Raw genomic sequence first — 112,625 nt, 5'->3', positions numbered from 1 at the left:
CGGCGAAGCCGTGCGCTCGTGCCAGACCATGGTCGGCGATGTCGCCGGCAAGAAGATCACCACCATCGAAGGCCTCTCCGCCAAGGGCGATCATCCGCTGCAGAAGGCGTGGATCGCCGAGCAGGTGCCGCAATGCGGCTACTGCCAGTCGGGTCAGATCATGCAGGCGGCCTCGCTGCTGGCCAAGAATGCCAATCCGACCAAGGAGGAGGTCGTGGCGCATATGGACGGCAATCTCTGCCGTTGCATGACCTATTCGCGGATCCAGAAGGCGATCATGCGCGCCGCCACCGAGATGCGCACCGCATCCGTCTCCGGCAACGAACGGAGGCCCACATGAATAAGCACGTGACAACCATCACACCCGAGACATCAGATCTCAGCCGCCGCTCCTTCCTGGTCGGCACGGCAGCGACCGGCCTCGTGCTCGGCTATGCCGGCGTGCCCGGCATCGGTGAGGCGCTCGCTGCGCCTTCAAACTTCGAGCCGAGCGTCTGGTATGCGATCGCGCCCGATGGCCTGGTCACCGTGACCTGCGGCAAGGCCGACATGGGCCAGCACATCGCCTCCACCATGGCGCAGATCGTCTGCGAGGAGCTCGGCGCGAAGTGGAGCGACATGCGCGTCGCGCTCGCCTCCAACGATCCGAAGTTCAACGACCCCGTGCTGGGTGCGCAGATCACCGGCGGCAGCTGGTCGACCATGATGAACTTCGACGCGATGAGCCGGGCCGGCGCAGCCGGACGGACGGCATTGACGGAAGGCGCGGCCGCCGCGATGGGCGTGCCGGCGTCAGAGCTCGTGGTGCGCGATTCCGTGATCTCGCATCCGAAGTCGAAGAAGCAGATGTCGTTCGCCGACGTCGTGAAGAGCGGCAAGGCGACCAAGACCTTCACGCCGGACGAGCTGAAGGCGATCAAGCTGAAGACGCCGGACCAGTACACCATGATCGGCGTGTCGGTGCCGCAGCTCGACATCCCCTCCAAGACCAACGGCACGGCCAAGTACGGCATCGACGTGATGCTGCCGGGCATGGCCTATGGCGCGGTGGTGACGCCGCCGGTGCGCTTCGGCGCCACGGTGAAGTCGGTCGACGACTCGGCTGCGAAGAAGGTGCCGGGCTTCATCAAGGCCATCACCCTCGACGACAAGACCGGCACGACATCGGGCTGGGTCGTCGCGGTCGCCAGCACCTACGCCAATGCCAAGAAGGCGGCGCAGGCGCTGAAGATCGCCTATGACGGCGGTCCGAACGCGAAGGTCTCGAGCGAGTCGCTGCTCGACGAAGCCAAGCGGCTTCAGAAGCTTGACGATTCCGGCCAGTTCTTCGTCAAGGATGGCGATCCCAACGCGGCGTTCGGCTCGGCCGCAAAAGTGCTGGAGGCGGAGTACACCACCAGCATCAACATCCACGCGCCGATGGAGCCGATGAACGCCACGGCGGAGTTCAAGGGCGACATCCTGCACATCTATTCCGGCAACCAGTTCGCGACGCGCTCCGGCGCGATTGCGGCAGGTGCCGCCGGGATCGATCCGAAGTTCGTGGTGATGCACCAGATGTGGCTCGGCGGCGGTTTTGGCCGCAGGCTCGATGCCGACATGATGGTGCCGGCGGTGCAGGCGGCGAAGGCCATCGGCAAGCCGGTGAAGGTGATCTACACGCGCGAGAACGACATGACGATGGATTTCTCGCGTCCGCTCACCTACCAGAAGGTCAAGGCCGGCGTGGACGGCGACGGCAAGCTCGTCGCGCTCAGCCACGACGTCGTCTCGGCCTGGCCGACCGCGCGCTGGGGCATCCCCGACTTCCTGACGCCCTCGGTCGACAAGAAGGGCCCGCTCGATTCCTTCACGGTGAACGGGGCCGACTTCTTCTACACCGTGCCCAACCATTATGTGCGCGCGATCAAGAACGAGCTCGCGCACAATGCGACGCCGTCCGGGCAGCTTCGCTCGGTGGCGCCCGGCTGGACGTTCTGGGCGGTCGAAAGCATGATCGACGAGATCGCGGCTGCGACCGGCAAGGACCCGGCGCAGTTCCGCATCGCGCTGCTCGACGGCAAGGGCAAGAACGACGGCGGCGCGCAGCGGCTGCGCAACACGTTGCTCGCCGCGATGGGGCTGTCCGGCTACGGCACCAAGCAATTGCCGAAAGGCGAGGGCATGGGCGTGGCCTGCGTCTCCTCGCAGGAACGCGCGACCGCGAGCTGGACGGCGTGCGTCGCCCATGTCGCGGTGGCGCCGTCGGGCGAGGTGACCGTGAAGAAGCTCACGGTCGCAACCGACGTCGGCACGCAGGTGCATCCCGACAACATCCGTGCCCAGGTCGAGGGTGCGGCGCTGTGGGGCCTGTCGCTGGCGATGTACGAGAAGGCGACGCTCAAGGACGGTGGCATCGAGCAGACAAACTTCGACAGCTACACGCCCTTGCGCATGAGCCAGATGCCCGAGGTCGCCGTCGCCGTGATCGCCAACGGCGAAAAAGCCACCGGCGTCGGCGAGCCCGCGGTGACGGTCATCGCCCCGGCAATCGGCAACGCCATCTTCAACGCCTCAGGCGCCCGCATCCGAGCCCTGCCGATCACGGCCGAAGCTGTGAAGGGGGCGATGAAGGCGTAAGGCGAGGCGTAATTGCCAAGTAAGCTGATCCGCCGCAGGGCAACTTCCGGCGGATTTGTTTTGGTAGGCGTCTCCACAATCTCGCTGTCATGCCCCGCGAAAGCGGGGCATCCAGTACGCCGCGGCCTCTCAGCTCCGGCCGCGCCGCCTCGGCGTACTGGGTCGCCCGGTCAAGCCGGGCGACGACAGCGGAGAGTGGGCGAGAGCGCCCCAAATTTCCCTTTCCATCAAGGCCCGTTCTACTGTGCATGGGGTTGTTTTCACCGTTTTCGACTAGAACCGCGCCGCGACCCCAATTCCCTAAAATTGCGCGCAATTCCGCAGGGTTCCATTGAGCACGCCTCTTAAGGGCCGGAGAACCTGATCCGGCTTAGGCTGACGCCAAATACACTCCCGTGCTCTGGGGAAGCCATGAACGCGCCAGCCAAATCCGCCGCCAAACGCCGGCTCTTGCTCGCTTCCGACCGGAGCGACGAGAGCACCGAGCTTGCCAGCATCCTGAAGGCCGTGGGCGACGTTTCGACGGTGACGACGCAGGACATTCCCGAGCAGCCGTCGCGCGATCTGTCCGGTCTCGTGGTCGACATCAATCTGCGCTCGCCCGAGAGCGTGCAGCGGGTGCGCAACAAGCTGCGCGGCGATGCCTATCGCACGATGCCGCGCCTGTTCGTGCTCGCCGATGCCCTGCATCACGGCACCATGCAGGCCTGGGCGCTGGGCGCCACCGACACGATCTCGCGGCCGCTGCAGCCCGATGCGATTCTTCAGCGCATCCGCGCCGCGTTCCCCGACACCGCCACCTATGACGCAACCGATCGCGGCAAGACGCTCAACCGTGGCGTCGAGGCGGCGCATGCGGTGCTGGCGAAGATGTTCGAGAAGCTGCCGCTCGGCGTGCCCCTGACCTTCGACGACGTCATCGCCGCCGAGAGCAAGATCCTGAAGGCGATCAAGCATTCATCGCTGCGCGAATGGCTCACCACCGTCGGCTGCCATCATGTCGGCAGCTACCGCCACTGCCTGTTCGTCACCGGCTTCGCCGTCGCCTTCGCGCAGCATCTCGGCATGCGCGAGGACGACCAGCGTCGCCTGACCCGCGCCGCGCTGTTGCACGACGTCGGCAAGGCCTTCGTTCCCTCCGTGCTGCTCGACAAGCCCGGCAAGCTCACCGACGAGGAGATGGCCGAGGTGCGCCAGCATCCGCGTCGCGGCTATGACGCGCTCGCGGAGCAGGGCGGCTTCCCGCCGGAGATGCTCGACGTCGTGCTGCATCACCACGAATTCCTCGACGGCTCTGGCTATCCGAACGGCCTGTCGTCGAACCAGATCAGCGACATCGTGCGGGTCACGACGATCGTCGACATCTACGCGGCGCTGGTGGAGAAGCGCGCCTACCGCATGCCCTTCACCCACTCGCGCGCCTTCACGATGATGGAAGGCATGGGCGGCAAGCTGGATCAGCAACTGCTGCAGGCGTTCCGGCCGGTGGCGCTGGGATCGTTTTGAGCAAGATGCCGTAGGGTGGGCAAAGGCGCAAAGCGCTGTGCCCACCATGCTTCCTCAATTGCGACCCAAATGGTGGGCACGCTTCGCTTTGCCCACCCTACGGCAGCGTGCCGCGTGGCGACGCTCACCCCACCATCTTCCTTAGCTCCGCCTTCGCCACCTTCTCCAGCGTCGAGCGCGGCATATCGTCGACAAGCCTGATCTCGCGCGGCACCTTGAAATCCGCGAGTCCCGCGCCGCAGGCCGCCATCACGCGATCATGCAGATCGGGCGCCGCGCCCGCGACGCCGCCGTGCGGGATGATGAAGACAACAGGCACCTCGTCCAGCATCGGGTGCTTCTTCGCCACCACCGCGGCCTCGCGCACGCCTGCTACCACCGCGATCACCTGCTCGATCTCGGAGGCCGCGACGTTCTCGCCGCCGACCTTCAGCATGTCCTTGGCGCGGTCGCCGAACCTGATGAAGCCGTTCTCCAGCCGCTCGACGCGGTCGCCGGTGAGAAAGAAGCCGTGCTCGTCGAAGCTTTCGCGCGTCGCCTTTTCATTGTGCAGATATTCGGCGAACAGCGACAGCCCGGCGATGCCCTTGATCGCGAGATTGCCGGTGTCGCCGACTTCAGTCGGCCGTCCGTCATCGTCGGTGATGCGGATCTGATATTCGGGAGCCGCGCGCCCGATCGACATCGGGATGTTGGGCTGGTCGACCTCGCCGATGATGCCGTGGGTGATGGTCTCGGTCATGCCCCACCAGCCGATCATCTTGACGCCGAACGCAGCAAACGCCGGCGGCTCGTTGATGGCGGTGCCCCACAGGCGAAATTTGTGGTCTTTCGGGATCTCCTGCTCGAGCAGCGCCTTCATGCAGAACGGAATCGTCGAGGTCCAGGTCGAGCCATGCTCGCGCGCGACGCCCCAGAACCGGCTCGCGGAGAACCGCGGCTGGATCACGCAGGTGGCGCCGACCCACAGCGTTGCCAGCATCGAATAGGCCAGCGCATTGGTGTGGAACAGCGGCAGATAGGTCTGGTGCACGTCGTTCGCATGAAGGTCCTCATGCGCGGCGTTGATCTTGGCGCCCCACAGCGCGTTGGCGTGGGTCCACAGCACCGCCTTCGGGCGCGAGGTCGTGCCTGACGTGTACTGCACGCTGCACGGCGCGAACGGGTCGGTCGCGCGCCTGGGACGGTCGGCGCTGTCGGCGAATAGCGATTCAAAACTGTCGCCGCGCGAGACCGCTTGCGCGGGCGCCGCGCCTGCATCGTGCGAGGTCACCGCCAGCCAGCGGATGTTGCGGCAGCTTTGCGCGACGAGCTCGGCATAGGCCGGCTGCGTGATCGCGGCGACCGCGCCGCAATGATCGGCGAAATATTCCATCTCCGCCGGCGCCGAGCGGGTGTTGGTGGTCACCGCGATGGCGCCGAGTTCGACGCAGGCGAACCAGGCCAGCAGCGCCTCGATGCAATTGTCGAGATGAATGAGCACATATTCGCCCGGCTTGACGCCGCGCTTGGCCAGCCCCGCCGCGAGCGCGCCGACGCGCTCGTGAAACTCGCCGTAGCTCCAGCGCCGCGCCGGCGCACCGAACGGCGCCCAGATCAGGAATGCATGATCGCGGCGCACCGCGGCGCGCATCTTCAGCAGCCAGGGTACGTCGAGCCCGTCGAACGGTCCTACGAGTCCGGATTCGGTGTATTGAGGTGGCATGGCTCCTCCCGTGCAGCCTGCATCTTGATGGCGGCTGCCTTTTGATTATTGCGTCTTCCTGCCATTGGATGACGCAGGGAGCAAATCGGGGGAGGCGTAGCGCCCGCTCTCTCCATTGTCATTGCGAGCGCAGCGAAGCAATCCAGACTGTCTCCGCCGGGGGCAGTCTGGATTGCTACGTCGCAATGGCTCCTCGCAATGACGATGGGGTGGGCAGCGCGGCCCTATCGACCACCGTCCTCGTACGACGAAATCTCGATCAGGCTGCCATCCGGATCCCTGCAATAGACCGAGCGCAGCGCGCCGCGGGCACCCTGCTTGGGAACCGGGCCTTCCTCGATCGCGACGCCATGTGCCGTCAAATGCGCCACCACCTCGTCGGGCGATGCAGACGTGAGGAAACACAGATCCTCGCTGCCGGCGGTCTGATGGTCCGCAGTGAACCACTCGACCTTGTCGGCATCGCGCGGCCGGACGTTGATCTTCTGGTTACCGAATTGCAACGAAGTCCGCGGCGCTTTGCCGCCGTCGGGGTCGAACACCTTGACTTCCATGCCGAGAATCCTGCGGTACCACTCGGCGGTCACCGCGACGTCCGCGACGTTGATGACGAGATGATCGAGGGCTTCGACCTTGACCGGCATGCCTTATCCTTTCGTCGTGATGCGCCGGGCGCACTTTCCGCCTGCGGCAAGCTTTGTTACAACCGCGTCGACGCCATTTTGAAGCCATCTGGCTTTCAAGAACAACACGTTGGGAGAACCCTTGAGATGATCACTCGCCGTACCGCGCTGGGCCTGCTCGCAGCCAGTCCGCTTGCAGCCACCCCGCTGTCGAAGGCCCTTGCCGCCGACTATCCGGCCCGGCCCGTGAAATGGGTGGTCGGCTATCCGCCGGGCGGAGCCACCGACATCCTGGCGCGGCTGATCGGTCAGCGGCTGTCGGAACGGCTCGGCCAGCAATTCGTGATCGAGAACAAGCCCGGCGCCGGCAACAATATCGGCACCGAATCGGTCGTCAATGCCGAGCCCGACGGCTACACGCTGCAGCTGGTCAATCCGGCCAACTTCATCAACGCTTCGCTCTACACCAACCTCAAATTCAACTTCGTGCGCGACATCGCGCCGGTGGCCTCGTTCCAGCGGGTGCCGAACGTGATGACCGTCAACAAGGACGTTCCGGCCAAGAACGTCGCCGAGTTCATCGAATATGTGAAGGCCAATCCCGGCAAGGTGAACATGGCTTCGTCCGGCAACGGCACCTCGGTGCATCTGTCCGGCGAGATGTTCATGGCGCTGACCGGCTGCAAGATGCAGCACGTGCCCTATCGCGGCGCGGCGCCGGCGATCACCGACATGCTCGGCGGCCAGGTGCAGGTGATCTTCGACAACATGCCCTCGATCATCCAGCACATCCGCTCCGGCTCGCTTCGCGCGATCGGCGTCACCACCACTGAGCGCTCGCCGCAGCTGCCCGACGTCCAGGCGATCGCCGAGACCGTGAAGGACTACGAGGCCAGCGCGCTGTTCGGCATGGGCGCGCCGAAGAACACGCCCAAGGAGATCATCGCCAAGCTCAACAATGAGATCAATACGCTCATGAAGGAGCCCGACATGACCAAGCGACTGGTCGAACTCGGCGGCGAGCCGCGGGTGCAGACGCCGGAGGCGTTCGGCGAGGAGATCAAGGCCGAGACCGAGAAGTGGAAGAAGGTCGTCGAGTTCGCCGGCCTGAAGGTCGAGTAGCGATCTTGTGATCCCTGAGATTGGAGCCCTGCCGCCTGGCAGGGCTTTTTTCTTGCGTACTTCGTTCCGTTGATCTGGAATAAAACGGCGCGGCGAAACCTGATGATACATGGCGCGTATCTCGCCCTGTGAAGAGAGGAGTCTGGATCATGCGCAAGACGCAATTGGCGCTGCTGACGCTGGGCGCGACGGTCCTTGCCGGCTTCGTCACCGTCACGCCCGCGGCGGCCCGCGACTACCCCTGGTGCGCCCAGGGCGGCGAGTATGACTATCCCGGCGAATGTGCCTACAGCACCTATGAGCAATGCCAGGCCAGCGTCTCCGGCCGCTTGCTGTACTGCGGGCCCAATCCAATGGTGGCCTATGGCCAGGCGCCGCAGCCGCAACCTCGGCCGCACCGTCGCGCGCGGCCCGTTGCACCGTACTAGCCGCGCGCGCATTGCGCAGCCGCGTATTTTTGCGCGATCGCTCCGGAATAAACCGGCTCCGCGAGCCTTTCACTCTGTGAGGTCGGATGTCGCGCGGCGAACACGGGAGGTCGGTCATGGGCAAGGCGCAATTTGTGCTGGGCACCATAGTCCTTGTGTGGCTCGCTGGCGGGAGCCCGGCGCGCGCGGACTATGATTACGCGTGGTGCATTCAGAACTCGGAATACGGCTATCCCGGCGACTGCTCCTATCAGACCCGCGAGCAGTGTCAGATGAGCGCGTCGGGCCGCAAGGGCTATTGCGCGCAAAATCCTGCCCAGGTGGCCGTACGGCCTCCGCTTCAGCCGTCACTACGCGGTCGGTACGTTCGTCCGTACTAGTCGCGGCTCACACTGAGCACCGCCTGATCACGCAGTCGTGCAGATCCGGACGCGCGGGTTCCTGCTTGACGCCCTCTCGTTCACGTCTATACTAAACCAAATGGTTAAGTATAGAGACGAGACGCTCGACCGGACCTTTGCGGCGCTGTCCGATCCGACGCGGCGTGCCCTTCTCGCGCGGCTCGGCGAGCGGGACGGCCTGTCGGTGAGCGAGCTGGCCGCGCCGTTTCCGGTCTCGCTGCCGGCGATCATGAAGCATCTCGACGTGCTCACGGATGCGGGCCTGATCGTGCGGGAGAAGACCGGACGCACGGTGTCCTGCCGGCTCACCGCGCAGCCGATGGAGCAGGCGATGAACTGGCTCAATCGCTACGCGCAGTTCTGGTCCGAGAAGTTCGACCGCCTCGCCGCCTTCGTGGAGGACAAGACATGGCCAACGCAGCCGTCAGCACCGATCCCCGCACAGCCGAGCGTCCAAGCGAGCGTCCAAACGAACGTCCAAGCCTCACGCTCACGCGCCGGCTCCGCGCACGGCCGGAGAAAGTCTACGCCGCCTGGACGCAAGCCGCGCAGATAGTCCAGTGGTTCGGGCCGCCGAACATGAAGCCGGCGACGCTGGATGCCGAGCTCGATGTCCGTACCGGTGGCCGCTACCGCATCAGCTTCACCGGCGACGACGGCGAATATTTCGAGGCTGGCGGCATCTATCGCGAGGTCGTGCCGAACGAGCGGCTGGTGTTCACCTGGGCCTGGCATTCGACGCCGGAGCGCGAATCGCTGGTGACGATCACGCTGAAGCCGGATAGCGCCGGCACGCTGATGATCTTCCATCACGCCCAGTTCTTCGACGAAACCGCACGCGACAATCACCAGCGCGGCTGGAGCTCGTGCCTCGACAAGCTCGACGCTTTCGTCGCCTGACACCATGGAGGATACCGTGCAGCAACATCAGATCGTCTCGCGCGAGCAATGGATCGCGGCCCGCAAGGCCCACCTGGCGCACGAGAAGGAGCTCAGCCAGGCCCGCGAGCGCCTCGCCGAGCAGCGCCGCGCGCTGCCCTGGGTGAAGGTCGACAAGAACTATGTGTTCGACGGACCGAACGGCAAGGTGACGCTCGGCGATCTCTTCGGGGGCCGCCCGCAGCTCGTGGTGCAGCATGTGATGTTTGCACCCGACTGGGAGGCCGCGTGCAAGAGCTGCTCGTTCTGGGCCGACGGTCTCGATCGCATCGTGCCGCACCTCGCCGCGCGCGACACCTCCACGGTTGCGATCTCGCTGGCGCCGGTCGCCAAGCTCGAGGCCTTCAAGAAGCGGATGGGCTGGACCTTCGACTGGGTCTCGTCAGGGGGCAATGACTTCAACTACGATTACGAGGTCTCGTTCACGCGCGAGCAGATCGACAAGGGCGTGCCGAAGTACAATTTCGGCACCACGCCGTTCTACGGTCCGGAGCTGCCCGGTATCAGCGTGTTCTACCGCAACGAGGCCGGCGAGATCTTCCATACCTATTCTTGCTTCGCGCGCGGTCTCGACATGATGAACGCGGCCTATCAGTATCTCGACCTCACCCCGCTCGGTCGTCACGAGGACGGCCTGCCCTATCCGATGGACTGGGTCCGCCTGCGCGACCAGTACGAGCCGCAGGCGAAGGGGGCGTGCTGCCACGGGTGAGACGGCGGGTGCGCTGTGCCCACACCAACGGTGTCATCGCCCGACTTGATCGGGCGATCCGGTATTCCGAGACGGTCGTGTCGAATCTAGAAGCCGCGGCGTACTGGATGCCCCGCCTTCGCGGGGCATGACAGCGGAGGCTGAAGCGCAGTCTACCGCTTCGCGTCGGCCTGCTCCGTGCCATTGCACGAGATCAGCATCGTGTACGGCCGCGCGTTGCCGGCGATGTCGGTGGTCTTGAGCTCGCCCTTCGGTTCGGAGGTCTGGTAGGGCACCACGGAATTGTCGAGGAAGTCGCGCAGCATGCCGGTCTTGATGGCGAAGTTGATGTTCTCCGGAATGTTGCCGGTCGCAGCGACGATGCGAAGTGCGGGGATCTTTGCGGTGACCACGCCCACGATCTGACCGGTGGTGTCGAACAGCGGGCCGCCGCTATTGCCGGGCTGCACCGGCGCGCTGATTTGCAGGAAACGCGTGTCGTTGCGCATGCCGCTGAGCGAGCTCGCGATACCGGTCGTCACGGTGAAGTCCGACGTGAGCAAGCCATGGAAGGGAAAGCCGATTACGATGACGGAATCGCCGGAGCGGATCGAGCGATCGCGGATCCGCGCAAAGTCCTTGAATGTCGTCGTCGACGGCGCCTGCAACAAAGCGAGATCGTTGTTGACGTCGCTCGATACGACGCGCAGCACCATCGCGGCCTCACCGGTGAGGTTGCCCTTGATGTCGCCGACGCAGCCGTCGATCACATGGTTGTTGGTGACGACATGGCCGTTCGCACTGACCACGAAGCCGGTGCCGGTCTTGGCCCTGGCAACTTTGCTGCCGGCCGGCGGCGCCTGCTTGTCCGGCGCAGGCTGCGGCTTGGCGGCCATCTTGGTGAAGTCGCCGGCCTTGTCGAGCCCGTCGGCTTTCACCTTGGTCACGCAATTGGCCAATGCGGCGATCACCGGCCCGGTCGAGGTAAGATCGAAATTCAGAACGGCGCGGCCGGCTGTCGCCACCATCAGGCTCGCCTTCTGAAACGTGCGCACAACATTGACCGGCATGATGGCCGTGAGCATGTTGGGCTGGTACGCCGTGGCGAACAGCCTGGCTTGCTCCTGCCCGTCAAAGGTCACGTCGATCGCGGCGTTCTCGCCCTTGTTGAAGCGGTAGCTGGGACTCGCAAAGGCGAGTGACCATGTGCCGGCTGCATTTTGGCTCACGACGAGGATGACGCCGTTCGCATAAGGCGTCGTCGCGGCGCAATGGGAGAAAGCGCCCGTCTCGTCATTGCTGAAGGCGCCGCCGATCCAGTTGCCGACATTGACGCTGCCGAATGGTCCTTTCGCATGGGCAGCTCCGACGACACTCGCCTGCAAAAGCGATGCAACGACAAACGACTTAAGCCACATACCATCCCCCCATAATGCTTTTCGATCCATCTTATCCGCGGGAGGATACGCAGTGCAATCGGCAGTTGTTTGTCCGGACAGGACCTCCTCGCCGGGCTTGCCTTTACTTTGCGGTGCTATATACTTTGCGATACAAAGTGACGGGACGGCGGTCCCGGTTAATTGGGCGGAGCGGGGTTTTGGCGTTGCCAATGCGCGATCTCGACAAGGCACTGGCCGACATCGTGGCGATCCGCAACCAGATTGCGGCGGGCACGGCGTTCCGCGGCTACGGCCCGGCGACGATCGCTGCGACGGGCGCCGTCGCGCTTCTCACCGCAATCCTCCAATTCTGGCTGCTCGGCGATCCCACCAGCGAGCCGGTCGGCTTCTTCTTCGGCTGGTTCATGGCCGCGGTGCTCTCCGTTCTGATGATCGGCATCGAGATGCGCGCGCGCTCGCGCCGTCATCATTCCGGCCTGGCCGATGCCATGATCCATCAGGCGGTCGAGCAGTTCTTGCCCGCGGGCGTCGCCGGCGTGCTGCTCGCGGTGGTGATGTGGAAGTTCGCGAGCGAGACGCTGTGGCTGTTGCCCGGCCTGTGGCAGATCCTGGTGTCGCTCGGCATTTTCGCTTCCGTCCGCTCGCTGCCGCGCACCGTCGCGCTCGCCGGCGCCTGGTATTTTGTTTCCGGCTTCGCGGTCGTGGTGCTCGCGAGCCGGACTCACACGCTATCGCCGTGGACCATGGGGCTGCCCTTCGTGATCGGGCAGTCGGTGATGGCGGGCATTCTGTATTTCGCGTCCGGAGACCATGATGTCGAAGACTGACAGCGCACCCTTCTCCTATGAAGGGCTCGACCGCGTCATCCACGAGAAGGCGAGGCTCGGGCTTCTGACCTCGCTGATGGCGCATCCGAAGGGTCTGGCGTTCGCCGACCTCAAGCAGCTCTGCGGCCTCACCGACGGCAATCTCAGCCGGCATCTCGCCGTGCTCCAGGAGGCCGGCCTCGTCGAGGTGACCAAGGGCTATGAGGGCAACCGCCCGCACACGACCTGCCGCCTGACCAAGGCCGGCCGCCGCCGCTTCCTCGACTATCTCGCCGTGCTCGAGCGGCTGGTGCGCGACGCCGCCAAGGCCGCCGGCCGCGACGCGCCGCCGCTCGGCCGTCTCGGTATCATCTCGACCTGATCCCCCCTTTTTTGACCGGAGACTTTGCAATGCAAAGCGACATGACCTCTCGCAACGAGAAGCTTCACGTCGGCATCATCATGGACGGCAACGGCAGGTGGGCGACGCGCCGCGGCCTGTCGCGCCTGCGCGGCCACGAGGCCGGCGTGGAGGCGATCCGCCGCATCGTCGAGGCCGCACCCAAGCAGGGCATCGGGACGCTGACGCTCTACGCCTTCTCAACCGACAATTGGCGCAGGCCGAAGACCGAAGTCGCCGCGCTGATGACGCTGCTGCGCTTCTATCTCGCCAACGAGGTGCAGAGCCTCGCCAGGAACGGCGTGCGCCTCACCGTGATCGGTCGACGCGACCGTCTGCCCGACGGCATCGCAAATGCGATCGCGCGCGCGGAGGACGCCACGGCGCACGGCAGCGCGCTTCACCTGCGCATCGCGGTCGACTATTCCGCGCGCGACGCCATCCTCAACGCCGCAGCGAAGGCGGCGGCACTGACGAGCCTCACCCGCGAAGCCTTCTCGCAGCTCGTCACAGGTGAAGCAGGCCTTCGCGACGTCGATCTCATCATCCGCACCTCCGGCGAGAAGCGGCTGTCGGACTTCCTGCTCTGGGAAGGCGCCTATGCCGAGCTGCACTTCACCGAGCGGATGTGGCCCGAATTCGACGCTGGCGATCTCTCCGCGGCGCTGGTGTCCTTCCACGGCCGTGAGCGCCGCTTCGGCGGCCTCCAGGCGATCATGCCCGACGAGGTGCCGTCACTCTCCCGTGTGTGATGCGCGGCACGGGACAACGAGCTGTTCGTTTTCAGCCGCATGATTGGCAGTGGTGTCCAAGCCGCGGAAGCGCGGTCTCGGTTAGGTGTGCGGTCCACGCAACCTGCCGAGAGCATTACGCATGTCACAGCTGTTTCCGGGAGCCGTCGTTGAGGCGCTCGAACTGGCCGAAGCGAAGGGCATGGTCTGCATCAGGACCGCCAGCGTATCCGACGTCGAGAACCTGTCGGTCTATTTCACCGGCCTGTCCACGACGTCGCGCAACAAGCGCTTCATGGGCGCGCGCGCCGACGTCGCCCTGGTCGCGGCCGAATGCGTGGCGAAGACGGGCCGTCCCGGTCATTTCACCCTGCTCGCCGAAGTCAGGCAGGAAGGGCAGCACACCATCATCGGCGAAGCGAACTACGCCTATGATGCGACTGCACGGCATGGCGAGTTTGCCATTTCGGTCGCCGATGCGTTCCAGCGCCTGGGCCTCGGCTTGCAGATGATGACGGCGATGGAGACGCGGGCGACCGATCTTGGCCACGAGATGATCGCCGCCGAGACTGCGCGGACAAATGCCGAGATGCGCGGTCTGGCGAAGAAGGCAGGCTTCCGGGATACCGGTCTCGGAGACTGGCAGTCGGTTCATCTCGCAAAGCGCTTGTCGCGGTAGCCGTCCGCGCGTTGCCGCCTGGCACGGATCGTGCTCTAGTATCGCCTGGATTTCCCCAGCGATGGGAGCTTCGGCGATGCGCGCAGTTCTGGATCATTGCACCGGCGGAACGGAGCGGCAGGTCAAGGCCGGCACGTCGGTCGTCACCGAGGGTGGCACCAGCAGCGGCCACCTCTACGTGCTCGTCGAGGGCAGGCTCGACGTGCTCAAGAGCGACACGGTGGTCGCGACCATCACCGAGCCCGGCGCCGTGTTCGGCGAGATGTCCGTGCTGCTTGGGTTGCCGCATACGGCAACGGTGCGGGCCAGCTCGGATTCCGTCATCTATGAGTTCGAGGACGCGGCGTCATTCCTCATCCAGCGGCCCGAGGTCGCGCTGCTGCTCGCGCGCACGCTGGCGCAGCGGCTCAACGTTGCCAACACCTATCTCGCCGATCTCAAGCGGCAATATGCCGGCCACGGCACGCATCTCGCCATGGTCGGCGAGGTGCTCCAGAGCATGATCAACCTGCCGCCGCTCGAGGTGTCGCCAGGCTCGGATCGGCAATCCGATCCAAGGATGTGAGCCAGTCCGGCGGCTCCTCGATGGTGTTTGCGGGCCGCTTCAGCGGTGCGGCGAGGTCGATCCACTGCGCTTCGCCCGCAGCCAGCCAGAACGCCTTGTCCGCAGCGAGATCCAGCACGATATGCGTCGGCGGCCGTCCCGGTTGCAGGCCGGCGTTGAACACCCATGTCTGCCCGAGCCGGTCGAACCACGAGCCGTCGGCGATGAAGGGCGACTGGTGCACATGGCCCGAGATCACCATCGACGGCTGATACTGCATGATCCACTGCACCAGATCGACATCACCGAAGAAGCGCTTGCCGCCCCAGCTGGTCGGTGAATTCGCCGGCGGCGCGTGATGGGCCCAGATCCAGCGCTGCGGGCGGCTTTCGGCGGCGTCGCGCAGCTGCGCGACGATGCGCTGCTTGACCAGCGGGCCATCCCACCACGGGCACACCGTGAACAGCGTGTCGCCGATGGTGAGGCTGTCGCCGTCGCAAATGATCCCGAGCTCCCGCACCTCCGAGATCCAGCGCGAGATCTTCTCGCCCTCCGCGTTGCGCTCGTCGAGGTCGTGATTGCCGGAGCAGAGGATCACGCGGGTCTGCGCCGCGAGCAGCGCGAGGTATTTCTTCAGCACCACGATCTGCGCGCGAAAATCCACCATCGAGCCGATGTCGAGCGCATCGCCGGCGAAGATCACGAGGTCGAACTGCGGCGCCGCGCTGGCCAGCCAGTCGAGCTGCGGCAGCGAGTAGTGCAAATCGGCCACGACCAGGCAGCGCATTGAAAATCCATGGGCGGGTTTGAAAAGGTCTGGGAATTCCAAAACGTCATTTACAAAGCAAGAAGCAGACCAGAATGGCTGCCTCTCTTCGTCAAGCCAATGGCCGGCAGCATGCTGCGGTGCATTGGTGTGCGCAAGTAGCCGGGCACCGCAGGGCTGGACCGTGTCATCGAATTCTGATGTCGTGGCGCATCCTCAAACGCCCGTATCCGCATGACCTCCTTCAAGACCATTCGTGCCCGCGCCGAGAAACGCAAGGGCGGCCCCAAGGCGCTCGACAGGCTGATGCCCGAAAAGCCCGACCTGAAGGGGCTGGCCAAGCTCGGCGACGATCGCATCCTCGCCGAGATGACCAGGCGGGTGTTTTGTGCCGGCTTTGCCTGGAGCGTGATCGATTCGAAATGGGACGGCTTTGAAGCGGCGTTCCTGCATTTCCAGCCGGCCAAGCTCACCTTCCAGCCCGAGGATTATTGGGAGGGCCTCGTGCGCGACGCGCGCATCGTGCGCAACGGCGCCAAGATCATGTCGGTGCGCGACAACGCGGCCTTCGTCCAGGAGATCGCGAAAGAGCACGGCAGCTTCGGCAAGTTTCTGGCGAAATGGCCGCCATCCAACGAGGTCGGCCTGCTCGATCTCCTGACCAAGCGCGGCAGCCGGCTCGGCGGCAACACCGGGCAGATGCTGCTGCGCTTCGTCGGCTGGGATGGTTTTGTCACCTCCAGGGATGTCGTCGCCTGCCTGCGCGATGCCGGCCTCGACATCGCCGAAGAGGTCAAATCAAAGGGCGATCTCGCAAAAGTGCAGGCACAGTTCAACGCGTGGGCCGAGGAGACCGGTCTGCCATACACATATCTGTCACGCATCTGCGCGCTCTCGGTTGGCGAGAACCGAGGCGAGCACTAGTTCACGAGAACAAGGAGAAACAAAATGGCAAAAGCTTATTGGGTTGCGACCTACCGCGCGATCAAGAGCCCCGACGCCATGGCGGCCTACGCCAAGCTGTCGCGTCCGGCCATTGAGGCCGCCGGTGGACGCGTGCTCGCGCGCGGGATGCCGGTTGCGGCCTACGAGCACGGCCTGATGGAACGCGTCGTTCTCATCGAGTTCGACAGCGTCGAGCGCGCCAGGGCGGCGTATGAAAGTCCCGCCTACAAGGCCGCTCACGACCTGCTCGGCGACGGTGCCGACCGCGACATCCGGATCGTCGAAGCCGTCGAATAGCGGCATCGACAGGCGGATCATGTGCATCGTGTGGCGATCCCGTGCCGTGAGCGCGGCAGATGAAACTGGCGATCACGAAATGCATTTTTCCGGAACATTCGTGCGCAACACCCGTTCGGGAATTTGAGCCAGGCGACACAGGCGCAGGGAACGCCCGTTTTGGCTCAACTCACTGAAACCCGGCACGACAGAAACGGAGCAGCTCATGAAGCTCACATCCGAACAGGTGAAGCAGACCGTCAACCAACTCGGCGCCCAGGTGCTCCCCGACGAACATCCCGCCATGCCGCAGCTCAACAGCATGTTCGGCGAGCACACCTTCTTCGTCGACGAGACGGGCCTGAAGGTGCTCGAGCCGACGCCGTCGCTCAGCGCCGAGCGCCAGACCGGCGAAGTCGTCAGCCTCGCCAACTGGAGCGATGCCGACCTTACGCGCCTGATGGCCCACGAGCCGGAACCGACGGGCGTGATCGTCGTGTTCGAGCATGTGAGGCATTGATTGGCCCGAGAGGATCGGCCTTCATCGTTGGCGGGTCTGAAAATCCCGCCACCTTCCATGACTGGTCTGGGGCCACGCCGCGGACAAGGATCTCGCCTTCGCGGCGGGGCTTTCCAGGCTGGTTCAAATACCGAAAGTCAGCTGCGGCTCCGCATCGTCCCCGTCCTGGAGGGCAGACAGCGATACCCCCACGAGCCTGACGCGCTTGGGCAGCGGCATTTCGACTTCGAGCAGGCCGCAGGCCAGCCGCTCCAGATCGTCCCGGCCTGCAACCGGCGCTGTGACGGACCTGCTGCGCGTGATGATCTCGAAGTCGGCGAACTTGATCTTCAGGGTGACGGTGCGGCCGCGATTGCCGGTCGTCTCGCAATGGCGCCAGACCTTGTCGACGAGCGGCTTGAGCTCGGCGGCCAGCGCGCCGTATTCGTCGAGGTCGGTCGAGAATGTCGTCTCCGCGCCGATCGACTTGCGGATCCGGTTGGCCCGGACCGGCCGCTCGTCGACGCCACGTGAGATCCAGTAGTAATAGGCGCCCGACTTGCCGAAATTCGCATTCATGAACTCCAGCGTCTGGTTGCGGATGTCGAGGCCGGTGAACAGGCCGAGCGCATTCATCTTCGCACTGGTCGCCGGGCCGATCCCGTGGAACTTGCCGACGGGCAGCGTCTCGACGAAGGCGGCTCCCATTTCCGGCGAGATCACGAACTGACCGTTGGGCTTGCGATGATCGGAGGCGAGCTTTGCAAGAAACTTGTTGTAGGAAATGCCCGCCGAAGCGTTGAGGCCGGTCTCGGCCTTGATCTTCTCACGGATCAGCAAGGCGACGTCCCGCGCCAGCGGGATGCCTTGCAAATTCTCCGTCACGTCGAGATAGGCCTCGTCGAGCGACAATGGCTCGATAACAGGCGTGTGCTCGGCAAAGATGTCGCGGATCTGCCTGGAGATCGCCTTGTAGACCTCGAAGCGCGGCCTGACGAAGATCAGATCGGGACATTGCCGCTTCGCGGTCACCGACGGCATCGCGGAGCGAACGCCGAACTTGCGGGCCTCGTAGCTGGCGGCCGCGACGACGCCGCGTTCCGCGGAGCCGCCGACCGCGACCGGCTTGCCGCGCAGCTCCGGATTGTCGCGCTGCTCCACGGACGCATAGAAGGCATCCATGTCGATATGGATGATCTTGCGGACGGGCGTGGCCTCGCCAGTCACCGTGCCGGATTCGCTCATGGAACGATGATACAATTGCCCGAAGAGAAGCGCGAGGTGATGGATGCTTCAGTTGTTGGTCTTCGTCGTCGGTGTGGTCGGCATCGGCTGGCTGATCGGCGCGACCAATCTTCCGGGAGAGTGGTATGCGGCCCTTGCCAAGCCGGGTTTCGTGCCGCCGAACTGGGCGTTCCCGGTGGCCTGGACCATCCTTTACATCCTGATCGCCATCGCGGGCTGGCGGACTTTTCGCCGTGAGCCGTCGGGTCGAGCGATGCAGGTCTGGGCCGCGCAGCTGGCGCTGAATTTCGTCTGGTCCCCGGTGATGTTCACGATGCACCAGATCGGCGCCGCGCTCGTCATCCTCATCTGTCTGTTCGTCGCGATCGTGACCTACATCAGTCTCGAGACATCACGGGACAGGCTGGCCGCTGCGTTGTTCGTGCCTTACGCAGCCTGGGTTGCCTTTGCCGGCCTGCTCAATGCGGCCATCTGGCGCTTGAATTGAGGCGATTTGTCCAAGGTTCATCAAAGAGCAATCTCAGGCTTGTGAGTGGCGAGCCTAGGCCCGCGTTCCTAAATGGGAGCGCGGAGGACAGCCAATGCAATACAGCTCCGAGCTCATTCAGACGATGCGCCAGGCCCTCGAGACCGTGATGGCGAGCGTGCCGGCCCATCAGTCGGTGTTCGGTCTGAAAGCCGCTGTCGCCGAATGCATTTTGAAGACTGCCGCGCACGGTCATACGTCGTATGACGCCCTGGTGACGTCCGCCTCCGATCAGATCCAGTCGATCATCTCGATGCTGACGTGAGTGCTTGCCGTGGGAGGCAGGCGGCAGATCCGGAGTTCATGCCGACGGAGGCGCCCATAGGAACTCAGGACGAATGCCCTGCTGGATGAGGTCCGTGCCAAGCGACTGAAGTGTGAACATGGCGCCGATGCTGGGTCTTGTACCGCTTGTCCAGCACGTTTGAAGGCCGATCAAGAGCTGCGACAGGGCCTGGTTGAATGCAAGCGACGGACTCGGTGTGACGGTTGATTGCTGAAAATCGAACCAGGTCGGAAACGGGATTGGTGCTCCCGTAAAGCTCCAGTGGCCCGCCGCATCCTGCACCAGCGTTTTCTCGGTGTAGATTTCCTTGAAGACATAATAGTGGGCGAATGTTGCATTGCCGGTTGGGGGTTGGTTAGGAGAGCCTTCCGTACCTTCACCTTCGCCCTTGATCAGCAGGATCGCCGCCTGCGCATCGGCGATGCTCTTGATCGGCGTTGCTTCCCCCGAATTGACCGCGAAAGCGCTGGCATTGATCGCGGGATTGACTGTGGTGAAGCCCTCGGCGATCGCATCGTAGAAATCACCGATCGTCGCGGGTCCCGTTCTTGCGGTGAGCGCGACCGGTGGAAATTCCGGATACTCGATCTGCATGAAGACCTGAACTTGATCTGGCGTAAGCGGCTTCAGATCAACGGGCAATTTTTGCAGAATTTCTCCGGGCAGGACATTGGTCGGGTAGCTCGGAATGAAGGCCGCATTGGCAATGGATGGCACGCCGCCGATCGCGGTCAGCATGTTGCCTGCCAGGGCAAAGTGATACATCTCTTGCACCACAATGTCCTCAATCATACCGCCGACGCCGCCCGGGTCGCTGTTGATCGACCATTGCGCGCAAAGATAAGGCGGGATGGTGGAGAACTCCAATTGCATCGCGGTCTGGAGTGCGTCTTTCAGGTCTGAAAGCGTCGTAATGCGATCCTCGACGAACTGGGCGATGGTTTTCATCTGAAGCACCCCTCCCGACTCGGTTGATTGCGAAGCCCTGTTCCTGGCGCCGCCACTGGATCGACGTCGTCAAGCAGGTGCCGTGTTGGCTCATTGCTTGCGGGACGAGCGCTCCTGGGGTGATTCAGTCCGACAATAACCGGATATCGGTCTGCGACATCACGCCTACAATCGGACCTACCCCGATGATCGCGACCAGAAACATGCTGCGATCAGGCTCATTTTCCGCAACCCATGAACAATAGTACAATTTAAGGGTGCAATCAATTGCGCCGCTGGTCAGAGATTTGTGACCGCTTTTCCATTCGACGTGCTTAGCCGGACGCGCGCGCGACGTTGCGAAGGCCAGATTGCGAGCCGCAACATTTGATGGATGGTGCCGTCACAGCGTCAAAAGCCGGCACACAGTCTCGGTCCGGCACACAGTCTCGGTAAAGAGTAAGGAGACTGGCGCACCCGACACGATTCGAACGTGTGACCTTTGCCTTCGGAGGGCAACGCTCTATCCAGCTGAGCTACGGGTGCTAGTCGAGGTTCATTTAGCCGATTGGCGGGGGGTGGGCAACCTCCGCTTTGCCCGGGCCCGGACGCCCGGCATCGCCCGATTCCTGGTCTTATGCTTCGCTCTTCAATCCCGGAGGGCGGCCGGTCCCGAGATCTCCCCGGAATCGGTCACGAACATCAACGGGCCCGTCTCCGAGGTGGCGAACACGGCCGCGGTGAGCGGGCCGCCAAAGCAGGCGCCGGTATCCAGATTCAACCGGTTGGCTCGCAGATCAGGTGTCCCGGACCGGACCGGCGTATGACCATGGACAACGAAAAGCCCGTGGTCGTGATCCGACGACAGGAAGGGTTCCCGGATCCACAGCAAGTCTCGCTCGGACTGCGACGCCAGCGACACGTCCGGCCGTAGCCCAGCGTGGACGAAAACTCGTCCATGCTCGATTTTCATCAGCGGAAGCGCGCGTATCCAGTCGAGATGCTCGCTCGGCAGGTCGGCGGGATCGTCGATCCCGTAACTGTCGAGCGTCTGCTCGCCGCCGTTGCCCCACCAATTCATCAGGTCGCGGTCGGTGCGCTCCATGTCGGCTGCGCGAAGCAGCATCTCCTCATGGTTGCCCCGCAGACAGACGAAGGGGCGGTCCTGCTTCCCTTCGCTGCCGACGAGAAAATCCATCACCCCGCGGCTTTGGGGCCCCCTGTCGATGTAGTCTCCGACAAGGACGAACTGGGCGCTCCGCAGGCCGCGAATCTGGTCGCACGCGGCGAGAAGCGACGTCAGCTTCTCAAAGCAGCCGTGGATGTCGCCGATCGCGAAGGTGAGCTCTTCGTGCTCGGGAAGATGCAAAGCCAGGTTTCTCCCGCGTGCCAACTTAGATGGTGAGACCCTTTGTCGTGCCTTTGAACCTGATCCGCTCCGGACCCACGCCCACCTTCGCGAGCGATTCAATCACTCTGTCGCTCAGCGTCTTGCCGTCCTTGTCCTTGCGATCGCGTTGAGCCGCGGTGAAATCATACACGAGCAGCCCGACATTGGCGCTGCTCACGTTGATCTTTGCCCCCTTCGCGACGGCGCTGATCGCCGCAGCCACATTGCGGTGTCCGTTGCTCCATTCCGCCATCTCGGCCAGATTCTTCGCAACCCATCGATAGCTGTCATCGAACTCCGTCTTGTGAAGGTCGATCACCTTCTGATAGTCCCCGAGCTGACCGACAATGTCGCCGTTCTCCAGCTCGGGGTTGCTCAACGTCTTGGCCTCCCAGAACACCAGATCCACGCCGGTCGCCGTCGTTTCGAAGTTCGCCAGGTCCATGCGGGGGAGGTTCCGCTTGATGCCGGGGACGCCGGATGCGTTGATCGCAATCTCGACGTCGACGACGGAGAGATTGGACGTCGCGATCTCGTGGACGCCTTCCTTCTCCTGTCCGGAATAGGGCGATGCGGCCCTTTTGAGCTTCGCCAGCGTCTCTGCGCCTTCGTAGTCGCGCGTCAGCATCCTTTGCTCGGCGTTGCCGAAGGCGAACTTCCCCTCGACCAGCGAAACCTGATCCTTGAGGTCCGGATTCAGCAGATATTTTTCATGCGTCGAGGCGGTCACTTTCCCGCCCTTGAATGACACTTTGAAGATGGATTGTCCCTGCCAATAGACGTTCAGGTACTCGTCCCGAATGCCGATGATGAGCGTGGGATCGGCGAGAACGTCTTTCCACCACCCATCCTGCTGGGCGAGTGTCTCGAGTGCCTTGCGAAAGTCGTCGCCCCGGATTCCGCGTCTGAAGCTCATCTCATACCTCCCACCATTCGCCATCGCTGCGTCGCGTGACGTTGTCAAAATATCTGGAGAAACTGTCGCCTTCGAATGTGTGAACGGGCACCAGCCTGTCCGGCTGTATTGCGTTCGCGAGTCGCTTGAGATCCAGGATGCTGGCGTGGCCCGAGGTGTGGATGATCTCGATGGGAACGCTGCGTGTCGCGAGATCCGCCTTCAGTCTGGCGCCAGGACCGTCCTTCAGATATCCGTCCCATTGCGACCAGATCGCTCTGGTGCCGGGCCAGAGATTTGCGGCCTCCACGTCGTGGGCCATTGCCGGACGAAACAGCATCACGGTGCGATCGGCGATCTCGGTGATGCGCTCGCGGTAGATCCGTGCGGATTTGTAGGGATCCAGCAGGTCGAAGCGCTTGTTCCTTGCGATCTGTCGCCGCTGATATTCCGGCACATAGACCGACAAATTGGGCCAGCCGGCGTTCGGCAAGCGCTCGTTGCCGGTGGCCCGCAATATCTCCATCGCATAGAGGTCCAGCAGCAGCGTCCGGCCGCTGCGCTTGCAGGCGCGATAGATACTGACGACGCGATCGATGTTCTGCGCGGACGCCGAGAGGATGACGAAGCCTGGCTGTTTAAAACTCTGGGTCAGCCTCGCCTCGATGTCGTCCTCCGTCGGGAATTGCGTGTGCTCGTCGAGACGGCCGAGGCTCGACCCCTCCATCAGCATCATGTCGATATCGCGGGGCGGATGGCTGACCAATCGCTCGAACAGACCGCCCTTGCGACCGTGGGCACGGATGTCGCCGCTGTAGAACAGACGCCGGCCGGCAGCCTGGATCAGCAGCGCATAGGCATCATAGGCCGAGTGATCGACGAGATAGGGCGTGATGCTGAACGGACCGATCTGGAAAGTCCTGCGATCGTTCAGCTCGAATGAAACATTTGGCACGAAGGCGTTGGGCACGAAAGGAGCCGCCGCACACATGATGCGCGCCGTCGCGGCGCCCATGGCGAGGGGGACGTCGGGTTTGCACAGGGGAAGCAGACCCCAATGATCGCCGTGTCCGTGCGACAGGACGATCGCACGCAGGGTTGGATCTTCGACGCGAAGCCCGGCCACCGGCGGGAGAAGATCGTCGGACGCGCCGTCGGCATCCAGCGGAAGGCCAAGGTCGAGCAGGATTCGCTCGCCCGCGGCCTCGAGCTCGATGCAGGTGCCACCAATTTGCTGCGTTCCGCGGTGGACACGTCCGCGAAACGAACCGGCTGCTTCGGTCATCAGCGGTTGGTCTTGGCGGCCGAGCCGGGTTCGGCCGTCACTCGCGACCAGGCGATGGCGTTTTTGGCGGAGGGGAGGGCACTGCGAGATGGGCGGGGAAATTTCAAAGCGAATACGGCTCCAGGCAACGACTTATCTATATTCAAACGAGCGCCCGAGAAATTGCGGCTTTTCGAGAAGAAAATGTGAGTGTTGTTCCGGCGCAACATCACCCGTTGGTGAGGCCGAACGCAATAGAACCTTCGGTGGGATGAACGTCAGCCGCGGCTGGACCGGCGATTGGCGACGATGGGAATGGCGGGCGCGTCGCGATCGGCGCGCGCAAACTCCGCCAGCAGGCGTTCGGAGCAGATGACGCGGTTGCGGCCGAGCCGTTTTGCCGCATAGAGCGCCTCGTCGGCCGCACCCAGCAGCCGGTCGGGGTTGCCGTCGGCCTCAGTGGGAATATGGCTGGCGACGCCGACGCTGAGGGTGACGTGGTCGCCGGCGCCAGCAGCGCCATGAGCGATCCGCAAGGCCATGACGGCACGGCGGATCTCCTCGGCGATGGCGCAGGCGGCATCGCACTCCGTGTCGGGCAGGATCAGCGCGAACTCTTCCCCGCCATAGCGGCTGGCGAGGTCGAGCGGGCGTACGGCATGGCGGCTGACGACATCAGCGACCGCGCGCAGGCATTCGTCGCCGCTCTGGTGGCCGTGCCGGTCGTTGAAAAGCTTGAAATGATCGACGTCGACGAACAGCAGCGCCATCGGCTTCTGCGTCCGCTGGGCGCGGGCCCATTCGCTCATCAGCATCTGGTCGAAGGCGCGCCGGTTCGACAGGCCGGTCAGCCCGTCCTTGGTGGCGAGCTCCTTCAGCGCCATCTCGGCGCGCTTCTGATCGGTGAGGTCGCGCAGCGTCTCCACCACGGCGATCAGATGGCCGGCCTCGTCGTGGATGGGGCCGGCGTCGATCGCGAGATAGAGCTGGCTGCCGAGCTTGGGCATCACGCACCAGTTCTCCGCGGAAAAGCCGAGCCCGTTGTGGCCGCGTGCGGCATATTCCGAATAAAACTCCGGCAGCTGCTCGGGACGGTCGAGCGCGACCAGGTCGGCGAGGCAGGGGCGCCTGGTCTCGTAGAAGGCCTGCCAGTGTTTCGTCGTGCCGATCACCTCCGCGGCGGGAACGCCGGTCAGCCGCTCGCAGGCTCTGTTCCAGATCACGACGCGGCGCTTGGGGTCGATCACGAAGGTCGGCACCACCAGATGCTGCATCAGCCGCACGGCATAGGAATCCGCGACGTCGACGGCTTTCGCTGACGTTTTCCGCGGCTTCGCCATCTCAGGCCACCGCCGCCACCGGCGCGGCATCGTTCGGACCGAACAGCTTTCGTACCTCGGCGGCCGGCTTCGGTTTGCTGAACAGATAGCCCTGCATCTCCGTGCAGCCGAGCGCGCGCAGCATCTCACGTTGCGCCTCGGTCTCGACGCCCTCGGCGACGGTGGTCATGTGGCTGGCTGCGGCGATGTTCACCACCGCCTGCACGATCACGGGCGCGCCGCTGGTCTCCGCGATGTCGGCGACGAAGCAGCGGTCGATCTTGATCTTGTCGAACGGGAAGCGCTTCAGATAACTCAGCGAGGAATAGCCGGTGCCGAAATCGTCGAGCGCGATGCGCACGCCGATGGACCGGAGCTGGTGCAGGATCGAGAGCGCGGCCTCGTCGTCGCGGATCAGCACGGCCTCGGTGATTTCGAGCTCGAGCCGGGAGGGAGAGAGCCCGGAGGCGGCGAGTGCGCTGGCAATCCGCAGCGCCAGCGTGTCGCATTTGAGCTGCACCGGCGAGACGTTGACCGCAATCCGCACATGCGCCGGCCAGGTCGCGGCCTCGTTGCAGGCCATGCGCAGCACCCAGTCGCCGAGCTCGTTGATCAGGCCGGTATCCTCGGCGATCGGAATGAACTCCGCCGGCGACACCCAGCCGCGTTCTGGATGCCGCCAGCGCAGCAGCGCCTCACAGCCCGACACGTCGTTGGTGCGCAGGTCGACCAGCGGCTGGTAGTGGATCTCGAAGCCGCCGTTCACCAGCGCCTGACGCAGATCCTGCTCCATGGTCAGGCGCGCCTTGGCGCTGGCATCCATCTCCGGTTCGAAGAAGCGATGGGTACGGCGTCCTTCGGCCTTGGCGCCGTACATCGCAAGATCGGCGTGCTTGATGAGCTGGTCGAGATCGGTCCCGTCCTGCGGCGCCAGCGCGATGCCGATGCTGGCGTCGGTGGAGAGCTGATGGCCGAGGCAGTGATAGGGCTGGCGGATCGCCTCGTAGATCCGCGTCACGAACGACAGCACGTCCGCAGAGGACTGGATTCCGCTCTGGATCACGGCGAATTCGTCGCCGCCGAGCCGCGCGATCAGGTCGCTCTTCTTGAGGCAGCCGCGGAGACGGGTCGCGATTGCCTTCAGCAGCTCGTCGCCGACGTGATGGCCGAGCGAATCGTTGATGCCCTTGAATTCGTCGACGTCGATATAGAGCAGCGCGAACTGCCCGCCGCCGGCGACCTTCGCCAGCTCGCGCTCGATCTGTTCGCGGAACAGCGTGCGGTTCGGCAGGTCGGTCAGCGCATCGTAATGCGCCATATGCGCGATCTTCTCGTGGGCGCGCCGCCGCTCGGTGACATCCTCGACGACGCTGATGAGGTAGCGCGGCTCGCCGGACTTGTCGCGAATGCCGATCCGGGTCGAGGTGATGTAGCGCGGTCCCTTGGTCTGGCTCTGCCAGGCGTGCTCGTCCTTGAACAATCCCCCGGGCGCCTGCAGCGCCTTGCTGTCGTCGTCGTTGACGATCCTGGCGGCGGCCTCCGGATACATGTCGAAAGGAGTCTTGCCGACGATGACGTCACCCGACTGGCCGAACTGCTCCTCGGCGGTCCGGTTGACCAGCAGATATTGCCGCGTCAGGGCATCCTTCACCGTGATCTGCGAGGGGATGTGATCGATGATCTCGCGCAGGAACATGTAGTTGCGGTCGCGCTCCTGCTCCAGATTGCGCCGCTCGGTGATTTCCTCGATCGTGGCGACCCATCCGCCCTGCGCCAGCGGGGTGTTGATGACCTGGAAGGCGCGGCCGTTGGGCAGTTCGTGGATCCTGCTGGAGACCTTGCCCTCGGCGACGACCCGCATCACATCGGTGCAAAACGTCTCGACGTCGCCGCCGAACGTGCCACGCTCCTTGCGATGCTGCATCGCCTCGCGGATGTGACAGCCGGGCTTGATGATGTCGTCGGACAGGCCGAACATCTCGGAGTAGCGGCGGTTGCAGGTGACGATAAATCCGGCGGCGTCGTACAGGATCAGCCCTTGCGACATGTTGTTCAGGGCGGTGTCGAGCCGCAGCCGTTCCGCTTCGATCCGCTCCTGGGCTTCCCGGTTCTGCCGGCTGATCTGGCGGATGATCAGGAAGAGGATCAATGCGATCACGATCGCCGAAAGCGTTGCCGTGGTGACCATGAAGCCGGTCTGCTGACGCCAGTCGGCCAGCGCGGCGCTCGTGGTGTTGGTCGCGACAATGACCAGCGGGAAATGCGACAGCGAGGCCCCCGAGCCGAGGCGGTCCTCGCCGTCGATCGGTCCCTTGACGCGCAGCGTGTGCCGGCCGCCCTCGGCCAGCATCTTGCGCATCAGCGGCGCGTCCTTGAAATTCCTGCCGATCAGCTCTTCGACATGTGGATAGCGCGCCAGCATCTTGCCTTCGCGATCGAACAGCGAGATCGCCGTACCCTCGGCAAGCGCGACAGAAGCGAAATACTGCCGGTAGCTGTCCGGATCGATCCGCCGGACCATGGCGCCGAGGAAGGTGCCGTCCGCGCCGCTCAGCCGCCGCGCGACGATCGTGGTCCATTTGCCGATGATGAAGCTGCGGACCGATTCCAGGATGACCGATTCGGCCATCGGATCGGATTTGAACGTCTGGAAGTAGGCGCGCGAGGAGACGTTGATCTTGGGCAGCGGCTCGGCCCGCGACCAGTTGATCAGCTCGCCGTCGGCATCGTAGATCGCGATGTCGCCGAGATAGGAGACGGAGCTGATCTTGCTCCGCAGCATCTGGTTCGTCGCGAGCCCGGACATGCGCTCGCGGAACATCGCCGGCGAGGTGATCTCCGGCAGGTTCATCTGCCCGATCAGGTCGGCGGCGACGACGTCGGAATCCTGGAATTGCTGATCGAAGTGCCGCGCGATCAGCTGCACCGTGTTTTCCAGCTCGCGCTCGCGATTGGCCAGGGTGCGCTCGCGGAATTCGCCGATGGCCATGGCGGTCACGGCGAAGATCCCGGCGACCAGCAACACGCCGCACAGGGTCAGCCAGAGGACAGGACCACGCCGCGCCAAGGCCGCCCAGCCGTTGGTCGCGGCTGATGACATTCCGGCTGTCACCGTGGAAAAGACCTGGCGCATTTCCCCCTCCCTGGAAGGACAGGAATACACCGCACAAATGGCGCAAACCTTAGGAAAGCCAGTTACCTAAGCATTAATCCGGTTGTGCAGTCGCGCCCGTATGCAGTGGGGCGGGAATCACGTCGCGGTTGTGCCGTGCCCATCACAATCGCTGCGCTGCATCATTAATGCCGGCTTAATGCGAAGCGCCCGCGCTCTTGTCGCGGCCGGCATTGCGCAGACGTCCGACGACGCCGGTCGGGAAGAAGTAGACGCTGGCGATGAACAGCAGCCCGAGCCACAGCAGCCAGCGGTCGGGATGCAACAGCCCCGGCAGCAACGGCAGGCCGGCTTCGCTCGCCGCCTTGGAGGCCACGCCCATCAGCGACTGAAGGTAGTTCTGGGCGAGGATGAAGATGGTGGCGCCGATGATCGCGCCGTAGATCGTGCCCATGCCGCCGATCACCACCATCAACAGAATGTCCAGCATGATCGAGAAGCTGAGCGAGGTGTCGGGACCGGCATAGCGCAGCCACAGCGCGTTCAAAATGCCGGCGCTGGCGGCGACCAGCGCGGCGAGGCAGTTGGCGTAGGTCAGGTGGAAGACGGTGCGAAAGCCGAGCGCCTCGGCGCGAAAGCGGTTCTCGCGGATCGCCTGGAGCACGCGTCCGAACGGCGAGTTCACGACACGCAACAAAGCGAGGATCATCAGGGCCGAGACGGCGAACACCAGGTAGAAGGTGAGGATGCGGCCGTTGATCTCGAATCCGAACAGGTTCTTGGAGATCAGCACCGTTCCGGGCCGCAGCAATTCCGGCAGCTGGAAGCTGCGTCCGTCCTCACCGCCGGTCAGCCAGGAGAGCTGCGAGGCCAGCACCTGGAAGGCGGAGGCGACCGCGAGCGTGATCATGGCAAAGAAGATCGCGGCGACCCGCAGCGAGAACAGGCCGATCGCGAGCGCGAGCAGCGCCGCGAGCGGCAGGCCGACCACGATGCCGGTTGCGACCGCGGCCCAGTTCGGGCCCATCCCGTACAGCGCGATCGCGATGGCGTAGCTGCCGATGCCGTAGAACATGGTGTGGGCGAACGATACCGAGCCGGTATAGCCGAGCAGGAGGTCGTAGGAGGCCACGAGCGCGGCGAAGACGCAGATCTTGGCCGCGACGTTCAGCGCCTTGGCCCCCGGGAACAGGAACGGCGTCGCCGCCAGCGCCAGGATGATGACGATGAGGAGAAGCGTGAGCACGCGGCTCTTCGGCGGATCGCCTGACAGGAGCATCATCGGCTGGTCACCGCATAGAGGCCGCGCGGCCGCCACATCAGAATGGCGACCATCAGCAGGATGTTGGAGACGAGGGCGAGTTTCGGCACCAGGAAGCCGCCGTAATTGGCCACCATCGCGACCAGGATGGCGCCGATGAAGCAGCCGCCGATCGAGCCGAGGCCGCCGATGATGACGACGATGAAAATCAGGACGGTGAGGTCGTCGCTCATGGAGGCATGGACCTGCTCGCGATAGAGCGCCCACATCACGCCGCCGAGGCCGGCGAGCGCCGATCCCGTCATGAACACGCCGAGGAACAGGCGGCGGATGCGATAGCCGAGCGCCTCGACCATCTCGCGGTTCTCGACGCCGGCGCGGATCAGCAGGCCGAGCTTGGTGCGGTTGAGCACGAGCTGGATCGCGATGAAGACGGCGAGGCCGATCAGCATCGCCAGCACACGGTATTTGGCGATCGCGACGTCGCCGAGGATGAAGGAGCCTCGCAGCGAGGTCGGCAGGGGCGTCGGGATGATCTGCGGTCCCCACAGCGCATAGAGCGTCTGCTCAGCGACGATCAGGCCGCCCGTCGTCATCAGGATCTGCTTCAGATGCTGGCCATAGACGGGCAGTATCAGCACGCGCTCGACGACCAGGCCGAGCGCGCCGGATACCGCCATCGACAGCAGCGCCGCCGGCGCCAGCACGGCGAGGTTCATCCACAGTGAATCCGCCTGCATCGAGGCCGCGAACGGCGCGAGCACGAGGGTTGCCACATAGGCGCCGACGGCGATGAAGGCGCCGTGGCCGAAATTGAGCACGTCCATCAGGCCGAACACCAGCGTCAGCCCCGAGGCCATGATGAAGATCATCATGCCCATGGCGAGACTCGCGGCGGTCAGCGTCAGCCAGGTGCTGGGTGACCCCACCAGAGGAATCATCGCAAGCGCCAGCGCGATCGGCAGCAGGATCGGCGCGAGATCGCGCTTCGGCTTCGGCAGCGGATCATTTGCGGCGAGTTCAGTCACTGATGCGCCTCCAGGCTCAGGCCGAGCAGCCGCTCCTGCAGCGGCACGTCGGCGGCGAGCGCCGCCATCTCGCCGCGATGGACGATGGTGCCGTTGTCCATGACCAGCACGTTGTCGCCGAGCTCGCGGGCGGCAAAGAAATTCTGTTCGACCAGCAGGATCGTCGCGCCCTTGCGCTTGATCTCCTTCAGGCACTCGATCAGTGCCATGACGATCGCGGGCGCCAATCCCTTGGTCGGCTCGTCGATCAGCAGCAGCTTGCGCGGCTCGACGATGGCGCGCGCGATCGACAGCATCTGCTTCTGTCCGCCTGAGAGGCTTCCCGCGCGCGACAGCCAGAACCGGCGCAGCGCGGGGAAGAAGCCGAAGATCCAGTCGAGCTGGGTATCGTCGAGCGGCCCGTCGCGCGCCGCCAGCACCAGGTTTTCCTTCACCGTGAGGTCGGAAAACACCGCCATGCTCTCCGGCACGTAGCCGACGCCGAGCCGCGCGATGTCGGGCGTGGCGCGGCTCTCGATGCGCTCGCCTCCGAGCGTGATTTCGCCGCTGGAGGCCTGCCACAGGCCCATGACGGTGCGCAGCGTCGTGGTCTTGCCGGCGCCGTTGCGGCCGAGCAGCATGGTGGTCTGGCCCTGCGGTACCGCGAGGTCGATGCCCTGGAGGATGTGGTAGCGGCCGATATGCGTGTGCACGCCGGAGAGTTTGAGCAGATCGGTCATGCGGCACTCTTTGGAGCAATGCCGAGATAGGCTTCCTGCACGATCGGCGAGGCGATCACCTCGGCCGGCGGCCCGTCGGCGACAAGTTGTCCGTTGTGCAGCACGATGATGCGGTCGGCGAGCGAGCGCACCACGTCCATCTTGTGCTCGACCAGGAGGATGATCTTGCTCTTGTCCTGCTTGAGCTGCGCGATCAGGTTCAGCACGACCGGCACCTCGTCGATGCTCATGCCCGCGGTCGGCTCGTCGAACATGAACACTCTGGGTTCGAGCGCGATCATCAGCGCCACTTCGAGCTTGCGCTGGTCGCCATGCGACAGCGCAGTGGCGGCGACGCCGCGGCGATTGCCGAGTGCGACCTGGTCGAGGATGGCATCGGCGCGGGTGATCAGGTCGCGGCGGACCATCCAGGGCCGCAGCATGTCGTAATGGGTGCCGCTGGCCGCCTGCACCGCGAGGCGGACGTTCTCTTCCACGGTGAGGTTCGGAAACAGGTTGGTGAGCTGGAAGGCGCGCCCGAGGCCGGCGCGGGTGCGCAGCGGCGCGGAATGCTGCGTGATGTCGGTGCCGTCGAACAGGATGCTGCCGTGTGAAGCGCGCAGCTGGCCCGAGATCAGGTTGAAATAGGTGGTCTTGCCGGCGCCGTTCGGCCCGACGATGGCGGTGAGCTCGCCCGGGCGGAACGTGCAGGTGACGTTGTTGACCGCGACATGGCCGCCGAAGCGGATGGTGAGGTCGCGCGTCTCTAGCGTCAGGGCCATCGGGAGAACTCTGGGAATGTGGAAGAAGCCTCTCCCCGCCGATGCGGGGAGAGGGGACTTGATATCAACGCTTGTTGCGGACCGGAACGTCCATGTCCTCGATCTTCAGCTCGCGCACCGGCTCGAGCACGGCCCAGGCGACGTTCGGATCGACCTTGACCTTGAAGTGATACATGCTTTGCAGCGCCTGATGGTCCTCCTTGCGGAACACCATCTTGCCCTTCGGCGTGTCGAACTCCAGGCCTTCCATCGCCGTGATCAGCTTCTCGGTGTCGGTCGACTTCGCCTTGGTGACGGCGGCGACGACGGACATCGCGGCGGCAAAACCGCCGGCGGTGAAGAAGTCCGGCGGCGCGTTGAAGCGCTTCTGGTGCTCGGCGACGAACCAGTCGTTCACCGGGTTCTTCGGGATGTCGTAGTAGTAATAGGTCGCGCCTTCCATGCCGGGCAGGCCCTTGTAGGCGGCCAGTGCCGGCAGGATGTTGCCGCCGGTGGAGAGCTCGATGCCGTAGCGCTTCGGATCCATGTCCTGGAGCTTGGCCAGCGGATTGCCGGCGCCGGCCCAGATCACCCAGATCACCTTGCGGCCGGGTTTGTCCTTCAGAGCGTCGAACAGGCGCTGACCGACCGCGGTGAAGTCGGTGGTCGAGGTCGGGGCGTATTCTTCCGCGGCGAGCGTCGCGCCGGTCTTGGCGAGCGCCTCCTTGAAGGCGGCGACGCCGTCGCGGCCGAAGGCATAGTCCTGCGCCAGCGTGGCCACGGTGACGCCCTGCTTGCCGATCGCGACCGCGTTCGAGATTGCGTCCTGCGACGAGTTGCGCGCGGTGCGGAAGATGTAGCGATTCCACTTCTCGCCGGTAATCTGGTCCGCGACGGCGGGCTCGACGATCAGGATCTTCTTGTTCTCCTCGGCGACGGGGAGGATGGCGAGCGCCGCGGCCGACGAGGTCGTGCCGATCGCGATGTCGGCCTTGTCGTCCTGATAAGCTTCCGCGAGCGCGGCTTTCGACAGGTCGGGCTTGCCCTGGTCGTCCTTGGTGATGACGACGATCTTGCGGCCGTCGAGCGTCATGGTGCCCTTGGTGGCGTATTCAAAACCCATTTGCAGGCCGGTTTCGGTCTGCTTGGCATAGGCTTCGAGCGGGCCGGTCTTGCCGTAGATCAGCGCGACCTTGAGGTCGTCGGCCTGCGCGGAGGTGTTCGCGGCCAGGCCGAGGATGGCTGCCGTGAGAATGAGCGATCGACGCACGATGATTTCCTCCTTGAATGAACTGCCTTGATCACAGCGATTTGCACAAGTGTGCATACATTGCAATTCCACCTTCCGGCGGAGCTTGCACGAGGCACATGTGACAGTCTCTTGACGTGCGCGTGCCGGATCGTCGCAGGCCGCGACGCGTTCGCGTTAGCGATCCCCTGGCTTCACATCAGCCCTTGCGTTTCCTCAGGCTGCCTCAGAGCAAGCCCTGCGCCAGATCCGGAGCTTTGCGCGGGAATGCCTGAAATTGCGGCGGATCGCGCGCGAACGCCACAGGCGAGTGCCGATATGACGGTGTCAGGAGTCCGAGACTCCGGACACGTGCCGTCTCGAAAGTCAGACAGGCGGCGACCCCGACGCCAGTCCGAACTTGGCGAGCTTCTTGTAGAACGTCGCGCGCGAGATGCGCAGCATCCGCGCGGCTTCCGAGATCTGGCCGTTGCTGGCGGCAAGCGCATGCTCGAGCGTCTGCTTCTCGAACTCCGCTTCGGCTTCGGCATAGGGGACGACCGAGCCGGTCATCTGCGTCGCCGGTCCGGGGCCGGCCTCCGCGCTGACCGGCAGGATGTGAACGAAATCGTCGCCGGTCAGGCGCCCGGAATCGCTCAGGATCAGTGCGCGTTCCAGAATGTTGCGGAGCTCGCGGACGTTGCCGGGCCAGTCGTAGCGCGCGAGCGCCGACAATCCGCTCGGCGTGATCCTGGCATTGAGGAAATCGCCGGAGGCGCTGATGTCCTCGATCAGCCGCGCGCAGATGTCGGGCAGGTCGTCGAGGCATTTTCTGAGAGGCGGCAGGTCGATCGAGAGCACGTTGAGGCGGTAGTAGAGATCGGCGCGGAAGGCGCCGTCGCTGACGCGCTTGCGCAAATCCACGTTGGTCGCGGCGATGACGCGCACATCGACCTTGCTGATCTTGTCCGAGCCGAGCGGCTCGATCTCGCGCTCCTGCAGCACGCGCAACAGCTTGGCCTGTAATTGCAGCGGCATCTCGCCGATCTCGTCGAGGAACAGCGTGCCGCCATCGGCGATCCGGAACTTGCCCTCGCGTCCCCTGCGGTCGGCGCCGGTATAGGCGCCAGGCGCAGTGCCGAAGAATTCGGACTCGATCAGCGTCTCCGGGATCGCCGCGACGTTGACACTGACGAACGGCTTTTCCGCGCGCGAGGACGCATTGTGGATCGCCTGCGCCAGCAGCTCCTTGCCGGTGCCGGTCTCGCCGGTGAGCAGCACGGTCACGCTCTGCCGCGCCGCGCGCTTGGCGAACTCCTTGGCCTGCGCGATCGCCGCTGTCGTGCCGACGAAATCGGCAAGGGTGAAGCGCGCCGCGCGGGCGTTGGACAATTGCCGCCGCGCCAGCCGCAGATCGCTCTCGAGCTGGGTGACGCGGGCGAGCAGCGGCTTGAGGCTCTCGAGGTGGTCGTAGAGCACGAACCCGATCGCGCCGATGACGTTGCGGTCCTCGTCCTCGATCGGCATGCGCGTCACCACGAGCTGCTCGCCGTCGAGCTCCATGATGTCGAGCAGGATCGGCTCGCCGCTCTCGGCGACGGTCCGCATCAGGCTGTTCGGGATGATCTCCTCGATCGGCCGGCCGATCGCTTCGGTGGTGTGCTTGAGGCCGAGCGAGGCCAGATATTTCTCGTTGACGTAGATCACCCGTCCGCCGCGGTCGATCGCGATCGCGCCCTCGCACAGATGCTCCAGCCGCTCGAACAGCGTCACCATCGCCCGCGCGCGGACATAGGCGGGATCGCTGACATCGGGGGAGGAGGGCATGGCGTACCTCAGGGAAGTCCGCCTGTGTATTAGCAAAAGGGCAGCAATTTCAAAGGGGGGAAATGGCACGTAAGCAGCTTAGCAATTGCCGTCGTCCCGGGGCGCGAAGCGAACCCGGGACCCATACCCACAGGGAGAAGTTTGGCGAAGACTAGGAGTGGGAGCCTCGCTCCACAACTGCTCCCTGGGGTTATGGGTCCCGGGCTCGCGCTTTGCGCGCCCCGGGACGACGGCGGTACTCGTTGCGCCGTTGTCGCCTTACCGCCGATACCCGCTCGCCCGCGAATAGCCCTGGCGGTTCTGCTGCGTCGGGCGGTTGGACACGCCGGGACGGGATTCGCTGGAGGCGGGGGTCGCGAGCTTGAGCTCCTCCAGGAAGATCGGCCGGGCGAAATAATAGCCTTGCGCGTAGCGGATCTTGGTCGCGGCCTGGAGATAGGCCAGCTCCTCGTAGGATTCGAGGCCTTCGGCGATCACGGTCATGCCGAGCGCTTCGCTCAGGGATTCGATCGCGCGCAAGATGCCCTGGCTGCGCGGGCGCTTATGGATGTCGGTGATGAACGAGCGGTCGATCTTGATCTCGTCGGCGGTGATGTCGGCGAGCGCCGAGAGCGAGGAATAGCCGGTGCCGAAATCGTCGATGGAGATGCCGACGCCGAGCTTGCGGAACATCGGCAGGATCTCGGTCTGGAAATGATTCTTGGCGACGAAGGCATCTTCCGTCACCTCGATCATGAAGCGCTGTGGAAAGCCGGTCTCGTCCAGCGCCCGCGCGAAACTGCGCATGAATTCGGGGTTGCCGGCCTGCTTGGCGGCGACGTTGATGCTGATGGTCGCTTCCGCGCCGAAGCTGTCGTTGATCAGGTCGATCGACTTGACGATCTCGGCGAGCACGAGATGGGTGAGCTCGTCGATCAGTCCCAATTCGCCGGCAAGGTTGATGAACGAGCCCGGCGCCTGGATCACGCCCTCGTCGTCGCGCAGGCGCACCAATGCCTCGATGCCCGTCACGGCCTGGGTGCGGATGTCGACCTTGGACTGGAACGCGCAGCAGAAGCGCTTTTCGAGGATGGCGAGCCGCAGCGACTGCTCGATCTTCATCCGCGCCAGCGCCTCGCGCTCCATGCTGGCGTCGAAGAAGGCCGCCGATCCCTTGCCGCTGTTCTTGATGCGGTACATCGCGATGTCGGCGTTCTGGCGCAGCGTCTCGAAGCTGCGGCCGTGGTCGGGATAGAGGCTGACGCCGACGGAGGTGGAGGCGAAGACTTCCGAATTGTCGATGAAGAACGGTGCGGTCAGCCGCTCCAGCGTCGCTTGCATGAATTCGGCGACTTCCTCCTGGCTCTGGATCGGGGAGAGCAGCAGCAGGAATTCGTCGCCGGAGATGCGCGACAGCATGTCGGAATCGCGCAGGTCGCGCCCGAGCCGCTTCGACAGCTCGACCAGCAGCGCATCGCCGACGGCGTGGCCGTAATAGTCGTTGATGTGCTTGAAATTGTCGACGTCGAGAAAAGCAAGCGCGAAACGCTCGCCTTTGCCGTCGCGCGCGAGCAGGCTGCCGGCGCGATGCTCGATCACGCGCCGCGAGGGCAGGCCGGTCAGCTCGTCGAAATAGGCCGAGCGGAACAGCTGGTCCTCGAAATTCTTCTGTTCGGTGATGTCGGAGGACGCCGAGATCAGCAGCTCGCGTCCGGCAACGCGGACGGGGCGATGGGTGGTCAGCAGCACCTGGCGTGCAGCTCCGTCCTGGAGCGCTTCCTCGGAGATGACCGCCTCGCCGGACCTCAGTGCCCGCTGGCAGGCTTCCCGGCGCGGCGTCGGATCGGGCGACGGACGGCTGCCGTCCATGCCGAGCAGGGCGGCCGCGACATCGTTAACCAGCAGAAGCTCACCCTGCGCATCCTGCACGGTCAGACCGGCAGGCAGCATTCTAACGATTTCCTTGAGAAATCCGAGTTCGGCTTCACTCGCGCCGGAATATCTGTTGTCGTTCATAGAAGTCATGAATCTTGTTGTTTCAACGCGCCTTTGCAATGGACGCGATCTTGCGCAGTTCCCTCTTAGGTTTGGTTAAGGGGTACGGAGAAATACGGGGGTGTTTTGCGGCGATGCGACGCGCCCGACCCATCGTCATTAACGGAGCGTCAACGCGCGCAACGAAACTGCGAGCGGGGCGCGCGTCTCTTGCGCTCGTGCCGCGTCTAACCGTTCTGCGGGATGCGGCATTGCATGATGCAATGCAGGCCGGTCTTGAGATACGAGACCTCGGACTTGCCGTCGAAAGCCGACAGCGCCGACTTCAGCAGCTTGGTGCCGAAGCCGGGCTCGGAGACCTTGTCGATGCTCGGGCCCTCGGTTTCGTCCCAGGTGACGGTCAGACGGTCGCCGCTGACGGTCCACGACACCTGCAATAATCCGCGCGGCGCGGAGAACGCACCATATTTGCCCGCGTTGGTGGCGAGCTCGTGAAACATCAGCGACAGCGTGACGGCGAGCTTCGGCGGCAGGAACAGCCGGTCGCCGTTGAGCGTGAAGCGGACATGGCCGTAAGGTCCGAGCTCTGCGATCAGGAGATCGCGGATATCGCAGCCGCCCTTGTCGATCCGCGAGATCAGATCGTCGGTTGCAGCCAGCGACCGTAGCCGCGGGTCGATCCGGGCCCAGACCTGCGGCTGGTCGTGCAGCACCTGGTGCAGCACGGCGTGCGCGGTCGACAGCTTGTTCTTCAGCCGATGCTGGAGCTCGTCGACCAGCAGCTTGCGGTATTCTTCTTCCTCGATCAGGCGTTTGGAAATCCGGCGCTGTTCCGCCAGCATCCCGCGATAATGCTCGACGCCCCAGATCGTGAGGGCGGAGACGCCCCAATAAAGGGTCAGCAAGGTGAACCTGGAGCGATCGGCAAGAGCGTCGCTGAAATTGACGACGACGCCGAGCACGCCGCCGACCAGCGCGGTGATGATGCCGATCCGCAAGCCGCCGAATGCGGCGGCAAAGAACACGGCCGGAAAGTACGGGGTGAAGTAGACGTCGGGCCGCACATGCGCGAGACCCCAGCGCGCCACCGTCGCAACCAGCAGGCAGGCGACCGCGAAGCCGAGGCTCAGAGCGAGCGATGGCGCTGCCACGCCCTGCCAGCCCTTGCGGAATTCGTCGATCAGCTTCTCCATGCCCGGCCCGGTTGCGCTATGCGCGCGTAAATCGAGAAAGGAGCGGGAATGTTACGCATGTCGCATGCACAAGCAAAGCTTGCCTTGTCGCAGACCGGCAGGAATAGTGACTGTCGCGGCGCCGAGATCGATCGGCGTCCGCCATTTGACATCAAATCATTCGAAAACAGGAACATTCCATGGGTAGGTTGGATGGCAAGGTTGCGGTGATTACGGGCGCGACGAGCGGGATCGGCCTGCGTACGGCGGAAGTCTTCGTTGCCGAAGGTGCCAAAATTGTGATCGCGGGGCGGCGCATACCGGAAGGCGAGGCGCTGGCGAAGCAGCTCGGGGCCGATTGCATCTTTCGCCAGACCGACGTGACGGTCGAAGCGCAGATGCAGGCGCTGATCGCGCTCGCGGTGGAGAGGTTCGGCCGGATCGACTGCCTGTTCAACAATGCCGGCGGCCCGGCGCAGACCGGGGGCATCGAAGGTCTCGATGTCGAGCGGTTCGACGCGGCGATGGCGACCCTGGTGCGCAGCGTCATGCTCGGCATGAAGCATGCCGCGCCCGTCATGAAGAAGCAGGGGTCTGGCAGCATCATCAACAATGGCAGCATCGCAGGCCGTCTCGCCGGCTTTTCCTCCTCGGTCGTCTATGGCGCGGCCAAGGCGGCGGTGATCCATCTCACCAAATGCGTGGCGATGGAGCTCGGCGAGTCCAATGTGCGCGTCAACTCGATCTCGCCCGGCGCGATCGCAACCGGCATTTTCGGCAAGGCGCTGGGGCTGTCGACAGAGGCCGCCGAGAAGACGCCGGCGGTGATGCGTGATGTCTACAAGACCGCGCAGCCGATCCCGCGCGCCGGCATTCCTGATGACATCGCCCTTGCTGCGGTGTTCCTGGCGAGCGACGAGTCGAGCTTCATCAACGGCCACGACCTCGTCATCGACGGCGCCATCACCGGCGGTCGCAACTGGAGCCAGCAGCAGCAGGGATTGTCAGCGTTGCGCAAGGCGTTTGATGAGGCGTAGCGGATAGGTCTCGAGCCCCGGATGCGGTGCGGCGTGAAGTGCCGCTCCGCAGAGCCGGGGCCCGTCTATCCGCAGCTTACCCTCTGGCTTGCTGGGTCCCGGCTCTGCGCAGCAGCGCAAGCGCTGCAGCGCGTCCGGGGCACGAGAGTTGAGCCCGCGATATCTCTGCAACTTTCGTCATTGCGAGGAGCGAAGCGACGAAGCAATGACGGCGAGGGCGCCTACACCGCCTTCACCCGCACCCGCAACCCATCCCGCGGCTTCGGGATCGGCCACATCTGCCAGTCCGGCTTGTAGCCCGGCTCCAGCGATACTTCGAGGTTCTGCAAAAAGTGCCGGGCAAAGCACTTCGCCTGCATGTAGGCGAAGTGCAGGCCGAGGCACATATGCGCGCCGCCGCCGAACGGCACCCAGGCGAAGCGATGCCGGTTGCGCTGGGCTTCCTCGGTGAAGCGCAAGGGATCGAAGCGATCCGGCTCCGGCCAGATGTCCTTCATGTGGTGGGTGTAGAGCGGATTGACGCCGACGGCGGTACCGGCCGGAATCGTAAAACCCTTGAAGGTGAAATCGCGCATCGCACGGCGCGGCATCGACGGCACCGGCGGCTTGATCCGCAGGGCCTCCTTGAACGCCATCTCCGACAGCGGCATTTTTTCGAGGTCGTCGAAGCTGCTCGGCGAACCCGGTGCGAGCCCCAGCGCAAGAACCTCTGCGCGCAGCCTATCCTGCCAGTCCGGATTGGCGGCGAGCTCGCCGATGAAGGAGGTCAGCGACGAGGTCAGCGTGTCGTGCGCCGCCATCATCAAGAAGCTCATATGGTCGATGATGTCCTGCTCGGAGAGCAGGGCGCCATCCTCGTGGGTGGCGCGGCAGAGCTGCGAGAACAGATCGTCGCCGCCGTGATTGCCGCGTCGCAGCGGGATCTGCTCGCGGAAATAGGCGACGATGCGCTTGCGTCCCTTCACGCCGGCGGCCATCTGCGTGCCCGGCAGCGGCCGGCGGATCGGGGCGACGGCAGCCGCGACCATGTCGACGAACGCGCGGTTGATCTCGTCGACCTCCGGCCCGATATCGGCGCCGAGGAACGACGCCGCCGCGAGGTCGAGCGTGAGCTGCTTCATCGCCGGATAAAGCTTCATCTCGCCAGGCTTCGCCTTCCACTGCGCGACGCGCGCGGCGATGCCGTGGTCGAGATCGCTCAGGTACGACTTCATCGGCCCCGACTTGAACGCGACCGACAGCGCCTTGCGATGCAGCCGGTGCTCGTCGAAATCGAGCAGCATCAGGCCGCGCGGAAACAACAGGCCGAGCACCTTGTTCCAGCCGTGCGTCGAGGAGAACAGCTTTTGCTGGTCGAACAGAACGAGCTCGTTGGCCTCGGGCCCGAGCAGCACGACATTGGTCTCGCCGAAAATATGGGTGCGGTAGACCGGGCCGTATTTGGCGCCGTTCGCTTCGATATGTCCCTTGGGATCGGCGAGCACCTGAAAGGTCTTGCCGATGATCGGCCAGCCCTCGTCGCCGGGGATGTGCGTCAGCTCGTTGCGCCTGGGTGCGGTGAACGGAAGCGCAGGGGCGACATTCTGCATCGACATGACGATTGCTCCGGTTGACCGACCGAACAGGCGCGCGAACACAGATGACTACGACCCGCGCCAGCTGACCGGGGTCAGCATAGCACAGGCCGGTATGTCTTTCTTGTGAACGTCGTTACAAGCGTAGTTCCGACGGGCCTACCGCTTCGCCGCTTCCTTCTGCAAATCCGGGGCGTTGACGGCGGGAATGGCGACGCGGCCGGCGCCGGTCACCTTCAAGGCCTCTGCAGCCTTCTCGTTCTCCATGATCTTCGCCATCACGGCCTGCCCGGCGCGTTCGAAGATCGCGCGGTTCTCGATCACGAACTTTTGCGACTTGCGCAGTCCGTCGATATAGCCGTTGATCTCCGGCACGACGTAGCGCGCCACCAGGTCCCAGCTTCGGCGGGTATTTTCGGGATTGGCCCAATCGTGCACGAAGCCGATCACGGCGCCGACGCCGCCCGACACCTGCATCACGTTCTTGATCATCTTGACGAGGTCGTCGGGCGTACCGATCACGGAGGCCGCACCGTCGACGAAAGCGGTCTTGTCCACGGCCTCGTCGGGCGAGGCGAACGCGGTCAGGCCCGGCCGCTGCAGCGTGCCGACATTATATTCGTTGTGCCAGCGCATCAGGCCGGCGCCGGCTTCGCGGCGGGCCTGCTCGCGGGTCTCGGCGAGGTGCCAGGTCAGCAGCACGCGCCAGTTCGCCCGATCCACCTTGGTGCCGTGCTTCTTGGCGGCGTCCTCGGCGAACTGCCATTGCTGTTGCAGGGACATCAACCCCTGCGTCGTCATCGAGCCCAGCGAGATGATGCCGATGCCGTACTTGCCGGCGAGCGTCATGCCCGAGGGCGAGATCTGCGAGGCCACTACGAACGGCATCTCCTCCTGCAAGGGCAGGATCTGGAGCGCGGCGTCGTTCATGGTGAACCAGTCGCTCTTCGCGGTGACGCGCTCGCCGTTGAACAGGCGGCGGATCACGCCGATGGCCTCGTCCTGGCGGTCGCGCTGCGTCATCGGGTCGATGCCGAGCGTGTGCGCGTCCGACGCCAGCGCGCCGGGGCCGGAGCCGAAAATGGCGCGGCCGCCGGTCATGTGGTCGAGCTGCACCATGCGCTGGGCGACGTTGAAGGGATGATGATAGGGCAGCGACACCACGCCGGTGCCGAGCTTGATCCGCTTGGTGCGCTCGCCGGCTGCGGCCAGAAACATCTCGGGCGAGGCGATCATCTCCCAGCCGGAGGAATGATGCTCGCCGCACCAGAACTCGTCATAACCGAGCGCGTCGAGCTGCTCGACCAGGTCGAGATCGCGCCGGAACTGGAGCATCGGATGCTCCCCGATCGGGTGATGCGGGGCAAGGAAGGCTCCGAACTTCAGGCGCGCCATGGCGTTCTCTCCGGCTGAATTTTCTGTTTGTTGAGGCGATGAGGCTACGTGCTGGCGATAGCGAAGGCAATCGCGCGGTGTCCCGCGCGGCGGAATGCAGGCATGCGTTGAGACGCTGCAACGACCTGCCTGGCCTGCATGGTTCGAGACGCCCGCTTCGCGGGCTCCTCACCATGAGGGTCTGAGGCTGCGCCGCGAAACGAGACCTCATCCTGAGGAGACCGCCGAAGGCGGGCGTCTCGAAGGATGGCTGCGAAGAGACTGTTCGATGAGCTTGCGGCTACCGCGTCATCCTGTTCCACGCATCCAGCCCGGCGATCTTGTACGCCTCCGCCAGCGTCGGATAGTTGAACGTGTTCTGGATGAAATAGTCGATGGTGCCTTTGAGGTTGAGCACGGCCTGGCCGATATGGATCAGCTCGGTGGCGCCTTCGCCGAGGATGTGCACGCCGAGCAGCCGGCGCGTCTTGGTCGAGAAGATCATCTTCATCATGCCGCTGTTCAGCCCCATGATGTGGCCGCGGGAGGTCTCGCGGAAGCGTGCGATGCCGACCTCGTAGGGAATGCCGCGCGTGCGCACCTCTTCTTCGGTGAGTCCCGTCGTCGATATCTCCGGCACCGAATAGATGCCGTAGGGGAAGAACTCCGGCGGCGCGAGCGGCTCCATGCCGAGCGCGTGGCAGGCGGCGACGCGTCCCTGCTCCATCGAGGTGGAAGCAAGGCTCGGAAAGCCGATCACGTCACCGGCGGCGTAGATATGCGGCACGCTGGTTTGCAAGGTCACGGGATCGACCGAGATGCGGCCGCGATGGTCGACGACGATGCCGGCCGCCTCTAAGTTGAGCCGATCGGTGGCGCCGACGCGCCCGGCCGCGAACAGCAGCATTTCCGTGGTGACGTGCCGCCCGTCCGACAAATGCGTGACGATGCCACCCTGCGCAGTCTTCTCGATCGAGTTGACCTTGGCGCCGAGCCGCAGCGCGACGTTGCGGTCGCGCAGCTCGTGCACGAACTCGTCGATCAATTCCTTGTCGATGAAATCGAGGAAGGTGGGCCGCGGTTCGATCAGGGTCACGGGCACGTCGAGCGCGCTGAAGATGGTGGCGTATTCGACGCCGATCACGCCGGCGCCGATCACAGCCAGGCTGCGCGGCAGCTTTGGCAGCTCGATGATCTCGTCGCTGTCGAGCACGGTGGTGCCGTCGAACGGCACGTAGTCGGGGCGGAACGGGCGCGTGCCGCAGGCGATCAGGATGAAGGCGGCCGACACCACTTTTACCTCGCCAATTGAGCTCGTGATCTCGACCTCGTGCGGTGAGACCAGCCGTGCCTCGCCATTGGCGGTGCGCACCAGGTTGCGGCTGAACTGATGTTCGAGTACCTCGACCTCATGGTCGAGCGTCTTCTGAAGACGGATCATCAGGTCGCTCGCCGCGATGTCCTGCTTCACCTTGTAGGAGCGGCCGTAAAAGCCGCGCTCGCGCCAGCCGGACAGATTGAGCACGGTCTCGCGCAGGGTCTTTGAAGGAATCGTGCCGGTATGGACCGAGACGCCGCCGACCCGCCGGCCCTTCTCCACCACCAGCACGGCCTTGCCGAGCTTGGCACATTGCACCGCGGCCCGGCGCCCCGACGGGCCCGAGCCGATCACCACCATGTCGTAGTCGTACATCCGGAAAACTTCCGAGCCCGCAAAACCAGCGGGAATTGCCATGCAGCAATCGGGCCAAAGCGGCAAGTCCTACCTCGGAGGTAATCGCGCCAATGACGCCGATCTGCGAGTTTTGCGCGCAAATAAATCGCCGAAGGCTCGCGCGAAAATGCATCAAACCGTCACAAAACAAGTCGATTCGTCGCGCCGCTGGGGCGTGCTGGCGATCGTCGTCGCTGCTCAATTCATGTTCGGCGTCGACGCGTTCATCGTGAACGTCGCCATTCCCACTATCGCGGTGGACCTGCATGCGACGCCGGCGCAGATCGAATCCGTCATCGCGATCTATCTGATCGCCTACGCCACGCTGGTCGTCACCGGCGGCCGCCTCGGCGACATCCACGGCACGAAGAATGTCTTCCTGGCCGGCGTGCTCGGTTTCACGGTGACCTCGCTGTGGTGCGGGTTGGCGCAATCGGGCGCGGAGCTGATCATCGCACGGCTGGCGCAGGGCGCGACTGCAGCGCTGATGGTGCCGCAGGTGCTGGCGACACTGCATCTGCTCTTCACCGACGAACAGCGCAGCCGCGCATTCGCCATCTACGGCATCGTGCTCGGGCTTGCGGGCGCCGCGGGCTTCCTGCTCGGTGGTCTCCTGGTCACGGTCGACCTTGCCGGTACCGGCTGGCGCTCGGTGTTCTTCGTCAACGTGCCCTGCGGCCTCGTCATTGCGGCCGCCGCCTGGCGCATCATGCCGTCAGTGCCGCGCCGGGCCGGCACGCGGCTCGACATCAACGGAAGCATGGTGCTGTTCGCGGGGCTGTTGTGCCTGATCGGACCGCTGCTGTTCGGTCACGATGTCGGCTGGGCGCCGTGGCTATGGGCCGTGATGGCAAGCGGCGGCGCGATCCTTGTCGCGTTCCTGAAGCTCGAGCATGCGGTGGCGCGCGCCGGCGGCATGCCGCTGATCGATCTGACGCTGCTGTCCGATGCAGCCTTCCTGCGCGGGCTCGGCGCGGCGTTCTTTTTCTTCGTCGCCAACCTCTCGTTCTATCTGGTGATGACGCTGTTCATGCAGCGCGGCCTGAAGATCCCGCCGCTCGCAGCCGGCATGGCCTTCATTCCGCTCGCACTGGCTTTCGTGGTCGCGTCGCGTCACAGCGGCGCGCGAGCGCGCCATCGCGGGACCAAGGTGTTGATCGAGGGCTGCATGCTGCAGATCGCGGGCCTCGCCGCACTCGCGCTGGTCACGGGCTATATCGATGCGCCGGCGCCGATCCTGCTCGCACTCGTCATGATCATCTTCGGCTACGGGCAGGGGCTGGTGATGGCGCCGCTATCCGGTGCGGTGCTCTCGACGGTGAAGCCTGTCGCGGCAGGCTCGGCGTCCGGCATGTACGGCACGACGGCGCAGATCGGAAATGCGGCCGGAGTGGCCGCAATCGGCGCGGCGTTCTTCGCGGTTGAAGCGTTGCAATCGGCGCGCGCAGGCTTCTTCGTTTCGCTCGCCGCGTTTGCGGCGTTAATCACGATCTGCGCCGCATTTCTGGCGTGGATGCGCCGCGTCTCTGCACGAAGTTGAGGCATTGCGGTTAATTCATGCGTATTCCTGCGGATTTTTGCGTGATTTCGGGTGATAGACAGCACACGGGCTTTTTATTTTGCACCGCAGCAACTATTTGGTTTGGGTGAACGTTGAACGTCGCCTGCCAGGAGTTGCCGTGTCGCTTGCCAAAAATCTCGCTCTCTTGAGACATCTGCCAAAGGTGGATGGTCTGCGCCTTGCCGAATTCGGCCGGAGCGCGGACGTGTCCAGCCCGTTGGAAGAGGTCACGGGCTTCGGCGACAATCCCGGAAACCTGCGCATGTTCGCGTTCGTGCCGGCGCAACTCCAGAAGCCGCGCGCGCTCGTCGTCGTGCTGCATGGCTGCGGCCAGACCGCCGCTACTTACGATCTCGGCGCGGGATGGTCGACGCTCGCGAAGCATTACGGCTTCGCGCTGGTGATGCCCGAGCAGCAACGCGTCAACAATGGCAACACCTGCTTCAACTGGTTCAATCCGGAAGACACTGCGCGGGACGGCGGCGAGGCGCGGTCGATCCGCGAGATGATCGCGCATATGGCCGAAGCGCACCGCATCGATCCCAGGCGCGTCTTCATCACCGGTCTCTCCGCCGGCGGCGGCATGACGTCGGTGATGCTCGCGACCTATCCGGAAGTTTTTGCGGCCGGTGCGATCATCGCTGGACTTCCCTACGGCATCGCGTCGAATTTGCGCGAGGCGCTCGACGGCATGTTTCATTCGCCGCAGCGGCCGGAGCGCGAGCTCGGCGATTTCGTGCGGCGCGCCTCGAACCATCACGGGCCGTGGCCGAAAATCTCGGTGTGGCACGGCAGCGCTGACCGCACCGTCAATCCCGGCAACGCCAGCGAGATCGTCAAGCAGTGGCTCGATTTGCACGACCTGCCGGCTGTGCCGATGGCGGAGACGATTGTCGATGGCTATCCGCGCCAGGCCTGGTGGAACAAGGACGGCGAGACGCTGGTCGAGTCCTACGCCATCACCGACATGGCCCACGGCACGCCGCTCGGCCTCGCCGACAATGATCAGCGTTACGGCATCGAAGGCGCATTCCTGATCGAGGCCGGTATCTCCTCGTCGTACCACATCGCAAAGTTCTTCGGCCTCACCGGCTGGATTCCGGACGCGGCCGGGAAGAAGGCGGGGCCCGGGACGTCGAAGCCGGCGCTTTCACCCGCGCCGCATCTCGCCCGCTCGATCCGCGCCGCAGTCGCCGAAGAGCCGGCCGAGCCGAAGCGCGCGGCGGCGCGCGGCTTCGATCTCGGCCAGATCATCACGCGCGCACTCACCGCCGCGGGCTTGATGAAGTAGTTCGTCGCTCGATAAGCGACGGCTACGCCGTCTGATCGATCCATTCGATCGGCGCCACCGTCACCTCGCCGCCGGCGACCTTCCGCGTCATCTCCTGATAGGCCTTGAAGAAGTCGCGCGATTGCAGCGCTTTTTGCGCGGCCTCGTCGGTGACGCTGGCGAGGTGGAAATAGCTGGCGTCGTCGCGGTTCTTCAGGACCCGATAGCCGATCCGCCCCTTCAACTCCGGATCGCCCTCGATCGCCTTGATGAAGCGGCCGATCTCCTGGTGCCAGGCTTCCGTCGTGCCGTTCCTGAATTCGTACCTGATCATGAAGTGCTTCATGTGACGCTCCCTGTTCGTCCAGTGCGTCATCATCTGCGCCTTGCAGGCGATCCTGCAAGTATGGACAAAATTGATAGTATGGACTTTTTCGACGTTGCTCCTATCCTCCTGCAAGCTGGCTGCGTATGGAGGAGGCGACATGGCAAGGGCAAACCCGGCGCGCACCTGTCCGGTTACGGCCTTTCAGAAGATGATCAGCGGCAAGTACAAGCTCCGCATCGTCTGGGACCTCAGGGACGGCCCGCGCCGCTATGGCGAGATCAGGAGCGGCCTGCTGCGCGGCGCGGCCGGCAGCGCCGAGATCACCCCGCGCGTGCTCAGCCGCGAATTGAAGGCGCTGACCCAAAGTGGCCTGATCGACCGCAAGGATTTTGGCGAGGTGCCGCCGAAGGTCGAGTATCGCCTGACGCGCAAAGGCAAGAGCTTCGTGCCGGTCGTCGCCGCGATCCGCGACTGGGGCGAACGCAACCTCAGTGACACCGCGGCGTTGGCGGAGGCCGCCGAGTAGCGCTCACATCTCGCCGGTGATGAACGGATTGGTCATCCGTTCCTGGCCGATGCTCGAGCCGGCGCCGTGGCCGCAGATGAAGCCGACGTCGTCGCCGAGCGGCAAAAGCTTGGTCTTGATCGAATTGATCAGCGTGGCGTGACTGCCGCCGGGCAGGTCGGTGCGCCCGACCGAGCCTGCGAAGAGCACGTCGCCGACATGGGCAAAGCGCAAGTCCTTGTTGAAGAACACCACGCTGCCGGGCGAGTGGCCCGGGCAGTGCAGAATGTCGAACTGCAGGCCGCCGATCGACACGCTGTCGCCCTCGTCGAGCCAGCGGTCCGGCTCGAAATTGCGCACCTCCGTCATGCCGAAGCGCGCGCCGCTCTCGACCACGTTGTCGAGCAGGAATTTATCCGCGACATGCGGCCCCTCGATCGGCACCTTCAGCGCATCGCGCAGTTCGGCCGCGCCGCCGACATGGTCGATATGGCCGTGGGTCAGCCAGATCTTCTCCACGGTGACGCCGGTCTGCTTGATCGCGTCCAGAATCTTCGGCACGTCCCCGCCGGGGTCGATCACAACGGCCTTCTTGCCGGGCTCGTCCCAGATGATGGTGCAGTTCTGCTCGAACAGCGTCACGGGGACGATGATCGCGCCGGCCTTGGCTTGTTGGGATTCTTGGTTGTCGTTTTGCTCGGTCATGGGCCTCACAATGCCGATTTTTGCCATGCCGCCAAGCAAAAGATTCGTGCCTCGCCCGGGAACAGCCGCACCCGCCGTCACACGGCCGTCCCAATTCGCCTGCTGGTTTGAACCGCGGCGTTCGTTCCGCGTTCACTCGCGCGAGACGCAGATTTTTGGGTGGGTTTTCCGGCATGGCTCAGGGCGGCGACAATTGGTGGCGCGACGGCATCTTCTATCAGATCTACCCGCGCTCCTTTCAGGACACAGACGGTGACGGCGTCGGCGATCTCGCCGGCATTCTGCGCCGGCTGCCTTACGTGAAATCGCTCGGCGTCGACGCGATCTGGCTGTCGCCAATCTTTCCGTCGCCGATGGCCGATTTCGGCTACGACATCTCCGACTATACCGGCATCGATCCGCTGTTCGGCACGATGGAAGATTTCGATGCGCTGCTCGCGGCGGCGCATGACAACGGGCTGAAGCTGATCCTCGACCTCGTGCCGAACCACACATCAAGCCAGCATCCCTGGTTCGTCGAGAGCCGGTCCTCGCGCGACAATTCCAAACGCGACTGGTACGTCTGGCGCGATCCGGCCGCCGATGGCGGTGTCCCGAACAACTGGCTGTCCGAATTCGGCGGCAGCGCGTGGGCTTTCGACGAGACGACAGGTCAATATTACTACCACGCCTTCCTTGCCGAGCAGCCGGATCTCAACTGGCGCAATCCGGATGTCCGCGCGGCGATCTACGACGCGATGCGGTTCTGGCTGGAGAAGGGCGTCGACGGCTTCCGCGTCGATGTGATCTGGCACCTGATCAAGGATGCCGAATTCCGCGACAACCCGCCGAACCCGCATTACGTCGAGGGCCGGCCGCCGAACGAGAGGATCCTGACGCAATACTCCACCGACCAGCCGGAGGTGCATGACGTCATCGCCGAGATGCGGCGCGTCACGGACGCGTATCGCGACCGCGTGCTGATCGGCGAAATCTATCTGCCGCTGCACCGGCTGATGGCCTATTACGGCAACGACCTCACCGGCGCGCAAATGCCGTTCAATTTCGCGCTGCTCTCGACCTTCTGGAGCGCGCGATCGATCGAGACAATCGTCGACGATTACGAGAAGGCGCTGCCGAAGGGCGCCTGGCCAAATTGGGTGCTCGGCAATCACGATCGTCCGCGCGTCGCAAGCCGCGTCGGGCCGGAGCAGGCGCGCGTTGCCGCGATGCTGCTGCTGACGCTGCGCGGTACGCCGACGCTCTATTACGGCGACGAGATCGGCATGCATCAGCTGGCGATCTCCCCCGAGGACGTGCGCGATCCCTTCGAGAAGAATGTGCCCGGCATCGGAGTGGGGCGCGACGGCTGCCGTACGCCGATGCAGTGGGATGCGTCGCCGGCCAGCGGCTTCTCCGGCGTAAGGCCCTGGCTGCCGCTGCCGGAGGACCATATCCGCGAGAACGTCGCCGATCTCGAAGCCGATTCGCGTTCGATCCTCAGTCTGTACAAGCGGCTGATTGCCTTGCGGAAGGCATCTCCGGCGCTGGTCGAGGGCGACTACCATCCGATCGCCGCGCAAGGCGATCTGCTGGTCTATCGCCGCGAGGCCGAGGGCACGGCGGTGATCGTCGTGCTCAATCTCGGGCCCGACCCGATCGCCGTGACCTCCAGCGCGATCCGTTTCAACAGCGAGATCTTGCTGTCGACGTTTCTGGATCGCGAGGGCGAGAGGCTGGAAGGCGTGCTGGATCTGCGCGGCAATGAGGGCGTGGTGGTGATGCTGCCATACATCTAGCCGCTCGCGGGGACGACGGCCGTGTGCGGAGATGCACCTACCCCGGATGCTTGTTACCCGCGGCATTCCCGTCGATGTCGCTCCGCTTCAGCAAATAATCCAGCCCTCCGATGCGGTACCAGCGATAGCCATAGGGCGCCAGCACGACGCGATGCTGGCCGCGCTTGTCGGCGTGGCTGTGATCTTCCGCGAGCAGGTTGATCAGGTGCGCGCCGGCCTCGCCGGACAGCCCCGCCGAGAATGCGATTTCGCGCGGCTTCTCATCCAGATTGTGAACGAACAGCACGGAATTGTTGCGCCAGTCGTAACGCATGATGAACACGGAGGGATCGCGCGTCGGAATGATCACGAAGTCGCCCCAGCCGATCTCGGGCACCTCCTTGCGCATGCGGACGATGCGCTCGGTCCAGTTCAGCATGGAATTGGGATCGCGCCGCTGTTTTGCGACATTGACGTGCTCGTAGCCGTAGGGGCCCGTGTCGATGACCGGGCATGCCGGCTTATCGTTCTTGGTGAAGCCGCCATGCGGCTCGGTCGACCATTGCATCGGCGTGCGCGCGCAATTGCGCTCGGGGAGCGAGAGATCGTCGCCCATCGCGATCTCGTCGCCGTAGCGGATGACGGGCGTTCCCGGCAACGTGCACATCAGGCTGTAGGCGAGCTCGAGCCGCCTTCGGTCGCCGCCGACCATCGGCGCGAAGCGGCGGCGAATGCCGCGGTCGTAGAGCTGCATGTCCTTGTCGGGGCCGAAGCGCTTGAACACGATGTCACGCTGCGCCTTGGTCAGGCGTCCCAAATCGAGCTCGTCGTGATTGCGCAGGAACAGGCCCCATTGCGCGCTGGCCGGCCGCGGCCTGGTCGCCTTCAGCGCCTTCGCCAGCGGACGCGAATCGCCGGATGCCAGCGCATAGAACAGATGCTGGTTGACGTGGAAGTTGAACATCATGTGCATGCGGTCGCCGTCGCGGCCGAAATATTCCATGTCCGTCTCAGGCAGCACGTTGGCTTCGGCGAGGATGATGGCGTCGCCCTGCCGCCATTGCAGGAATTCGCGGAACGCGCGCAGCATGTCGTACTGCTCGACCGGCTTCTTCACCTTCGCGCCCTTGGTGGCGATCACGAACGGCACGGCGTCCATGCGGAAGCCGGAGACGCCGAGCTGGATCCAGAAGCCCATGATCTTCAGGATTTCGGCCTGCACATGCGGATTTGAGGTGTTGAGATCGGGCTGGAAATCGTAGAAGCGGTGGAAGAACCAGGCGCCGGCTTCCTTGTCGCGCGTCCACGTCGACTTCTGCACGCCGGGAAACACCATGCCCTTGTTGGCGCCGGCCGGCTTCTTGTCCGACCACACATACCAGTCGCGATAGAGCGAATTCCTGTCGCGCCGCGCCTCCTTGAACCAGTGATGCTGGTCGGAGGTGTGGTTGACGACGAGGTCGATGATGATGCGGATGCCGCGCTGCTTGCAGCCGTGGGTGAACTCGACGAAATCGCCGAGCGTGCCGTAGCGGGAATCGACGCTGTAATAGTCGGCGATGTCGTAGCCGTCGTCGCGGCCCGGCGAGGTCTGGAACGGCATCAACCAGATCGTGGTGATGCCGAGGCCGTGCAAATAGTCGAGCCGCCGCAGCAGGCCCTTGAAGTCGCCGACGCCGTCGCCGTTGGCATCCATATAGGTGCCGACGGAGAGGCAGTAGATCACGCCGTTCTTGTACCAGAGATCGTCGATCATGCGCGAGCAGCCTCGATGCTCCGCCGAGGTGTGGCGGCTGCGTGATAAGTGCGTGGGGGAGGCGAGGTTCCCGCACTCCGCTGTCGTCCCGGGGCGCGACGTAGTCGCGAGCCCGGGACCCATAACCACAGGGAGTAGTTTGGCCAAAGCTCGGAGTTACCTGCTCACCCGACAACTTCTCCCTGTGGCTATGGATTCCGGGCTCGCGACTGCGTCGCGCCCCGGAATGACGGGCCCACCGGAATCGGCTAAGCTCCCCCCATGGACAGCCCCGCCCGCAACATCGCTCTCGTTCCGCCGCCCGATCGCCGCCAGTCCGAGACGGCGCTTGCGATCGCGCGCGGCACGGCGCGGCTGCTGCGCTCGCTCGGCTTTACCTGCATCAGCGAACTGCCGCTGCCGTCGGGCCGGCGCGCCGATCTGGTGGCGCTCAACGAGCGCGGCGAGATCTGGATCGTGGAGATCAAATCGTCGGTCGAGGATTTGCGTGCCGACCAGAAATGGCACGAATACCGCGCCCATTGCGACCGGCTATTCTTCGCCTTCACGCAGGATTTGCCGTGCGAGATCTTTCCGCAAGACACCGGCCTGATCATTGCGGACGCCTATGGCGCGCATCTGCACTGCGAGGCGCCCGAGCACAAGCTTCAGGCCGCCACGCGCAAGCAGATGACGGTGCGTTTCGCGATGGCGGCAGCGCTCCGGATCAACCGTCTGGTCGACCCGCAGGGCCACGCGGATTTTTGGGAGTAGCGGCGCGGCGAACGCGGACGCCGTAGGGTGGGCAAAGCGAAAGCGGGCCCACCATCCAAGCCGATCAGGATTGAAGTAGAAGCGGTGGGCACGGCGCTACGCGCCTTTGCCCACCCTACGAGACCGCTACCGCGGCGCGCGCTTGGCCAGAATCCGCTGCAACGTACGACGGTGCATATTCAGCCGCCGCGCCGTCTCCGAGACGTTGCGGTTACACATCTCGTAGATGCGCTGGATGTGCTCCCAGCGGACGCGGTCGGCGGACATCGGGTTCGTCGGCAACTCGGATTTCTCCGAGCTGGTCGAGAGCAGGGCGGCGACGACGTCGTCGGCATCCGCGGGCTTCGACAGATAATCGATCGCACCCATCTTCACGGCGGTCACGGCGGTGGCGATGTTGCCATAGCCGGTCAGCACGATGGCGCGGGCTTCGGGGCGCTTCTTCTTCAGCGCGGAGACGACGTCGAGACCATTGCCGTCGCCGAGCCGCAGATCCACCACGGCGAATGCGGGCGCGGCCTTGCCGATCTGCGCGAGGCCATCCGAGACGGTGTCACACGACGTCACCGCAAAGCCACGGGTCTCCATCGCGCGCGACAACCGCTCCAGGAACGGCTTGTCGTCCTCCACGATGAGAAGCGAGCGGTCGGTCTGTTCGTTCAGTTCGGCGATGGCGTTCAAGGTGTTGTCCTCTCTCTGCACATCTACATATGGCGTCGCAATCAGGCGGTGCCAAGGCCGCAAATAGTCGATCGGCCCTGCTGTGCGACGCAAGGTCGCGGCCTATCCTATTGTTTCTTCGAGCGTCTCGATAGTCTCAAAACGCTCTCTCGGCCAATTGATGTGAACCACAGCACCGTGTTCCGGAAAGGTCCGGTTGGTAAACGAGACCTTGGCCCCGGTGCGTTCCAGCAAGGTGCGCGCGATGAACACGCCAAGCCCGAGCCCACGCTGCTCGCCGCCGCCGTCATCCAGATTGCGCCGCCGCGACAAATAGGGCTCGCCGATCCGGTTAAGGATATCGGGCGGAATGCCCGGGCCGTCGTCGGAGATCACGAGCTCGATCGTGTCCTTGTTCCACCATGCATTCACCTCGACGGTGGTGCGGGCGAAATCGACCGCGTTCTCGACGATGTTGCCGACGCCGTAGAGGATCGCGGGGTTGCGCGAGCCGATCGGCTCGGCGAAGGCCGCCACCGCGATCCGCACCTTGATGTCGACGCCGAAATCGCGGTGCGGCGCCACCACCTCCTCGATCAGCTCAGACATTTTCATGCGGTCGAACGGCGCGCCTTCGGAGGAAAGCTGGGTGATCTTGCTCAAGATGTCGCGGCAGCGCTGGGTCTGCTCGCGCAGGGTTTTCAGGTCGGCGGCGAAACTTGGATCCTTCACCGTCTTTTCCAGCTCGCGCGAGATCAGGAAGATGGTCGCGAGCGGCGTACCGAGCTCGTGCGCGGCTGCGGCAGCCAGGCCGTCGAGCTGGGTCAGATGCTGCTCGCGTGTCAGCACCAGCTCGGTCGCAGCCAGCGCGTCGGCGAGCTTGCGCGCCTCCTCCGTCACCTGGAACGAGTAGAGGCTGGTGACGCCGATCGCGAGCACGATCGAGAGCCAGATGCCGATGAGATAAATCGGCGGCAGCACCAGGGGATCGTCGGAATCCCAGGGCAGCGGCAGATGGAAGAAGAACAGGACCGAGGCACAGGCCACCGCGAGCAGGCCGAGGCCGAAGGTGAGGCGGGCCGGCAGCGCCGTGGCCGAGATCAGCACGGGCGCGAGGAACAGGAACGAGAACGGGTTCTGCAGTCCGCCGGTGAAGAACAAGAGCCCCGCCAGCTCCACGATGTTCAGCGCCAGCAGTCCGGCCGCCTGCATCGGCTCCAGCCGTTGCAGCGGATTGGACACGGTCTGGAGTGCCAGGTTGAGCGCCGCCGACAGCGCGATGATGCTGACGCAGGGGACGATCTCGACGTTGAACTCAAGCCCCTGCGCCACGATGAAGATCGCCGCGAGCTGGCCGAGCACCGCCAGCCAGCGCAGCCGCAGGATCGTGTCCAAGCGGATATGCCGCTGTGCGTGGCGGAAGTCGGTATCGGCAGTCTCAGTCATCTCGGCCAATGTGGCGGTGCCTTCTCGGTCACAAACGCGGGGCTCGCGGAACCACCCGGATTACAAGCCTTGCGCTATCCGCTGCAATAGCAGAAGAACGGCTAGCATGACCGGGAACGACAAAGCTTCAAGTCCGCCGACTGTCGCGGAGCGCGGCTCCTCTGCGGCCATTGCGGTCGATCACCTCGTCAAGGTCTACAAGCAGACCCGCGCCGTCGACGATATCTCCTTTTCGCTGCCGCGTGGCAGCATCACCGGGCTTCTGGGCGGCAACGGCGCCGGCAAGACCACGACCATCGCGATGATCATGGGCCTGGTGCTGCCGACCTCCGGCCGCGTGCAGGTGCTCGGGCATCGGATGCCGGAGCAGAGCGCGGCGGTGCTGGGGCGGATGAATTTCGAGAGCCCCTATGTCGACATGCCGATGCGCCTCACGGTGCGGCAGAACCTCACCGTGTTCGGCAAGCTCTATGCGGTGAAGAACGTCTCCGATCGCATCGCCAGGCTGGCCGACGAGCTTGATCTCACCGAATTCATCGACCGCGCCAACGGCAAGCTCTCCGCCGGGCAGAAGACCCGCGTCGCGCTGGCGAAGGCGCTGATCAACCAGCCCGAGCTGCTGCTGCTGGACGAGCCTACCGCCTCGCTCGACCCGGATACGGCCGACTGGGTGCGGGCGCATATGGAGCGCTATCGCAAGGAGAACAACGCGACCATCCTTCTGGCTTCGCACAACATGCTCGAGGTCGAGCGTCTGTGCGACCGCGTCATCATCATGAAGCGCGGCCGCATCGAGGACGACGACACGCCGGAGGCCATCATGGCGCGCTACAACCGCACCACGCTGGAGGAGGTGTTCCTGGACGTCGCGCGCGGGCGGGTGAACGGTGCGAAGGAGGCGGCGCGATGACCGAGCTCTCCCTTCACCGCGGCATTTCCATCCATCGCATCGGCGCAATGATCCTGCGCTACTGGTACCTGTTGATGTCGTCCTGGCCGCGGCTGCTCGAGCTGCTTTATTGGCCCGCGCTCCAGGTCATCACCTGGGGCTTTCTCCAGCTCTACATCGCCGAGAACGCCAATTTCTTCGCGCGCGCCGGCGGCACGCTGATCGGCGCCGTCATCCTCTGGGACATCCTGTTCCGCGGCCAGCTCGGCTTCTCGATCTCGTTCCTGGAGGAGATGTGGGCGCGCAACATCGGCAACCTCATGATGAGCCCCTTGAAGCCGATCGAGTTTCTGCTGTCGCTGATGATCATGAGCATGATCCGGCTCGCGATCGGCGTCATCCCGATGACGCTGCTCGCGCTGTTCCTGTTTCACTTCAACGTCTACGCCCTCGGTCTGCCGCTGATTGCATTCTTCTGCAATCTGATCTTCACGAGCTGGGCGGTCGGCATCTTCGTCTCGGGGCTGGTCTTACGAAACGGCCTTGGCGCCGAGAGCATCGTCTGGACCCTGATGTTCGCGATCATGCCGCTCGCCTGCGTCTACTATCCCGTCAGCGTGCTGCCGGCATGGCTGCAATACGTGGCCTGGTCGCTGCCGCCGACCTATGTGTTCGAGGGAATGCGGGCGCTCCTGATCGAACAGACCCTCCGGATCGATCTGATGTTGCGTGCGTTGGCCATCAATGCGGTGCTGCTGGTTGCATCTTTTGGGGCATTCCTTGCCCTTTTGCGGAGCGCCAAGAAGCACGGCTCGCTGCTCTCGAGCGGTGAATAATCTCACTTTCCCGTGGATTCAGGCTGATTTAGCCGTTCCGGCTCCGTAGATGTACGGAACCATGCATTGACGCAATATTACGCATTCGGCAGTATGTTGCGATGCGAAGAGGATTTTAACGATGCCTATTGGTGAGTTCGGCGGCGCGCCGCCCCTGGCGGCCGAAGGCAGTCCGGTCCTGACGACGCCGATGTACTGGATGTACGAGATGGGGCAGGCCTCTCTCAATCCGGCGCGTGCGGTCACCGATGCGACCAAGCTCCTGTTTCAGAATCCCCTCAATCCGTGGGCGCGCACCGAGGTCGGCAAGTCCGTCGCCGCGGCCTGTGAATTGTTCGAACGCACCACGCGCCGTTACGGCAAGCCGGAATGGGGCCTCAACGACACCGAGGTCAACGGCATCCGCGTTCCCGTCGAGGTCCGCTCGGTCTGGGAAAAGCCGTTCTGCAAGCTGCTCTACTTCGATCGCAAGTTCGCCCGTCCCTTGCGCAGCCCGCAGCCGCGCGTGCTGATCGTGGCGCCGATGTCCGGCCACTACGCGACGCTGCTGCGCGGCACGGTCGAGGCGTTCCTGCCGGCGCATGAGGTCTACATCACCGATTGGGCCGACGCCCGCATGGTGCCCCTGAGCGATGGCCGCTTCGATCTCGACGACTACATCGACTACGTCATCGAGATGCTGCACGTCCTTGGCGGCAACACCCATGTCATGGCGGTGTGCCAGCCCTCCGTTCCCGTCGTTGCCGCCGTCTCGATCATGGAAGCGCGGCGCGACCCCTTCGTGCCGACGTCGATGACGCTGATGGGCGGCCCGATCGACACCCGCCGCAATCCGACCGGGGTGAACAAGCTCGCCCAGGAGCGCGGCATCGACTGGTTCCGCAACACCGTCATCACCAAGGTGCCGTTCCCGCATCCGGGCATGATGCGCGATGTCTATCCGGGCTTCCTGCAGCTCAACGGGTTCATCAGCATGAACCTCGACCGGCATATGGACGCCCACAAGCGCCTGTTCGCCAATCTGGTGAAGGGCGACGGCGACCTCGTCGACAAGCATCGCGACTTCTACGACGAATATCTCGCGGTGATGGATCTCTCCGCCGAGTATTATCTGCAGACGGTCGACACCGTGTTCGTGAAGCACTCGCTGCCGAAGGGCGAGATGACCCATCGCGGAACACGCGTCGACCCCTCGAAGGTCACGCGCGTGGCGCTGATGACGGTCGAAGGCGAGAACGACGACATCTCCGGGCTCGGTCAGACCGAAGCAACACACACATTGTGCAGCTCGATCCCCGATCACCGCCGCGTTCATTACGTCCAGAAGGGCGTCGGGCATTACGGCGTGTTCAACGGCTCGCGCTTCAAGTCGGAAATCGTGCCGCGCATCCATGACTTCATGGTCTCGGCTGCGAATCCGAGCTCGTTGCAGGCCCTCGCGGCCGAATAAGCGCGTTTTTCGGCTTTCCCGCTGAAAATCGGCGCCCTGTCGGAGGTTCCGGCAGGGGCTGGTTCCCTCCAGATTCGCGGTATTTAGGTAGCCTTATAGGAGTGAGTCCCACCTCATCCTTTGGGGGTGCCGCATGCGTCCAGCGGGGGCGAAAAAACCGGGTTCCAACCCCAGTCTGTAGGGTCTCCCGGACGCTAGACCGCTGTATATTGGGCAAATGATTTGTTTTTGCGCCGAGCGCTTTCCCTGGCGGCGGTTATGGCAGAATCCGGGCGCCCTCCTGCCCCCCGGACTGACAGACATGGCCACTCGCGCACTCCTCTATCGACGGCCCCACGAGCCGAAGACCCTGGTCATCACCCATGGATCGCAGTTTTTTGCGATTCGATTGCGTCGGCACCGCCGCGCGCGCCGCTACACGCTCAGAATCCATCCGAGCGATCGCGAAGCCATCCTCACCATCCCGCCGCGCGGCACGCTGGCCGAAGCCAAGGACTTCGCACAACGTCACGGCGCGTGGATCGCTGCACGTCTCGGCCGTTTGCCGAAGGCTGCGCCGTTCCAACCCGGCACAGTGATACCGCTACGCGGCACGGCCCATCGTATCGTTCATCGTGCCGGCACGCGCGGCACGGTATGGACGGAAGTGCGCGACAGCGGTGAACGCATTCTCTGCGTCGCCGGCGGGGTCGAGCATGTCGACCGCCGCGTCAGCGACTTCCTCAAGCGCGAGGCGCGCCACGATCTCCAGCGCTCGGCGGAGGCCTATGCCGTCGAGCTCGGCGTCAGGGTCAAGCGCCTCTCGATCCGCGATCAGTCCAGCCGTTGGGGCTCCTGCACCTCGGCTGGCTCGCTGTCGTTCTCCTGGCGCCTGATCCTCGCGCCGCCCTACGTGCTCGACTACCTCGCCGCGCACGAGGTCGCCCATCTCGTCGAGATGAACCACTCGGCGCGGTTCTGGCGCGTCTGCGGAAAGGCCTGCCCGTCGATGGAGCGCGCCAAGAAGTGGCTCGATACGCACGGCAACGACCTGCACCGCTATGGGGTCGAGGATTGATCCTCGTCGCAGACTAGGCCTCGCTGCTAGCCAACACTCACTGGGTCGCCCGGCTTGACCGGGCGACCCAAGTATTCCAGAGGCGGTTATTGTTAAGCCGAGAAGCCGCAGCGTACTGGATTCCCCGCTTTCGCGGGGAATGACAGCGGAGGACGGGGCGACATCAGTGCGTCTCGTGCCACGCTTTCCGATTTCCCCGAGCGACCGACCCATCGGACTATCCAGGCGAGCAGCTCTCGTCGCGCGACATCGCGGGCGTTGAACGCCGACGATGGCTGCTCGTTGTTCGGCGTTAGCCGGGATGATCTTGCTTGATGTGCTTTGACAAAATTCGTCGCCCGGATGCCGCGCGTCCTCAAACCATCTCTCAGGTCAGGCGCTGATATCTGCGCTTGTCCCCGGCTGCGCGCGCGAGGCGAGATAGGACGATTGCAGTTGCACGGCGGCCTTCTGGCCCTCGGCCAGCATCGCCTGGAAGGCCGCGTCGAGTTGATCGCGACTATAGGTCGCAGAATTGCTCTGACGCGGTGTCCATTGCGATTGCGTGATCGCGGTGGACGCTTTTTCGACGGTGCCGCCAAGCAGCTTGGCGTAATTGTCGGCTCGCCATTGCGCCAGATCAGGTCCACTCAGACCGGGAGGATCCTCGAGCTTGCCGATCTTTGCGGCCGCCGCGTTGGTCATCGTCGAGGACCCGCCATTGTACAGTGTGGCCACCACCTTGCCGTCAACCTTCACCTGGGCATAGGTGTTCTCAGGTGCATCGTCCGAGACGGCCGGTTGAGTCGCGTTCGCGCCGTGGGTCATCAGCCAATTCGTTGCCATCAGGTCGCGCAGGACCGGGTTGTCCGCCACCGAGATCGGCTTGGCGCCTTGCAGCGGCTTGAGTTGCGACACGCTGATTCCTGGGCTGCTGGTCGCAGCGTCAGTTGCAGTCGACGCCTCCGGCTGGAGATCTGATGTCGTTGTCGCATTGGAACCGGACGTTGATGCAGGACGCAGATAGGGCAACGCCGCGCTGGATAGACCTGCAATCATGGAACGCTCCTTCCCACTAAACCCGAGTCTTTGGGACTCAACTCAGCCCGAGCAAACGCTGCTGGCAGTATCCATCACTGTCATCGCCCGCGAAGGCGGGCGATCCAGTACGCCGCGGCAGCTGCTTTGAATCTCGACGTCTCGGCGTACTGGATTCCCCGCTGGAGCCTGTCAAGGGGCTCGCCGAAGGCGAGACCCATTGGCGGGGAATGACAGTTGAGAGCGGGGCGACGTCAGCGCGCTTTGCGCGATCCCCGCCATACTTCGCGACGATTGCGCGGCACGCTCGATTTGTCCCGCCGGATCAAACGTTTCCTACAATCCACCGCGCGGCGCGCCTGAAGTCACCGGCTACTGTGCATGGGGTTGTTTTCGCGTTTTTTGTTTTGAGGCCCTGGGGACCTCAGCTCGAAGCTACCGATTTCCGCCGAACAGCCGGTCCATCAGCCAGCCGTCGAGCCCTGCGGCGGCTTCCGGCCGCACATTGGCGCGCGTCGGAGGCGGGCGATAGCCGCCACTGCTCGCCGGTGCCGGTCCGGGTGCTGTCGTCGCCGTCGGCGGCGATACCTGCGATGCCGCCTGCGCGAGGTTCGACAGACCCCAGCTCGCTTGCGAGTTCGGCAAGGCGGCCACCGGCACGCCCTCGTGCGCCGTGCGCATGAAGCGGGTCCAGACTTCGACGGGCAGGCCGCCGCCGGTCGCCTTCTTGGTCGGCGAGTTGTCGTCATTGCCGAGCCAGACGCCGGTGACGAGGTTGGCGGTGTAGCCGATGAACCAGGCGTCGCGGTAATCCTGGCTGGTGCCGGTCTTGCCTGCTGCCGGCCAACCGGGGATATCCGCCTTCTTGGCGGTGCCTGATATCAGCGTCTCCCGCATCATCGTGTTCATCATGCCGACATAGCGCGGATCGATAACTTGGTTGCGCTCTTCCGCTTGCCGCATGTAGAGCAGCTTGCCACTGAGCGTCCTGATCCGCGTGACGACGTGCGGCGCCACCGCGAAGCCGCCATTGGCGAAGGGGGCATAGGCGCCGACCAGCTCGACGACCGAGACTTCGGAGGTGCCGAGCGCGATCGAGGCATTGGGCTCGAGCTTCGAGGAGATGCCGAGCCGGTGCGCGGTGCGCACCACGTTCTTCGGTCCGACCTCGAGACCGAGGCGGATGGCGACGGTGTTGAGCGACATTGCCAGCGCCTGCGTCAGCGTCACCGCGCCGAAATATTCATGGGTGTAGTTCTCGGGCTTCCAGCCCTTGACCTCGATCGGCGCGTCCTGACGCAAGGTATCAGGCGTCAGCCCCTGCTCGAGCGCGGTCAGGTATACGAACGGCTTGAACGAGGAGCCCGGCTGGCGTTTCGCGGTGACCGCGCGGTTGTACTGGCTGTCGGAATAGTTCCGCCCGCCGACCATGGCGCGTACCGCTCCGTCGGGCGTCATCGCCACCAGCGCGCCTTGGCTGACATTGAACTTGACGCTCTTGGCCGCGAGCTCGTCGATGATGGCGGCTTCCGCCACGCTCTGCAGCTTCGGATCGATCGTGGTCTCGACCTTGATGCTCTCGTCGATCTGGCCGACCAGATCGTCCAGCACCTCGCCGATCCAGTCGGCGACGTAGTTGAGCGTGCCGGCTCCGGCCGGCTTCACGTTGTAGGAGGGGTGGCCGATCGAGGCCTGCGCCTGTGCTTCGGTGATGAGTTTTGCATCCGCCATCGCCGCGAGCACGATCTGCGCGCGCGCTTCAGCGCCTTCCGGATTGCGGTTCGGCGCCAGCCGCGACGGCGATTTGACGAGGCCCGCCAGCATCGCGGCTTCGGCGACGGTGACGTCCTTCGCCGACTTGCCGAAATATTTCTGCGCCGCGGCCTCGACGCCATAGGCGCCCGAGCCGAAATAGACGCGGTTGAGATAGAGCTCCAGGATCTCGTTCTTGGAATGCTTGCGCTCCAGCCAGATCGCGAGCTCCGCCTCCTGCAGCTTGCGCGCCATGGTCCGCTCCTGGGTCAGGAACAGGTTTTTCGCGAGCTGCTGCGTCAAGGTCGAGCCGCCCTGCGAGACGCCGCGATGGAGTACGTTGGTGACGAGGGCCCGCAGGATGCCAATCGGGTCGATGCCGAAATGCGAGTAGAAGCGGCGATCCTCGATGGCGATGAAGGCCTTCGGCAGATAGGGCGGCAGGTCCTTCAGCGAGACGTTGGCGCCCGCCATCTCGCCGCGCTGCGCCAGCATGCTGCCGTCGATGCCGACGATCTGGATCGTCGGTGGCCGCTTGGGAATCTCCAGCGACTGGATCGGCGGCAGATGGGCGCCGACATAGATCACGACGCCGATCACGGCGATCACGCCCCACAGGCCGAGCACCGCACCCCAATAGACGAGGCGGCCGAGGCTGAAGCCTCCGCCCGATTTCGACCGGCGCTTGGCGCCGCTGCGGCCGGCTTGTGCCTTCCGCTCGCGCGGCGGCTCGTCGCCGGCATCCTCGCTCTTGCGCTTGGCGGATGATTTCGTTGATTTCTTCGGCTTGTCCTCGCCGCCGGGGACGCGGTCGGCCGCGGTCAGGCGCAGATCGGCGAGCGCAGCAGGCAAGCCGAACAACGGCTCCTTCCGCCCACCCTTTTTCTTTCCCCACGCCATACGCAAAACGCCCGGTCAGCCCGCCCCGCCGCACGCTACCGGTCGCTGTTTAAGGCCCGGTTACCCAGAGCTTAACGCGCGATTAGGAGGTGCGGCATTCGCCTGCCGCAGTTCCGCTCGCCGGGCGGCAGAGCTAGGATCGCCGACATAAAACAAGAGGGAACCGGCATGGGCCATATCGATCCGAGCAAGGAGATTTTTGCGCAGTTCCGGGACAACGACCGCCCCGGCCCGATCCACATGCTCAATCTGGTGCGTTTGCGCGAAGAGGCGGCCTATCCCGACGGCCGCAAGGCGAGCGGCGCGGAAGCCTATGCGGCCTACGGCCGCGAGAGCGGCCCGGTGTTCGAGCGCCTCGGCGGCCGCATCGTCTGGCAGGGCAAATTCGAGTTGATGCTGATCGGCCCGCAAGAGGAGCGCTGGGACCATTGCTTCATCGCCGAATATCCAAGCGTTGCCGCCTTCGTCGAGATGATCCGCGATCCCGTCTATCGCGAAGCGGTGAAGCATCGCCAGGCCGCGGTGGAGGATTCACGGCTGATACGGCACGCGGTGCTGCCGGTGGGGAAGAATTTTGGGGAGATACCGGAGTAGATGTCTCTGCGCGCATCTCCCTCCGCCGTCATGGCCGGGCTTGACCCGGCCATCCACGCCCTTGCCTTGCCGCTCCAAGAACGTGGATGCCCGGGCCTTCGCCGCGCCGAAGCGGCTTCGGCCGCGCAGGCGGGACAAGCCCGGGCATGACGTCGTTGAGGCAGTTGTTTCCGAGAACTAATCGATCGGGCCCGCGTCCTCCAGGATCGGGCCGAACAGCTCCCAGCGTTCGCCGTTGAACTTCATCATCTGAAGCTGCTTGTTAACGCGGTAGTCGGTCGCCGAGGTGTTGGCCTTGATACCGGGCAGCGCGATATCGCTGGTGACGTCCTTCAGCGACGCCGCCTGCTTCATGACGTTCTCGCGCGTCAGATCGTCACCGCACTGCTTCAACACATGGACCAGGAGCTGGGCTGTGCCATAACCATAGGTGTTGAAGTTCGAGTCCTTGTCGCCGTCCGGATAGTACTTCGCCATGAAGTCAAAATACTTCTTCAGGCCGGCGTCGTCCTTCCAGGTTGGATCGAGCGGTTCTTTGCCGTAGTTGACGCTGATCAGGCCCTTGGCCGCATCAAGGCCTGCCGGCTTCAGCACCGCACCGACCGAGGTGGCGTTGATGTCGACGATCTGGATCGGATGCCAGCCCATTTCGGCGATCTTCTTGATCGCCTGTGCGGCCTGCTTCGGCGTTGTGGCGCTGAAGAACAAATCGGCGCCGGCGTCCTTGATCTTGAGGATCTGCGAATCCACGGTCGGATCGGAGACCTCGTAGGACGCTTCGGTCACGATCATCTTGGCGGCTTTGTCGCCGAGGCCGGCCTTGATGCCGTTCAGATAGTCCTTGCCGAGGTCGTCGTTCTGATAGAGCACGCCGATCTTGGCGTCCGGATGCTGCTTCAGAATGTATTGGCCGTAGATTCGGCCTTCGACGAAGTAGTTGGGATTGTAGCCCATGGTCCACGGAAAGTTCTTTGGATCGGTGAACCTCGAGGCGCCGGTCGCTGCGAACAGCTGCGGCACCTTCTTGGAATTGAGATATTTCTGGACGGCCGCGTTCACAGGCGTGCCAATGATTTGGAAAGTCAGCAGCACCTCGTCGCTCTCGACGAGCTTGCGTATCTGCTCCACGGCTTTCGGCGGCGAATAGGCGTCGTCATACTGGATCAGGTTGATCTTGCGACCATTGATGCCGCCCTGGTCGTTGATCATTTTGAAATAGGCGGCCTGGGTCTTGCCGATCGACGAATAGGCCGACGCCGGTCCCGAAAACGGCATGGTCTGTCCGACCTTGATCTCGGTGTCGCTGGCGCCCGGATCATATTTTTTCTGGGCACTGGCCGCGGTGACCGACAGCGCAATGGTTAGCGCCGTTGCCGTGGCCAGATGCAGCATTCCATTCCTCATTCGCAATTTCCTCAGTTTGTTATTGCCGATGATCTGCCCGGATGCTCTTGCGCACAGGACGTCACCGCTGAGGGCGATTGTGGATGAGGCGTTGCTGCAACGCAAGGTGGGTGGAGACGCGCAGTTCGTAGGGTGGGTTAGCCTTGTGGCTGCGCGAAGCGCAGTCCGCCAGGCGTAACCCACCACTTCTGCTGCCGCGGATGTCGAAGAGGTGGATTACGCCGAGCAGATGCGCTTTGCGCATCTGCAGGGCTAATCCACTCTACGCAGTTACTAACCCGCCGGGCCGTTGTCCTCGATGATCGGGCCGAACAGCTCCCAACGCTCGCCGTTGAACTTCATCATCTGCATCTGCTTGTTGACGCGATAGTCGTTCGGTCCGGTGTTGATCTTGATGCCGGGCAGCGCGAAGCTCGGGGTGAAGTCCTTGATGTTGGCGACCTGCTTCATCACGTTCTCACGCGAAAGGTCGTCGCCGCACTGTTTCAGCACCTGCGTCAGCAACTCGGCGACCGAATAAGCGTAGGTGTTGACCGTGTTGAGCTTGTCGCCTTCGGGGAAATACTTGTCCATGAAGGCGAAGAAGGCCTTCACGCCCGGATCGTCCTTCCACTGCGGATCACTCGGCTCCTTGCCGTATTGGGTCGAGATGATGCCCTTGGAGATGTCGAGGCCGGCCGGCTTCAGCGTCGCCGAGATCGGGCTCGCATTGATGTCGAGGATGTGCACCGGCGTCCAGCCGAGCTCGGCCACCTTCTTGATGGCCTGCGCCGCGAATTTCGGCGTCGAGGCATCGTAGAAAAGATCTGCGCCGAGCGACTTCAGCTTGACCACCTGCGAGTCGACGGTCGGGTCGGTGACCTCGTAGGACACCTCGCCGACGATCATCTTGGCTGCCTTGTCGCCGAGGCCGCTCTTGAGGCCGGCGAGATAGTCGCGGCCCATGTCGTCGTTCTGGTAGAGCACGCCGATCTTGGCATTGGGGTGATTGGCGAGAATGTACTTGGCGTAGATGCGTCCCTCGGACACGTAGTTGGGATTGTAGGCGATGGTCCAGGGATAGTTCTGCGGATCGTTGAAGCGTGCGGCGCCGGTGGAGGCCAGCAGCTGCGGGATCTTCTTGCCGTTGAGATATTTTTGCACGGCGGCGTTCGCGGCCGTGCCGATGATCTGGAAGGTGAACAGCACCTCGTCGCCTTCGACGAGCTTGCGCACCTGCTCGACCGTCTTCGGCGGCGAATAGGCATCGTCATACTGGATCAGATTGATCTTGCGGCCGTTGATGCCGCCCTGATCGTTGATCATCTTGAAGTAGGCGGCCTGGGTCTTGCCGATATTGGCATAGACGGAATAGGCGCCGGAGAACGGCACGGTCTGGCCGATCTTGATCTCGGTGTCGCTCGCGCCGGTGTCGTATTTCTTCTGGGCGAGGGCTTGATTGAAGGGGGCTTGGCTGGCGGAGAACGTGAAGGCGAGCGCCGCCGTGGCAGCTATGAAGGCTCTGCGATTGTTCATCTTGGTTGTTCCTCCTGACGGAATTTCCGGTCGACGGTCTTTTCCCGTTGATTGCAACGGTCGCCATCGCTGCCGGAGAGTGTGGAGGAAGGTCCGGCGCCGCGCAAGGATCGCGACGCTGCGCCGTAGCGTCTCAGGTCACGAGAATCAGGTCAGAAACAGCGCAACCAGCGCGATCGCCGCCGGCAGCGCCTGCACGAGCAGGATGCGGGTGCTGACGGTCGCCGCGCCGTAGGCGCCGGCCACGATCACGCAGAGCAGGAAGAATGCCTTGATCTGGAATGCGAAGGCCGGGTTGCCGTGGACGAGGCCCCAGATCAGGCCGGCGGCGAGGAAGCCGTTATAGAGCCCTTGGTTGGCCGCCAGCACCTTCGTGATCTCGGCCTTTTCAGGCGTATTGCGGAATGTCTTCAAGCCAAGCGGCTTGTCCCAGAGAAACATCTCCAGGATCAGGAAGTAGGCGTGCAGTGCGGCGACCAGCGCCACCAGGACATTGGTGATCAGAATCAAGTTGAGCCCCCCAAAGCGTCAGCTTTCGGGTGGACGTTAGCACGGCCGGCATGGCAAGTGCGATGGCGTGTTTCGATGGCCTGGTGTCGCAATGCCCGCTCGATCAACCAAACCGCCTGAACGATTCGGCCTCGATCGCCTGACGACGCCGATCGGGATCGCGCTGCTCGTCACCGATGCCGAGGGCGCCTTGCGTGCGCTCGACTGGGAAGACTACGAGCACCGCATGCGCGAGCTGTTGCGCCTGCAATACGGCGCCGTGGATCTGAGCGATCTGCCTGCGCCGACGGAGATGCGGACGGCGCTGTCGGGTTATTTCGAAGGCGATCTCGGCCAGCTCTCGGGCGTCGCATGGCGCATCGCCGGCACGCCTTTCCAGCAAAGGGTCTGGACCGCGCTCGCGCAAATCCCTGCCGGTACCACGATGAGCTATGGCGCGATGGCCGCAAGGATCGATATGCCCAAAGCCATTCGTGCCGTCGGCCATGCCAACGGCTCAAACCCGATCAGCGTGGTGCTGCCCTGTCACCGCCTGATCGGCGCGGATGGCTCGCTGGTGAAATATGGCGGCGGGCTCGAGCGGAAGCGCTGGCTGCTGCGGCATGAGGGGGTAGAGATTTAGCTCTCTCCTCACGCCGCCGGCTGCACCGCCTTGTCGCCGGCCATCACGTGGGTCAGCGCGCTCTTGATTGCGGACTGGCGCGTCGGCGCGTTGATCTGCGCGCCCAGGAGGTCGGTGACGTAGAACACGTCGCGGGCGCGCTCGCCGAAGGTCGCGACATGGGCCGAGGCGATGTTGAGGTTGAGCTTCGAGATCGCGGTGGTCAGCTCGTAGAGCAGGCCGGGGCGGTCGAGGCCGGACATCTCGATCACGGTGTAGCGGTCGGACCATTGGTTGTTGATGGTCACTTCCGGCTCGATCGTGAAAGGCCGCGCCTTGCTGCGCACGGTGCGCCGCGCCACCACTTCGGGCAGACGCAGCTTGCCTTCCAGCACGTCCTCGATCATCTCGCCGATGCGCGTGGCGCGCCGGCCCTCGTCCTCGTCACGATCGTATTCCCTGGAGATCGAGATCGTGTCGAGCGCGCGGCCGTCGGTCGTCGTGTAGATCTGCGCGTCGACGATGTTGGCGCCGGCCGAGGCGCAGGCGCCGGCGATGATCGAGAGCAGCCAGGGATGGTCGGCGGCGAAGATGGTGAGCTCGGTGACGCCGCGCACCTCGTCGAAGCCGACATTGATCGCGAGCTTGTGGCCGGCCTGTTCGCTGGAGCGGACGAAGCGGGCATGGCGGATCTTTCGCGGCAGCTCGACCTTGAGCCAATAGGCGGGATAGTGCCGGCCGATATAGGCATCGAGCTCGTCCGCCGGCCACTCGGCGAAGGCCATGCGGAATTCGGCGTAGGCGGCCGTGAGGCGCTTGCCGCGGTCGACTTCCGAGAAGCCGCCGGTCAGCACCGGTTCGGTTTCATAGTAGAGCGAGCGCAGGAGCTGCGCCTTCCAGCCGTTCCACACGCCCGGGCCGACGCCGCGGATGTCGGCGGTGGTCAGGATCGTGAGCAATTTCATCTGCTCGACCGACTGCACCACGGCAGCGAAATTCTCGATCGTCTTGCGGTCGGAGAGATCGCGCGACTGCGCGACCGTGGACATCGTCAGATGTTCCTCGATCAGCCAGGCCACGAGCTCGGTGTCGGCCGCGCTGAAGCCGAGCCGCGGGCACAGCCGGCGCGCCACCTTGGCGCCCGCGATCGAGTGATCCTCCGGCCGTCCCTTGGCGATGTCGTGCAGCAGCGTCGTGATGTAGATCACCGCACGGTGCTCGGGCCGGATCTTGCGGAAGAGATCGCTGGCGAGCGTGAACTCCTCGATGCCGCCGCGCTCGATGTCCTGCAGGAAGCCGACGCAGCGGATCAGATGCTCGTCGACGGTGTAGTGATGATACATGTTGAACTGCATCATCGAGACGATCTTGCCGAAGGCGCGGATGAAATGGCCGAGCACGCCGGTCTCGTTCATCCGCCGCAGCACGATCTCGGCGTTGTCGGAGGTCAGGATCTCCATGAACAGCCGGTTGGCTTCCGGGTTCTCGCGCAGCTGCGCGTTGATCAGTCCGAGCGAGCGCGTCACGTCGCGCATCGCGTCCGGATGGAAGGCGAGGTTGTTCTTCTGCGCCAGGCGGAAGATCCGGATCAAATTGACCGGATCGTGCTTGAACACGTCGGGCGCGGCGACGTTGATGCGGTTGTTGTCGACGAGGAAGTCGTCGCTGTCGGGGACGCGGCGCTTCGCGGGGGCGGGGCGCAGCCGCGCCATCATCCGGCTCAGCACCGGCGCGGGCTTGGCCTGCTGGTCCTCGAGCTTGGCGCAGAGGATGGCGGTGAGGTTGCCGACTTCCTTGGCGACCAGGAAGTAGTGCTTCATGAAGCGCTCGACGTCCTGCATGCCGGGATGCGAGGTGTAGCCGAGCCGGACCGCGATCTCGCGCTGGAGATCGAAGGAGAGGCGCTCCTCCGCGCGGCCGGAGTAGAAGTGCAGATTGCAGCGCACCGACCAGAGGAAGTCGGCGCAGCGGCGAAAGGTGCGGTATTCCTGCGCGTCGAACACGCCGCGCTCGACCAGCTCGTCGGTATCACGGACGCGGTAGACGTATTTGGCGATCCAGAACAGCGTGTGCAGGTCGCGCAGTGCGCCCTTGCCGTCCTTGACGTTGGGCTCGACCAGATAGCGCGACTGGCCGCCGCGGCGGTGGCGCTCCTCGCGCTCGGCGAGCTTTGCGGTGACGAATTCGGACGCCGTGCCCTGCACCACGTCCTTGTCGAAGCGCGCGACCAGTTCGTCATAGAGCGGCTGGTCGCCGGTCAGGAAGCGCGTTTCCAGAATCGCGGTGCGGATGGTCATGTCGCCGCGCGCCTGCCGGATCGATTCATCGACCGAGCGCGTGGCGTGCCCGACCTTCAGCCCCATGTCCCAGAGACAGTAGAGAATGGCCTCAGCCACCTGTTCACCCCAGGCGGTCTGCTTGTAGGGCAGGATAAACAGGAGATCGATATCGGATTCCGGGGCCATCAGGCCGCGGCCATAGCCGCCGGTCGCGACCACCGCCATGCGCTCCGCGCCGCTCGGGATCGGCGAGCGGTAGAGATGCCGGGTCGCCGCCGAATACAGGATGCGGATGATCTCGTCCTGCACGTGGCACAGCCGCTCGGCGCAACGCCTTCCGTGACGGTCCTTCAGCAGGATCGCCTGCGCCGCGGCGCGCGCCGCGATCAGCTCGGCCTTGAGCAATTGCGCCATGGCGGTGCGGAACGTGTCCTCACGTCCCTGATGCTTCTCGGCAAGCGCATCGACCGCGGCGGTGATCCGCGCGGTGTCGAAGCGATCGTCCACCTCGGCCTTGTGCTCAGTCGCGACGCTGTCCATGTCTCACCGGATATAAGAGGTGACAGGCGCTGTCACCCGCCATTCTCTGGCAATAGTCGTTCCATGCTGGAAAAGGCCGGCCTCGGGCAAAATCGTTCTCGGCCGAGGGGCTTTCGGGATAGCGATTTTCTCGTTGACCTCTAGAAATAACTCATTGAAAAACAATGAAGTTTTTGAGGAGGCTGGGCATGACCGGGATTACACGACGCATTCTGTTGGCGGGGGCTGTTGCGCTCGCCATGACCCCCGCGGCACGGGCGGCGGATCCGCTCAAGGAAATCCGCATCGACTGGGCGACCTACAATCCGGTGTCGATGGTCCTGAAGCAGAAGGGTCTGCTGGAGAAGGAGTTCGCCAAGGACGGCATCAGCATCATTTGGGTGCAGTCGGCCGGCTCCAACAAGGCGCTCGAATTCCTCAACGCCGGCTCGATCGATTTCGGCTCGACCGCGGGCTCGGCGGCGCTGGTGGCGAAGATCAACGGGAACCCCATCAAGTCGATCTACGTCTATTCGCGTCCCGAATGGACGGCGCTGGTGACATCAAAGGATTCCAAGATCGCGAGCGTTGCCGATCTCAAGGGCAAGCGCGTCGCGGTGACGCGCGGCACCGATCCGCACATCTTCCTGGTGCGCGCGCTGCTCGGTGCCGGCCTCACCGAAAAGGACATCACGCCGGTCCTGCTCCAGCACGCCGACGGCAAGACCGCGCTGATCCGCGGCGACGTCGACGCCTGGGCCGGCCTCGATCCGATGATGGCGCAGGCCGAGGTCGAGGAAGGTGCAAAACTGTTCTATCGCAAGGCGGATGCCAACACCTGGGGCATCCTCAATGTGCGCGAGCAGTTCTTGAAGGACTATCCGGACGCCGCCCGCCGCGTGCTCGCGGTGTATGAAGAGGCGCGCAAATATTCGCTGGCGAATTACGATGATCTCAAGAAGACCTTCATCGCCGTGACCAAGCTGCCGGACGCGGTCGTCGACAAGCAGCTCAAGGAGCGCACCGAGCTCACCCACAGCCGCATCGGCGCACCCCAGCGCGAGTCGATCCTCGCTGCCGGCCTTGCCCTCCAGCAGGCCGGCGTCGTCGACGCCAAGGTCGATGTGAAGGCGACGCTGGATGCCTTGATCGACGACCAGGTCCCGCTGCCGACGAATTAGTTCGGCAAGCGTGCGCGGCAAACTCCACTGTCGTCCCGGGGCGCGAAGCGAGCCCGGGACCCTTAACCACAGGGCGTGGTTTGGCGCGAAGGCCGTCACTCCGGGTCCCCGTAACCATATCGCCCTGTGGTTATGGGCCCCGGATCTGCGCTTCGCTTGTCCGGGGCGACAACCGAGATTGCCGCGCGCCCTTGCATTCCCCGATCAGACGCGCTTCCTACCGGCCATGATCTCCGACGCGCCAGTCCTGCAACAGACCTCGGAACCGGCCGAAAGCGCCGCCGCGCCCTCGCGGCTGTCGCGTTATGCGCGGCCGTTGCTTGGAATATTGCTGCCGCTCATCCTCGCGCTCGGCTGGGAGCTGGTGGTGTGGTCCGGCTGGTCCAACGGCCGTCTGGTGCCGCCCCCCTCGCGCGTCTTTGCGACCATCACCGAGCTCGCCCGCTCCGGAGAGCTGGTCCGCCACATCGCCGCGACGCTATGGCGGGTCGGCCTCGGCTTCGCTTTCGGCGTGATCGCGGGCACCGTGCTCGGCGCCATCTCCGGCTACTGGTCGCTGGCGCGGCGGCTGCTCGATCCGACCGTGCAGGCGCTGCGTGCGATCCCTTCACTCGCCTGGGTGCCGTTGTTCATTCTCTGGCTCGGCATCTTCGAGACCTCCAAGATCGCGCTGATCGCGGTCGGCGTGTTCTTCCCGGTCTATCTCGGCGTGATGGGCGCGATCCTTTCCGTCGATCGCAAGATCGTCGAGGTCGGTCGCACCTTCCGCCTCTCCGGGTTCGCCATGATCCGCCGCATCCTGCTGCCCGCGGTGCTGCCGGCCTATGTGGTGTCCTTGCGTGTCGGCCTTGGTCTGGGCTGGATGTTCGTGGTGGCGGCCGAGCTGATCGGCGCTTCCGAAGGCCTTGGCTATCTCCTGCTCGACGGCCAGCAGCTCGGCAAGCCCGCGCAGATTTTGGCCGCGATCGTCATCTTCGCCATTCTCGGCAAGCTCACCGACTGGCTGATCGAGGTCGGGGCCGCGCCGTTCCTGCGCTGGCAGGACGCCTTCGGGCGCGCGAAGGGAGCGTAACGCGATGCTGGCGCTCGACCGGGTCAGCAAGACCTATCCCAACGGCGTGCAGGCGCTGGCGCGATTCTCCGCTGAGATCAAACAGGGCGAGATCGTCGCCATCATCGGCGGCTCCGGCTGCGGCAAGTCCACGCTGCTGCGTGCCATCGCCGGCCTCGATCGCGCGAGCGCAGGCATGGTGACGCTCGACAGCGAGGCGATCAGTTCGCCGCACGCAAAAATCGGCATCATCTTCCAAGAGCCGCGGCTTCTGCCCTGGCTCAGCGTCGCGGACAATATCGGCTTCGGCCTTGCCGACCTGCCCGCGGCCGAGCGGCGCGAGAAGGTGGCGCGCGCGCTCGCCCGCGTCGGGCTCACTGATAAGGCGCAGGCCTGGCCGCGCGAGCTCTCGGGCGGGCAGGCGCAGCGCGTCGCGATCGCGCGTGCGCTGGTGCCGCAGCCGGAAGTGCTGCTGCTCGACGAGCCGTTCTCGGCGCTCGACGCCTTCACCCGCAGGGATCTCCAGGATCATCTGCTCGACCTCTGGGCCGACACCCGGCCGACACTCATCCTCGTCACACATGACGTCGACGAGGCCGTGGTGCTGGCTGATCGCGTTTTGGTGATGCGGCCGCGGCCGGGCCGGCTGTTCGACCAGATCGAGATCAATCTGGGCCGGCCGCGCGACCGCAATTCGCCGCTGTTCGAGAATTTCAAGCGAAGTGTGCTGACGTCACTCGACCGTTCGCTCGACCGCAACGTGCCCGACCGTGACGCAACCCAGGGTCCCGGTCAGGCCATGTGGTGGTGACATTTTCTCTCTGAGCCGGTACATCGAGGGACGATTTTTCCGGGAGAGAACAAGATGGACGCCGCAGCACTGCGCCAGATGCAGGCCCCGATCAAGGAACGCTACAAGACCGATCCCAAGACCGCGATGATCACGCTGAAGGCCAAGGGCTCGACCGACAGCGAAGGCATCGCCTGCAAGGTCGAGACCGGCCGCGCCATCGCGATGGCGGGCCTGCATCCGGCCACCGGCGGCTCCGGCCTCGAGCTCTGCTCCGGCGACATGCTGCTGGAAGCGCTGGTTGCCTGTGCCGGCGTCACGCTGAAATCGGTCGCGACCGCCATCGAGATCCCGCTCAAGACCGGCAATGTCTATGCCGAGGGCGATCTCGATTTCCGCGGCACGCTCGGCGTCGACAAGGAGACTCCGGTCGGCTTCGCCGAGATCCGCCTGCGCTTCGAGGTCGACACCGACGCGCCGCAGGACAAGCTTGATCTGCTCCTGAAACTCACCGAGCGCTATTGCGTGGTCTACCAGACCATCAAGAACGGCCCGAAGGTTTCGGTGTCGATGCAGCGGATGTGACTTCCTGACCCTCCCCTTGAGGGGGAGGGTCGATCGCGCGCAGCGCGAGCGGGGTGGGGTGATCTCTCCACTCGGGCGCCGTATCCGTCGAGAGACTGTCACCCGACCCCGTCTCATATTTCGCTACGCTCCATATGAGCCGACCCTCCCCCTCAAGGGCAGGGTAAGAAGCAAAAAAATGCCCCCCGAGCTCCACTTCATCATCCTCCTCGTCCTGCGCATGGCGATCGCCGCGGCGTTCGTCGTGTCCGCGTCGTTCATTGCCGAGCGCACCGGTCCGGTGATCGGCGGACTGGTGGCGACCTTGCCGATCTCGGCCGGTCCTTCCTACGTCTTCCTCGCGCTCGACCATGATGCCGCCTTCATCGCGCAAGGCGCGCTGTCGAGCCTTCCGGTCAACGCGGCGACGATCGTCCTTGGGCTCACCTATGTCGTGCTGGCGCAGCGGAACAATCTGCTGGTGAGCGCGGGCAGCGCGGTCGCGGTGTGGATCGTGCTGGCCTCCATCATCCGCCTGTTCGACTGGACGTTGACCGCCGGGCTCGCCGTCAACCTGGTCGCCTTCGGCATCTGCATTCCGCTGCTCGCACGATACCGCCATGTGAAGATGCCGCTGGTGACGCGTCGCTGGTACGACATTCCATTCCGCGCCTCGCTGGTCGCGACGCTGGTTGCGATCGTGGTCTCGACCTCGGGATGGGTCGGCCCGCGGGTGAGCGGCGTCATCGCACTCTACCCGATCGTGTTCACCAGCATGATGGTGATCCTGCATCCGCGCATCGGCGGCCCGCCGACCGCTGCCGTGCTCGCCAACTCCGCCTGGGGCCTGCTCGGCTTCGGTCTGGCAATTGCGGTGCTGCACGTCGCCGTCACGCAGTTCGGCTCGCCGATCGGCTTGAGTTGCGCACTCGCCACCTGCATCGGCTGGAACCTGACGCTGTGGTGGATGGGACGACGGAAGAGGCCGATGCATCAGCCGCGCCGCGCTTCGTAAGGCGAGATACGCTACGCTTGGGACCTCAACCCTGCGTCAGGATAGTTAGTTACCCGGGCTGGCAGACCCGCTAAACTGGCAACAGAGCAAGATCGGGGCGTGCGGTGGAGGGATTGTACAAGGTCGAATACGATATCAACGACGGCTCCGGCCGCAGCGTGCTGTACGCCCATGCCGGGAAAATGCTTGGCGGCAACACGGCCTTCGCCCACTTCGGCACCTACGAGATTGTGGACGGCGAAATCGTCGCCAGGCTCCGGACGAAGCGCCACAGCCGGTCGCCGCAGCACAGGTCGCTGGTCAGTTCCGACGCCGTCACAATCAGCATTCGCGGTCGACCGCAGGGCAAGCTCTACCGCTTCGAGGGAGAAGTGGTCGAGGACGCCTCGGTGTTTCGCGCCGTGATGACGCCGCTCGGCGACGAGGACGTTCCCCCGCCCGGTGCGGTCGGCGAGGGCGGCATCGTCAGCGGACTCTATTCGATCGACATCCGGATGCTGGATGGAATTACCGGTGGCCATACCGGCGTGATGTTGCTGCGCGACGGCCGCATCCTCGGCGGCGATGCCTTCTTCTATTATCTTGGCGCCTATTCTTCGGCGAACGGTCGCTGGAAAGGCGAATTCGTCAATCAGGAACACACGCCGGCGAAGAGCGAGCATCCCTTGTTCGGTGGCTATGAGGTGGGCATCGGCTTCTCCGGCCACTGCGATGACAAGGGCGCCGACATGGAAGCGATCGCGCTCGCCGGCAAGCGCAGCATCCGCCTCGCCGCCACCTTGAAGCTGATCGAGCCGTTTGCCAGGGCGAGCCGCTGACGGCCGCCGGAAGGCGTTGCGTTAATGGGGCAGCATCCTGGACGGTAGTCGCGCGGAAAAGTGCGCGCGGGGCCGCAATCCGTTCATGTCGCGACGTCGCTAAGTATCGATTTGATCGTTGCTAATTCGCGTTTCGGCCGTTTCTTCCGCCGGCCATTTTCGGTTCCATCACTCCGTATTTCTTCGGAGATGGGCTGCCCGATTCCGATAGGTGCATTAATCTAAATTTGGTGCATTCCCCGTAAAGCTACTCGTCGGTTGTCGTTTCCGCGTTTGGGCGGACATGGGCATCAAGGCGGGTCCTCTGTACGCGTGAACGGACCCACATAGTTCACAGCTAGTCATATTCCAACGCTCGGTCTGTCCGAGGGCGTCCGCTCGCCTGTCTTTGAGGCGCGTTGCGCTGCGGCACCATGCGATCCATTCTGGAGATGTTTTGATGTTTGGTCGTAATCCCCATGGAAATGCCCAGGCACAGCTCGACGCCATCGGCCGTTCGCAGGCGACGATCGAATTTGCACTGGATGGCACCATCCTCACCGCGAACGAGAATTTCCTGAAGGCCCTGGGCTATGGGCTGGGGGAGATCAAGGGAAAGCATCACTCCATGTTCGTGCCCGCCGATCAGCGAGGCGGCGCGGCGTACAAGGCGTTCTGGTCCGCGTTGAAGAGCGGCGAGTTCCAGGCCGCGGAGTTCAAGCGGATTGCAAAGGGTGGTCGCGAGATTTGGATCGAGGCGTCGTATAATCCCGTGCTTGACGGCGACGGCAAGCCGATCAAGGTCGTGAAGATCGCGACCGATATCACCGCGAAGAAGATCAATGCCATGACGGAAGCCTCCAAGGTGTCCGCCATCGGCCGCGCCCAGGCCGTCATCGAGTTCAAGCTCGACGGCACTATCGTGACTGCGAACCAGAATTTCTGCCAGGCGCTCGGCTATTCGCTGGCCGAGATCGAGGGCAAGCATCACAGCCTGTTCGTAGGCCCCGCTGAGCGCGACAGCGCGGCCTATCGCGAATTCTGGGCCAGGCTCAACCGCGGTGAATTCCAGGCGGGCGAATACAAACGCATCGGCAAGGGCGGCCGCGAGGTCTGGATCCTCGCCTCTTATAACCCGCTGCTCGACGAGAACGGCAAGCCGTTCGGCGTTGCCAAATTTGCGACCGACGTCACCGCGGAGAAGCTGAAGAACGCCGACCTCGCTGGTCAGATCTCGGCGATCGACAAGGCGCAGGCCGTGATCGAATTCAACATGGACGGCACGATCATCACCGCCAATGCCAATTTTCTCGGCACGCTCGGCTATTCGCTGGCCGAGATCAAGGGCAAGCATCACAGCATGTTCGTCGAGCCATTGGAGCGCGACGGCGCTGCCTATCGCGAGTTCTGGGCCACGCTCAATCGCGGCCAGTACCAGGCGGCTGAATACAAGCGCATCGGCAAGGGCGGCAAGGAGGTCTACATCCAGGCCTCCTACAACCCGATCCTCGATCTCAACGGCAAGCCGTTCAAGGTCGTGAAATACGCCACTGACACCACGCGGCAGGTGCTGGTCCGCATGGGCAATGAGCGCGTCCGCGGCATGATGGAATCGGTCGCCGCAGGCTCGGAGGAGCTGAACGCGTCGGTGCGCGAGATCTCCGAAGCGATGACCAAGTCCCGCGAGACCGCGATGAGCGCGGTGGAGCAGGTTGCCTCTGCCGACGCGCAGGCGCAGCGGCTGACCGAGGCAGCGAAGGCGATGAGCGGCATCATCGAGATGATCAACAGCATTACCAGTCAGATCAACCTGCTCGCGCTCAACGCCACGATCGAATCGGCGCGCGCCGGCGAGGCTGGCCGCGGCTTCGCGGTGGTCGCTTCCGAGGTGAAGAGCCTCGCCAATCAGGCGAGACAGGCGACCGACAAGATCGGCCAGGAGATCGGCAGCCTCAACGGCATCTCCGGCGACGTCGTCAGTGCGCTCGGCTCGATCAAGCAGGCCATCAACAACGTCAGCGAATACGTCACTTCGACAGCCGCTGCCGTCGAGGAGCAGAGCACGGTCACGAACGAGATGTCGACGAGCATGCAGCGCGCCGCCGCGGAAGCTGCTGCGATGGCGGCAAGGGCGTAGCCAAGCGCGCAGAAGTCGTAGGGTGGGCAAAGGCGCGCTCTTCGCGCGCCGTGCCCACCATCTTCCCGCGAATTGGTCGTTGAATGGTGGGCACGCTGCGCTTTGCCCACTCTACGGCATCGTCACTGCTTCGGCAGCTTGGCCTTCAACGCATACAGCGCATCCAGCGCCTCGCGCGGGGACATCTCGTCCGGATGCAGCGCCTTCACCGCGTCCATCAATAGCTCCGCCTCGCTCGGCGGCGCGGCTTCGGCGGCGGCGCGCGAGGGCACCGCGAACAGCGGCAGATCGTCGGCCAGCGCCCGGGCGGTTTGACCGCGGTCCTGGGCTTCCAACTTCGCCAGCACCGATTTGGCGCGCGTGATCACGGCCGGCGGCAGGCCGGCGAGCTTGGCGACCTGGATGCCGTAGGAGCGGTCGGCCGAGCCCGGCAGCACCTCGTGCAGGAACACGACATTGCCCTGCCATTCCTTCACCCGCACCGTCGCGTTGAACATCCGCGGCAGTTTTGCCGAGAGCGCGGTCAGCTCGTGATAATGCGTGGCGAACAGCGTGCGGCAGCGGTTGCTCTCGTGCAGATGCTCGATCGCGGCCCAGGCGATGGAGAGGCCGTCGAACGTCGCGGTGCCGCGGCCGATCTCGTCGAGGATCACGAGCGCGCGCTCGCCGGCCTGGTTCAGGATCGCTGCGGTCTCGACCATCTCCACCATGAAGGTGGAGCGGCCGCGGGCGAGGTCGTCGGCGGCGCCGACGCGCGAGAACAGGCGGTCGATGATGCCGATCCGCGCGCGCGTCGCCGGCACGAAGCTGCCGATCTGCGCCAGCAGCGCGATCAATGCGTTCTGGCGCAGGAAGGTCGATTTACCGGCCATGTTGGGACCGGTCAGCAGCCACAGCTGGCCGGATTTTTGCGCCGGTGTTGGCGAGAGATCGCAGGCATTGGCAATGAATGGCTCGCCATTGCGCTTCAAGGCCTGTTCCACGACGGGATGGCGGCCAGCTTCGATCGCGAAGCCGAGGGAGCCATCGACCTCGGGCCGCACATAATTGTCGTCGACCGCGAGCTTGGCCAGCGAGGTCGCGACGTCGAGCAGCGCAAAGGCATGGGCAGCGGCGCGCAGATCGTCGCTGATATCGAGCGCCTTCGCGGACAGCCGCTCGAAGATCTCGAGCTCGAGCCCGAGCGCGCGGTCGCCGGCATTGGCGATCTTGGCCTCGATCTCGCCGAGCTCCGAGGTGGTGAAGCGCACCTGGCCCGCCAGCGTCTGGCGATGGATGAAGGTCGCATTCAGCGGCGCCGACATCAGCTTGTCGCCGTGTTGCGCGGTGACCTCGACGAAATAGCCGAGCACGTTGTTGTGCCGGATCTTGAGGCCCTTCACACCGGTATGATCGGCGTAGCGCGCCTGCATCGAGGCGACCACAAGACGCGAAGCGTCGCGCAGGTTTCGCGTTTCGTCGAGCGCGGGCTCGTAGCCCTGACGCACGAAGCCGCCGTCGCGCTTGATCAGCGGCAGCTGCTCATCAAGGGCGCTGGCAAATTCGGATGCGAGCTCGCGCGACGGACGCTGCAGGGCCGCCATCACCACCGCGATCTCCTGCGGCGGCTGGTCGAGCTCGGAAAGCCGCGCCAGCACCTGGTCGGCGGCGATGATGCCGTCGCGCAGGCCGGAGAGGTCGCGCGGTCCGCCGCGGCCGACCGAAAGGCGGGCCAGCGCCCGCGACATGTCGGGCGCGCCGCGCAGGATGCTGCGGATGTCTTCACGCGCAGCGGAGTCCGCAACGAAGGCGCTGACGGCATCGAGCCGCCGCGCGATTGCGGGCGCGTCCGTCAGTGGCGCGGCCAGCCGCTGCGCCAGCAGGCGCGAGCCGGCCGAGGTCACGGTGCGGTCGATGGCGTCGAGCAGCGAGCCGCGGCGTTCGCCCGCGAGCGTTCGCGTCAGTTCGAGATTGGCGCGGGTGGCCGGATCGATCGCCATGGTCGCGCCCGAGGCCTCGCGCGCGGGTGGCGACAACGGCGGATGCTTGCCGACCTGGGTGCGGTCGACATAGGTGACGGCGGCGGCTGCGGCGGTCGCTTCGAGCCGCGTCAGTTGCGCCAGCCCGTCCATGGTCGCGACGGCGAAATAATCACACAGGCGTTTTTCCGCGGTGGCGCCATCGAAGACGTCGCGGGTCAGCGGCGTCACCGCCGGCAGCTCGCGCAAGGTCTGTCCGAGCTCGCTGTCATTGTAGAGTGCGTCGGTGACGATCGCCTCGTTCGGATTGATGCGCGCCAGCGTTGCGGCGAGCTCGCCGCTAGAGCATTCCATCACCGTGAATTCGGCGGTCGAGATGTCGATCCAGGCGAGGCCAAAACGGTCGCCGCCACCGGAGGCGCGGGCGCGCGCGATCGCCAGCAGATAATTGTTGGCGCGCGCGTCTAACAGCGTGTCCTCGGTCAGCGTGCCCGGCGTGACCAGCCGCACCACGCCACGGCGTACCACGCTCTTGTTGCCGCGCGCTTTGGCGGCGGCGGGATCCTCGGTCTGCTCGCACACGGCGACCCGGTGGCCGGCGCTGATCAGGCGATGCAGATAATCCTCGGAACGCTCGACCGGCACGCCGCACATCGGGATGTCGGCGCCCTGATGCTTGCCGCGCTTGGTCAAGACGATGCCGAGCGTCTTCGAGGCGATCTCGGCGTCCTCGAAGAACAGCTCGTAGAAGTCGCCCATCCGGTAGAACAGCAGCAGGCCCTGATGCGCCGCCTTGATTTCAAGGTACTGTTCCATCATCGGCGTGACGCGCGCGATGGCTTCCGCCGGCAGCGTGGGCGCTTCGTCAGGGGGCGGCACAGGTATCGGCTGTTGCATTGTCATGGGCGGCGCAACCTACAAAATTTCGCCTCCTGCTCCTACCGGTTTGGCCGGCGAGCGGAGGTTTTCCACGTTGTCCGCACCACGGCATGCATTGGCAGCGTGCGCCCCCCTCGGAACAAGCAAGAAACCGTCAATTGACCTGCCGCGGGCGCCCTCCTAAAACTCCGCGGACATTGAAGAATTTGGGCCGGACCGCGGCATTCAGGGAGAACAACGATGCGTGACGTCTTTATCTGCGATGCCGTGCGGACCCCGATCGGCCGTTTCGGCGGCTCGCTCGCCAAGGTGCGCGCCGACGACCTCGCGGCGGCCCCGATCAAGGCGCTGATGGCCAAGCATCCCAATCTCGACTGGGCACAGGTCGACGAAGTCTTCTTCGGCTGCGCCAACCAGGCCGGCGAGGACAACCGCAACGTCGCGCGCATGGCGCTGCTGCTTGCGGGCCTGCCGGATTCGGTTCCCGGGCAGACCCTGAACCGGCTCTGCGCCTCCGGCCTCGACGCGGTCGGTGCGGCTGGCCGCGCCATCCGTTCCGGCGAGATCGAGCTTGCGATCGCCGGCGGCGTCGAATCCATGACCCGCGCGCCCTTCGTGATGGGCAAGGCGCAGGAAGCCTTCTCGCGCTCCGCCGAGATTTTTGACACCACCATCGGCTGGCGTTTCATCAATCCGCTGTTGAAGGCGCAGTATGGCGTCGACGCCATGCCGGAGACCGGCGAGAACGTCGCCGAGGAATTCCAGGTCTCGCGCGCCGACCAGGACGCCTTCGCGATCCGTTCGCAGCAGCGCGCGGGCGCGGCGATCGCGGCGGGTTATTTCGCCGAGGAGATCACGCCGATCACCGTTCCCGGCGGCAAGGCCGGCCCGATCACCGTGGACAAGGACGAGCATCCGCGCCCGGAGACGACGCTGGAAGGCCTGGCAAAACTGAAGCCGATCGTGCGCAATCCCGGCACCGTGACCGCCGGCAACGCCTCCGGCGTCAATGACGGCGCGGCCGCGATGATCCTGGCTTCTGAAGCCGCCGTGAAGAAGCATGGCCTCACCCCGCGCGCACGCATCCTCGGCCTCGCCTCGGCCGGCGTGCCGCCGCGCATCATGGGCATCGGCCCGGTGCCGGCGACCCGCAAGCTGATGGAACGCCTCGGCAAGAAGATCAGCGATTTCGACCTGATCGAGCTCAACGAGGCCTTCGCCTCGCAAGGCATCGCCTGCATGCGCCAGCTCGGCGTCGCTGACGACGCCGATTTCGTCAATCCGCATGGCGGCGCCATCGCGCTCGGCCATCCCCTCGGCATGAGCGGCGCGCGCCTCGCGCTCACCGCCGTCCACGGCATGGAAAAGCGCGGCGGCAAGCTGGCGCTGGCCACCATGTGCGTCGGCGTCGGCCAGGGCGTTGCCGTTGCGATCGAGAAGCTGAATTAAGCTTTCTCTTCTCCCTCTCCCCGCAAACGGGGAGAGGGCCTTTCGAGGGCCGTGTCATGATCATCGAGCGCGAGCAGGATGTCACGGCCGCCGCACTGGCGGTTATGGAGCGGACGTCCGACCCGCGGATGCGGCAGATCATGGTCTCGCTGGTCAAGCATCTTCACGGCTTCGTCCGCGACGTGCGCCTGACCGAGAAGGAATTCCGCGACGCCACCGCTGTTATCGCCGAACTCGGCAAGCTGACCACCGACACGCACAACGAAGTCGTGCTGATGGCGGGCTCGCTCGGCGTCTCGCCGCTGGTGTGCCTGCTCAACAACGGCGATCAGGGCAATACCGAAACCGATCAGTCGCTGCTCGGCCCGTTCTGGCGGTTGAACTCGCCGCGGGTCGAGAATGGCGGCTCGATCGTCCGCTCGGAAACGCCCGGCGCGCCGCTGTTCGTCAGCGGCCGCGTCGTCGACAGGGACGGCCGTCCCGTCACGGGTGCGGAGGTCGATGTCTGGCACGCCTCGCCGGTCGGTCTCTACGAGAACCAGGACCCCGATCAGGCCGACATGAACCTGCGCGGCAAGTTCACGACCGACCAGGACGGACGCTTCGCCTTCCGCTCGGTGATGATGGTCGGCTACCCCATCCCGACCGACGGCGTGGTCGGCCGCCTCCTGGAGGCGCAGAGCCGGCATCCCTATCGTCCCGCGCATCTGCACGCGCTGATCTTCAAGCCCGGATTCAAGGTGCTGATCTCGCAGGTCTACGACCCCGCCGACCCCCATATCGACAGCGACGTGCAGTTCGGGGTGACGCAGGCACTGATCGGCAAGTTCCAGCGCCACGACACGCCGCATCCGACCGCACGAGACGTCCCGACCCCCTGGTATTCGCTCGACCACACCTACCGGCTGGAGGCCGGTGAGGCCGTGTTACCGCGTCCGCCGATCAAATAGCGTGGCCCTGCCGGGCGCAGGACGCCCGCCAAACCCGCTTCCCTAGATTAGTTATGTTCTATAATGATCGGGGGGAGCGTTGACCGGCTGGAGCAAAATGGCCGGGGAGGAGTTCGCCAATGACATTCATCTATCCCGTCGACAGCAACAAGGCGCATCCGCTGCCGCTGTCGCCCGAATACAAGAGCTCGATCAAGCGCGCGCCGAACAAGCCCTTGATCCCGATGCGCCACACGCTGTCGGAATTGACCGGCCCGGTCTACGGCCACGAGACCGTGCGCGAGGGCGATGCCGATCTCACCACCCAGCATACCGGCGAGCCGATCGGCGAGCGCATCATCGTGCACGGCCATGTGCGCGACGAGGACGGCCGCGGCGTGCCGAACTCGCTGGTCGAGATCTGGCAGGCCAATTCCTGCGGCCGCTACGTCCATGTCCGCGACCAGCATCCGGCGCCGCTCGATCCGAACTTCACCGGCGCGGGCCGCACCGTGAGCGATGCCGCCGGCTACTACCGTTTCGTCACCATCAAGCCTGGCGCCTATCCCTGGGGCAATCACCACAACGCCTGGCGTCCCGCGCATATCCATCTGTCGGTGTTCGGCCATTCCTTCGTAACGCGCCTCGTGACGCAGATGTATTTCCCTGCTGACCCGCTGTTCCCGTTCGACCCGATCTTCAATTCGGTGCCGGACGAGAAGGCGCGGGCGCGGATGGTGTCGTCTTTCGACCTCGAGAACACGCAGCCCGAATGGGCGCTGTGCTACCGCTTTGACATCGTGCTGCGCGGCAAGAACGCCACGCCAATGGAGAACACTTAAGTGCAGGACAACGGTATTACCCCATCGCAGACCGTCGGTCCGTTCTTCAAATACGGCCTGACACCGACCGGCGAATACGCCTGGAACGACGCGTTCACCAACTCGACGCTGACGCCCGACGTCACCGGCGACCGCGTCCGCATCGAAGGCCGCGTGTTCGACGGCGACGGCGTCGTCGTGCCCGACGTCATGCTGGAGATCTGGCAGGCGGATGCGAAGGGCCGCTTCGCCGACCCCCAGGACAAGCGCGCGCTGCCCAATGCCAGCTTCCGCGGCTTTGCCCGCTGCGGCACCGACAAGGACGGCAATTATTCCTTCGACACCGTCAAGCCGGGCGCGGTGCCCGATCCCGACGGAAAGCCACAGGCGCCGCACATCGTCCTTGCGGTGTTCGGTCGCGGCATGCTGCGGCATCTCTACACCCGTATCTATTTCAGCGACGAGGCCGGCAATGTCGCCGATCCCGTGCTGGGACTGGTGCCGGCCGATCGCCGCGCGACGCTGATCGCGACGCGCGAGGCGGGGAAGGCGGTCTATCGGCTCGACCTGCGGCTTCAGGGCGACGACGAGACGGTGTTCTTCGACATGTGAGGCAGCAACGCGTGGCGGCGATATCGACAGCCGCCACGCGTTTCTCATCCAGCGCAACTGAGCTGGTTGCTGCGTTTCATCGGGCCTGAGACGTTTCTGTTCGTGCCCCGAGTCGGTCTCGCTGACGCAAAAACGACCGACTGACGTCCTCTTTTCGTAATTTTCCGGTGCCCGCGGGATACAATTTCCGCGCGAAGCAATCCCGTGTTTACCGCAGTTGTTTAGGGTCCGTTCGGATTTCGACCTGCGCCATTGGATTGTTTCATGAAAATTCGTCTCTCGCTTTCTTCTGCAGTCATTGCATTCGGGATCGTGCTCGCCATCGGCTTTACTGCCGTCGTCTCGACCAGCCTTTACGCCCTGCGCGAGCTCAAGGTCGGCGGTCCGCTTTACTCCGACATCAAGCTCGGCAACGACCTCATCGCGGACATCCTGCCGCCGCCCGAATATGTGATCGAAGCCTATCTCGAGGCCACGCTCGCCATGCGTGAGCCGGACCAGCTGTCGGCCCATGGCGAACGCCTGGTCCAGCTCCGCAAGGATTACGATGAGCGCAAGGCATTCTGGACCACCTCCAACCTCTCCACCGATCTGAAGACGGCGTTGGTGTCGAAATCCGACGCCGAGGTGCAGAAGTTCTGGAAGCTTCTGTCCGACCAGCTCCTGCCAGCCCTCAAAGCCAAGGACGTGGCCGGCGCCGAACGCGCCTATGCGCAGCTCAAGGACGCCTACACCGCGCACCGCGCCGTCATCGACAGCATCGTCGAGAGCGCCAACAAGCAGAATGCCGACATGGAGAAGCTGGCCGCCGAGCGCGACAGCTCGATCCTCTACATTCTCCTCGGCGTCTCCGCAGCCGTCCTGGCCTTCATTGCCGCAGGCCTGCTCGGCGTCGCGCTTGGCGTGGTACGCCCGATCGTGCGCATGACGGACACGATGCAGAAGCTCGCGACCGGCGATCTCGCCGCCGACATCCCCTTCGCGCACCGCCAGGACGAGGTCGGCTCGATGGCGGGTGCGCTCCAGGTGTTCAAGCAGGGGGCGATCGAGAATTCGCGCCTGCGCGAGGAGCAGTTGCGGAAGGAGCAGGAGGCCGCGACGGCCAAGCGCGGTGCCCTGCACCAGATGGCCGAGACCGTCGAGCGCGAGACCGGCCGCTCGGTCGATTCCGCGAGCGTGGCGAGCCAGGGTGTCGAACGGGCCGCCTCCAGCCTGTCCGAGATCGCCCGGTCGCTGTCTGCGGAGTCGCAGGCGGTGGCCTCGGCGTCCACCCAGGCGCTGGGCAGCTCGCAGACGGTCTCGGCCGCGGCCGAAGAACTGAGCGCCTCGATCCGGGACATCGCAACGCAGGTGGCGCGGACCAGCACGGTCACGAAATCGGCGGTCGCGGGCCGCGAGCAGGCGCGTTCGACCATCCAGGCGCTGGCGGGCGCGGTGAAGAAGATTGCGGAGGTCTCCGACCTCATTGGCGGCATCGCCGGCCAGACCAACCTCCTGGCGCTCAATGCCACGATCGAGGCCGCGCGGGCCGGCGAGGCCGGCCGCGGCTTTGCGGTGGTTGCGGCCGAAGTGAAATCGCTGTCCGACCAGACCGCCAAATCCACCGAAGAGATCGGGCGCCTGATCGCCGAGGTGCAGGCCTCGACCCAGGCCGCGGTCGATGCGGTCGAGACGATGGGAGGCCACATCGTCGAGATCGACGGCGTGGCGACCTCGGTCGCGGCGGCGATGGAGGAGCAGGACTCCGCAACGCGGGAGATCGCGCGGTCGATTTCCGAATCGGCATCCGCTGCGAAGGAGGTCTCGGCCAAGATCGCCAATGTCAGCCGCGACGCCGCCTCGGTGGACGAGCGCGCCACGGAGGTGAGGCAGGCGATTGCGGGCATGGCGGCCAATCTGGAATCGCTGCGGTCGGTCGTCGTCCGGACCGTGCGCGACTCGACCGCCGCGGCTTGAGCCGGGCGCCGGGTCTGCAACTGGTGTGTGGGGTCGTGATCGCGCAGTATGGCGCGGGACAGGGGCATCGTGGTCATGACACCTCCACAACTGCCGGCGGTCGTTGAGCCCGCCCAACTGACGGCTGCGCTGCGCAGGGGTGGCGTGCTGGACGCTGGCGCGGTGCGCGAGGTGAAGGTGCTGCATCAGCGTGACACCGTCGTGTCACACATCGTCCGCCTCGGCCTGCGCTATGTCGGGGAATCCGCCGGTGCGCCGCAATCACTGATCCTGAAGACCGCCAATTCCGCGTTTGCGCAGACGCTCGCCAATGCCGGCCGGCACGAGGTGGCGTACTACACGCAGCCTGCGCCGAAGATGCCGCTGGGATTGGTGCCGCGCTGCTTCGACGCGCATTTCGACGAAGAAAGCCTCGCCTGGCACCTGCTGCTCGAGGATCTCACCGACAGCCACGAGGTCGCAACGCAATGGCCGCTGCCGCCGTCACGCGAGCAGGCGATCGCGATCGTCACGACGCTGGCGCGCTGGCATGCGGCCTGGTGGGACCATCCCGATCTCGGCGAGACCGTCGGCAGCTGGGCGAGCACCGAAGACAGCACGCAGCACATGGAGGCGTTTGCAGGTCATTACGACCGCTTTGCCGATTTGCTCGGTGACCGCCTCAGCGAGGAGCGACGCCTCATCTACCGTCGCCTCATCGATCAGTCGGCCCGGCTATCCGAGCGCTATCATTCGCGCCGTCATCTCAGCATCACCCATGGTGATGCCCATAGCTGGAATTTCCTGCTGCCCCGCACCGGTGTCGCCGATACCGCGCGCATCTTCGACTTCGACCTGTGGGGCATCGACGTCCCGACCAACGATCTCGCCTACATGATGGCGATGCAATGGTACCCGGAGCGACGGCAGGCGCTCGAACGCTCGCTGCTCAATTTCTATCATGACACGCTGATCGAAAGCGGCATCACGGGCTACACGCGAGGTGCGCTCGATCGCGACTACCGTTGGTCCGTGCTCTGGCACATCACCAAGCCGGTCTGGCAGTGGAGCATCAACATCCCGCCGGTGATCTGGTGGAACAATCTGGAGCGGGTGATGATGGCGGTCGAGGATTTGGGCTGCGAGGAGTTACTGTAGTAACTCGTGCCGCCTGCTCGCTGTCGTCGCCCGGCTTGACCGGGCGACCCAGTATTCCAGAGACGTTTGTGGGCTTCGGAGAAGCCGCGGCGTACTGGATGCCCCGCCTTCTGTTTAGCCCGGAGACATGGCTGACACCTGTTCGGACACATCACTGACAGGTTGGCCATTGGTCAAGTCGATCGATGCGACCTGCCAGCTGGCGAAGAAGATTCCGTAGTGGCCGTCACGATCCAGCGGCCGGATGGCAAGGCGTTCGCGGGCGAAGGCCTGGGGAACTTTCCAGAAGTGTCCCTTGAAGGAGATGTAGGGTCTTGTCGATGAGACCCTGCGCACGATCTCGCCGCTGTCGTATTCGACGTTCGGAACGCGGGCCGGCATGGGGCGAGCACTTGGCCGGAAGCGATCGGCAGGGACCTGCATATCGAGGCCTTGGTGAGGCCGCTCCAGATTGTAGACCGGCCGCCAGGCGTCGAAGGCGCGCTGGACTTCCGGGAGAGTTCGGAAGCGGCGCATTGCAAACACCTCGGCCTTCAGGGTGCGATGGAAGCGTTCGTTCTTGCCGCGGGCCTGTGGGTGGCATGGCCTTGCGTGCACCACCCTGACGCCAAGCTTGAGCAGCCACACCTTCAGTCCGGTCCAACGAATGCCGGACGTATCGCCCCAGGGTGAGCCATTGTCGGTGTAGAAGGCCTCCGGCAGGCCATAGCAGCGGAACGTCGTCGACAGGTGATTCTGCACGGTGAGGCGCTGCTCGTCGGCACATGCCTTCAGGCACAGCACGTAGCGCGAGTGATCGTCGACGATCGTTAGCGGATGGCACCGCGTCCCATTGGCGAGCGGCAGGTGACCCTTGAAGTCCATCTGCCACAGCAGGTTGGGAGCTTCCTTCTCGAACCGGTGGCCCGGATTGGGCGGCGCATTCTCACTCGGTTTGATCCGGTCGTTCCGACACAGGATCTGGTGCACCGTTGATGGCACAGGCACCGTCTGCCCGCCCCGCTTCAGGCAATGGGCAATCTTCCGTGCTCCCCAAGCCGGATGCTTGTCGCGTACAGCCAGGACTTCTGCCTCGACCGCAGCCTCACTCCGCTTGGGCATCGCATGCGGGCGCCGGGAACAGTCGGCCAGCTCCCGATCGCCGGCCTGCCAGCGCGCCAGCCACTTGTAGCCGACGTCAGGACTGATGTTGAACCGACGGCACAGTTCGCGCCGGTTGGCGCCCTCCTGCAAAGCCAGCCGCACAAACTCGTGGCGCTGATCCATCACTGACACCTCGCTCCAAGGCATGGACGGCCTCCCGAATCGGACCAATCCAGCCAATGTTGATGTGTCAGCTATGTCTCCGAACACCCGTCAGTGATCTGTCCGGGCTAAACACTTCGCGGGGCATGACGCCAGTGGCTACTCCATCACCGCATGTTCCGGCCCCGCGGCCTGCTTGCGCAGCGTGGCCTTGGTCGAGCCGATCAGCAAGGCGAGCGGGATGGTGCAGAGGATGAAGATCATCACCAGCATATAGTCGTGTGCGAAGGCGATGATCTGCGCCTGCACGCTGACCATCCTGTCGGCCATGGCGCGGCCGGCGTCGGTGGAGAGATTGATCATGCCGCTGACGCTGGGCATCTGGAGCGCGTGGTTGAACGGGTTGATGTACTCGGACAGGATCGCGTAGGTCCTCCGCGTTCCCTGCGTCAGTTCGGCGATGACGACGGAGATGCCGACCGAGCTCGCGACGTTGCGCATCAGGGTCAGCATCGCGGTGCCGTCAGTACGCAGCTCGTTCGACAGGGTCAGGAATGCCACCGTCGAGAGCGGCACGAAGACGAGGCCGAAGCCAAAGCCCTGGATGACACTGACGGTGACGATCTCCGGCACCTGGGTCAGGTCGGTCCACCCGGTCATCTGGAACAGCGAGCCCGCGGTCAGCGTCAGGCCGGTGATGATCAGTGTGCGTGCCTCGAAATAACGCATCATGCGGCCAACCAGCATCATGGCGAAGAAGGTGCCGAAGCCGCGGCTCGCCAGCAGCAGGCCGGCGGTGATGATGGGATAGCCGATCACGTTCTGCATGTAGGGCGAGGCCAGCGCCATGGTCGAGAACAGCACGAGCCCCATCACGACCATGAACATGCAGCCGGTGACGAAGTTGCGATCCTTGAACAGCGCGAAGCGGATGAACGGCGACGACGTCGTGAAGGAGTGCGCGAGGAAGAAGTAGAAGGCGACGGCCGAGACGATGAACTCTGCGATGATCTCATTGGATTCGAGCCAGCCCAATTGCTCGCCCCTGTCCAGCGCGAGTTGAAGCGAGCCGATCGCGACCGCCAGCGCGGCGAAACCGAACCAGTCGAATTTGAGGCTGATATCCTTCCGGGTCTCGTCCATGAAGACGATCAGGCCGAGCACGGTGATGGCGCCGAACGGCAGGTTGACGAAGAACACCCAGTGCCAGGAATAGGTCTCGGTCAGCCAGGCGCCGAGCGAGGGGCCCATGATCGGGCCCATCATCACGCCCATGCCCCAGATCGACATCGCCTTGGCGCGTTCCTGGAGCGTGTAATAATCGAGCATGACTGATTGCGACAGCGGCACCAGGGCCGCGCCGAACACGCCTTGCAGCAGACGGAACAGCACCATCTGGTTGATGTCCTGCGCCAAGCCGCACAGCACGGATGCGAAGGTGAAGCCGGCGGCGCAGATGATGAAGATGCGCTTGCGGCCGAAGCGGTTGGCGATCCAGCCGACCGGCGCCGTCATGATCGCGGCGGCGACGATGTAGGACGTCAAGACCCAGTTGATCTGGTCCTGCGAGGCCGACAGTGAGCCCTGCATGTAGGGCAAGGCGACGTTGGCGATGGTGGTGTCCAGCGCCTGCATGATGGTCGCGGTCATGGCGCAGATCGTCACCATGTTCCTGCGCAGGCCGGGGACCATCAGGCTGGCATTGGGGCCGGACATCGGATCAGTCCTTGTCCTGGTCTTTGTCCTGGTTCGCCGTCGCCGACAATCCGAACAGGCCGGCGAGCGAGCGCTTGTGGCCGGTGTCGATGGTGGCGTAGACGCTCATGCCGGCCTTCAGCTTCCGCACGTATTTGTCGGTCTCGTCGAAATAGATCCGGATCGGCACGCGCTGTACCACCTTGACGAAATTGCCGGTGGCGTTCTGCGGCGGTAGGATCGCGAATTGCGCGCCGGTGCCGGGCGAGAGCGAACCGATCTTGCCCTTGAAGACGTGGTTCGGGAACGCGTCGACCTCGAGGGTCACAGGCTGTCCCTCGGTGACGTGGGTGAGGTCGCTCTCCTTCGGATTGGCGTCGACCCAGGGGTGGGCGACGTCGATGATGGAGAACACCGGCGTGCCGGCGGTGACGTAGCGGCCGAGCTGAATCTGCTCGACCTGCGTCGCAACGCCGCCCATCGATGCCCGCACCACGGCGTGGTCGAGATTGCGCTCGGCATTGTCGAGCTTGGACTTGGCCTGCGCGTAAGGCGGGAATTTCTCCAGCGGCAGGTCGGTGTCGCCGAGCAGCTGCGTCTTGGCCGCCGAGATCTGCTGCTTGACGTATTGCGCGATCGAACCTGATGTGACCAGCGCGTTCGCGGAGTTGTCGAGGTCGAGTTGCGAGCCGTAGCTGTTCTTCACCAGCGCCTGCTTGCGCTCGACGTCGCGCTGCTTCAGGTCGACGCCCTGTTGCGCAAGGTTAAGCATGTCGCCGTAGATCTTGATGTTGGCGCGGAGGTTGTCATAGGTCGACTGCGCCTGCATCAGCTGCGCCCTGGCCTCGTCCACCGCGAGGCGGAACGGCACGGGATCGATCTCGAACAGCTCGTCGCCTTGCTTGACGATCTGGCCTTCCCTCACGACGACCTTCTGGATCTTGCCGGAGATGTCGGGCGTCACCAGGACCTTCTGCGCGCCGACATAGGCATCGTCAGTGCCGACGTAGCGGCCGCCGTTCAGATAGAAGGTGAGGCCGCCGACGGCGACGACGAGCGGCAGCACGACCAGGAGCAGGAAGCGGCGATAGCGGCGCAGGCCCGCCACCAGGCGGCGGCGCGGATCGGTGCCGGCTTTCTTGGTGGGCTTGCCGCTGTCGCTCTTCTGCTCGGGCTGGAACTTGAGGACCTGATCAGCCATAGCGCTGCTCCTTACGCGCTTGTTCCGCGCCGGATGTCTGGATCGCGTTACGCACGTTTTCCTTGATGGATTCGAGTTGGGTGAGGAGACGGTGGGCGTCCGCCGGGCTGATGCCGTCGAGTGCGTTCGCCGTGAGTTCCGATTTCAGGCCGCTCATCTTGCCGAGCAGCGCACGGCCGGCCTTCTTGAGATAGAGGCGCTTGACGCGGCGGTCCGAGGCGTCGCTGCGGCGCTCGATCCAGTCGCTGTCGCAGAGCTTGTCGATCAGGCGCGTCAGCGTGATCGGCTGCATCTCCAGCAACTCGGCGAGTTCCGACTGCTTCATGCCCTCGCTGCGCTCGACCTTGGCCAGGACCGCCCATTGCGCGCGGGTGATGCCGAAGCGCGATGCCTCCTTGTCGGCATAGACCCGCAAGAGGCGGTAGAGTTCACCGAGCGTGAACAGGAAGTTCTGGTCGACGGACCCGCGGGTCATAAGGTTATCTCCAATGAGCTTGACTATAATAAGCAAGCTTATGATTATTTCGTGGCGGATTAGCGGGACGCTGTCCCGCAGCAAGAGCATGGCTGGCAGGCGCATTCCCGGTCGCGCTTTGGGTTCCACGGCCGAAATGCTAGAAGGCAGGCCACATGACCCTCGCAAAGCCGGCATTTCCGACGCCCGACCACGATCACGGCCGCTGCACCGCGGACGCGCTGGCGCACGCCGAGACGGTTTGCGAGGCTCGCGCGCAGAAATTCACGCCGATCCGCCGCCAGGTGCTGGGGGCGCTGCTCTCCAGCCACCGGCCGCTCGGCGCCTATGAGATCATCGACGAATTGGCAAAGTCGATGCCGCGGCCGGCGCCGATCACGGTCTACCGTGCGCTCGATTTCCTGATGGCCAACGGCCTCGTGCACCGCATCGAAAGCCGCAACGCCTACCTCGCCTGCGCCGCCCACGACCACGACGCGACCTCGGCGGTGGCGTTCCTGATCTGCGAGCGCTGCGGCCTGGTCGGCGAGATCCCGTCGGCGTCCTTCGCCAAGGACCTCAATGCCGCGGCGCGCAGCTCAGGCTTCGCACCAAAACTGTCCGTGGTGGAGATTACGGGCGTCTGCGCCCATTGTCAGAAAGCTGCATAAAGCAACAACGGCGCAAGCCGGTATTCGGGAAGAAATGTCCGCACCACAAGCCATACCGTCCGCCGGTCGCCCCCTCAGTGCCGGCGCCATCGCCCTGATGCTCATGCTGTGCCTGACCTGGGGCTTCAATCAGATCGCAGTGAAGCTGGTGCTGCCGGAGGTGCCGGCGATGCTCCAGGCGATGATCCGTTCGATGGGTGCGCTGCCGGTGCTGTTCATCGTCGGCAGTTTGCGCGGCGTCAAATTCTTCGAGCGCGACGGCACGTGGAAGGCCGGCCTGGTCGCCGGGCTGATGTTCGGCGTCGAGTTCGTGCTGATTTTCCAGGGCCTGCGCCTGACCTCGGCCTCGCGCGCGGTGGTGTTCCTCTACACGGCGCCGTTCTTCGTCGCGCTCGGGTCCTACCAGGTGCTCGGCGAGCGGCTCGGCGGCACCCAATGGCTGGGGCTGGCTGTGAGCTTTGCCGGAGTTGCGCTCGCGATCGGCGTGCCGCAGCCCAATGTGGATTCGCACATCCTGCTCGGCGACCTCCTGATCGTGGCCGGCGCAGGGCTTTGGGCGGCGACCACGCTGGTCGCCAAGGGCACCCGGCTGCGCTTCGCGGCGCCGGAAAAAGCACTCGGCTATCAGGTCGCGACCTCGATCCCGATCCTGGGCACCGCCGCCTGGCTGTTTGGGGAGACCATCACCCAGACCCCGTCGCCGCTGTCGCTCGGCCTGATGGCCTTCCAGGCGATCTGGGTGGTTGGAACCACGTTCACGCTTTGGTTCGCGCTGGTCAAGACCTATTCGGCCAGCAAATTGTCGGCTTTTACCTTCATCACCCCTTTGTTTGGCGTGGTGGGTAGCTATTTCATCATGCACGACACCTTGAGCCTGACATTCGGGGCCGCTGCGATCCTTGTAATTGCTGGGCTTTTTCTGGTTAACCGTCCCAGCTCAACGGCTGCGGCGCCGCGCGATGCATTGCTCAACGTCACCAAAACCTGATATTTGGACCCCATGAACAAGCTCGAAAACCCCATTGATTCCGACATTGCGGGCCCGGCGCCCCGGCACCGGACCACCCAGGTCAAGGTCGGCGACGTCGCCGTTGGCGGCGGTGCGCCGATCGTCGTGCAGTCGATGACCAACACCGACACCGCCGACATCGACGGCACCATCGCCCAGGTCGCAGCGCTTGCGCGCGCCGGCTCCGAAATGGTCCGCATCACCGTGGACCGCGAGGAGGCCGCTGCTGCCGTTCCGCATATCCGCGACGGCCTGGCCAAGCGTGGCATCACCACGCCGCTGATCGGCGACTTCCACTATATCGGCCACAAGCTGCTCGCGGCCTATCCGGCCTGCGCCGAGGCGCTCGCGAAATATCGCATCAATCCCGGCAATGTCGGCTTCAAGGACAAGCGCGACACCCAGTTCGCCGACATCATCGAGATCGCGAACAAGAACGGCAAGCCGGTCCGCATCGGCGCCAATTGGGGTTCGCTCGACCAAGAGCTGCTGACCAAGCTGATGGACGAGAACGCCGCGTCCGCCAATCCGCGCGACGTGCGCGCGGTGACGCGCGAGGCCATGGTGCAGTCGGCGCTGCTCTCGGCCGCACGCGCCGAAGAACTCGGCATGCCCAAGAACCGCATCATCCTGTCGGCCAAGGTTTCGGCCGTGCAGGATCTGATCGCGGTCTATCAGGATCTCGCGGCGCGTTCCGATTACGCCATCCATCTCGGTCTCACCGAGGCCGGCATGGGCACCAAGGGCATCGTGGCCTCGTCGGCCGCGCTCGGCACCCTGCTTCAGCAGGGCATCGGCGACACCATCCGCATCTCGCTGACGCCGGAGCCCGGCGGCGACCGCACCCGCGAAGTGCAGGTCGGCCAGGAATTGCTGCAGACCATGGGCTTCCGCACCTTCGTGCCGCTGGTTGCGGCGTGCCCCGGCTGCGGCCGCACCACATCGACCACGTTCCAGGAGCTGGCGAGCTCGATCCAGGCGTTCATCCGCGACGAGATGCCGGGCTGGAAGACGAAATATCCGGGCGTCGAAGAGCTCAACGTCGCGGTGATGGGCTGCATCGTCAACGGCCCCGGCGAATCCAAGCACGCCAATATCGGCATCTCGCTGCCGGGCACCGGCGAAGCGCCGGCCGCGCCCGTCTTCGTCGATGGCAAGAAATTCCGCACGCTGCGCGGCCCGACCATCTCCGCCGACTTCAAGGCGCTGGTGATCGACTACATCGACCAGCGCTACGGCCAGGGCGCCAAGGTGCCGGTGACCGCGGCGGAGTAAGCGTCTCCCAAACATTGGAATCGTAGGGCGGGTTTGCCAAAAGCAACCCGCCTTATTTTTTGCGCGACCGTAGCCTGGATGGAGCGCAGCGAAATCCGGGGCATTGCCCACCGTGGAACGACCCGTTCCCGGATTGCGCTTCGCTCCATCCGGGCTACGATGTCTTCCAATCAAAATGATCGGGAGACATGCCATGAGCTCACTCGCCGGCAAGCAGGGCCCGCGCTACCGCCACACGGCCGAAGACGGCGCGGCTTACGAGACCATCGCGGTCGAAAAGCTCACCCCCATCATCGGCGCGGAAATATCCGGCGTCGACCTCGGCAGCCTCGTCGATGGCGATGCCCGCTCCAACCGACAGATGGACGAGATCCACCGCGCGCTCGCCGAAAACCTCGTCATCTTCTTCCGCGATCAAAACATCACGCCAAAACAGCATCTCGCGTTCGGCCGCAAGTTCGGCGAGCTGCATTTCCATCCCGCCGCGCCGCACGAGGACGAGGATCCCGCGCTGATGAAGATCTACGCCGACAAGAACTCGCCGCGGGCGAACGGCGAGGGCTGGCATTCGGACGTGTCCTGCGATCTCGAGCCGCCGATGGGCTCGATCCTCTACATCAAGCAGTGCCCGCCGCGCGGCGGCGACACGCTGTTCGCCAACATGTACGCGGCCTATGAGGCGCTGTCGGATCGGATGAAGGCCTATCTCGACGGGCTGACCGCGCTGCATGACGGCGAGCCGATCTATCGCGGGCTTTACGCCAATTACGGCGTCGCCGATCGTCCGTCCTATCCGAGCGCCGAGCATCCGGTGGTGCGCACGCATCCGGTGACGGGCAGGAAGGCGCTCTACGTCAACCGCGGCTTCACCCATCACATCAACGGCATCCCGCGCGACGAGAGCGATGCGATGCTGGCCTATCTCTACCAGCACGCCGAGAACCCGCTGTTCCAGTGCCGCTTCCGCTGGACCGGGAATGCCATCGCGTTCTGGGACAACCGCTGCACCCAGCACCGCGCGATGTGGGACTACTGGCCGCATACGCGTTCAGGCACGCGCGTGACGGTGAAGGGGGAAAGGCCGGTCTAAGTCGCCGCCGTCGCCAATCGCTCAGTGACCTGAATCACGGACTTGGTATTGCCCCCGTCGAATGATGTGGGCTCGTGGTGCTGCTTGCAGGGGCTACAACCAGCGATATACTCGCAAAGGGCGATTTGGGGGGAATTATGCGCTGGGTGGCGGCTACCATTCTTGCGCTCGTTTTTTACGGGTTCGCGGGTCAGGCGCTGGCCGAGAAGCGCGTCGCTCTGGTGATTGGCAATTCGTCGTACCGGAATGTCCCGAGCCTTCCGAATCCCCGGAATGACGCCGCCGAGATTGCCTCCCTGTTCAGATCTGCAGGATTTTCCGCGGTCGATGCCCGCCGTGATCTTGGGATTTCAGACATGCGGCGCGCGATCAGCGATTTCGCCGAGATGGCAAGCGATGCCGACGTGGCCGTCGTCTATTTCGCCGGCCATGGCATCGAGGTCGATGGTGCAAACTACGTCATCCCCGTCGACGCGAAGTTGTCCCGCGATTTCGACATCGAGGATGAGGCTATTTCCCTCGATCGCATTCTGAAATCGATCGAGCCCACCAAGCGGCTTCGCCTCGTCATCCTGGATGCGTGCCGGGACAACCCGTTCTTGAAGACCATGAAGCGAACCATAGCGTGCCGATCGATCGGTCGCGGGTTGGCGAAGGTCGAGCCCGCGATATCCGATACGCTGATTGCCTTCGCGGCCAAGGCCGGATCGGTTGCGCTGGACGGCGATGCCAAAAACAGTCCCTTCACGGCCGCGCTGCTGCACAACATCGCCGCTCCCGGCTTGGACTTGAGGATTGCGCTCGGCCGAGTTCGCGACGAAGTGCTGAAGGTCACCAATCGTCACCAGGAGCCGTTCGTCTATGGATCATTGGGCGGCTCTGTCATCTCGATCGTCGATGCACCGAAACTGCCGCCACCGCCAACGACGGATGACATCGTCTGGAACGCCGTGAAGGATTCGACCTATCCGGCCGTGTTCGAGGAGTTCATCGCGAAGTTTCCGACGACGCCACATCTGAAGGCGGCCCAATCACGGCGTGATGAGCTCAAGCAGGCGCAAGCTGCGGCTGCCGCGCGCATACCCCCGCCGCCGACCGCCGACGAAATCGTCTGGACGGCGATCAGGGATTCGAACTATCCCGCGATCTTCGATGATTTCGTCAGCAAGTTTCCCACCAGCAAGCATCGAGCCGAGGCGCAATCGCGTGCCGACGAGCTGCAAAAGCAGATCGCCGCCGCTGCCGCCCGCGTTCCACCGCCTCCGACCGCCGACGAGGTCGTCTGGGATGCCATCAAAGGCTCGACGTATCCGGCAATCTTCGATGATTTCGCCAGCAAGTTTCCGGCAAGCCCGCATCTGGCGGACGCCCAGAGGCGCAGGGATGAGCTGAAAAAGCAGATTGCCGCCACGCAAGCTCCGCCACCTCCAGCCGCCGAGGACATCGTCTGGGCCGCGATCAAGGGATCGCGCGATCCCGCGATCTTCGATGAGTTCGTGAGTAAATATACGGCGAGCCCGCACATCGCGGACGCGCGACAGCGCGGGAATGATCTGAGGAAGGAGATCGCGGCCGCTCAAGCGCCGCCACCTCCGCCTGCAGATGAGATCGTCTGGAACGCGATCAAGGAGTCGCACGATCCCGCGATCTTCGAGGAGTATTCCGCAAAATATTCCAGCAGTTCGCACGTCTCTGCCGCGCTGTCGCGTCGTGACGAGCTGTGGAAGGAACGCGCGGCGGCAGCTGCACCGCCGCCGGCCCCGCCCGCGACCGATGAGATCGTCTGGAATGCGATCAAGGATGGGCGCTCGCCGGCGATGTTCGAAGAGTTTCTGAGCAAATTTCCCGAAAGCGCGCGCTCCGCAGAGGCGCGCGAACGGTTCAAGGCGTTACAGGCGGTGCAGGTGGCCTCCACCAACGCCACGCTTCCGGCTCCAGACACGACCCCGCAGCGCGAAGGACTGACTGCGATTGGCATCAAGGTGTTGTCCGATTCGGAAGAGGCGGCTCTGAAGCAGAAGGCCAGCTTCAAGGAATGTGAAAAGTGTCCGGAGATGGTTGTGGTCCCGCCGGGCGCGTTCATGATGGGGACGTCGGAGAGTGCATCGAAACGCACCGCGGAATCGTCTCGCCACAAGGTGACGTTCGCCCATTCATTCGCGGTTGGCCGTTACGCTGTCACGTTTGCGGAATGGGACGCCTGCGTCGCCGATGGGGGATGCAATGGGTACAAGCCCTGGGACAACGGTTGGGGCCGCGGGAGACGACCGGCGATCAACATTTCCTGGTCGGATGCCAAGAGCTATGCAGCCTGGTTGTCGGCCCGCACCGGCAAGACGTACCGCCTCCTGAGCGAAGCCGAGCGGGAATATGTGACGCGCGCGGGAACGACGTCATCGTTCTGGTGGGGAGTCTCCGTGTCTCGGGGCCAGGCCAACTACGATGACAGGGCCAGCCAGGACAAGAATGCAAAGGGTGCCTCCGGGCAAAAGACGGCTCCTGTCGATTCCTTCCAGCCGAATCCGTGGGGCCTCTATCAGGTGCACGGCAATATTTGGGAATGGGTCGAGGATTGCGTCAACGACACTTATGAGGGCGTGCCTGTGGACGGGAGTCCTTGGCTGAAAGGCCGATGCGAGCAGCGTGTCCTCAGGGGAGGCTCCTGGGTCAGCAAGGCGGATGCAGTCGAAGCGGGGAGCCGTTACGGCGTGCAGTCCGAAGGACGCGTGAGCAACGTTGGATTTCGAGTCGCGAGAACCTTGAGATAGCCGGGCACGAGTGCATCGGCCTCGCCAGCCGGAACAATCCCATACAATAACTCTAAGATTTTTTCATTGGAGACTTATGAAATGACAACCTACCCGGTACGCCTACCGTCGGCCCTCTTGATCAAAATCACCGCGGGGCTCGTCCTGTTCTTCGGAATCCTCTGTGGCGCACATGCGGGCGGGGGGAACACGTCGCTCGTCGTGAAATCGGGCGAGGCAAAGGAAATCTGCAAATGCGGCGGACACTGGCGCGTCGACAGCAGTGGCAAGGTCTGGCCCGTCAGCATTGAAGTCGTGACTCCGCCGAAGAGCGGTGCCGTGACGACGCGAGCGAGCACCGGGCAACGCAAATTGAGAAGCGGAGAGGCCAAGACCGTGCGGCTGACCAGCGTGGTGTACCAATCCAAGAAGGGTTATGTCGGTGAAGACTCCTTCACGTATCGGCGCGTGACGGCGGACCCTACCGACCCGGATAATGGCAAGGTATACACAGTCGCCGTCACCGTCAGGTAATTGCGATGGGGGCGGATAGGAGCCCTAAGATCTGCCCCCTTCGGCCTGCCATAAAGGCGGCGATTACGCTGCGCCAACCCACTTCACGAAGCCGTGCTTGCGTTGACGTCTTCCCGCGTCCGCGCCAATCTTCCCGAAAATCAAATCGGGAGGATCCGCCATGCTCCGCGCCGAGGACAACAAGTTCCTGACCGAGTCCGGCTCGGGGACGGGAATGGGCGAGTTGTTGCGATCGTCGTGCAGCGCTTCGGCGACGTCGCCGACTTCGTCGGCAGGCCGAGGATCGCGGCAGCGGAGTAGGACTTGTCGTTAGGGCGGGGCATCGTCGCAATTCTCCTCGTGTCGCTGGTCGCACTGTTGCTTCCGTCGATCGACGCGGGCCGTGCTGCCCCGGCCCGGAAGGTTGCGAAAGCCAGACCTAAGCCTGCGCCCGCACCAGCCAAATGTGAGATGCCGAAATTCCGGATCGTCGTCGACGTCGGGCACACCCCGGACTCCTACGGCGCGTTGAGCGCGCGCAATGATCCGGAATTCGGCTTCAACTTCCGGCTCGCAAGGCTGGTCACGGCAAAACTCAAATCCGAAGGCTTTACCGCAACCCGGCTGCTCGTCACGGACGGCAAGGCGCGGCCGAGCCTGTTCAAGCGCGTCAGTGCCGCGAATGACGGCCGGGCCGATCTCGTGCTATCGATCCATCACGATTCGGTGCCGGATAAGCTGCTCGAGACCTGGGAATTCGACGGCGCAAAGAGCTATTTCAGCGACCGCTTCTCGGGTCACTCGCTGTTCGTGTCCGAGCGCAATCCGCACTTCACCAGCAGCCTGAAGCTGGCCCGGATGATCGGCAGACAGTTGAAGGAGCAGGGGCTGCACTACGCCAGCCAATACACCCTGCCGGTGATGGGCCGCTACCGGCGCCAGCTGCTCGACAAGGATGTCGGCGTCTACCGCTATGACGGGCTCGTCGTGCTGTCACGGACGCGGAGTGCCGCCGTGCTGCTCGAAGCCGGCTCGATCATCAACCGCGACGAGGAGATGGAGATGAATTCGTCGGAGCGGCAGGAGATGATTGCGGGCGCCGTTGCGGCGGGGGTCGGGGAATTTTGCGAGAGGCGATAGTTGGTGCTGCCGTCATTGCGAGCGAAGCGAAGCAATCCAGAGTCTTTCCACGGCAGCAGTCCGGATTGCTTCGCTTCGCTCGCAATGACGAAAAGACTACAACGGCACCCCCCGATACTCCCTGTTCGCCAGGCTTGCCTCTTCCAGGTCCAGGTCGCGCTCGATCCGGCGCCGCGTCTCGTCGGTGATCTGACCGTCGCGCAGGAGGTCGTGGATGAACTTTCGCTCGGCGACGATCAGGTCGCGGGTCAGGGCGGTGCCGGCGGCGGAGACGTCGTGATGGTTGGGGTCGAGGGAATCCGGAAGCTGGTTGACACGAATCTCGTGACGCGCGCGCAGGAGCCGCATCACCTCGTCCGACACATCCTTTTCCTCGGTCATTGCGTCGAGCGACTTCAGCGCCGCCTCGAGCGCCTGGCGGCGTGCCGCGATCTCGGCCTCGTGCTCGGCGACATGCTCGTTGCGGCCGGCCTCGGCGACACCGAGCCAGCGCACCACCGGCGGAAGCGTCAGGCCGACGCCGATCAGCGTCACGAAGATGACTCCGAAGGCGACGAACAGGATCAGGTCGCGATACGGGAAGGCCTCGCCGCCCGGCAACGTGAACGGCAGCGCCAGCGCGGCCGCCAGCGACACCGCGCCGCGCACGCCGGTGAAGGCGAGCACGAACGGCCATTGCCATGGCGGCGATGGGTCGCGCTTGCGCAGGCTCTTGCTCAATATCCGCGGCAGATAGATCGCAGGATACAGCCAGACGAAGCGTGCGATGACGATGACCGCCAGGACCACCGCGGTCGCGATCATGATATCGTCGAGCGGAAACGCCTTCGACTTCTCGTAGAGTGCCCGCATCTGGAAGCCGGTGAGCAGGAACAGCAGGCCCTCGATCAGGTAGATGATGAGATCCCAGAAGAAGATGCCTTGCAGGCGCGTTGACGCCGAGATCAGCAGCGGGCCGTTCCAGCTCACATAGAGGCCGCAGGCCACGGTCGCGATCACGCCGGAGCCGCCGAGATGCTCGGGCAGCCAGTAGGACACGTAGGGCGTGATCAGCGACAGCGTCAGCTCGACCTGCGGATCCCTGGACCATTTGCGGAAGCGAAGGGAGAGCCAGCCAATGCCGATGCCAAAGGCGATCTCGCTGGCGACGATGAGGACAAACTCGCCGGCCGCCAGCGGCAGTGAGAAATGGCCGACCATGATGGCCGCAAGCGCGAAGCGGTAGAGGATCAGCGCGGTCGCGTCGTTCGCGAGTCCCTCGCCCTCGAGGATGACCAGGAGCCGGCGCGGTATGTTCAGACGGCGCGCGATCGCGAGCGGCGCCACCACGTCCGGCGGAGCGACGATGGCGCCCAGCAGGAATCCGATGGTCCAGGGCAGGCCGATCACATAATGCGTGGCCGCAGCCACCAGCGCCGCGGTGAAGATCACCGCGCCGACAGCGAGCAGCACGATCGGCCGCAGATTGTTCCTGAACTCGCGCCAGCTCATCGCGACGCTCGCCGAGTAGATCAGCGGCGGCAACACCATCAGCAGCACCAGTTCCGGCGGCAGTTCCACCGGCGGCATGCCCGGCACGAAGGCGAGGCCGACGCCGGACAGCATCAGGAGAATGGCGGGTGCGATGTTGAAGCGGCGGGCGACCAGCGCGGTGCCGGCCAGCACCGTGAGCAGGATGAGAAAGGTCTGAAATTTCGCTGCGATCATGGCCTGTCTTGGCCCGGAAGCGGCCAAAAGGTCAATGCGTCGCGGCTCACGCCAGCCGTTCGGCCACCATGCGTCCGACGCGCGCGAACACGGCTTCGATCTGCGCGGCGTTGGGCCTGCCGCCCTGGGTATAGGCCGCGATCAGGATTGGTACATCCGCCTTGTTGTCGAGCTTGGGCCAGACGACCGCGATATCGCCCGACGCATCCTTGCCGTTGTTGCCGGTCTTGTCGCCGATCTTCCAGCCTGCCGGCAGGCCGCCGCGCAGCCGGTTGGCGCCGGTCTTGCAGCCCACCATCCATTCGGTGAGCTGGGTCCGCGAGGCCGGCGACAGTGCTTCGCCCACCACCAGCCGCTTCAGGTTGCCGGCCATCGCCGCCGGCGTCGTGGTGTCCCGGGGATCGCCGGGCGGTGAGCGGTTGAGCTCGGGCTCGTTGTGGTCGAGCCGCGAGGTGGTGTCGCCGAGCGATCGCCAGAAGGCCGTGAGCGCGGCGGGGCCGCCGATCCGCGCCAAGAGCAGGTTGGCGCAGGTGTTGTCGCTGAGCTCGACGATCGCCTTGCACATGTCGGTGACCGACATCGCGCCGGCGGCGAGATTTTGTTTGGCGACCGGCGCGTAGTCGAGCAGGTCGGCCTTGCCGTAGGGGATCATGGCCGCAAGCTGCTCCTCGCCGCGATCGGCCCGCGCCAGCACGCAGGCCGCGAGCGAAGCCTTGAATGTCGAGCACATGACGAAGCGCTCGTCGGCGCGCCATGCGAGCTTCGCGCCAGTCGCGAGGTTCTCGGCATAGACCCCGATCCGCCCGCCGCTCTCGCGCTCGTAGGATTCGAGCTCCGGCGGTGCGTCTACGGCGAGCGCGGGGGAGGCGGCCATCCAGCACAGCGAGGCAAACAGGGTACGGCGGTCGAGAGGCATAGGGGACTTTCAGACATCGTCATTGCGAGCGCAGCGAAGCAATCCAGAATCTTTCCGCGGAGACAGACTGGATTGCTTCGCTTCGCTCGCAATGACGGAAAATCAAAGGCGAGTTCGTCAGAATTCGGGCAGCGGAAGGGTCGTCCCCCTCACTCCCTCAGGTCATACCGGTACGATTTCGACACGATCTGCCAGCCGTCGGCGAGCTTCATCGCCACCAGATAGTCCGTGAAAAAGCGTGGCGGCAGCTGGCACCTGACCTTGATGAAGGCGGTCTTGTCGTCCGAGCGGTCGATGGTGACGATGAAATCCTCGCGCGGCTTGCCTTCGGCCTTGCCGGAAGGGCGCTTGCGGACGCGATCGAGCCAGTCGGGCACGGTCAGCACCTGAAGCTCGCCCTTCTCGACCCAGCGCAAATCGGCGGAGGGATGGAAGATGGCGCCGAGTTTTTCGGCATCGCCCTCGTAAAGTCCGTCGAAATAGGATTGCACGACGGCTTCGACGCTCGAACGGTTCTGGCTCATGGGACATCCCTTTGAATGATGGCTTGGGGCGAACTTAGTCGTACACATCAAAATGCGCTATGGGTGTCTGCGCCAATTGAGCGAGGACGCTGGAATGACCGGATCAGAAAATTCGAACGCTCGTATCCTCACCGGTGAATGCTATTGCCGTGCCGTGCGCTGCGAGGTCGCGGACGCGTTCTCTTACGCACTGAACTGCCATTGCTCGAACTGCCGCCGCACCACCGGCTCCGCCTTCAAGCCGTTCGCCGGGATCGTGCAGGACAAGCTCCGCATCGTCCGTGGCGAGGACCAGCGCCTCATCTATGGCGACGACACAACCCATGACGCGCACTGCGCGCGCTGCGGCTCGCTGCTTTATTCCCGGGTGCGCGAGGGAAAATGGGTCCATGTCGCCATGGGAACCCTGGTTGACGCCCCCTCGATTCGGCCGAGCGCCCACATCTTCGTGGGCTCGAAAGCGCCCTGGCATGAGATCACGGACGAGCTGCCGCAATACCGGGGACACATCGGGGCTGACTGAGCGCATACTTGGCCTGCGCCAGCGAACCGCTATCGCTCTGGCGAGACTAAAGAGTTCCTTGGCAGTTTGCAGGCGTCGTCTTCGTGATCTCCATCACAAATGCGATGGCGGATTCTGCTAAGGCAATCCCCAAAGGGCGACCGAATTGCTCCCGATCTCTGGAAGTTCTGTCATGCGTAGCCTGCTCGGACTTTGTCCGCTTTTCCTGGCTCTCTTGTTCGGCGCTGCGCCCGCTCTCGCCGGAAAGCGCGTGGCGCTGGTCCTTGCCAACTCGTCGTATCAGTACGCGCCGTCGCTCGCGAACCCCGTCAATGACGGTGCAGTGATGGCGAAGACGCTGAAGGACGCCGGCTTCGAAATTGTGGAGTCCCGGCATGATCTGTCCGCGCTGGAGACGCGGCGCGTGCTGCGCGATTTTGCCGATGTGACGCGCGATGCCGACATCGCCGTGATCTACTATGCCGGCCACGGCATCGAGGTCGAGGGCTCGAACTATCTGATCCCTGTTGACGCCAAGCTCGAACGCGACACCGATGTCTACGACCAGGGGCTGTCGCTCGACCGCGTCCTGGTCACGGTCGAGCCCGCCAGGCAGCTTCGCCTGGTGATCCTCGACGCCTGCCGCGATAATCCGTTCGGCAAGACCATGAAGCGCACGGTTGTCTCGCGCGGCATCGGCCGCGGCCTGGCCCAGGTCGAGCCGAACAGCCCCAACACGCTGATCGCGTATTCGGCCAAGGCCGGCTTCACGGCGCAGGACGGCGACGGCGCCAACAGCCCGTTTACGGTCGCGCTGTCGAAGCATCTGACGACGCCGGGCCTCGACGTCCGCCGCGCCTTCGGCTTCGTGCGCGACGACGTGCTCAAATCGACCGGCAACAAGCAGGAGCCGTTCGTGTACGGTTCGCTCGGTGGCGAGGACGTGCCGCTGGTGCCGGTCAAGGTGGTCACGGCCGCTCCGGTGGCGAACCCGCAGGCGGCCGATATCCGCCGCGACTACGAGCTCGCGCTCCAGGTTGGCAACAGGCCGGCCTGGGAGGCATTCCTGGCCCAGCATCCTGACGGCTTCTATGCGAATCTCGCCAAGCTTCAGGTCGAAAAAATCGGTGCCGAGCAGGCCCATGCGGCGGCCACCGAGAAGGCGAAGCAGGCCGAGGCCGAACGCGATCGTCTTGCCGCCCTCGGCGCGCAGAAGGATGCGCAGGCCAAGGCTGCGGCTGATGCGAATGCCGCCGAGCAGGCGCAGCTCGCCGCGCAGAAGGCCAAGGAGCAGGTGCAGCAGCAGGCGGCCGCGGCCGAGCAGCAGCGCGTCAACCTCGCCGCCGTGGCACCAGGTGCTGCACCCGCCAGCACGGCGAGCCCCGCCGGCAGCAGCGTCGCTTCGCTGACGCCGACGACCACGCCGGTCGACCTCAGCCGCTTGGTGCAGACCGAGCTCGGCCGCGTCGGCTGCTTCTCCGGGCAGGCTGATGGCAACTGGAATACGATTTCGCGGCGCTCGCTGTCGCAGTTCAACCGTTACGCCGGCACCAAGCTCGACGTGAAAGTGGCGAGCACCGATGCGCTCGATACCGTCAAGTCAAAGCCGTCGCGCGTCTGCCCGCTGGTCTGCGAGCACGGCTTCAAGGCCGACGGCGACAAGTGCACGAAGATCGTTTGCCGTGAGGGCTATGCGATCAACGACGACAATGCGTGCGAGAAGCAGCGCATCGCCAAGCCTGCGACGGCCAAGCCTGCAACCGCCAAGCGCGACGACGGCGATGAGCGTTCCGCACGGCAGCGCCGTCAGGCCGGTGGCGCGGCGGGCGGCTATGGTGCCGCCGCGGGCATTGCGGCTGCCGCGAGCGCCGGCCGCGCCTCGGGTGGCGGGCAGATTTTCTGCAATGGCGGCAGTTGCCGCCCGGTCAACCGCGGCTGTCATCTCGAATATCGCGGCGGCGGCGGCCCCGGCAACGACGCCAATGCCGAGGTGTGCAACTAGGACCGCGCCATCGACGCCGTCGTCTCGGCACTTGCCGGGATGACGTCAGTTCGAGATCGCGCTTGCCGCGATGTTCACTGTCAGCGCCAGCAGCGCCGTGTTGTAGATGAACGACACGATGCCATGCGCGGTCGCGGTGCGGCGGATGGTCTTGTCGGTGATGCCGACGTCGGAGACCTGCGCGGTCATGCCGATCACGAACGAGAAATAAACGAAGTCCCAATAATCGGCGTGATCTTCCTTATCGCCGCTCGGAAACTGCAATCCGCCCGGCGGGTGCCGGTAATAATCATGGGCGTAATGCAGCGCGAAGGTCGTGTGCACGGCGGCCCATGAGAGCGCGATGGTGGCGATCGCGATGGTCAACTCCCACGCCCCGCGATGCGGGGTGCCGAGCTCAGACATGATCGCTGCGATGCTTGCGAAGGCGCCGATCGCCGTCACCAGCAGGATCACGAAGCGGCCGTCGTCCTGCATTGCGGCACTACGGCGGATGTGCTGCTGGTCGTTGCACAGCATCATCGCGTAGACCAGCACGAGATAAACCGCGATCAACGCATCCCAGCCGAACAGCAGCCGCGTCACCAGCCGGTGCGATCCCGGCAGCAGCAAGCAGACCAGGATGCCGGCAGCGAGCGCGATAAAGGTACGCGGCCGCGCGTAAATCAGCCGCATCGGCCGCGACATCTTGCGGAAGCGGACGAGGACGGGATCGTCTTTGTCGGTGGCCATGATGGCTCCAGCCCTCTCGCTCAACTCTCGTTGTCGCCGCGGCGGCGGCCTGCTCCCTCGCCCCGCTTGTGGGGAAAGGGTCGGGGTGAGGGGGAGCCTCCGCAAGGACGGTGAGAGCTGGATTCGCGGAGGCTCCCTCTCATCCGATATTCAAGCCGCGCCTGAATATCGACCTCTCCCCGCAAGCGGGGCGAGGTGAAGATCGTGCACTACATCAGTTCTTTCGCTCGGCGACGAAGCGCGCGGCGGCTTGCAGCACGGCGGCGCGGTCGCCGAAGATCGACACGGCGCCGTCGGCCCGCGCGAGCAGGTCGCGCACGCGCTGCTTGGCGCCTTCGATGCCGAGCTGGGTGACGAAGGTGGTCTTGCCGAGCGCTGCATCGGCGCCGGCCGGCTTGCCGAGGGCCGCCGCATCGCCTTCGACGTCGAGCAGATCGTCGGCGATCTGGAAGGCTTCGCCGAGCGCGCGGCCGTAATCGTCGAGCGCCTGATATTCCTTTTGCGAGGCCTGGCCGAGGATCGCGCCCGCGATGCAGCCGTAGCGCAGCAGCGCACCGGTCTTCATCTGCTGAATGCGGGCGACATCGATCGGCTCGTTGCCGCCAAAACGGCCTTCGCCGGCGAGATCGAGAATCTGGCCGCCGACCATGCCGCCGATGCCGGCGCAGCGCGCCAGCGCGCGCGTCAGCAGGAGGCGCACATTGGCGTCGCGGTGGATCTCATCGCGGGTGATGATGTCGAAGGCGAGCGTCAACAGGCCGTCGCCGGCGAGGATCGCGGTCGCGTCGTCGGTCTTCTTGTGCAGGGTGGGACGGCCGCGGCGCAGGTCCGAATTGTCCATCGCCGGCAAATCGTCATGGATCAGCGAATAGCAGTGGATGCATTCGAGCGCGGCGCCGGCGAGCAGGGCGGCCTCGCGGGGAACGCCGAACACGGCGGCGCTCTCGACCACCAGGAACGGCCGCAGACGCTTGCCGCCGTTGAGGCTCGAATAGCGCATTGCGTCCATCAGTCGCTTGGGACGAGCGATCTCATCGTGCAGGATGTCGTGCGCCAGCAGGCGTCCAAGCAGGGCTTCGGTGTCATCAGCGGTCTTGTCCAGGCGTTTGGCGAAATCGGACGGGGACGTGCCGGTCATCAAGAAGGGCTCCAGAACTAAAATTCGGCGGGACAATCCTTTATGCGCCCGCCCCAGTCAATCGTTTGGAAGGCCTAAAAAGTGCTGGAAAAGGCCCGAATTATCACAGACTTAATGGCGGGATCCGTGGCCGCGTTTCATTTTGCGCCGGAAAGGTCGATTTGCGCATCGTCAAGATCCTGCTGGTAGCGCTCATGGTCGTGGCTCTCGCGCCCTACGTGATCGCGCCGTTCTACCGCACCGGCCATCCGGTTTCGACGCTGATGGCCTGGCGGTCGCTCCGGGGTGCGCCGATGCATCGGGAGTGGATTGATCTGGCCGCGATGTCTCCCTCGCTGCTGCGATCGGTGGTGGCGGCCGAGGACGCCCATTTCTGCAAGCATCACGGCATCGATTGGGGCGCGCTGCGCGAGGCGATCGACGATGCGAAGGAGGACGGGACGCCCTTCCGGGGCGCCTCCACCATCACCCAGCAGGTGGCAAAAAATCTGTTCCTCTGGCAGGGGCGGGATTTTGTCCGCAAGGCGCTGGAATTCCCGCTGGCGCTGTGGATCGATTTTGTCCTGCCCAAGGCGCGAATCCTGGAGATTTACCTCAACATCGCCGAGCTCGGCCCGCAGGGCCAGTTTGGGGTCGAGGCGGCCAGCGCCTATGCCTTTGGCAAATCGGCGGCCAACCTCTCGCCCCGGGAGGCGGCACTTCTGGCCTCGATCCTGCCCAATCCGGTCAAACGGAGCGCCCGGACCCCCGGGCCTGGCGTCCGGCGGCTGGCGGGGACCTATGTGGCGAGGGCGCAGGCGAACTCGCTTTTGACCTGCTGGCGGGAAAATCGCTGATTTTGGGCCCTTTTCGGACGTATTTTCCGGTCCAAAAGCCTAGATTTACGGCCAGCCTTCCTCTATAAGCCCGGCCTTGATCGGCATTCAGCTCGCCTCGGTTTGCGGGTGCTGAGCCGTCCCCTCGCGGACGATGCCCTGACAACACCAATCCCTAGAGGATATTGAAATGGCCGTTCCGAGAAGAAAAACCTCGCCGTCGCGTCGTGGCATGCGCCGCTCGGCAGACGCCATCAAGAAGCCGACCTATGCGGAAGACAAGGACTCCGGCGAGCTCCGTCGTCCGCACCATCTCGACCTCAAGACCGGCATGTACAAGGGCCGTCAGGTCCTGAAGAAGAAAGAGTCCTGAATTTAGGACCTTTCTCCGGGCAGGATCATTTCGCCTGCCTGATTTCGGCCACCCAATGAGATATGACAATGACGGCGGCGGAGCTAATGCTTCGCGGCCGCATTGTCCTGTCCGGATATCTTGATCGAGAAGGCATTTCGCCGATGGTCGGTTTCCCGCTGCTCCTGATCCCGCTCGCGGTCTACAACATCATCGCCTTCCTGATGCCGTCCGTGTCCTTCACGGACGTGCTGTTCAAGGTGCCGATGATCACGGGCGAGACCTGGCCGGTCACGCTTGCCGACGTGATGCTCGCGCTCGGTATCGTGTTGCTGCTGTTAGAGGTGGTCAAAGGCGCGCGGCCCGGCTCGAAATTCCTGATGGATCATCTGCTGTCGCTGATCGTGTTCGGTGCTGCCGCGGCCGAGTTCGTGATGTGGCCCAAGTTCGGCAACTCCACCTATTTCCTGCTGGTGCTGCTCGCGATGGCCGATTTCCTCGGCGGTATCGCCCAGCGCACGCGCCGCCGCGTCACCTATGTCGCGGAGACGACAGTGCCGGCGCCGCGCAAGGCCAAGCGCCAGGTCGAAGCGGCAACGGACGATGTGGCGTCCGAACCCAAGTTCGAGCCGGTGTCTGCGCCAGCGGTGCCACCCGCGCCTTCAGCGCAGTCGGTCGCCGAATCCGTGCTGAAGGATCACCCCGCGCCGAAGCCGGTGAACCCGCCCTCGCCGGAAATTCCCTCGCCGGATTTGCAACCGGGCAACGGCACGCCGCCGTCTCCCGACGCGCCGCGCTGATCCTTCAAACCACCTGCCGCGTGCGCGCGGTGACGCTCGGAAGCGGGCGCTTGCTGCCATAGGCCGTCTGCGCATCTTCGGAAGAGGCGCGGCGGAGCCGGCTGGACTGGGGCAGGTGCTCGGCATTGGCAATGAGTTGGGTGACGAAGCTCGGATCGGGACGGGGCAGCGGCGCCTTGTGGACCCACTGCAACGTCGGCAGCAGCGGCACCAGGGCCGTGCCCGTGCCGTTGTCCGCGCAGTTCGGTCGATCAGTACTTAACATCGCAATCACCGTTGATCCGGCGAGGCCTGTCGCGTTTCGAGACGCCGGCGCCGGTGCGTGTCATGTACTCGCAAGGCCTATGCCGGCCGGGCCGGTTTGGTTCCGCGGGCCTGCGAAACATGGTTTCCAAATTGTTTATGAACTTTGCCTAGAGTCGGAGTCGAATCTGGCCGTATTCTGTGCCGACTCAGGACTCCCTGCTGTCCCGAAACGAGGCGATTTTGACCCCTGCATTGCCGCAAGCCTCCGACATCCTGGCCGCTCTTGGTCAGGCCGTTTTCGCCTGGGACATCGCCAGCGATTCCATCGTGTGGGGTGAGCAGGTCGCCAGCGTCTTTCCCGGCATCCCGGCCGAGCGGCTCGCGACTGGCGCCGAATTCGCCAAGCTGATCGAGCCCGCGCAGACGCTGCGGACCGCCGCGCTGGCGCAGACCTCGCCGGTGCACGGCGCCGACGGCACGCCCTATCGGGTCGAATATGGCGTGCGCATGAGCGCCGCCGATCCCGTGGTCTGGATCGAGGAGACCGGCCGCTGGTTCGCCGGCCCCGATGGCCGCCCGGTGCGCGCGATCGGCTCCATCCGCATCAACAATGAGCGCCACGCCCGCGACGAGGAATTGACCAAGCTGGCTCGGCTCGATCCGCTGACCGGTGAGCTCAATCGTTCCCACCTGATCGCGGCGCTGGCCGAGGCGATCGAGGAGACGACCCGCTTCCGCTCGACCGCAGCCTTCATGCTGGTCGGCATCGATCATCTCGCCCGCGTCAACGACGCTTTCGGCTTCGACGTCGCGGACGCCGTGATCCTCGACGTGGCCAAGCGCATCCGCGCCCGCCTGCGCGGCGGCGACGTGCTCGGCCGTTTCTCCGGCAACAAGTTCGGCCTGATCCTGAAGAACTGCACCGTCGATGACATGAACGTCGCCGCCGAGCGCTTCCTTGCCGGCATCCGCGACGAGGTGGTGCCGACCAAATCCGGCCCGGTCTCGGTCACGGCGTCGATCGGCGCGGTCAGCGTGCCGCGCTATGCCCGCAGCACCGACGAGGCCGTCAATCGCGCCCATGAGACGCTGGACGCGGCAAAACAACGCCGCGTCGGTTCGTTCGCGGCGTGGCGCCCGGATGCTGCGCGCGACGCACAGCGCCGCGTCAACATCCGTGTCACCGACGAGATCGTCACCGCGCTGAACGAGCGCCGCATCAAGCTCGCCTATGAGCCGGTGGTCGCGGCCGCCTCGCGCGAGTGCGCGTTCCACGAATGTCTGGTGCGGATGGACCAGGGCGACGGCCAGGTGCTGCTGGCGCCCGACATCGTGCCGGTTGCCGAACGGCTCGGCTTGATCCGCCTGGTCGATCACCGCGTGCTCGAGCTCGTGGTCGCCGAGCTTGCGGCCGCGCCCGACATCTGCCTCAGCCTCAACATCTCGCCTGATACGACGATGGATCCGGACTGGTGGGCTGGAATTGAGTCGCTGATGCTGGCCCATCCCGGCGTCGCCGAGCGGCTGATCGTCGAGATCACCGAGACGGTCGCGATCCAGGACATCGATGACGTGCGCGGCTTCGTCACGCGGCTGAAGAATTTCGGCAGCCGCATCGCCATCGACGATTTCGGCGCCGGCTACACCTCGTTCCGAAACCTGCGCAAGCTCGGCGTCGACATCGTCAAGATCGACGGCGCCTTCGTGCAGAACATCACCCGTTCCGCCGACGACCGCGCCTTTGTGCAGACCCTGATCGACCTCGCCCGCCGCCTCGACATCAAGACGGTTGCCGAGTGGGTGCAGGACGAAGAGGCCGCCGCCATGCTGCGCGACTGGGGCTGCGACTACATCCAGGGCCGCCTGATCGGGCTCGCCTCAGCCGACCGCCCATGGGGCACGCCGCCGGACAGCGCACTGCCAGCGGCAGGATAGAGCTGCGTCCCTTGCTTCGTCGGATAACGACGAGCTGCGCGGGGCTTTCCGCATGCTCGCTGTCATCGCCCGACTTGATCGGGCGATCCAGTATTCCAGAGACAGTTGTGTTTAAGCCGAGAGGCCGCGGCGTACTGGATGCCCCGGTCAAGCCGGGGCATGACAGCTGAGTGGGAGGCGCGCAGCTACGCGACGCAAATACCGGGCACCGCGATCTTCTGGAACAGATGCGGGCTTGCGACTGCGGATGCGGGGTAGGCGGCGATCTTTGCGCGGAATTCCGGGTGGGTGAAAGCGGCGCGGAAATGCGCGTTGGATTCCCACACTGCGTAATTCAGGTAGGTCGGGCTGTCGCCGACGGCGCGGTGAAGCTGGGTGGAGATGAAACCGGGCTGGCGCTTCATGAAGGCGGCGTCGTCCTGCCACGTCTTGAGGAAGCTCTGCTCATCCTCGGCGTCGAGCGTGAACACGTTGACGAGCACCACGGGGCCGGTTTCGAGCGCGATCTGACGGTCGATCGGGAAGGCAGGGTCGAGGGGACGCATGAGGGGCATGACATTGCTCCGGTCAAGTTGGTGTCATAATGTCAATTCGACAGTCCCGGATATAGGCAATTGACATCATGATGTCAATACGGAGCAGTGGTGCCAAATGACCAAGACCAAGCGGACCCCGGCGGGCGAAGCCCTGACCGGCCTCATCCTCGACCTGTTCCGCGCCAACAGCCTGCTTCTGACCGCTGGCGATCGGCTGGTGACATCGCTCGGCCTCACCAGTGCGCGCTGGCAGATCCTGGGGGCGATCGCCGACGCCGAGCGCCCGGAGCCGGTCGCCTGGCTCGCCCGCAATCTCGGCGCCAATCGCCAGAACGTGCAGCGCATCGT

The 112,625-nt window shown here is 64.5% G+C and carries 104 protein-coding genes and 1 tRNA gene (2 of these 105 cut by a window edge); 59 read left to right on the top strand and 46 right to left on the bottom strand.

Translation table 11 applies throughout. From position 1 onward, the window contains the following. From AB7G19_RS42505 to AB7G19_RS42495, 3 genes are all read left to right on the top strand, one after another. A protein-coding gene (locus AB7G19_RS42505; protein WP_014491023.1) for a (2Fe-2S)-binding protein crosses the window boundary here: on the top strand, nt 1-340 show its 3' portion. 152 nt of this gene lie to the left of the window's left edge; the window shows 340 of its 492 coding nt (coding positions 153-492); the start codon falls outside the window, past its left edge; the stop codon is at nt 338-340. Further along, nucleotides 337-2,619 carry a xanthine dehydrogenase family protein molybdopterin-binding subunit gene (locus AB7G19_RS42500; RefSeq protein WP_085405080.1) on the top strand — a complete coding sequence of 761 codons (2,283 nt, stop codon included), beginning with the start codon at nt 337-339 and terminating at the stop codon, nt 2,617-2,619. Before AB7G19_RS42505 ends, AB7G19_RS42500 begins: the two co-directional genes overlap by 4 nt. A 411-nt stretch (nt 2,620-3,030) precedes the next feature. After that, nucleotides 3,031-4,125 (top strand): HD-GYP domain-containing protein, encoded by a 1,095-nt coding sequence (locus tag AB7G19_RS42495; protein ID WP_063980092.1) that lies wholly within the window; start codon nt 3,031-3,033, stop codon nt 4,123-4,125. Between the two features lie 124 nt (nt 4,126-4,249). Here the strand turns inward: AB7G19_RS42495 and AB7G19_RS42490 are convergent, their stop codons facing one another. Together AB7G19_RS42490 and AB7G19_RS42485 are read right to left on the bottom strand one after the other, a co-directional pair. Beyond that, complete coding sequence (locus tag AB7G19_RS42490) at nt 4,250-5,830, bottom strand: AMP-binding protein (protein ID WP_441268811.1); 1,581 nt, start codon at nt 5,828-5,830, stop codon at nt 4,250-4,252. A gap of 224 nt (nt 5,831-6,054) precedes the next feature. After that, nucleotides 6,055-6,474: a VOC family protein gene (locus AB7G19_RS42485; protein WP_085405083.1), complete on the bottom strand. Its 420-nt coding sequence runs from the start codon at nt 6,472-6,474 to the stop codon at nt 6,055-6,057. 126 nt (nt 6,475-6,600) lie between these two features. Here AB7G19_RS42485 and AB7G19_RS42480 point away from each other — a divergent pair, with 126 nt between their 5' ends. The 6 genes from AB7G19_RS42480 (at nt 6,601) to AB7G19_RS42455 (ending at nt 10,055) form a co-directional block, all read left to right on the top strand. Continuing rightward, the gene (locus AB7G19_RS42480; RefSeq protein WP_071908968.1) at nt 6,601-7,575 is read left to right on the top strand and encodes a Bug family tripartite tricarboxylate transporter substrate binding protein; all 975 of its coding nucleotides are present in this window, start codon (nt 6,601-6,603) and stop codon (nt 7,573-7,575) included. 149 nt (nt 7,576-7,724) lie between these two features. Beyond that, complete coding sequence (locus AB7G19_RS42475; RefSeq protein WP_071908969.1) at nt 7,725-8,003, top strand: DUF3551 domain-containing protein; 279 nt, start codon at nt 7,725-7,727, stop codon at nt 8,001-8,003. Between the two features lie 86 nt (nt 8,004-8,089). Next, the gene (locus tag AB7G19_RS42470) at nt 8,090-8,383 is read left to right on the top strand and encodes a DUF3551 domain-containing protein (RefSeq protein ID WP_321576601.1); all 294 of its coding nucleotides are present in this window, start codon (nt 8,090-8,092) and stop codon (nt 8,381-8,383) included. Nucleotides 8,384-8,483: 100 nt separating this feature from the next. Further along, the gene (locus AB7G19_RS42465; protein WP_085405084.1) at nt 8,484-8,960 is read left to right on the top strand and encodes an ArsR/SmtB family transcription factor; all 477 of its coding nucleotides are present in this window, start codon (nt 8,484-8,486) and stop codon (nt 8,958-8,960) included. Continuing rightward, nucleotides 8,957-9,304 (top strand): SRPBCC family protein, encoded by a 348-nt coding sequence (locus AB7G19_RS42460; protein WP_085405119.1) that lies wholly within the window; start codon nt 8,957-8,959, stop codon nt 9,302-9,304. The genes AB7G19_RS42465 and AB7G19_RS42460 overlap by 4 nt, the downstream gene beginning before the upstream one ends. A gap of 16 nt (nt 9,305-9,320) precedes the next feature. Continuing rightward, nucleotides 9,321-10,055 carry a DUF899 domain-containing protein gene (locus tag AB7G19_RS42455; RefSeq protein WP_085405120.1) on the top strand — a complete coding sequence of 245 codons (735 nt, stop codon included), beginning with the start codon at nt 9,321-9,323 and terminating at the stop codon, nt 10,053-10,055. A gap of 152 nt (nt 10,056-10,207) precedes the next feature. Here the strand turns inward: AB7G19_RS42455 and AB7G19_RS42450 are convergent, their stop codons facing one another. Next, the gene (locus AB7G19_RS42450; protein ID WP_354115284.1) at nt 10,208-11,452 is read right to left on the bottom strand and encodes a S1C family serine protease; all 1,245 of its coding nucleotides are present in this window, start codon (nt 11,450-11,452) and stop codon (nt 10,208-10,210) included. Between the two features lie 191 nt (nt 11,453-11,643). Here AB7G19_RS42450 and AB7G19_RS42445 point away from each other — a divergent pair, with 191 nt between their 5' ends. From AB7G19_RS42445 to AB7G19_RS42425, 5 genes are all read left to right on the top strand, one after another. After that, nucleotides 11,644-12,261, top strand: a complete 618-nt coding sequence (locus AB7G19_RS42445; RefSeq protein ID WP_085405086.1) for a hypothetical protein — start codon at nt 11,644-11,646, stop codon at nt 12,259-12,261. Further along, entirely contained in the window at nt 12,248-12,622 is a 375-nt protein-coding gene (locus tag AB7G19_RS42440) for a winged helix-turn-helix domain-containing protein (RefSeq protein WP_063985952.1), read from the top strand. The genes AB7G19_RS42445 and AB7G19_RS42440 overlap by 14 nt, the downstream gene beginning before the upstream one ends. Nucleotides 12,623-12,651: 29 nt before the next feature. Further along, on the top strand, nt 12,652-13,392 hold the full coding sequence (locus AB7G19_RS42435; RefSeq protein ID WP_085405087.1) for a di-trans,poly-cis-decaprenylcistransferase: 741 nt from the start codon (nt 12,652-12,654) through the stop codon (nt 13,390-13,392). Nucleotides 13,393-13,513: 121 nt separating this feature from the next. Next, nucleotides 13,514-14,050 (top strand): GNAT family N-acetyltransferase, encoded by a 537-nt coding sequence (locus tag AB7G19_RS42430; protein ID WP_085405088.1) that lies wholly within the window; start codon nt 13,514-13,516, stop codon nt 14,048-14,050. A gap of 76 nt (nt 14,051-14,126) precedes the next feature. Next, nucleotides 14,127-14,615 carry a Crp/Fnr family transcriptional regulator gene (locus AB7G19_RS42425; protein WP_085405089.1) on the top strand — a complete coding sequence of 163 codons (489 nt, stop codon included), beginning with the start codon at nt 14,127-14,129 and terminating at the stop codon, nt 14,613-14,615. Here the strand turns inward: AB7G19_RS42425 and AB7G19_RS42420 are convergent. After that, nucleotides 14,554-15,381, bottom strand: a complete 828-nt coding sequence (locus AB7G19_RS42420) for a metallophosphoesterase family protein (protein ID WP_085405090.1) — start codon at nt 15,379-15,381, stop codon at nt 14,554-14,556. The two genes, AB7G19_RS42425 and AB7G19_RS42420, sit on opposite strands and share 62 nt — an antisense overlap. A 213-nt stretch (nt 15,382-15,594) precedes the next feature. On the opposite strand from AB7G19_RS42420, the gene AB7G19_RS42415 reads away from it, so the two are divergent. The 3 genes from AB7G19_RS42415 (at nt 15,595) to AB7G19_RS42405 (ending at nt 17,101) form a co-directional block, all read left to right on the top strand. Further along, nucleotides 15,595-16,284 carry a DNA-3-methyladenine glycosylase I gene (locus tag AB7G19_RS42415; RefSeq protein ID WP_085405091.1) on the top strand — a complete coding sequence of 230 codons (690 nt, stop codon included), beginning with the start codon at nt 15,595-15,597 and terminating at the stop codon, nt 16,282-16,284. A 24-nt stretch (nt 16,285-16,308) separates the two neighbouring features. After that, complete coding sequence (locus tag AB7G19_RS42410) at nt 16,309-16,602, top strand: DUF1330 domain-containing protein (protein ID WP_085405092.1); 294 nt, start codon at nt 16,309-16,311, stop codon at nt 16,600-16,602. A gap of 205 nt (nt 16,603-16,807) precedes the next feature. Continuing rightward, nucleotides 16,808-17,101, top strand: a complete 294-nt coding sequence (locus tag AB7G19_RS42405; RefSeq protein WP_085405093.1) for a hypothetical protein — start codon at nt 16,808-16,810, stop codon at nt 17,099-17,101. A 123-nt stretch (nt 17,102-17,224) separates the two neighbouring features. Here the strand turns inward: AB7G19_RS42405 and dinB are convergent, their stop codons facing one another. Beyond that, entirely contained in the window at nt 17,225-18,325 is a 1,101-nt protein-coding gene (gene dinB / locus AB7G19_RS42400) for a DNA polymerase IV (RefSeq protein ID WP_085405094.1), read from the bottom strand. 43 nt (nt 18,326-18,368) lie between these two features. Between dinB and AB7G19_RS42395 the strand changes: the two genes are divergently transcribed. Both AB7G19_RS42395 and AB7G19_RS42390 read left to right on the top strand, forming a co-directional pair. Further along, on the top strand, nt 18,369-18,812 hold the full coding sequence (locus tag AB7G19_RS42395; RefSeq protein WP_085405095.1) for a TspO/MBR family protein: 444 nt from the start codon (nt 18,369-18,371) through the stop codon (nt 18,810-18,812). Nucleotides 18,813-18,906: 94 nt separating this feature from the next. Further along, nucleotides 18,907-19,116, top strand: a complete 210-nt coding sequence (locus tag AB7G19_RS42390; RefSeq protein WP_085405096.1) for a hypothetical protein — start codon at nt 18,907-18,909, stop codon at nt 19,114-19,116. A gap of 36 nt (nt 19,117-19,152) precedes the next feature. Here the strand turns inward: AB7G19_RS42390 and AB7G19_RS42385 are convergent, their stop codons facing one another. The 5 genes from AB7G19_RS42385 to AB7G19_RS42365 all read right to left on the bottom strand — a co-directional run bounded on the left by AB7G19_RS42385 (nt 19,153) and on the right by AB7G19_RS42365 (nt 23,514). Next, nucleotides 19,153-20,085 (bottom strand): ferritin-like domain-containing protein, encoded by a 933-nt coding sequence (locus AB7G19_RS42385; protein ID WP_085405097.1) that lies wholly within the window; start codon nt 20,083-20,085, stop codon nt 19,153-19,155. A gap of 448 nt (nt 20,086-20,533) precedes the next feature. Beyond that, nucleotides 20,534-20,610 (bottom strand) — tRNA-Arg (locus AB7G19_RS42380). Nucleotides 20,611-20,713: 103 nt separating this feature from the next. Next, complete coding sequence (locus tag AB7G19_RS42375; protein ID WP_085405098.1) at nt 20,714-21,433, bottom strand: metallophosphoesterase family protein; 720 nt, start codon at nt 21,431-21,433, stop codon at nt 20,714-20,716. A 25-nt stretch (nt 21,434-21,458) separates the two neighbouring features. After that, nucleotides 21,459-22,370: a hypothetical protein gene (locus tag AB7G19_RS42370; protein ID WP_135214087.1), complete on the bottom strand. Its 912-nt coding sequence runs from the start codon at nt 22,368-22,370 to the stop codon at nt 21,459-21,461. Between the two features lies 1 nt (nt 22,371). Next, the gene (locus AB7G19_RS42365; RefSeq protein ID WP_244623071.1) at nt 22,372-23,514 is read right to left on the bottom strand and encodes an MBL fold metallo-hydrolase; all 1,143 of its coding nucleotides are present in this window, start codon (nt 23,512-23,514) and stop codon (nt 22,372-22,374) included. Between AB7G19_RS42365 and AB7G19_RS42360 the strand changes: the two genes are divergently transcribed. Further along, nucleotides 23,407-23,823: a hypothetical protein gene (locus tag AB7G19_RS42360; RefSeq protein WP_244623072.1), complete on the top strand. Its 417-nt coding sequence runs from the start codon at nt 23,407-23,409 to the stop codon at nt 23,821-23,823. The two genes, AB7G19_RS42365 and AB7G19_RS42360, sit on opposite strands and share 108 nt — an antisense overlap. Before the next feature lie 68 nt (nt 23,824-23,891). On the opposite strand, the gene AB7G19_RS42355 is transcribed toward AB7G19_RS42360, so the two are convergent. The 10 genes from AB7G19_RS42355 to AB7G19_RS42310 all read right to left on the bottom strand — a co-directional run bounded on the left by AB7G19_RS42355 (nt 23,892) and on the right by AB7G19_RS42310 (nt 38,014). Continuing rightward, the gene (locus AB7G19_RS42355) at nt 23,892-24,953 is read right to left on the bottom strand and encodes a sensor domain-containing diguanylate cyclase (protein ID WP_135214088.1); all 1,062 of its coding nucleotides are present in this window, start codon (nt 24,951-24,953) and stop codon (nt 23,892-23,894) included. Nucleotide 24,954: 1 nt separating this feature from the next. Then, nucleotides 24,955-28,065: a bifunctional diguanylate cyclase/phosphodiesterase gene (locus tag AB7G19_RS42350; protein WP_085404083.1), complete on the bottom strand. Its 3,111-nt coding sequence runs from the start codon at nt 28,063-28,065 to the stop codon at nt 24,955-24,957. Nucleotides 28,066-28,240: 175 nt separating this feature from the next. Continuing rightward, on the bottom strand, nt 28,241-29,326 hold the full coding sequence (locus AB7G19_RS42345) for a branched-chain amino acid ABC transporter permease (protein ID WP_028149341.1): 1,086 nt from the start codon (nt 29,324-29,326) through the stop codon (nt 28,241-28,243). After that, nucleotides 29,323-30,333: a branched-chain amino acid ABC transporter permease gene (locus AB7G19_RS42340; protein WP_085404082.1), complete on the bottom strand. Its 1,011-nt coding sequence runs from the start codon at nt 30,331-30,333 to the stop codon at nt 29,323-29,325. The genes AB7G19_RS42345 and AB7G19_RS42340 overlap by 4 nt, the downstream gene beginning before the upstream one ends. Further along, complete coding sequence (locus tag AB7G19_RS42335) at nt 30,330-31,052, bottom strand: ABC transporter ATP-binding protein (protein WP_085404081.1); 723 nt, start codon at nt 31,050-31,052, stop codon at nt 30,330-30,332. The genes AB7G19_RS42340 and AB7G19_RS42335 overlap by 4 nt, the downstream gene beginning before the upstream one ends. Continuing rightward, complete coding sequence (locus AB7G19_RS42330) at nt 31,049-31,813, bottom strand: ABC transporter ATP-binding protein (RefSeq protein ID WP_085404080.1); 765 nt, start codon at nt 31,811-31,813, stop codon at nt 31,049-31,051. The genes AB7G19_RS42335 and AB7G19_RS42330 overlap by 4 nt, the downstream gene beginning before the upstream one ends. Nucleotides 31,814-31,877: 64 nt before the next feature. Continuing rightward, on the bottom strand, nt 31,878-33,062 hold the full coding sequence (locus tag AB7G19_RS42325) for a substrate-binding domain-containing protein (RefSeq protein ID WP_085404097.1): 1,185 nt from the start codon (nt 33,060-33,062) through the stop codon (nt 31,878-31,880). A 345-nt stretch (nt 33,063-33,407) separates the two neighbouring features. Continuing rightward, nucleotides 33,408-34,847 carry a sigma-54 interaction domain-containing protein gene (locus AB7G19_RS42320; protein ID WP_085404079.1) on the bottom strand — a complete coding sequence of 480 codons (1,440 nt, stop codon included), beginning with the start codon at nt 34,845-34,847 and terminating at the stop codon, nt 33,408-33,410. 258 nt (nt 34,848-35,105) lie between these two features. Further along, complete coding sequence (locus AB7G19_RS42315; RefSeq protein WP_085404078.1) at nt 35,106-36,842, bottom strand: putative bifunctional diguanylate cyclase/phosphodiesterase; 1,737 nt, start codon at nt 36,840-36,842, stop codon at nt 35,106-35,108. Between the two features lie 206 nt (nt 36,843-37,048). After that, nucleotides 37,049-38,014, bottom strand: a complete 966-nt coding sequence (locus AB7G19_RS42310; RefSeq protein WP_085404077.1) for a sensor histidine kinase — start codon at nt 38,012-38,014, stop codon at nt 37,049-37,051. Nucleotides 38,015-38,193: 179 nt separating this feature from the next. Here AB7G19_RS42310 and AB7G19_RS42305 point away from each other — a divergent pair, with 179 nt between their 5' ends. Then, complete coding sequence (locus tag AB7G19_RS42305; RefSeq protein ID WP_085404076.1) at nt 38,194-39,030, top strand: SDR family NAD(P)-dependent oxidoreductase; 837 nt, start codon at nt 38,194-38,196, stop codon at nt 39,028-39,030. Nucleotides 39,031-39,251: 221 nt separating this feature from the next. Here the strand turns inward: AB7G19_RS42305 and AB7G19_RS42300 are convergent, their stop codons facing one another. The 3 genes from AB7G19_RS42300 to sthA all read right to left on the bottom strand — a co-directional run bounded on the left by AB7G19_RS42300 (nt 39,252) and on the right by sthA (nt 43,671). Next, nucleotides 39,252-40,625, bottom strand: coding sequence for a cytochrome P450 (locus AB7G19_RS42300; RefSeq protein ID WP_085404075.1), 1,374 nt, complete (start codon nt 40,623-40,625; stop codon nt 39,252-39,254). Between the two features lie 138 nt (nt 40,626-40,763). Next, nucleotides 40,764-41,999, bottom strand: coding sequence for an LLM class flavin-dependent oxidoreductase (locus AB7G19_RS42295; protein ID WP_014491084.1), 1,236 nt, complete (start codon nt 41,997-41,999; stop codon nt 40,764-40,766). Nucleotides 42,000-42,279: 280 nt separating this feature from the next. Then, the gene (gene sthA, locus AB7G19_RS42290) at nt 42,280-43,671 is read right to left on the bottom strand and encodes a Si-specific NAD(P)(+) transhydrogenase (RefSeq protein ID WP_071908996.1); all 1,392 of its coding nucleotides are present in this window, start codon (nt 43,669-43,671) and stop codon (nt 42,280-42,282) included. Between the two features lie 148 nt (nt 43,672-43,819). On the opposite strand from sthA, the gene AB7G19_RS42285 reads away from it, so the two are divergent. Then, the gene (locus AB7G19_RS42285; RefSeq protein ID WP_085404096.1) at nt 43,820-45,232 is read left to right on the top strand and encodes an MFS transporter; all 1,413 of its coding nucleotides are present in this window, start codon (nt 43,820-43,822) and stop codon (nt 45,230-45,232) included. 139 nt (nt 45,233-45,371) lie between these two features. Next, nucleotides 45,372-46,544: an extracellular catalytic domain type 1 short-chain-length polyhydroxyalkanoate depolymerase gene (locus AB7G19_RS42280; protein ID WP_085404095.1), complete on the top strand. Its 1,173-nt coding sequence runs from the start codon at nt 45,372-45,374 to the stop codon at nt 46,542-46,544. A 22-nt stretch (nt 46,545-46,566) separates the two neighbouring features. On the opposite strand, the gene AB7G19_RS42275 is transcribed toward AB7G19_RS42280, so the two are convergent. Beyond that, nucleotides 46,567-46,869 carry a hypothetical protein gene (locus AB7G19_RS42275; protein ID WP_223153830.1) on the bottom strand — a complete coding sequence of 101 codons (303 nt, stop codon included), beginning with the start codon at nt 46,867-46,869 and terminating at the stop codon, nt 46,567-46,569. Nucleotides 46,870-47,008: 139 nt separating this feature from the next. Between AB7G19_RS42275 and AB7G19_RS42270 the strand changes: the two genes are divergently transcribed. Further along, nucleotides 47,009-47,377: a winged helix-turn-helix transcriptional regulator gene (locus AB7G19_RS42270; RefSeq protein ID WP_085404073.1), complete on the top strand. Its 369-nt coding sequence runs from the start codon at nt 47,009-47,011 to the stop codon at nt 47,375-47,377. A 3-nt stretch (nt 47,378-47,380) separates the two neighbouring features. Here the strand turns inward: AB7G19_RS42270 and AB7G19_RS42265 are convergent, their stop codons facing one another. Then, a complete protein-coding gene (locus AB7G19_RS42265; protein ID WP_085404072.1) occupies nt 47,381-48,061 on the bottom strand; it encodes an MBL fold metallo-hydrolase in 681 nt (226 codons plus the stop codon). A 173-nt stretch (nt 48,062-48,234) separates the two neighbouring features. Between AB7G19_RS42265 and AB7G19_RS42260 the strand changes: the two genes are divergently transcribed. Next, complete coding sequence (locus AB7G19_RS42260; protein WP_085404071.1) at nt 48,235-49,839, top strand: alpha-amylase family glycosyl hydrolase; 1,605 nt, start codon at nt 48,235-48,237, stop codon at nt 49,837-49,839. Between the two features lie 37 nt (nt 49,840-49,876). On the opposite strand, the gene AB7G19_RS42255 is transcribed toward AB7G19_RS42260, so the two are convergent. Further along, nucleotides 49,877-51,574 carry an alpha-amylase family protein gene (locus tag AB7G19_RS42255; protein ID WP_085404070.1) on the bottom strand — a complete coding sequence of 566 codons (1,698 nt, stop codon included), beginning with the start codon at nt 51,572-51,574 and terminating at the stop codon, nt 49,877-49,879. A gap of 261 nt (nt 51,575-51,835) precedes the next feature. Here AB7G19_RS42255 and AB7G19_RS42250 point away from each other — a divergent pair, with 261 nt between their 5' ends. Next, complete coding sequence (locus AB7G19_RS42250; protein WP_085404069.1) at nt 51,836-52,327, top strand: MmcB family DNA repair protein; 492 nt, start codon at nt 51,836-51,838, stop codon at nt 52,325-52,327. Nucleotides 52,328-52,453: 126 nt separating this feature from the next. Here the strand turns inward: AB7G19_RS42250 and AB7G19_RS42245 are convergent, their stop codons facing one another. Next, a complete protein-coding gene (locus tag AB7G19_RS42245; protein WP_014491094.1) occupies nt 52,454-53,008 on the bottom strand; it encodes an ActR/PrrA/RegA family redox response regulator transcription factor in 555 nt (184 codons plus the stop codon). A 102-nt stretch (nt 53,009-53,110) separates the two neighbouring features. Further along, complete coding sequence (locus AB7G19_RS42240) at nt 53,111-54,433, bottom strand: ActS/PrrB/RegB family redox-sensitive histidine kinase (protein WP_085404068.1); 1,323 nt, start codon at nt 54,431-54,433, stop codon at nt 53,111-53,113. Between the two features lie 106 nt (nt 54,434-54,539). Between AB7G19_RS42240 and AB7G19_RS42235 the strand changes: the two genes are divergently transcribed. The 4 genes from AB7G19_RS42235 (at nt 54,540) to AB7G19_RS42220 (ending at nt 58,665) form a co-directional block, all read left to right on the top strand. Further along, the gene (locus AB7G19_RS42235) at nt 54,540-55,343 is read left to right on the top strand and encodes an ABC transporter ATP-binding protein (protein ID WP_085404067.1); all 804 of its coding nucleotides are present in this window, start codon (nt 54,540-54,542) and stop codon (nt 55,341-55,343) included. Next, nucleotides 55,340-56,158 (top strand): ABC transporter permease, encoded by an 819-nt coding sequence (locus AB7G19_RS42230; protein ID WP_063980053.1) that lies wholly within the window; start codon nt 55,340-55,342, stop codon nt 56,156-56,158. The genes AB7G19_RS42235 and AB7G19_RS42230 overlap by 4 nt, the downstream gene beginning before the upstream one ends. Nucleotides 56,159-56,279: 121 nt before the next feature. Next, nucleotides 56,280-57,608 (top strand): polyhydroxyalkanoate depolymerase, encoded by a 1,329-nt coding sequence (locus tag AB7G19_RS42225; protein ID WP_063980052.1) that lies wholly within the window; start codon nt 56,280-56,282, stop codon nt 57,606-57,608. A gap of 217 nt (nt 57,609-57,825) precedes the next feature. Next, a complete protein-coding gene (locus tag AB7G19_RS42220) occupies nt 57,826-58,665 on the top strand; it encodes a M48 family metallopeptidase (protein ID WP_063980051.1) in 840 nt (279 codons plus the stop codon). A gap of 372 nt (nt 58,666-59,037) precedes the next feature. Here AB7G19_RS42220 and AB7G19_RS42215 read toward each other — a convergent pair whose 3' ends face one another. Continuing rightward, nucleotides 59,038-59,703, bottom strand: coding sequence for a hypothetical protein (locus AB7G19_RS42215; RefSeq protein WP_085404065.1), 666 nt, complete (start codon nt 59,701-59,703; stop codon nt 59,038-59,040). A 414-nt stretch (nt 59,704-60,117) separates the two neighbouring features. Next, entirely contained in the window at nt 60,118-62,334 is a 2,217-nt protein-coding gene (locus tag AB7G19_RS42210) for a transglycosylase domain-containing protein (RefSeq protein ID WP_085404064.1), read from the bottom strand. Nucleotides 62,335-62,502: 168 nt separating this feature from the next. On the opposite strand from AB7G19_RS42210, the gene AB7G19_RS42205 reads away from it, so the two are divergent. Continuing rightward, nucleotides 62,503-62,928, top strand: coding sequence for a DUF1330 domain-containing protein (locus AB7G19_RS42205; protein ID WP_028149366.1), 426 nt, complete (start codon nt 62,503-62,505; stop codon nt 62,926-62,928). Nucleotides 62,929-63,105: 177 nt separating this feature from the next. On the opposite strand, the gene AB7G19_RS42200 is transcribed toward AB7G19_RS42205, so the two are convergent. The 3 genes from AB7G19_RS42200 to AB7G19_RS42190 all read right to left on the bottom strand — a co-directional run bounded on the left by AB7G19_RS42200 (nt 63,106) and on the right by AB7G19_RS42190 (nt 66,351). Continuing rightward, the gene (locus tag AB7G19_RS42200) at nt 63,106-64,332 is read right to left on the bottom strand and encodes an ABC transporter substrate-binding protein (RefSeq protein WP_085404063.1); all 1,227 of its coding nucleotides are present in this window, start codon (nt 64,330-64,332) and stop codon (nt 63,106-63,108) included. A gap of 273 nt (nt 64,333-64,605) precedes the next feature. Then, the gene (locus tag AB7G19_RS42195) at nt 64,606-65,847 is read right to left on the bottom strand and encodes an ABC transporter substrate-binding protein (protein WP_085404062.1); all 1,242 of its coding nucleotides are present in this window, start codon (nt 65,845-65,847) and stop codon (nt 64,606-64,608) included. A gap of 147 nt (nt 65,848-65,994) precedes the next feature. After that, nucleotides 65,995-66,351: a DUF1304 domain-containing protein gene (locus AB7G19_RS42190; RefSeq protein WP_187388035.1), complete on the bottom strand. Its 357-nt coding sequence runs from the start codon at nt 66,349-66,351 to the stop codon at nt 65,995-65,997. A gap of 97 nt (nt 66,352-66,448) precedes the next feature. Between AB7G19_RS42190 and AB7G19_RS42185 the strand changes: the two genes are divergently transcribed. Next, nucleotides 66,449-66,979 carry a methylated-DNA--[protein]-cysteine S-methyltransferase gene (locus AB7G19_RS42185; RefSeq protein WP_085404061.1) on the top strand — a complete coding sequence of 177 codons (531 nt, stop codon included), beginning with the start codon at nt 66,449-66,451 and terminating at the stop codon, nt 66,977-66,979. Between the two features lie 8 nt (nt 66,980-66,987). On the opposite strand, the gene AB7G19_RS42180 is transcribed toward AB7G19_RS42185, so the two are convergent. Beyond that, on the bottom strand, nt 66,988-69,777 hold the full coding sequence (locus AB7G19_RS42180; protein ID WP_071909009.1) for a [protein-PII] uridylyltransferase: 2,790 nt from the start codon (nt 69,775-69,777) through the stop codon (nt 66,988-66,990). 188 nt (nt 69,778-69,965) lie between these two features. Here AB7G19_RS42180 and AB7G19_RS42175 point away from each other — a divergent pair, with 188 nt between their 5' ends. From AB7G19_RS42175 to AB7G19_RS42145, 7 genes are all read left to right on the top strand, one after another. Next, nucleotides 69,966-70,937 carry an aliphatic sulfonate ABC transporter substrate-binding protein gene (locus tag AB7G19_RS42175; RefSeq protein ID WP_014491109.1) on the top strand — a complete coding sequence of 324 codons (972 nt, stop codon included), beginning with the start codon at nt 69,966-69,968 and terminating at the stop codon, nt 70,935-70,937. A 226-nt stretch (nt 70,938-71,163) separates the two neighbouring features. Beyond that, nucleotides 71,164-72,009 (top strand): ABC transporter permease, encoded by an 846-nt coding sequence (locus AB7G19_RS42170; RefSeq protein ID WP_085404060.1) that lies wholly within the window; start codon nt 71,164-71,166, stop codon nt 72,007-72,009. 4 nt (nt 72,010-72,013) lie between these two features. After that, complete coding sequence (locus tag AB7G19_RS42165; RefSeq protein ID WP_085404059.1) at nt 72,014-72,799, top strand: ABC transporter ATP-binding protein; 786 nt, start codon at nt 72,014-72,016, stop codon at nt 72,797-72,799. A gap of 54 nt (nt 72,800-72,853) precedes the next feature. Next, nucleotides 72,854-73,363: an OsmC family protein gene (locus AB7G19_RS42160; RefSeq protein WP_028149375.1), complete on the top strand. Its 510-nt coding sequence runs from the start codon at nt 72,854-72,856 to the stop codon at nt 73,361-73,363. 178 nt (nt 73,364-73,541) lie between these two features. Beyond that, nucleotides 73,542-74,357, top strand: coding sequence for a hypothetical protein (locus AB7G19_RS42155; RefSeq protein ID WP_085404058.1), 816 nt, complete (start codon nt 73,542-73,544; stop codon nt 74,355-74,357). A gap of 104 nt (nt 74,358-74,461) precedes the next feature. Next, entirely contained in the window at nt 74,462-75,175 is a 714-nt protein-coding gene (locus AB7G19_RS42150; protein WP_085404057.1) for a hypothetical protein, read from the top strand. A 439-nt stretch (nt 75,176-75,614) separates the two neighbouring features. Then, nucleotides 75,615-77,291 (top strand): methyl-accepting chemotaxis protein, encoded by a 1,677-nt coding sequence (locus AB7G19_RS42145; RefSeq protein WP_135215601.1) that lies wholly within the window; start codon nt 75,615-75,617, stop codon nt 77,289-77,291. 122 nt (nt 77,292-77,413) lie between these two features. Here the strand turns inward: AB7G19_RS42145 and mutS are convergent, their stop codons facing one another. Then, the gene (gene mutS / locus AB7G19_RS42140; RefSeq protein WP_085404055.1) at nt 77,414-80,152 is read right to left on the bottom strand and encodes a DNA mismatch repair protein MutS; all 2,739 of its coding nucleotides are present in this window, start codon (nt 80,150-80,152) and stop codon (nt 77,414-77,416) included. Nucleotides 80,153-80,368: 216 nt separating this feature from the next. On the opposite strand from mutS, the gene pcaF reads away from it, so the two are divergent. The 6 genes from pcaF to AB7G19_RS42110 all read left to right on the top strand — a co-directional run bounded on the left by pcaF (nt 80,369) and on the right by AB7G19_RS42110 (nt 87,032). Beyond that, entirely contained in the window at nt 80,369-81,577 is a 1,209-nt protein-coding gene (gene pcaF / locus AB7G19_RS42135) for a 3-oxoadipyl-CoA thiolase (RefSeq protein ID WP_085404054.1), read from the top strand. Nucleotides 81,578-81,633: 56 nt separating this feature from the next. After that, complete coding sequence (locus tag AB7G19_RS42130; RefSeq protein ID WP_085404053.1) at nt 81,634-82,527, top strand: dioxygenase family protein; 894 nt, start codon at nt 81,634-81,636, stop codon at nt 82,525-82,527. A 119-nt stretch (nt 82,528-82,646) separates the two neighbouring features. Continuing rightward, nucleotides 82,647-83,348 (top strand): protocatechuate 3,4-dioxygenase subunit beta, encoded by a 702-nt coding sequence (gene pcaH / locus AB7G19_RS42125; protein WP_071909017.1) that lies wholly within the window; start codon nt 82,647-82,649, stop codon nt 83,346-83,348. After that, nucleotides 83,349-83,939 (top strand): protocatechuate 3,4-dioxygenase subunit alpha, encoded by a 591-nt coding sequence (pcaG, locus tag AB7G19_RS42120; RefSeq protein WP_085404052.1) that lies wholly within the window; start codon nt 83,349-83,351, stop codon nt 83,937-83,939. It begins immediately after the preceding gene. Between the two features lie 264 nt (nt 83,940-84,203). Next, nucleotides 84,204-85,895 (top strand): methyl-accepting chemotaxis protein, encoded by a 1,692-nt coding sequence (locus AB7G19_RS42115; RefSeq protein ID WP_135215600.1) that lies wholly within the window; start codon nt 84,204-84,206, stop codon nt 85,893-85,895. A 48-nt stretch (nt 85,896-85,943) separates the two neighbouring features. Next, nucleotides 85,944-87,032, top strand: a complete 1,089-nt coding sequence (locus AB7G19_RS42110; RefSeq protein ID WP_085404050.1) for a phosphotransferase — start codon at nt 85,944-85,946, stop codon at nt 87,030-87,032. 114 nt (nt 87,033-87,146) lie between these two features. On the opposite strand, the gene AB7G19_RS42105 is transcribed toward AB7G19_RS42110, so the two are convergent. The 4 genes from AB7G19_RS42105 to AB7G19_RS42090 all read right to left on the bottom strand — a co-directional run bounded on the left by AB7G19_RS42105 (nt 87,147) and on the right by AB7G19_RS42090 (nt 91,648). Further along, nucleotides 87,147-88,322, bottom strand: coding sequence for an IS481 family transposase (locus AB7G19_RS42105; RefSeq protein WP_085398134.1), 1,176 nt, complete (start codon nt 88,320-88,322; stop codon nt 87,147-87,149). A gap of 114 nt (nt 88,323-88,436) precedes the next feature. Next, nucleotides 88,437-89,993, bottom strand: a complete 1,557-nt coding sequence (locus AB7G19_RS42100) for an MDR family MFS transporter (RefSeq protein ID WP_085404049.1) — start codon at nt 89,991-89,993, stop codon at nt 88,437-88,439. A 4-nt stretch (nt 89,994-89,997) separates the two neighbouring features. After that, entirely contained in the window at nt 89,998-91,173 is a 1,176-nt protein-coding gene (locus tag AB7G19_RS42095; RefSeq protein WP_085404048.1) for an HlyD family secretion protein, read from the bottom strand. Continuing rightward, nucleotides 91,166-91,648: a MarR family winged helix-turn-helix transcriptional regulator gene (locus AB7G19_RS42090; RefSeq protein WP_014491125.1), complete on the bottom strand. Its 483-nt coding sequence runs from the start codon at nt 91,646-91,648 to the stop codon at nt 91,166-91,168. The genes AB7G19_RS42095 and AB7G19_RS42090 overlap by 8 nt, the downstream gene beginning before the upstream one ends. A gap of 155 nt (nt 91,649-91,803) precedes the next feature. Between AB7G19_RS42090 and AB7G19_RS42085 the strand changes: the two genes are divergently transcribed. The 7 genes from AB7G19_RS42085 to AB7G19_RS42055 all read left to right on the top strand — a co-directional run bounded on the left by AB7G19_RS42085 (nt 91,804) and on the right by AB7G19_RS42055 (nt 100,072). Continuing rightward, complete coding sequence (locus AB7G19_RS42085; RefSeq protein ID WP_038943833.1) at nt 91,804-92,298, top strand: Fur family transcriptional regulator; 495 nt, start codon at nt 91,804-91,806, stop codon at nt 92,296-92,298. A gap of 34 nt (nt 92,299-92,332) precedes the next feature. Then, nucleotides 92,333-93,286, top strand: a complete 954-nt coding sequence (locus tag AB7G19_RS42080) for a DMT family transporter (RefSeq protein WP_085404047.1) — start codon at nt 92,333-92,335, stop codon at nt 93,284-93,286. A gap of 12 nt (nt 93,287-93,298) precedes the next feature. After that, on the top strand, nt 93,299-94,582 hold the full coding sequence (gene ispG, locus AB7G19_RS42075; protein ID WP_441268810.1) for a flavodoxin-dependent (E)-4-hydroxy-3-methylbut-2-enyl-diphosphate synthase: 1,284 nt from the start codon (nt 93,299-93,301) through the stop codon (nt 94,580-94,582). Nucleotides 94,583-94,775: 193 nt separating this feature from the next. Next, complete coding sequence (locus AB7G19_RS42070) at nt 94,776-95,672, top strand: TauD/TfdA dioxygenase family protein (RefSeq protein ID WP_085404045.1); 897 nt, start codon at nt 94,776-94,778, stop codon at nt 95,670-95,672. Between the two features lie 137 nt (nt 95,673-95,809). Continuing rightward, nucleotides 95,810-98,440 carry an SUMF1/EgtB/PvdO family nonheme iron enzyme gene (locus AB7G19_RS42065; RefSeq protein ID WP_441268809.1) on the top strand — a complete coding sequence of 877 codons (2,631 nt, stop codon included), beginning with the start codon at nt 95,810-95,812 and terminating at the stop codon, nt 98,438-98,440. A gap of 81 nt (nt 98,441-98,521) precedes the next feature. Then, a complete protein-coding gene (locus tag AB7G19_RS42060) occupies nt 98,522-98,953 on the top strand; it encodes a hypothetical protein (RefSeq protein ID WP_063980026.1) in 432 nt (143 codons plus the stop codon). Nucleotides 98,954-99,256: 303 nt separating this feature from the next. After that, nucleotides 99,257-100,072 (top strand): N-acetylmuramoyl-L-alanine amidase, encoded by an 816-nt coding sequence (locus AB7G19_RS42055; protein ID WP_354077347.1) that lies wholly within the window; start codon nt 99,257-99,259, stop codon nt 100,070-100,072. A gap of 96 nt (nt 100,073-100,168) precedes the next feature. Here the strand turns inward: AB7G19_RS42055 and AB7G19_RS42050 are convergent, their stop codons facing one another. From AB7G19_RS42050 to AB7G19_RS42040, 3 genes are all read right to left on the bottom strand, one after another. Next, a complete protein-coding gene (locus tag AB7G19_RS42050; RefSeq protein ID WP_094184376.1) occupies nt 100,169-101,779 on the bottom strand; it encodes a Na+/H+ antiporter in 1,611 nt (536 codons plus the stop codon). 46 nt (nt 101,780-101,825) lie between these two features. Further along, nucleotides 101,826-102,695 (bottom strand): class A beta-lactamase, encoded by an 870-nt coding sequence (gene bla, locus AB7G19_RS42045; RefSeq protein ID WP_085404042.1) that lies wholly within the window; start codon nt 102,693-102,695, stop codon nt 101,826-101,828. A 149-nt stretch (nt 102,696-102,844) separates the two neighbouring features. Then, nucleotides 102,845-103,219, bottom strand: a complete 375-nt coding sequence (locus tag AB7G19_RS42040; protein ID WP_007598116.1) for a nuclear transport factor 2 family protein — start codon at nt 103,217-103,219, stop codon at nt 102,845-102,847. Between the two features lie 94 nt (nt 103,220-103,313). Between AB7G19_RS42040 and AB7G19_RS42035 the strand changes: the two genes are divergently transcribed. After that, nucleotides 103,314-103,742 carry a GFA family protein gene (locus tag AB7G19_RS42035; RefSeq protein ID WP_085404041.1) on the top strand — a complete coding sequence of 143 codons (429 nt, stop codon included), beginning with the start codon at nt 103,314-103,316 and terminating at the stop codon, nt 103,740-103,742. A gap of 172 nt (nt 103,743-103,914) precedes the next feature. After that, nucleotides 103,915-105,723, top strand: a complete 1,809-nt coding sequence (locus AB7G19_RS42030) for a caspase family protein (protein ID WP_085404040.1) — start codon at nt 103,915-103,917, stop codon at nt 105,721-105,723. Nucleotides 105,724-105,768: 45 nt separating this feature from the next. Here the strand turns inward: AB7G19_RS42030 and AB7G19_RS42025 are convergent, their stop codons facing one another. Both AB7G19_RS42025 and AB7G19_RS42020 read right to left on the bottom strand, forming a co-directional pair. Further along, on the bottom strand, nt 105,769-106,455 hold the full coding sequence (locus AB7G19_RS42025) for a DUF1345 domain-containing protein (protein ID WP_063980020.1): 687 nt from the start codon (nt 106,453-106,455) through the stop codon (nt 105,769-105,771). Between the two features lie 214 nt (nt 106,456-106,669). Continuing rightward, a complete protein-coding gene (locus AB7G19_RS42020) occupies nt 106,670-107,593 on the bottom strand; it encodes a polyprenyl synthetase family protein (protein ID WP_085404039.1) in 924 nt (307 codons plus the stop codon). A 161-nt stretch (nt 107,594-107,754) separates the two neighbouring features. On the opposite strand from AB7G19_RS42020, the gene mtgA reads away from it, so the two are divergent. The 3 genes from mtgA to AB7G19_RS42005 all read left to right on the top strand — a co-directional run bounded on the left by mtgA (nt 107,755) and on the right by AB7G19_RS42005 (nt 109,560). Beyond that, on the top strand, nt 107,755-108,429 hold the full coding sequence (gene mtgA, locus AB7G19_RS42015; RefSeq protein ID WP_085404038.1) for a monofunctional biosynthetic peptidoglycan transglycosylase: 675 nt from the start codon (nt 107,755-107,757) through the stop codon (nt 108,427-108,429). Nucleotides 108,430-108,598: 169 nt separating this feature from the next. Continuing rightward, nucleotides 108,599-108,781 carry a 50S ribosomal protein L32 gene (gene rpmF / locus AB7G19_RS42010; RefSeq protein WP_028149139.1) on the top strand — a complete coding sequence of 61 codons (183 nt, stop codon included), beginning with the start codon at nt 108,599-108,601 and terminating at the stop codon, nt 108,779-108,781. A gap of 143 nt (nt 108,782-108,924) precedes the next feature. Beyond that, nucleotides 108,925-109,560, top strand: coding sequence for a hypothetical protein (locus tag AB7G19_RS42005; RefSeq protein ID WP_085404093.1), 636 nt, complete (start codon nt 108,925-108,927; stop codon nt 109,558-109,560). A 4-nt stretch (nt 109,561-109,564) separates the two neighbouring features. Here the strand turns inward: AB7G19_RS42005 and AB7G19_RS42000 are convergent, their stop codons facing one another. Continuing rightward, nucleotides 109,565-109,825 (bottom strand): hypothetical protein, encoded by a 261-nt coding sequence (locus AB7G19_RS42000; RefSeq protein ID WP_167768148.1) that lies wholly within the window; start codon nt 109,823-109,825, stop codon nt 109,565-109,567. A 221-nt stretch (nt 109,826-110,046) separates the two neighbouring features. Here AB7G19_RS42000 and AB7G19_RS41995 point away from each other — a divergent pair, with 221 nt between their 5' ends. Further along, nucleotides 110,047-111,741, top strand: a complete 1,695-nt coding sequence (locus AB7G19_RS41995; protein ID WP_085404092.1) for a bifunctional diguanylate cyclase/phosphodiesterase — start codon at nt 110,047-110,049, stop codon at nt 111,739-111,741. A 185-nt stretch (nt 111,742-111,926) separates the two neighbouring features. Here AB7G19_RS41995 and AB7G19_RS41990 read toward each other — a convergent pair whose 3' ends face one another. After that, a complete protein-coding gene (locus tag AB7G19_RS41990) occupies nt 111,927-112,295 on the bottom strand; it encodes an antibiotic biosynthesis monooxygenase family protein (RefSeq protein ID WP_085404036.1) in 369 nt (122 codons plus the stop codon). 97 nt (nt 112,296-112,392) lie between these two features. Between AB7G19_RS41990 and AB7G19_RS41985 the strand changes: the two genes are divergently transcribed. Further along, on the top strand, nt 112,393-112,625 hold the 5' end (the start) of the coding sequence (locus tag AB7G19_RS41985) for a MarR family winged helix-turn-helix transcriptional regulator (protein ID WP_085404035.1). The gene runs 238 nt beyond the window's last position; only the first 233 of its 471 coding nucleotides appear in the window; its start codon is at nt 112,393-112,395; its stop codon lies beyond the right edge, outside the window.

It is taken from the genome of Bradyrhizobium sp. 215_C5_N1_1 (genome assembly GCF_052075935.1).
In the GTDB taxonomy this organism is placed as follows: domain Bacteria; phylum Pseudomonadota; class Alphaproteobacteria; order Rhizobiales; family Xanthobacteraceae; genus Bradyrhizobium; species Bradyrhizobium barranii.
Note: the sequence above shows the minus strand (reverse complement) of the source record. Positions and strands in the feature narration are given on the sequence as shown.

Coding starts and splice junctions, on each gene's coding strand:
- AB7G19_RS42500 (WP_085405080.1), top strand. CDS start 337: ATGAATAAGCACGTGACAACCATCACACCCGAGACATCAGATCTCAGC.
- AB7G19_RS42495 (WP_063980092.1), top strand. CDS start 3,031: ATGAACGCGCCAGCCAAATCCGCCGCCAAACGCCGGCTCTTGCTCGCT.
- AB7G19_RS42490 (WP_441268811.1), bottom strand. CDS start 5,830: ATGCCACCTCAATACACCGAATCCGGACTCGTAGGACCGTTCGACGGG.
- AB7G19_RS42485 (WP_085405083.1), bottom strand. CDS start 6,474: ATGCCGGTCAAGGTCGAAGCCCTCGATCATCTCGTCATCAACGTCGCG.
- AB7G19_RS42480 (WP_071908968.1), top strand. CDS start 6,601: ATGATCACTCGCCGTACCGCGCTGGGCCTGCTCGCAGCCAGTCCGCTT.
- AB7G19_RS42475 (WP_071908969.1), top strand. CDS start 7,725: ATGCGCAAGACGCAATTGGCGCTGCTGACGCTGGGCGCGACGGTCCTT.
- AB7G19_RS42470 (WP_321576601.1), top strand. CDS start 8,090: ATGTCGCGCGGCGAACACGGGAGGTCGGTCATGGGCAAGGCGCAATTT.
- AB7G19_RS42465 (WP_085405084.1), top strand. CDS start 8,484: ATGGTTAAGTATAGAGACGAGACGCTCGACCGGACCTTTGCGGCGCTG.
- AB7G19_RS42450 (WP_354115284.1), bottom strand. CDS start 11,452: ATGTGGCTTAAGTCGTTTGTCGTTGCATCGCTTTTGCAGGCGAGTGTC.
- AB7G19_RS42445 (WP_085405086.1), top strand. CDS start 11,644: ATGCGCGATCTCGACAAGGCACTGGCCGACATCGTGGCGATCCGCAAC.
- AB7G19_RS42440 (WP_063985952.1), top strand. CDS start 12,248: ATGTCGAAGACTGACAGCGCACCCTTCTCCTATGAAGGGCTCGACCGC.
- AB7G19_RS42435 (WP_085405087.1), top strand. CDS start 12,652: ATGCAAAGCGACATGACCTCTCGCAACGAGAAGCTTCACGTCGGCATC.
- AB7G19_RS42430 (WP_085405088.1), top strand. CDS start 13,514: ATGTCACAGCTGTTTCCGGGAGCCGTCGTTGAGGCGCTCGAACTGGCC.
- AB7G19_RS42425 (WP_085405089.1), top strand. CDS start 14,127: ATGCGCGCAGTTCTGGATCATTGCACCGGCGGAACGGAGCGGCAGGTC.
- AB7G19_RS42420 (WP_085405090.1), bottom strand. CDS start 15,381: ATGCGCTGCCTGGTCGTGGCCGATTTGCACTACTCGCTGCCGCAGCTC.
- AB7G19_RS42415 (WP_085405091.1), top strand. CDS start 15,595: ATGACCTCCTTCAAGACCATTCGTGCCCGCGCCGAGAAACGCAAGGGC.
- AB7G19_RS42410 (WP_085405092.1), top strand. CDS start 16,309: ATGGCAAAAGCTTATTGGGTTGCGACCTACCGCGCGATCAAGAGCCCC.
- AB7G19_RS42405 (WP_085405093.1), top strand. CDS start 16,808: ATGAAGCTCACATCCGAACAGGTGAAGCAGACCGTCAACCAACTCGGC.
- dinB (WP_085405094.1), bottom strand. CDS start 18,325: ATGAGCGAATCCGGCACGGTGACTGGCGAGGCCACGCCCGTCCGCAAG.
- AB7G19_RS42395 (WP_085405095.1), top strand. CDS start 18,369: ATGCTTCAGTTGTTGGTCTTCGTCGTCGGTGTGGTCGGCATCGGCTGG.
- AB7G19_RS42390 (WP_085405096.1), top strand. CDS start 18,907: ATGCAATACAGCTCCGAGCTCATTCAGACGATGCGCCAGGCCCTCGAG.
- AB7G19_RS42385 (WP_085405097.1), bottom strand. CDS start 20,085: ATGAAAACCATCGCCCAGTTCGTCGAGGATCGCATTACGACGCTTTCA.
- AB7G19_RS42370 (WP_135214087.1), bottom strand. CDS start 22,370: ATGAGCTTCAGACGCGGAATCCGGGGCGACGACTTTCGCAAGGCACTC.
- AB7G19_RS42360 (WP_244623072.1), top strand. CDS start 23,407: ATGATCGCCGTGTCCGTGCGACAGGACGATCGCACGCAGGGTTGGATC.
- AB7G19_RS42355 (WP_135214088.1), bottom strand. CDS start 24,953: ATGGCGAAGCCGCGGAAAACGTCAGCGAAAGCCGTCGACGTCGCGGAT.
- AB7G19_RS42350 (WP_085404083.1), bottom strand. CDS start 28,065: ATGCGCCAGGTCTTTTCCACGGTGACAGCCGGAATGTCATCAGCCGCG.
- AB7G19_RS42345 (WP_028149341.1), bottom strand. CDS start 29,326: ATGATGCTCCTGTCAGGCGATCCGCCGAAGAGCCGCGTGCTCACGCTT.
- AB7G19_RS42335 (WP_085404081.1), bottom strand. CDS start 31,052: ATGACCGATCTGCTCAAACTCTCCGGCGTGCACACGCATATCGGCCGC.
- AB7G19_RS42330 (WP_085404080.1), bottom strand. CDS start 31,813: ATGGCCCTGACGCTAGAGACGCGCGACCTCACCATCCGCTTCGGCGGC.
- AB7G19_RS42320 (WP_085404079.1), bottom strand. CDS start 34,847: ATGCCCTCCTCCCCCGATGTCAGCGATCCCGCCTATGTCCGCGCGCGG.
- AB7G19_RS42315 (WP_085404078.1), bottom strand. CDS start 36,842: ATGAACGACAACAGATATTCCGGCGCGAGTGAAGCCGAACTCGGATTT.
- AB7G19_RS42310 (WP_085404077.1), bottom strand. CDS start 38,014: ATGGAGAAGCTGATCGACGAATTCCGCAAGGGCTGGCAGGGCGTGGCA.
- AB7G19_RS42305 (WP_085404076.1), top strand. CDS start 38,194: ATGGGTAGGTTGGATGGCAAGGTTGCGGTGATTACGGGCGCGACGAGC.
- AB7G19_RS42300 (WP_085404075.1), bottom strand. CDS start 40,625: ATGTCGATGCAGAATGTCGCCCCTGCGCTTCCGTTCACCGCACCCAGG.
- AB7G19_RS42295 (WP_014491084.1), bottom strand. CDS start 41,999: ATGGCGCGCCTGAAGTTCGGAGCCTTCCTTGCCCCGCATCACCCGATC.
- sthA (WP_071908996.1), bottom strand. CDS start 43,671: ATGTACGACTACGACATGGTGGTGATCGGCTCGGGCCCGTCGGGGCGC.
- AB7G19_RS42285 (WP_085404096.1), top strand. CDS start 43,820: ATGCATCAAACCGTCACAAAACAAGTCGATTCGTCGCGCCGCTGGGGC.
- AB7G19_RS42275 (WP_223153830.1), bottom strand. CDS start 46,869: ATGAAGCACTTCATGATCAGGTACGAATTCAGGAACGGCACGACGGAA.
- AB7G19_RS42270 (WP_085404073.1), top strand. CDS start 47,009: ATGGCAAGGGCAAACCCGGCGCGCACCTGTCCGGTTACGGCCTTTCAG.
- AB7G19_RS42265 (WP_085404072.1), bottom strand. CDS start 48,061: ATGACCGAGCAAAACGACAACCAAGAATCCCAACAAGCCAAGGCCGGC.
- AB7G19_RS42260 (WP_085404071.1), top strand. CDS start 48,235: ATGGCTCAGGGCGGCGACAATTGGTGGCGCGACGGCATCTTCTATCAG.
- AB7G19_RS42255 (WP_085404070.1), bottom strand. CDS start 51,574: ATGATCGACGATCTCTGGTACAAGAACGGCGTGATCTACTGCCTCTCC.
- AB7G19_RS42250 (WP_085404069.1), top strand. CDS start 51,836: ATGGACAGCCCCGCCCGCAACATCGCTCTCGTTCCGCCGCCCGATCGC.
- AB7G19_RS42240 (WP_085404068.1), bottom strand. CDS start 54,433: ATGACTGAGACTGCCGATACCGACTTCCGCCACGCACAGCGGCATATC.
- AB7G19_RS42235 (WP_085404067.1), top strand. CDS start 54,540: ATGACCGGGAACGACAAAGCTTCAAGTCCGCCGACTGTCGCGGAGCGC.
- AB7G19_RS42230 (WP_063980053.1), top strand. CDS start 55,340: ATGACCGAGCTCTCCCTTCACCGCGGCATTTCCATCCATCGCATCGGC.
- AB7G19_RS42225 (WP_063980052.1), top strand. CDS start 56,280: ATGCCTATTGGTGAGTTCGGCGGCGCGCCGCCCCTGGCGGCCGAAGGC.
- AB7G19_RS42220 (WP_063980051.1), top strand. CDS start 57,826: ATGATTTGTTTTTGCGCCGAGCGCTTTCCCTGGCGGCGGTTATGGCAG.
- AB7G19_RS42215 (WP_085404065.1), bottom strand. CDS start 59,703: ATGATTGCAGGTCTATCCAGCGCGGCGTTGCCCTATCTGCGTCCTGCA.
- AB7G19_RS42210 (WP_085404064.1), bottom strand. CDS start 62,334: ATGGCGTGGGGAAAGAAAAAGGGTGGGCGGAAGGAGCCGTTGTTCGGC.
- AB7G19_RS42205 (WP_028149366.1), top strand. CDS start 62,503: ATGGGCCATATCGATCCGAGCAAGGAGATTTTTGCGCAGTTCCGGGAC.
- AB7G19_RS42200 (WP_085404063.1), bottom strand. CDS start 64,332: ATGAGGAATGGAATGCTGCATCTGGCCACGGCAACGGCGCTAACCATT.
- AB7G19_RS42195 (WP_085404062.1), bottom strand. CDS start 65,847: ATGAACAATCGCAGAGCCTTCATAGCTGCCACGGCGGCGCTCGCCTTC.
- AB7G19_RS42185 (WP_085404061.1), top strand. CDS start 66,449: ATGCCCGCTCGATCAACCAAACCGCCTGAACGATTCGGCCTCGATCGC.
- AB7G19_RS42180 (WP_071909009.1), bottom strand. CDS start 69,777: ATGGACAGCGTCGCGACTGAGCACAAGGCCGAGGTGGACGATCGCTTC.
- AB7G19_RS42175 (WP_014491109.1), top strand. CDS start 69,966: ATGACCGGGATTACACGACGCATTCTGTTGGCGGGGGCTGTTGCGCTC.
- AB7G19_RS42170 (WP_085404060.1), top strand. CDS start 71,164: ATGATCTCCGACGCGCCAGTCCTGCAACAGACCTCGGAACCGGCCGAA.
- AB7G19_RS42165 (WP_085404059.1), top strand. CDS start 72,014: ATGCTGGCGCTCGACCGGGTCAGCAAGACCTATCCCAACGGCGTGCAG.
- AB7G19_RS42160 (WP_028149375.1), top strand. CDS start 72,854: ATGGACGCCGCAGCACTGCGCCAGATGCAGGCCCCGATCAAGGAACGC.
- AB7G19_RS42155 (WP_085404058.1), top strand. CDS start 73,542: ATGCCCCCCGAGCTCCACTTCATCATCCTCCTCGTCCTGCGCATGGCG.
- AB7G19_RS42145 (WP_135215601.1), top strand. CDS start 75,615: ATGTTTGGTCGTAATCCCCATGGAAATGCCCAGGCACAGCTCGACGCC.
- mutS (WP_085404055.1), bottom strand. CDS start 80,152: ATGACAATGCAACAGCCGATACCTGTGCCGCCCCCTGACGAAGCGCCC.
- pcaF (WP_085404054.1), top strand. CDS start 80,369: ATGCGTGACGTCTTTATCTGCGATGCCGTGCGGACCCCGATCGGCCGT.
- AB7G19_RS42130 (WP_085404053.1), top strand. CDS start 81,634: ATGATCATCGAGCGCGAGCAGGATGTCACGGCCGCCGCACTGGCGGTT.
- pcaH (WP_071909017.1), top strand. CDS start 82,647: ATGACATTCATCTATCCCGTCGACAGCAACAAGGCGCATCCGCTGCCG.
- AB7G19_RS42115 (WP_135215600.1), top strand. CDS start 84,204: ATGAAAATTCGTCTCTCGCTTTCTTCTGCAGTCATTGCATTCGGGATC.
- AB7G19_RS42110 (WP_085404050.1), top strand. CDS start 85,944: ATGGCGCGGGACAGGGGCATCGTGGTCATGACACCTCCACAACTGCCG.
- AB7G19_RS42105 (WP_085398134.1), bottom strand. CDS start 88,322: ATGCCTTGGAGCGAGGTGTCAGTGATGGATCAGCGCCACGAGTTTGTG.
- AB7G19_RS42100 (WP_085404049.1), bottom strand. CDS start 89,993: ATGTCCGGCCCCAATGCCAGCCTGATGGTCCCCGGCCTGCGCAGGAAC.
- AB7G19_RS42095 (WP_085404048.1), bottom strand. CDS start 91,173: ATGGCTGATCAGGTCCTCAAGTTCCAGCCCGAGCAGAAGAGCGACAGC.
- AB7G19_RS42090 (WP_014491125.1), bottom strand. CDS start 91,648: ATGACCCGCGGGTCCGTCGACCAGAACTTCCTGTTCACGCTCGGTGAA.
- AB7G19_RS42085 (WP_038943833.1), top strand. CDS start 91,804: ATGACCCTCGCAAAGCCGGCATTTCCGACGCCCGACCACGATCACGGC.
- AB7G19_RS42080 (WP_085404047.1), top strand. CDS start 92,333: ATGTCCGCACCACAAGCCATACCGTCCGCCGGTCGCCCCCTCAGTGCC.
- ispG (WP_441268810.1), top strand. CDS start 93,299: ATGAACAAGCTCGAAAACCCCATTGATTCCGACATTGCGGGCCCGGCG.
- AB7G19_RS42070 (WP_085404045.1), top strand. CDS start 94,776: ATGAGCTCACTCGCCGGCAAGCAGGGCCCGCGCTACCGCCACACGGCC.
- AB7G19_RS42065 (WP_441268809.1), top strand. CDS start 95,810: ATGCGCTGGGTGGCGGCTACCATTCTTGCGCTCGTTTTTTACGGGTTC.
- AB7G19_RS42060 (WP_063980026.1), top strand. CDS start 98,522: ATGACAACCTACCCGGTACGCCTACCGTCGGCCCTCTTGATCAAAATC.
- AB7G19_RS42050 (WP_094184376.1), bottom strand. CDS start 101,779: ATGATCGCAGCGAAATTTCAGACCTTTCTCATCCTGCTCACGGTGCTG.
- bla (WP_085404042.1), bottom strand. CDS start 102,695: ATGCCTCTCGACCGCCGTACCCTGTTTGCCTCGCTGTGCTGGATGGCC.
- AB7G19_RS42040 (WP_007598116.1), bottom strand. CDS start 103,219: ATGAGCCAGAACCGTTCGAGCGTCGAAGCCGTCGTGCAATCCTATTTC.
- AB7G19_RS42035 (WP_085404041.1), top strand. CDS start 103,314: ATGACCGGATCAGAAAATTCGAACGCTCGTATCCTCACCGGTGAATGC.
- AB7G19_RS42030 (WP_085404040.1), top strand. CDS start 103,915: ATGCGTAGCCTGCTCGGACTTTGTCCGCTTTTCCTGGCTCTCTTGTTC.
- AB7G19_RS42025 (WP_063980020.1), bottom strand. CDS start 106,455: ATGGCCACCGACAAAGACGATCCCGTCCTCGTCCGCTTCCGCAAGATG.
- AB7G19_RS42020 (WP_085404039.1), bottom strand. CDS start 107,593: ATGACCGGCACGTCCCCGTCCGATTTCGCCAAACGCCTGGACAAGACC.
- rpmF (WP_028149139.1), top strand. CDS start 108,599: ATGGCCGTTCCGAGAAGAAAAACCTCGCCGTCGCGTCGTGGCATGCGC.
- AB7G19_RS42005 (WP_085404093.1), top strand. CDS start 108,925: ATGGTCGGTTTCCCGCTGCTCCTGATCCCGCTCGCGGTCTACAACATC.
- AB7G19_RS42000 (WP_167768148.1), bottom strand. CDS start 109,825: ATGTTAAGTACTGATCGACCGAACTGCGCGGACAACGGCACGGGCACG.
- AB7G19_RS41990 (WP_085404036.1), bottom strand. CDS start 112,295: ATGCCCCTCATGCGTCCCCTCGACCCTGCCTTCCCGATCGACCGTCAG.